122 protein-coding genes, 1 tRNA gene, 1 rRNA gene and 3 riboswitches (1 of these 127 cut by a window edge) are annotated in these 113,518 nt (G+C 37.6%); of the genes, 42 read left to right on the top strand and 82 right to left on the bottom strand.

Annotated elements, in window-relative coordinates:
- Positions 1-318, top strand: partial view of an EcsC family protein gene (locus ACNHOZ_RS23590; protein WP_028412549.1) — the final stretch only. The gene continues 402 nt to the left of window position 1, outside the view; only the last 318 of its 720 coding nucleotides appear in the window; its start codon lies beyond the left edge, outside the window; it ends in the stop codon at positions 316-318.
- A 37-nt stretch (positions 319-355) separates the two neighbouring features.
- On the opposite strand, the gene ACNHOZ_RS23585 is transcribed toward ACNHOZ_RS23590, so the two are convergent.
- Positions 356-1,561, bottom strand: a complete 1,206-nt coding sequence (locus ACNHOZ_RS23585; protein ID WP_047751679.1) for an ABC transporter permease — start codon at positions 1,559-1,561, stop codon at positions 356-358.
- On the bottom strand, positions 1,554-2,297 hold the full coding sequence (locus ACNHOZ_RS23580) for an ABC transporter ATP-binding protein (RefSeq protein WP_255899062.1): 744 nt from the start codon (positions 2,295-2,297) through the stop codon (positions 1,554-1,556). Before ACNHOZ_RS23580 ends, ACNHOZ_RS23585 begins: the two co-directional genes overlap by 8 nt.
- Positions 2,298-2,988: 691 nt before the next feature.
- Here ACNHOZ_RS23580 and ACNHOZ_RS23575 point away from each other — a divergent pair.
- Positions 2,989-3,423 carry an HIT family protein gene (locus ACNHOZ_RS23575; RefSeq protein ID WP_014461670.1) on the top strand — a complete coding sequence of 145 codons (435 nt, stop codon included), beginning with the start codon at positions 2,989-2,991 and terminating at the stop codon, positions 3,421-3,423.
- 85 nt (positions 3,424-3,508) lie between these two features.
- Here ACNHOZ_RS23575 and ACNHOZ_RS23570 read toward each other — a convergent pair whose 3' ends face one another.
- From ACNHOZ_RS23570 to ACNHOZ_RS23560, 3 genes are all read right to left on the bottom strand, one after another.
- A complete protein-coding gene (locus tag ACNHOZ_RS23570; protein ID WP_049162858.1) occupies positions 3,509-5,404 on the bottom strand; it encodes an acyltransferase family protein in 1,896 nt (631 codons plus the stop codon).
- Positions 5,405-5,706: 302 nt separating this feature from the next.
- Positions 5,707-6,150: a GNAT family N-acetyltransferase gene (locus ACNHOZ_RS23565; RefSeq protein WP_034267989.1), complete on the bottom strand. Its 444-nt coding sequence runs from the start codon at positions 6,148-6,150 to the stop codon at positions 5,707-5,709.
- 17 nt (positions 6,151-6,167) lie between these two features.
- Positions 6,168-6,722: a PadR family transcriptional regulator gene (locus ACNHOZ_RS23560; protein ID WP_028412553.1), complete on the bottom strand. Its 555-nt coding sequence runs from the start codon at positions 6,720-6,722 to the stop codon at positions 6,168-6,170.
- 253 nt (positions 6,723-6,975) lie between these two features.
- On the opposite strand from ACNHOZ_RS23560, the gene serC reads away from it, so the two are divergent.
- The 4 genes from serC to ACNHOZ_RS23540 all read left to right on the top strand — a co-directional run bounded on the left by serC (position 6,976) and on the right by ACNHOZ_RS23540 (position 10,383).
- On the top strand, positions 6,976-8,073 hold the full coding sequence (gene serC, locus ACNHOZ_RS23555) for a 3-phosphoserine/phosphohydroxythreonine transaminase (RefSeq protein WP_255899054.1): 1,098 nt from the start codon (positions 6,976-6,978) through the stop codon (positions 8,071-8,073).
- A 124-nt stretch (positions 8,074-8,197) separates the two neighbouring features.
- Entirely contained in the window at positions 8,198-8,728 is a 531-nt protein-coding gene (locus tag ACNHOZ_RS23550; RefSeq protein ID WP_447697297.1) for a tryptophan transporter, read from the top strand.
- A 549-nt stretch (positions 8,729-9,277) separates the two neighbouring features.
- Complete coding sequence (locus ACNHOZ_RS23545; RefSeq protein WP_447697296.1) at positions 9,278-9,673, top strand: YtxH domain-containing protein; 396 nt, start codon at positions 9,278-9,280, stop codon at positions 9,671-9,673.
- Positions 9,674-9,786: 113 nt separating this feature from the next.
- The gene (locus tag ACNHOZ_RS23540; RefSeq protein ID WP_014461677.1) at positions 9,787-10,383 is read left to right on the top strand and encodes an HTH-type transcriptional regulator Hpr; all 597 of its coding nucleotides are present in this window, start codon (positions 9,787-9,789) and stop codon (positions 10,381-10,383) included.
- Between the two features lie 3 nt (positions 10,384-10,386).
- Here ACNHOZ_RS23540 and ACNHOZ_RS23535 read toward each other — a convergent pair whose 3' ends face one another.
- Complete coding sequence (locus ACNHOZ_RS23535; protein ID WP_033580648.1) at positions 10,387-10,731, bottom strand: DUF1878 family protein; 345 nt, start codon at positions 10,729-10,731, stop codon at positions 10,387-10,389.
- A 476-nt stretch (positions 10,732-11,207) separates the two neighbouring features.
- Between ACNHOZ_RS23535 and ACNHOZ_RS23530 the strand changes: the two genes are divergently transcribed.
- Positions 11,208-11,387 (top strand): hypothetical protein, encoded by a 180-nt coding sequence (locus ACNHOZ_RS23530; protein ID WP_013055312.1) that lies wholly within the window; start codon positions 11,208-11,210, stop codon positions 11,385-11,387.
- A 35-nt stretch (positions 11,388-11,422) separates the two neighbouring features.
- On the opposite strand, the gene ACNHOZ_RS23525 is transcribed toward ACNHOZ_RS23530, so the two are convergent.
- On the bottom strand, positions 11,423-11,518 hold the full coding sequence (locus ACNHOZ_RS23525) for a YjcZ family sporulation protein (protein ID WP_016762974.1): 96 nt from the start codon (positions 11,516-11,518) through the stop codon (positions 11,423-11,425).
- A 36-nt stretch (positions 11,519-11,554) separates the two neighbouring features.
- Positions 11,555-11,644 (bottom strand): YjcZ family sporulation protein, encoded by a 90-nt coding sequence (locus tag ACNHOZ_RS23520; protein ID WP_074682953.1) that lies wholly within the window; start codon positions 11,642-11,644, stop codon positions 11,555-11,557.
- A 307-nt stretch (positions 11,645-11,951) separates the two neighbouring features.
- Between ACNHOZ_RS23520 and ACNHOZ_RS23515 the strand changes: the two genes are divergently transcribed.
- The gene (locus ACNHOZ_RS23515) at positions 11,952-12,875 is read left to right on the top strand and encodes a peptidylprolyl isomerase (protein WP_255899042.1); all 924 of its coding nucleotides are present in this window, start codon (positions 11,952-11,954) and stop codon (positions 12,873-12,875) included.
- A 42-nt stretch (positions 12,876-12,917) separates the two neighbouring features.
- On the opposite strand, the gene ACNHOZ_RS23510 is transcribed toward ACNHOZ_RS23515, so the two are convergent.
- From ACNHOZ_RS23510 to ACNHOZ_RS23495, 4 genes are all read right to left on the bottom strand, one after another.
- Positions 12,918-13,100, bottom strand: coding sequence for a sporulation YhaL family protein (locus tag ACNHOZ_RS23510; protein WP_013055310.1), 183 nt, complete (start codon positions 13,098-13,100; stop codon positions 12,918-12,920).
- Between the two features lie 65 nt (positions 13,101-13,165).
- On the bottom strand, positions 13,166-14,107 hold the full coding sequence (yhaM, locus tag ACNHOZ_RS23505; RefSeq protein WP_013055309.1) for a 3'-5' exoribonuclease YhaM: 942 nt from the start codon (positions 14,105-14,107) through the stop codon (positions 13,166-13,168).
- A 469-nt stretch (positions 14,108-14,576) separates the two neighbouring features.
- Positions 14,577-15,830 carry an ABC transporter permease gene (locus ACNHOZ_RS23500; RefSeq protein ID WP_255899038.1) on the bottom strand — a complete coding sequence of 418 codons (1,254 nt, stop codon included), beginning with the start codon at positions 15,828-15,830 and terminating at the stop codon, positions 14,577-14,579.
- Positions 15,823-16,722 carry an ABC transporter ATP-binding protein gene (locus ACNHOZ_RS23495; RefSeq protein ID WP_255899035.1) on the bottom strand — a complete coding sequence of 300 codons (900 nt, stop codon included), beginning with the start codon at positions 16,720-16,722 and terminating at the stop codon, positions 15,823-15,825. The genes ACNHOZ_RS23500 and ACNHOZ_RS23495 overlap by 8 nt, the downstream gene beginning before the upstream one ends.
- Before the next feature lie 141 nt (positions 16,723-16,863).
- On the opposite strand from ACNHOZ_RS23495, the gene ACNHOZ_RS23490 reads away from it, so the two are divergent.
- Positions 16,864-17,049, top strand: coding sequence for a YhzD family protein (locus ACNHOZ_RS23490; RefSeq protein WP_028412560.1), 186 nt, complete (start codon positions 16,864-16,866; stop codon positions 17,047-17,049).
- 40 nt (positions 17,050-17,089) lie between these two features.
- Here the strand turns inward: ACNHOZ_RS23490 and ACNHOZ_RS23485 are convergent, their stop codons facing one another.
- The 6 genes from ACNHOZ_RS23485 to ACNHOZ_RS23460 all read right to left on the bottom strand — a co-directional run bounded on the left by ACNHOZ_RS23485 (position 17,090) and on the right by ACNHOZ_RS23460 (position 23,268).
- Positions 17,090-17,362, bottom strand: coding sequence for an HU family DNA-binding protein (locus ACNHOZ_RS23485; protein WP_013055305.1), 273 nt, complete (start codon positions 17,360-17,362; stop codon positions 17,090-17,092).
- A gap of 112 nt (positions 17,363-17,474) precedes the next feature.
- On the bottom strand, positions 17,475-18,278 hold the full coding sequence (locus ACNHOZ_RS23480; RefSeq protein ID WP_028412561.1) for an enoyl-CoA hydratase: 804 nt from the start codon (positions 18,276-18,278) through the stop codon (positions 17,475-17,477).
- A gap of 6 nt (positions 18,279-18,284) precedes the next feature.
- Positions 18,285-19,898: a long-chain fatty acid--CoA ligase gene (locus tag ACNHOZ_RS23475; RefSeq protein ID WP_255899030.1), complete on the bottom strand. Its 1,614-nt coding sequence runs from the start codon at positions 19,896-19,898 to the stop codon at positions 18,285-18,287.
- Between the two features lie 114 nt (positions 19,899-20,012).
- Positions 20,013-21,515, bottom strand: coding sequence for a coproporphyrinogen III oxidase (locus ACNHOZ_RS23470; protein ID WP_176345065.1), 1,503 nt, complete (start codon positions 21,513-21,515; stop codon positions 20,013-20,015).
- A 344-nt stretch (positions 21,516-21,859) separates the two neighbouring features.
- Complete coding sequence (locus ACNHOZ_RS23465) at positions 21,860-22,738, bottom strand: Cof-type HAD-IIB family hydrolase (protein ID WP_028412564.1); 879 nt, start codon at positions 22,736-22,738, stop codon at positions 21,860-21,862.
- 179 nt (positions 22,739-22,917) lie between these two features.
- Positions 22,918-23,268, bottom strand: coding sequence for a YlbF family regulator (locus tag ACNHOZ_RS23460; protein WP_013055299.1), 351 nt, complete (start codon positions 23,266-23,268; stop codon positions 22,918-22,920).
- 187 nt (positions 23,269-23,455) lie between these two features.
- On the opposite strand from ACNHOZ_RS23460, the gene ACNHOZ_RS23455 reads away from it, so the two are divergent.
- The 7 genes from ACNHOZ_RS23455 to ACNHOZ_RS23425 all read left to right on the top strand — a co-directional run bounded on the left by ACNHOZ_RS23455 (position 23,456) and on the right by ACNHOZ_RS23425 (position 30,845).
- The gene (locus ACNHOZ_RS23455) at positions 23,456-24,802 is read left to right on the top strand and encodes a YheC/YheD family endospore coat-associated protein (protein ID WP_255899027.1); all 1,347 of its coding nucleotides are present in this window, start codon (positions 23,456-23,458) and stop codon (positions 24,800-24,802) included.
- Positions 24,799-25,878, top strand: coding sequence for a YheC/YheD family endospore coat-associated protein (locus ACNHOZ_RS23450; protein ID WP_255899024.1), 1,080 nt, complete (start codon positions 24,799-24,801; stop codon positions 25,876-25,878). Before ACNHOZ_RS23455 ends, ACNHOZ_RS23450 begins: the two co-directional genes overlap by 4 nt.
- Positions 25,879-25,882: 4 nt before the next feature.
- Positions 25,883-27,232: a YheC/YheD family endospore coat-associated protein gene (locus ACNHOZ_RS23445; RefSeq protein WP_447697295.1), complete on the top strand. Its 1,350-nt coding sequence runs from the start codon at positions 25,883-25,885 to the stop codon at positions 27,230-27,232.
- A complete protein-coding gene (locus ACNHOZ_RS23440; RefSeq protein ID WP_255899018.1) occupies positions 27,229-28,389 on the top strand; it encodes a YheC/YheD family endospore coat-associated protein in 1,161 nt (386 codons plus the stop codon). Before ACNHOZ_RS23445 ends, ACNHOZ_RS23440 begins: the two co-directional genes overlap by 4 nt.
- Before the next feature lie 66 nt (positions 28,390-28,455).
- The gene (locus ACNHOZ_RS23435; RefSeq protein WP_028412569.1) at positions 28,456-28,665 is read left to right on the top strand and encodes a YheE family protein; all 210 of its coding nucleotides are present in this window, start codon (positions 28,456-28,458) and stop codon (positions 28,663-28,665) included.
- A gap of 29 nt (positions 28,666-28,694) precedes the next feature.
- Positions 28,695-29,597, top strand: coding sequence for a PucR family transcriptional regulator (locus ACNHOZ_RS23430; RefSeq protein ID WP_048020602.1), 903 nt, complete (start codon positions 28,695-28,697; stop codon positions 29,595-29,597).
- Between the two features lie 138 nt (positions 29,598-29,735).
- On the top strand, positions 29,736-30,845 hold the full coding sequence (locus ACNHOZ_RS23425) for an ABC transporter ATP-binding protein (RefSeq protein WP_025752961.1): 1,110 nt from the start codon (positions 29,736-29,738) through the stop codon (positions 30,843-30,845).
- A 23-nt stretch (positions 30,846-30,868) separates the two neighbouring features.
- Here ACNHOZ_RS23425 and ACNHOZ_RS23420 read toward each other — a convergent pair whose 3' ends face one another.
- Entirely contained in the window at positions 30,869-31,111 is a 243-nt protein-coding gene (locus ACNHOZ_RS23420) for a hypothetical protein (RefSeq protein WP_048020606.1), read from the bottom strand.
- 292 nt (positions 31,112-31,403) lie between these two features.
- Between ACNHOZ_RS23420 and ACNHOZ_RS23415 the strand changes: the two genes are divergently transcribed.
- Positions 31,404-31,622, top strand: a complete 219-nt coding sequence (locus ACNHOZ_RS23415) for an alpha/beta-type small acid-soluble spore protein (protein WP_013055290.1) — start codon at positions 31,404-31,406, stop codon at positions 31,620-31,622.
- Between the two features lie 65 nt (positions 31,623-31,687).
- Here ACNHOZ_RS23415 and ACNHOZ_RS23410 read toward each other — a convergent pair whose 3' ends face one another.
- Positions 31,688-32,953 carry a hemolysin family protein gene (locus ACNHOZ_RS23410; RefSeq protein WP_028412572.1) on the bottom strand — a complete coding sequence of 422 codons (1,266 nt, stop codon included), beginning with the start codon at positions 32,951-32,953 and terminating at the stop codon, positions 31,688-31,690.
- A gap of 185 nt (positions 32,954-33,138) precedes the next feature.
- On the opposite strand from ACNHOZ_RS23410, the gene ACNHOZ_RS23405 reads away from it, so the two are divergent.
- Positions 33,139-33,759, top strand: coding sequence for an NAD(P)-dependent oxidoreductase (locus tag ACNHOZ_RS23405; protein WP_028412573.1), 621 nt, complete (start codon positions 33,139-33,141; stop codon positions 33,757-33,759).
- A 38-nt stretch (positions 33,760-33,797) separates the two neighbouring features.
- Here the strand turns inward: ACNHOZ_RS23405 and ACNHOZ_RS23400 are convergent, their stop codons facing one another.
- Entirely contained in the window at positions 33,798-33,995 is a 198-nt protein-coding gene (locus tag ACNHOZ_RS23400; protein WP_016762958.1) for a hypothetical protein, read from the bottom strand.
- A gap of 181 nt (positions 33,996-34,176) precedes the next feature.
- Here ACNHOZ_RS23400 and gpmA point away from each other — a divergent pair, with 181 nt between their 5' ends.
- A complete protein-coding gene (gpmA, locus tag ACNHOZ_RS23395) occupies positions 34,177-34,902 on the top strand; it encodes a 2,3-diphosphoglycerate-dependent phosphoglycerate mutase (protein ID WP_028412574.1) in 726 nt (241 codons plus the stop codon).
- Positions 34,903-34,932: 30 nt separating this feature from the next.
- Here gpmA and thiD read toward each other — a convergent pair whose 3' ends face one another.
- The 9 genes from thiD to ACNHOZ_RS23350 all read right to left on the bottom strand — a co-directional run bounded on the left by thiD (position 34,933) and on the right by ACNHOZ_RS23350 (position 40,922).
- Positions 34,933-35,742 carry a bifunctional hydroxymethylpyrimidine kinase/phosphomethylpyrimidine kinase gene (gene thiD / locus ACNHOZ_RS23390; RefSeq protein WP_028412575.1) on the bottom strand — a complete coding sequence of 270 codons (810 nt, stop codon included), beginning with the start codon at positions 35,740-35,742 and terminating at the stop codon, positions 34,933-34,935.
- A 22-nt stretch (positions 35,743-35,764) separates the two neighbouring features.
- Entirely contained in the window at positions 35,765-36,784 is a 1,020-nt protein-coding gene (locus ACNHOZ_RS23385; protein ID WP_028412576.1) for a thiazole biosynthesis adenylyltransferase ThiF, read from the bottom strand.
- Entirely contained in the window at positions 36,781-37,548 is a 768-nt protein-coding gene (locus ACNHOZ_RS23380) for a thiazole synthase (RefSeq protein WP_255899007.1), read from the bottom strand. Before ACNHOZ_RS23380 ends, ACNHOZ_RS23385 begins: the two co-directional genes overlap by 4 nt.
- A 5-nt stretch (positions 37,549-37,553) precedes the next feature.
- On the bottom strand, positions 37,554-37,757 hold the full coding sequence (gene thiS, locus ACNHOZ_RS23375; protein ID WP_255899004.1) for a sulfur carrier protein ThiS: 204 nt from the start codon (positions 37,755-37,757) through the stop codon (positions 37,554-37,556).
- Positions 37,754-38,881, bottom strand: coding sequence for a glycine oxidase ThiO (gene thiO, locus ACNHOZ_RS23370; protein WP_028412578.1), 1,128 nt, complete (start codon positions 38,879-38,881; stop codon positions 37,754-37,756). The genes thiS and thiO overlap by 4 nt, the downstream gene beginning before the upstream one ends.
- The gene (locus ACNHOZ_RS23365) at positions 38,865-39,488 is read right to left on the bottom strand and encodes a thiamine phosphate synthase (protein ID WP_028412579.1); all 624 of its coding nucleotides are present in this window, start codon (positions 39,486-39,488) and stop codon (positions 38,865-38,867) included. Before ACNHOZ_RS23365 ends, thiO begins: the two co-directional genes overlap by 17 nt.
- A 121-nt stretch (positions 39,489-39,609) precedes the next feature.
- A riboswitch (TPP riboswitch) is annotated at positions 39,610-39,711 on the bottom strand.
- A gap of 158 nt (positions 39,712-39,869) precedes the next feature.
- On the bottom strand, positions 39,870-40,085 hold the full coding sequence (locus ACNHOZ_RS23360) for a hypothetical protein (RefSeq protein WP_013055279.1): 216 nt from the start codon (positions 40,083-40,085) through the stop codon (positions 39,870-39,872).
- A gap of 51 nt (positions 40,086-40,136) precedes the next feature.
- Entirely contained in the window at positions 40,137-40,523 is a 387-nt protein-coding gene (crcB, locus tag ACNHOZ_RS23355; RefSeq protein ID WP_255899000.1) for a fluoride efflux transporter CrcB, read from the bottom strand.
- Entirely contained in the window at positions 40,524-40,922 is a 399-nt protein-coding gene (locus ACNHOZ_RS23350; RefSeq protein ID WP_028412581.1) for a fluoride efflux transporter FluC, read from the bottom strand. It lies immediately after the preceding gene.
- A gap of 341 nt (positions 40,923-41,263) precedes the next feature.
- Here ACNHOZ_RS23350 and ACNHOZ_RS23345 point away from each other — a divergent pair, with 341 nt between their 5' ends.
- Genes ACNHOZ_RS23345 through ACNHOZ_RS23335 form a run of 3 tightly spaced genes read left to right on the top strand, consistent with a single transcriptional unit; the run spans position 41,264 to position 43,538 of the window.
- Positions 41,264-42,085: an amino acid ABC transporter substrate-binding protein gene (locus ACNHOZ_RS23345; RefSeq protein ID WP_034268043.1), complete on the top strand. Its 822-nt coding sequence runs from the start codon at positions 41,264-41,266 to the stop codon at positions 42,083-42,085.
- On the top strand, positions 42,069-42,773 hold the full coding sequence (locus ACNHOZ_RS23340; protein ID WP_034268046.1) for an amino acid ABC transporter permease: 705 nt from the start codon (positions 42,069-42,071) through the stop codon (positions 42,771-42,773). Before ACNHOZ_RS23345 ends, ACNHOZ_RS23340 begins: the two co-directional genes overlap by 17 nt.
- A gap of 30 nt (positions 42,774-42,803) precedes the next feature.
- Positions 42,804-43,538: an amino acid ABC transporter ATP-binding protein gene (locus ACNHOZ_RS23335; protein WP_034268049.1), complete on the top strand. Its 735-nt coding sequence runs from the start codon at positions 42,804-42,806 to the stop codon at positions 43,536-43,538.
- Positions 43,539-43,572: 34 nt separating this feature from the next.
- On the opposite strand, the gene ACNHOZ_RS23330 is transcribed toward ACNHOZ_RS23335, so the two are convergent.
- Complete coding sequence (locus ACNHOZ_RS23330) at positions 43,573-44,517, bottom strand: nucleoside hydrolase (protein ID WP_033580660.1); 945 nt, start codon at positions 44,515-44,517, stop codon at positions 43,573-43,575.
- A 179-nt stretch (positions 44,518-44,696) separates the two neighbouring features.
- On the opposite strand from ACNHOZ_RS23330, the gene ACNHOZ_RS23325 reads away from it, so the two are divergent.
- Complete coding sequence (locus tag ACNHOZ_RS23325; RefSeq protein ID WP_447697294.1) at positions 44,697-45,692, top strand: NADPH:quinone oxidoreductase family protein; 996 nt, start codon at positions 44,697-44,699, stop codon at positions 45,690-45,692.
- Between the two features lie 52 nt (positions 45,693-45,744).
- Here ACNHOZ_RS23325 and ACNHOZ_RS23320 read toward each other — a convergent pair whose 3' ends face one another.
- The 3 genes from ACNHOZ_RS23320 to ACNHOZ_RS23310 all read right to left on the bottom strand — a co-directional run bounded on the left by ACNHOZ_RS23320 (position 45,745) and on the right by ACNHOZ_RS23310 (position 48,108).
- Complete coding sequence (locus tag ACNHOZ_RS23320) at positions 45,745-46,176, bottom strand: Rrf2 family transcriptional regulator (protein ID WP_048020620.1); 432 nt, start codon at positions 46,174-46,176, stop codon at positions 45,745-45,747.
- A gap of 66 nt (positions 46,177-46,242) precedes the next feature.
- The gene (locus ACNHOZ_RS23315; RefSeq protein WP_048020623.1) at positions 46,243-46,572 is read right to left on the bottom strand and encodes an antibiotic biosynthesis monooxygenase family protein; all 330 of its coding nucleotides are present in this window, start codon (positions 46,570-46,572) and stop codon (positions 46,243-46,245) included.
- Between the two features lie 126 nt (positions 46,573-46,698).
- Entirely contained in the window at positions 46,699-48,108 is a 1,410-nt protein-coding gene (locus tag ACNHOZ_RS23310) for a SpoVR family protein (protein ID WP_033580662.1), read from the bottom strand.
- Between the two features lie 321 nt (positions 48,109-48,429).
- Here ACNHOZ_RS23310 and ACNHOZ_RS23305 point away from each other — a divergent pair, with 321 nt between their 5' ends.
- Together ACNHOZ_RS23305 and ACNHOZ_RS23300 are read left to right on the top strand one after the other, a co-directional pair.
- Positions 48,430-48,681 carry a YhdB family protein gene (locus tag ACNHOZ_RS23305; RefSeq protein ID WP_013055267.1) on the top strand — a complete coding sequence of 84 codons (252 nt, stop codon included), beginning with the start codon at positions 48,430-48,432 and terminating at the stop codon, positions 48,679-48,681.
- A gap of 210 nt (positions 48,682-48,891) precedes the next feature.
- Complete coding sequence (locus ACNHOZ_RS23300) at positions 48,892-49,500, top strand: biotin transporter BioY (RefSeq protein ID WP_014461709.1); 609 nt, start codon at positions 48,892-48,894, stop codon at positions 49,498-49,500.
- Between the two features lie 33 nt (positions 49,501-49,533).
- Here ACNHOZ_RS23300 and ACNHOZ_RS23295 read toward each other — a convergent pair whose 3' ends face one another.
- From ACNHOZ_RS23295 to ACNHOZ_RS23245, 11 genes are all read right to left on the bottom strand, one after another.
- Positions 49,534-51,288: a phospho-sugar mutase gene (locus ACNHOZ_RS23295; RefSeq protein ID WP_168761446.1), complete on the bottom strand. Its 1,755-nt coding sequence runs from the start codon at positions 51,286-51,288 to the stop codon at positions 49,534-49,536.
- A 165-nt stretch (positions 51,289-51,453) separates the two neighbouring features.
- Positions 51,454-53,133 carry a glycerol-3-phosphate dehydrogenase/oxidase gene (locus tag ACNHOZ_RS23290; RefSeq protein ID WP_255898986.1) on the bottom strand — a complete coding sequence of 560 codons (1,680 nt, stop codon included), beginning with the start codon at positions 53,131-53,133 and terminating at the stop codon, positions 51,454-51,456.
- A 186-nt stretch (positions 53,134-53,319) separates the two neighbouring features.
- Complete coding sequence (gene glpK / locus ACNHOZ_RS23285; RefSeq protein WP_033580665.1) at positions 53,320-54,810, bottom strand: glycerol kinase GlpK; 1,491 nt, start codon at positions 54,808-54,810, stop codon at positions 53,320-53,322.
- Between the two features lie 67 nt (positions 54,811-54,877).
- Positions 54,878-55,705, bottom strand: a complete 828-nt coding sequence (locus ACNHOZ_RS23280; RefSeq protein ID WP_048020631.1) for an MIP/aquaporin family protein — start codon at positions 55,703-55,705, stop codon at positions 54,878-54,880.
- Between the two features lie 178 nt (positions 55,706-55,883).
- On the bottom strand, positions 55,884-56,438 hold the full coding sequence (locus tag ACNHOZ_RS23275) for a glycerol-3-phosphate responsive antiterminator (protein WP_033580667.1): 555 nt from the start codon (positions 56,436-56,438) through the stop codon (positions 55,884-55,886).
- 113 nt (positions 56,439-56,551) lie between these two features.
- Positions 56,552-58,090 carry a carbon-nitrogen hydrolase family protein gene (locus ACNHOZ_RS23270; protein ID WP_013055260.1) on the bottom strand — a complete coding sequence of 513 codons (1,539 nt, stop codon included), beginning with the start codon at positions 58,088-58,090 and terminating at the stop codon, positions 56,552-56,554.
- Positions 58,091-58,161: 71 nt separating this feature from the next.
- Positions 58,162-58,302, bottom strand: a complete 141-nt coding sequence (locus ACNHOZ_RS23265; protein ID WP_165573913.1) for a hypothetical protein — start codon at positions 58,300-58,302, stop codon at positions 58,162-58,164.
- A 138-nt stretch (positions 58,303-58,440) separates the two neighbouring features.
- Complete coding sequence (locus tag ACNHOZ_RS23260; RefSeq protein WP_033580668.1) at positions 58,441-59,211, bottom strand: L,D-transpeptidase; 771 nt, start codon at positions 59,209-59,211, stop codon at positions 58,441-58,443.
- A gap of 189 nt (positions 59,212-59,400) precedes the next feature.
- Positions 59,401-60,195, bottom strand: a complete 795-nt coding sequence (locus ACNHOZ_RS23255) for a SurA N-terminal domain-containing protein (RefSeq protein WP_255898981.1) — start codon at positions 60,193-60,195, stop codon at positions 59,401-59,403.
- Between the two features lie 259 nt (positions 60,196-60,454).
- Positions 60,455-61,447, bottom strand: coding sequence for a Gfo/Idh/MocA family protein (locus ACNHOZ_RS23250; protein ID WP_048020633.1), 993 nt, complete (start codon positions 61,445-61,447; stop codon positions 60,455-60,457).
- Positions 61,448-61,662: 215 nt separating this feature from the next.
- Positions 61,663-62,055, bottom strand: a complete 393-nt coding sequence (locus ACNHOZ_RS23245; RefSeq protein WP_013081630.1) for a YhcU family protein — start codon at positions 62,053-62,055, stop codon at positions 61,663-61,665.
- Positions 62,056-62,210: 155 nt separating this feature from the next.
- Here ACNHOZ_RS23245 and ACNHOZ_RS23240 point away from each other — a divergent pair, with 155 nt between their 5' ends.
- Entirely contained in the window at positions 62,211-63,122 is a 912-nt protein-coding gene (locus ACNHOZ_RS23240) for an RluA family pseudouridine synthase (protein WP_048020635.1), read from the top strand.
- A 37-nt stretch (positions 63,123-63,159) separates the two neighbouring features.
- On the opposite strand, the gene ACNHOZ_RS23235 is transcribed toward ACNHOZ_RS23240, so the two are convergent.
- Both ACNHOZ_RS23235 and ACNHOZ_RS23230 read right to left on the bottom strand, forming a co-directional pair.
- On the bottom strand, positions 63,160-65,178 hold the full coding sequence (locus ACNHOZ_RS23235; protein ID WP_255898976.1) for a methyl-accepting chemotaxis protein: 2,019 nt from the start codon (positions 65,176-65,178) through the stop codon (positions 63,160-63,162).
- A gap of 141 nt (positions 65,179-65,319) precedes the next feature.
- On the bottom strand, positions 65,320-66,195 hold the full coding sequence (locus tag ACNHOZ_RS23230) for a cation diffusion facilitator family transporter (protein WP_028414323.1): 876 nt from the start codon (positions 66,193-66,195) through the stop codon (positions 65,320-65,322).
- 332 nt (positions 66,196-66,527) lie between these two features.
- Between ACNHOZ_RS23230 and ACNHOZ_RS23225 the strand changes: the two genes are divergently transcribed.
- Positions 66,528-67,484, top strand: a complete 957-nt coding sequence (locus ACNHOZ_RS23225; protein WP_048020639.1) for an L-lactate dehydrogenase — start codon at positions 66,528-66,530, stop codon at positions 67,482-67,484.
- A 62-nt stretch (positions 67,485-67,546) separates the two neighbouring features.
- The gene (locus ACNHOZ_RS23220; protein ID WP_033580673.1) at positions 67,547-69,127 is read left to right on the top strand and encodes a lactate permease LctP family transporter; all 1,581 of its coding nucleotides are present in this window, start codon (positions 67,547-67,549) and stop codon (positions 69,125-69,127) included.
- Positions 69,128-69,224: 97 nt separating this feature from the next.
- Here ACNHOZ_RS23220 and ACNHOZ_RS23215 read toward each other — a convergent pair whose 3' ends face one another.
- Positions 69,225-70,217 (bottom strand): zinc-binding dehydrogenase, encoded by a 993-nt coding sequence (locus ACNHOZ_RS23215; RefSeq protein WP_048020641.1) that lies wholly within the window; start codon positions 70,215-70,217, stop codon positions 69,225-69,227.
- A gap of 414 nt (positions 70,218-70,631) precedes the next feature.
- Here ACNHOZ_RS23215 and ACNHOZ_RS23210 point away from each other — a divergent pair, with 414 nt between their 5' ends.
- Positions 70,632-71,162 (top strand): IseA DL-endopeptidase inhibitor family protein, encoded by a 531-nt coding sequence (locus ACNHOZ_RS23210; protein WP_033580675.1) that lies wholly within the window; start codon positions 70,632-70,634, stop codon positions 71,160-71,162.
- A 248-nt stretch (positions 71,163-71,410) separates the two neighbouring features.
- Here the strand turns inward: ACNHOZ_RS23210 and ACNHOZ_RS23205 are convergent, their stop codons facing one another.
- A complete protein-coding gene (locus tag ACNHOZ_RS23205) occupies positions 71,411-71,680 on the bottom strand; it encodes a hypothetical protein (protein WP_048020643.1) in 270 nt (89 codons plus the stop codon).
- A gap of 127 nt (positions 71,681-71,807) precedes the next feature.
- Here ACNHOZ_RS23205 and ACNHOZ_RS23200 point away from each other — a divergent pair, with 127 nt between their 5' ends.
- Positions 71,808-72,950: an AI-2E family transporter gene (locus ACNHOZ_RS23200; RefSeq protein ID WP_013081622.1), complete on the top strand. Its 1,143-nt coding sequence runs from the start codon at positions 71,808-71,810 to the stop codon at positions 72,948-72,950.
- Positions 72,951-72,985: 35 nt separating this feature from the next.
- Here ACNHOZ_RS23200 and ACNHOZ_RS23195 read toward each other — a convergent pair whose 3' ends face one another.
- Positions 72,986-73,381 carry an SET domain-containing protein gene (locus ACNHOZ_RS23195; protein WP_028414329.1) on the bottom strand — a complete coding sequence of 132 codons (396 nt, stop codon included), beginning with the start codon at positions 73,379-73,381 and terminating at the stop codon, positions 72,986-72,988.
- A gap of 335 nt (positions 73,382-73,716) precedes the next feature.
- Here ACNHOZ_RS23195 and rarD point away from each other — a divergent pair, with 335 nt between their 5' ends.
- Together rarD and ACNHOZ_RS23185 are read left to right on the top strand one after the other, a co-directional pair.
- Complete coding sequence (rarD, locus tag ACNHOZ_RS23190; RefSeq protein WP_048020645.1) at positions 73,717-74,637, top strand: EamA family transporter RarD; 921 nt, start codon at positions 73,717-73,719, stop codon at positions 74,635-74,637.
- Between the two features lie 62 nt (positions 74,638-74,699).
- Positions 74,700-75,470, top strand: coding sequence for a TatD family hydrolase (locus ACNHOZ_RS23185; protein ID WP_048020647.1), 771 nt, complete (start codon positions 74,700-74,702; stop codon positions 75,468-75,470).
- Positions 75,471-75,502: 32 nt separating this feature from the next.
- On the opposite strand, the gene ACNHOZ_RS23180 is transcribed toward ACNHOZ_RS23185, so the two are convergent.
- Entirely contained in the window at positions 75,503-75,640 is a 138-nt protein-coding gene (locus ACNHOZ_RS23180) for a lmo0937 family membrane protein (protein ID WP_013055244.1), read from the bottom strand.
- A gap of 187 nt (positions 75,641-75,827) precedes the next feature.
- Here ACNHOZ_RS23180 and ACNHOZ_RS23175 point away from each other — a divergent pair, with 187 nt between their 5' ends.
- Positions 75,828-76,271 carry a YfmQ family protein gene (locus ACNHOZ_RS23175; RefSeq protein WP_028414332.1) on the top strand — a complete coding sequence of 148 codons (444 nt, stop codon included), beginning with the start codon at positions 75,828-75,830 and terminating at the stop codon, positions 76,269-76,271.
- A gap of 574 nt (positions 76,272-76,845) precedes the next feature.
- Here the strand turns inward: ACNHOZ_RS23175 and ACNHOZ_RS23170 are convergent.
- The 5 genes from ACNHOZ_RS23170 to ACNHOZ_RS23150 form a co-directional block, all read right to left on the bottom strand.
- On the bottom strand, positions 76,846-77,373 hold the full coding sequence (locus ACNHOZ_RS23170) for a GNAT family N-acetyltransferase (protein WP_053074075.1): 528 nt from the start codon (positions 77,371-77,373) through the stop codon (positions 76,846-76,848).
- A 69-nt stretch (positions 77,374-77,442) separates the two neighbouring features.
- Positions 77,443-78,984, bottom strand: a complete 1,542-nt coding sequence (gene nikA, locus ACNHOZ_RS23165; protein WP_048020648.1) for a nickel ABC transporter substrate-binding protein — start codon at positions 78,982-78,984, stop codon at positions 77,443-77,445.
- Positions 78,985-79,128: 144 nt separating this feature from the next.
- A riboswitch (cobalamin riboswitch) is annotated at positions 79,129-79,319 on the bottom strand.
- A gap of 2 nt (positions 79,320-79,321) precedes the next feature.
- On the bottom strand, positions 79,322-80,326 hold the full coding sequence (ftsZ, locus tag ACNHOZ_RS23160) for a cell division protein FtsZ (RefSeq protein WP_014461739.1): 1,005 nt from the start codon (positions 80,324-80,326) through the stop codon (positions 79,322-79,324).
- Between the two features lie 359 nt (positions 80,327-80,685).
- Positions 80,686-81,075, bottom strand: a complete 390-nt coding sequence (locus ACNHOZ_RS23155) for a tautomerase family protein (RefSeq protein WP_033580680.1) — start codon at positions 81,073-81,075, stop codon at positions 80,686-80,688.
- A 167-nt stretch (positions 81,076-81,242) separates the two neighbouring features.
- The gene (locus ACNHOZ_RS23150; protein WP_013081614.1) at positions 81,243-81,401 is read right to left on the bottom strand and encodes a hypothetical protein; all 159 of its coding nucleotides are present in this window, start codon (positions 81,399-81,401) and stop codon (positions 81,243-81,245) included.
- A 260-nt stretch (positions 81,402-81,661) separates the two neighbouring features.
- On the opposite strand from ACNHOZ_RS23150, the gene ACNHOZ_RS23145 reads away from it, so the two are divergent.
- Entirely contained in the window at positions 81,662-82,615 is a 954-nt protein-coding gene (locus ACNHOZ_RS23145) for a TRM11 family SAM-dependent methyltransferase (RefSeq protein ID WP_048020651.1), read from the top strand.
- A gap of 37 nt (positions 82,616-82,652) precedes the next feature.
- Here the strand turns inward: ACNHOZ_RS23145 and rluF are convergent, their stop codons facing one another.
- Positions 82,653-83,369 (bottom strand): 23S rRNA pseudouridine(2604) synthase RluF, encoded by a 717-nt coding sequence (gene rluF, locus ACNHOZ_RS23140; protein WP_014461744.1) that lies wholly within the window; start codon positions 83,367-83,369, stop codon positions 82,653-82,655.
- Positions 83,370-83,645: 276 nt separating this feature from the next.
- Between rluF and ACNHOZ_RS23135 the strand changes: the two genes are divergently transcribed.
- Positions 83,646-84,179, top strand: coding sequence for an MFS transporter (locus ACNHOZ_RS23135; protein WP_255898955.1), 534 nt, complete (start codon positions 83,646-83,648; stop codon positions 84,177-84,179).
- 56 nt (positions 84,180-84,235) lie between these two features.
- Here the strand turns inward: ACNHOZ_RS23135 and ACNHOZ_RS23130 are convergent, their stop codons facing one another.
- The 4 genes from ACNHOZ_RS23130 to ACNHOZ_RS23115 form a co-directional block, all read right to left on the bottom strand.
- A complete protein-coding gene (locus ACNHOZ_RS23130) occupies positions 84,236-84,583 on the bottom strand; it encodes a hypothetical protein (protein ID WP_028414339.1) in 348 nt (115 codons plus the stop codon).
- A 27-nt stretch (positions 84,584-84,610) separates the two neighbouring features.
- On the bottom strand, positions 84,611-84,856 hold the full coding sequence (locus ACNHOZ_RS23125) for a hypothetical protein (RefSeq protein ID WP_028414340.1): 246 nt from the start codon (positions 84,854-84,856) through the stop codon (positions 84,611-84,613).
- A gap of 69 nt (positions 84,857-84,925) precedes the next feature.
- Positions 84,926-85,375 carry a hypothetical protein gene (locus tag ACNHOZ_RS23120; protein ID WP_028414341.1) on the bottom strand — a complete coding sequence of 150 codons (450 nt, stop codon included), beginning with the start codon at positions 85,373-85,375 and terminating at the stop codon, positions 84,926-84,928.
- Positions 85,376-85,810: 435 nt separating this feature from the next.
- Positions 85,811-86,299, bottom strand: a complete 489-nt coding sequence (locus ACNHOZ_RS23115) for a QueT transporter family protein (RefSeq protein WP_028414342.1) — start codon at positions 86,297-86,299, stop codon at positions 85,811-85,813.
- A 9-nt stretch (positions 86,300-86,308) separates the two neighbouring features.
- Positions 86,309-86,353: riboswitch (PreQ1 riboswitch) on the bottom strand.
- A 195-nt stretch (positions 86,354-86,548) separates the two neighbouring features.
- Here ACNHOZ_RS23115 and ACNHOZ_RS23110 point away from each other — a divergent pair.
- From ACNHOZ_RS23110 to ACNHOZ_RS23100, 3 genes are all read left to right on the top strand, one after another.
- Complete coding sequence (locus ACNHOZ_RS23110; RefSeq protein WP_028414343.1) at positions 86,549-86,959, top strand: Lrp/AsnC family transcriptional regulator; 411 nt, start codon at positions 86,549-86,551, stop codon at positions 86,957-86,959.
- 381 nt (positions 86,960-87,340) lie between these two features.
- Complete coding sequence (locus tag ACNHOZ_RS23105) at positions 87,341-88,207, top strand: YitT family protein (RefSeq protein ID WP_028414344.1); 867 nt, start codon at positions 87,341-87,343, stop codon at positions 88,205-88,207.
- A gap of 349 nt (positions 88,208-88,556) precedes the next feature.
- A complete protein-coding gene (locus tag ACNHOZ_RS23100) occupies positions 88,557-88,775 on the top strand; it encodes a hypothetical protein (RefSeq protein WP_013055227.1) in 219 nt (72 codons plus the stop codon).
- A gap of 243 nt (positions 88,776-89,018) precedes the next feature.
- On the opposite strand, the gene ACNHOZ_RS23095 is transcribed toward ACNHOZ_RS23100, so the two are convergent.
- From ACNHOZ_RS23095 to iolG, 7 genes are all read right to left on the bottom strand, one after another.
- Entirely contained in the window at positions 89,019-89,807 is a 789-nt protein-coding gene (locus tag ACNHOZ_RS23095; RefSeq protein WP_034268093.1) for a 5-deoxy-glucuronate isomerase, read from the bottom strand.
- Positions 89,808-89,941: 134 nt separating this feature from the next.
- Positions 89,942-90,967, bottom strand: a complete 1,026-nt coding sequence (locus ACNHOZ_RS23090) for a LacI family DNA-binding transcriptional regulator (RefSeq protein ID WP_048020653.1) — start codon at positions 90,965-90,967, stop codon at positions 89,942-89,944.
- 60 nt (positions 90,968-91,027) lie between these two features.
- The gene (gene iolE, locus ACNHOZ_RS23085; RefSeq protein WP_028414347.1) at positions 91,028-91,924 is read right to left on the bottom strand and encodes a myo-inosose-2 dehydratase; all 897 of its coding nucleotides are present in this window, start codon (positions 91,922-91,924) and stop codon (positions 91,028-91,030) included.
- Positions 91,925-92,008: 84 nt separating this feature from the next.
- Entirely contained in the window at positions 92,009-93,943 is a 1,935-nt protein-coding gene (gene iolD, locus ACNHOZ_RS23080) for a 3D-(3,5/4)-trihydroxycyclohexane-1,2-dione acylhydrolase (decyclizing) (RefSeq protein ID WP_048020654.1), read from the bottom strand.
- A 112-nt stretch (positions 93,944-94,055) separates the two neighbouring features.
- On the bottom strand, positions 94,056-95,513 hold the full coding sequence (locus ACNHOZ_RS23075) for a CoA-acylating methylmalonate-semialdehyde dehydrogenase (RefSeq protein ID WP_028414349.1): 1,458 nt from the start codon (positions 95,511-95,513) through the stop codon (positions 94,056-94,058).
- A 73-nt stretch (positions 95,514-95,586) separates the two neighbouring features.
- Positions 95,587-96,594, bottom strand: coding sequence for a 5-dehydro-2-deoxygluconokinase (gene iolC / locus ACNHOZ_RS23070; RefSeq protein ID WP_033580687.1), 1,008 nt, complete (start codon positions 96,592-96,594; stop codon positions 95,587-95,589).
- A 79-nt stretch (positions 96,595-96,673) separates the two neighbouring features.
- Complete coding sequence (gene iolG, locus ACNHOZ_RS23065) at positions 96,674-97,696, bottom strand: inositol 2-dehydrogenase (RefSeq protein ID WP_028414351.1); 1,023 nt, start codon at positions 97,694-97,696, stop codon at positions 96,674-96,676.
- A gap of 424 nt (positions 97,697-98,120) precedes the next feature.
- On the opposite strand from iolG, the gene ACNHOZ_RS23060 reads away from it, so the two are divergent.
- On the top strand, positions 98,121-99,401 hold the full coding sequence (locus ACNHOZ_RS23060; RefSeq protein ID WP_048020656.1) for an MFS transporter: 1,281 nt from the start codon (positions 98,121-98,123) through the stop codon (positions 99,399-99,401).
- Positions 99,402-99,462: 61 nt separating this feature from the next.
- Here the strand turns inward: ACNHOZ_RS23060 and ACNHOZ_RS23055 are convergent, their stop codons facing one another.
- Entirely contained in the window at positions 99,463-100,461 is a 999-nt protein-coding gene (locus ACNHOZ_RS23055) for a LacI family DNA-binding transcriptional regulator (RefSeq protein ID WP_028414353.1), read from the bottom strand.
- Positions 100,462-100,599: 138 nt separating this feature from the next.
- Positions 100,600-101,094, bottom strand: a complete 495-nt coding sequence (locus ACNHOZ_RS23050) for a carboxylesterase family protein (protein WP_230683432.1) — start codon at positions 101,092-101,094, stop codon at positions 100,600-100,602.
- Between the two features lie 266 nt (positions 101,095-101,360).
- Here ACNHOZ_RS23050 and ACNHOZ_RS23045 point away from each other — a divergent pair, with 266 nt between their 5' ends.
- Positions 101,361-101,570 (top strand): alpha/beta-type small acid-soluble spore protein, encoded by a 210-nt coding sequence (locus ACNHOZ_RS23045; RefSeq protein ID WP_016762907.1) that lies wholly within the window; start codon positions 101,361-101,363, stop codon positions 101,568-101,570.
- Between the two features lie 232 nt (positions 101,571-101,802).
- On the opposite strand, the gene ACNHOZ_RS23040 is transcribed toward ACNHOZ_RS23045, so the two are convergent.
- From ACNHOZ_RS23040 to ACNHOZ_RS23025, 4 genes are all read right to left on the bottom strand, one after another.
- Positions 101,803-102,030: a hypothetical protein gene (locus ACNHOZ_RS23040; RefSeq protein WP_028414355.1), complete on the bottom strand. Its 228-nt coding sequence runs from the start codon at positions 102,028-102,030 to the stop codon at positions 101,803-101,805.
- A gap of 75 nt (positions 102,031-102,105) precedes the next feature.
- Complete coding sequence (locus ACNHOZ_RS23035) at positions 102,106-102,597, bottom strand: general stress protein (RefSeq protein WP_048020659.1); 492 nt, start codon at positions 102,595-102,597, stop codon at positions 102,106-102,108.
- Between the two features lie 174 nt (positions 102,598-102,771).
- Positions 102,772-104,223: a cardiolipin synthase gene (gene cls, locus ACNHOZ_RS23030; protein ID WP_028414357.1), complete on the bottom strand. Its 1,452-nt coding sequence runs from the start codon at positions 104,221-104,223 to the stop codon at positions 102,772-102,774.
- Positions 104,224-104,700: 477 nt separating this feature from the next.
- Positions 104,701-105,531, bottom strand: a complete 831-nt coding sequence (locus ACNHOZ_RS23025) for a GNAT family N-acetyltransferase (protein WP_048020664.1) — start codon at positions 105,529-105,531, stop codon at positions 104,701-104,703.
- Positions 105,532-105,678: 147 nt separating this feature from the next.
- Between ACNHOZ_RS23025 and ACNHOZ_RS23020 the strand changes: the two genes are divergently transcribed.
- Both ACNHOZ_RS23020 and ACNHOZ_RS23015 read left to right on the top strand, forming a co-directional pair.
- The gene (locus tag ACNHOZ_RS23020) at positions 105,679-105,852 is read left to right on the top strand and encodes a hypothetical protein (RefSeq protein WP_196299074.1); all 174 of its coding nucleotides are present in this window, start codon (positions 105,679-105,681) and stop codon (positions 105,850-105,852) included.
- 161 nt (positions 105,853-106,013) lie between these two features.
- Complete coding sequence (locus ACNHOZ_RS23015) at positions 106,014-106,550, top strand: SH3 domain-containing protein (protein WP_033580693.1); 537 nt, start codon at positions 106,014-106,016, stop codon at positions 106,548-106,550.
- A gap of 53 nt (positions 106,551-106,603) precedes the next feature.
- Here ACNHOZ_RS23015 and ACNHOZ_RS23010 read toward each other — a convergent pair whose 3' ends face one another.
- From ACNHOZ_RS23010 to rrf, 8 genes are all read right to left on the bottom strand, one after another.
- Positions 106,604-106,732 (bottom strand): YjcZ family sporulation protein, encoded by a 129-nt coding sequence (locus ACNHOZ_RS23010; RefSeq protein ID WP_013055210.1) that lies wholly within the window; start codon positions 106,730-106,732, stop codon positions 106,604-106,606.
- A gap of 229 nt (positions 106,733-106,961) precedes the next feature.
- A complete protein-coding gene (locus tag ACNHOZ_RS23005; RefSeq protein ID WP_048020667.1) occupies positions 106,962-107,723 on the bottom strand; it encodes a M15 family metallopeptidase in 762 nt (253 codons plus the stop codon).
- A 208-nt stretch (positions 107,724-107,931) separates the two neighbouring features.
- Positions 107,932-109,176 (bottom strand): LysM peptidoglycan-binding domain-containing protein, encoded by a 1,245-nt coding sequence (locus ACNHOZ_RS23000; RefSeq protein WP_447697293.1) that lies wholly within the window; start codon positions 109,174-109,176, stop codon positions 107,932-107,934.
- A gap of 280 nt (positions 109,177-109,456) precedes the next feature.
- Positions 109,457-111,229: an extracellular catalytic domain type 1 short-chain-length polyhydroxyalkanoate depolymerase gene (locus ACNHOZ_RS22995; RefSeq protein ID WP_048020707.1), complete on the bottom strand. Its 1,773-nt coding sequence runs from the start codon at positions 111,227-111,229 to the stop codon at positions 109,457-109,459.
- A 248-nt stretch (positions 111,230-111,477) separates the two neighbouring features.
- Positions 111,478-111,975: a GNAT family N-acetyltransferase gene (locus ACNHOZ_RS22990; RefSeq protein ID WP_048020709.1), complete on the bottom strand. Its 498-nt coding sequence runs from the start codon at positions 111,973-111,975 to the stop codon at positions 111,478-111,480.
- A 584-nt stretch (positions 111,976-112,559) separates the two neighbouring features.
- Entirely contained in the window at positions 112,560-113,165 is a 606-nt protein-coding gene (locus ACNHOZ_RS22985; protein ID WP_033580913.1) for a hypothetical protein, read from the bottom strand.
- Between the two features lie 138 nt (positions 113,166-113,303).
- Positions 113,304-113,380: transfer RNA gene (locus ACNHOZ_RS22980), tRNA-Met, on the bottom strand.
- A gap of 11 nt (positions 113,381-113,391) precedes the next feature.
- Positions 113,392-113,507 (bottom strand): 5S ribosomal RNA (gene rrf, locus ACNHOZ_RS22975).
- Positions 113,508-113,518 lie beyond the last annotated feature (11 nt).

The following is a 113,518-nucleotide window of genomic DNA, read 5'->3' as shown; positions in this document are numbered from 1 at the left end:
TTTGATGTAAAAGAAAAAGAAGAACGCATTTATATGCTGTATATTTTTCATCTTGCCTTTTGCAGCGACGACCATAGAACGAAGCTGCTCGAAGTAGTAGAAAGCTGGGAGGAAAAGAAAGAGGAACTTCTTGAGCTTGATTGGAAAGCTTTTCAACAAGAATATCGCGATTACATTGATGTTGTGAAAATGTTTCAGCTGATGCCGGGAATTGGAGCTGTTGTAGGTGCGTATGCGAATTATCAGCTTCTTGATCATCTCACAAAAGTAGCGATGAACGTCTATCGCTTTCGGATATTATCTTCGTCTCAAAAGTAGTCTAAAAACGTAAAAAAAGCTCCATTCGGAGCTTTTTTTACGTTAATTTTTTATTTACATATGCATTTACAAATAAGTGAATAAATATAGCACCTGCTGCCAAGGAAAGCAGTGCAGCAACTATATTAGAAAAAGCCACCACTATGGCGAGCACAAGAATTTGTACATACAGCGCTTTTTTCCATACGTCCAAAAATGCCCTTTTTCGTTCTTTAGCTTCGACTGGATAAAGAGAAAGCCATAAAATTTGCTTGTGCTGCTTCCAAAGCGGGAGTAATTGAAAACCCGTCATGTATACAACAAATAAAACAACCACTATATTGCCGTATTGAAACGGCGCAGCTACAATTAAAAATCCGCCAATGACAGTTAAGCGAACGAGCAAGCTTAAATAATCTCCTGATCGCAAAAATGTTCTGGTGTACAAGTAATGGTAAGTGGCATTTTGACGAAATGGAATACGTGTTACTAGCCAATCTAAATATCTACGGCGTTTGATTCGTTCTTTGACTTGTGGAACATCCGTAAATAAATTAGCTAATCGATAAAAATAGCCCATGCGCTTTTCTTCTAAGTCAATTAGCTTTTCCCATTTAATCGGCTTCCTTTTTGTAAGAGAGCGATAATAAACGGCTAGCGCAATCATAATTACCGCTACAATTCCTGTGAAAAATACGTATGCATGCGAAAATAAGAAATAAGTAAAAACTGCGTTTAAGAAAAATCTGACGATATAATCTGTCCACTTCGCCCACTTTTCTTCAAACCATACGGCCCACCAAGACATGCCTAAGTTTACAACTTTCAGAATGAGTAATAGCAGAAAAAACACAAAAATATTTGAGTAAGAATCATGCATTACTTTTACGTGAAGAGGCGCTGCTGCACCCGTTGCAAATAATAAAATATAAAGCTGAATCGTAAAGGTAAACCAAAAAGATTTTTTGAAATAAGGCTGCAGCTTCGTCTCCAAAGGAAGCAAAAAGACTAAATCAGGTCGTTTTAAAAACGTTTGAATTTGGCCCATTGTTAAAATCAATCCCATAAGGATCGCAATCACTACAGCCGAAGGAAACGCAGGTGTTAATGTACTCAACCACTGTTGATAATAGTAGGCCAAGCCGCCAATCGCAAAAATTAACACTAATTTAATGTGGTCATTTAAGATATATTTTGTATATCTTCTTACATCCACTAAATACTGCTGAAATCGTTGCTTCCATAATGCGTCAATCTTACTCATAGCCTTCTTCCTTTGTTAATTCAATATAAATTTCATCAAGAGTAGCATTGCGCATCTGAAATTCTTCTTGAAGATCTTTAAGCGTTCCTTGCGCTCTTACTTCTCCGTTATGTAAAATAACAAATTTATCACAGTAGCGCTCCGCGGTCGCCAAAATGTGTGTGGACATTAAAATGCCTGCACCTTGCTTTTTCATATCCATCATCAAATCAAGTAAGGATTGAATACCAAGCGGGTCTAAACCTAAAAAAGGTTCATCAATAATATAAAGAGACGGCTGAACCAAAAAAGCGCACATAATCATAACCTTCTGCTTCATCCCTTTTGAAAAATGCGCGGGAAACCATTTTAACTTCCGGTCTAAACGAAATTCTTTTAAAAGCGGCTGCAGACGTGCTTCATATGCTTGAGGCTCAAGTCCATAAGCCATAGCTGTCATATCCAAATGTTCTTTTAATGTTAATTCATCGTAGAGCACAGGAGTTTCTGGAATAAACGTAAACTGACTTCGATAGCCTGTTGGGTCTTGTTGAAAGGTTTTATTATTAATGGATACACTTCCTTTTTTTGCTTCCATTAATCCAATGATATGTTTAATCGTTGTACTTTTTCCGGCTCCGTTTAAGCCGATTAACCCAACTAATTCACCTGCATTTACATCAAACGATACATTTTTTAAGACGGGAGTTTTCGTATATCCCCCTGTAATATTGTTAATTTGCAATAAAGAACCCATCACGATCTCCTTTTATTTGTTCTTTTTTGTCTACAAGCGCAAGCGCTATTTGCTCTATTGTACCAAATCTTTTTCGTCCTCACATCGTTTTCAATTCTTTTCGGTTAATTTTTCCAGAATATAATCGAAATATCGGGACATTCTATATAGGGAAGAAGGAAAACAAGTTATTGATTACAACTAATCATTACAAAGCTTCTTACATTTGGGATGAGGTGTCTACAGCAGGCATATTTCAGAAAACCTTATTGTAAATCGATGTATGTTTGATTCATAAGGGGATGGTAGTCATGAACGTAGTAAGAATATATATAATGGGTAGACAATAATGTTCATTTATTACTGTGTAAATGAGGTGTTTGTCAAAGACCAAGAACGATTTCGTTCACATTGTATATTTTTTTAGCTCAATGCTTAAATGAGGTGTTTGTTAAAGAGAATATACTTTTTCAATTGACTGTTTCATTAGGCAATGTAATTACGTAAATGAGGTGTTCCTTAAAGATCATATGCTGCATTAAAAGCTGTTTTTTCCTTCTTCACATGACGGGATGCATAATCGTTTGCATCCCGTTTTTGTGTATAAAATATGAGTGGCTATTTCTTGCCTGCTGATTGCATTTCTACTTTGTGGTAAAATAAACGTACATGTATACCCATACATTTATATTAGTAACGGAAGGTGAACATAATGAGCACACATGATGAAAACTGTATTTTTTGCAAAATTATTCGCGGTGAAATTCCAGGTGCAAAAGTATTTGAAAACGAACATGTATTAGCTTTTTTAGACATTAGTCAAGTAACAAAAGGTCATACGCTGGTGATTCCAAAAGTACATAAAAAAGACATTCACGAACTAACACCGGAAATTGCGCGCAATTTATTTGAAGTGGTTCCTCAAATCGCAAATGCAATTAAAGAAACATACAGCCCAATCGGCTTAAACATCTTAAATAATAATGGTGAAAAAGCTGGTCAATCCGTGTTTCATTATCATATGCACATTATTCCACGCTACGGGGAAGGCGATGGATTCGGTGCTGTATGGAAAGAGCATACAAGCGAATACACGCCTGAAAAACTTCAAGAAATCGCTGGCAATATTTCTTCTCGCCTTTCTTGAAACAAAAAAAGCTTACACATGTAAGCTTTTTTTGTTTTATCTATTAATCAGTTTATGATGTAAAACTCAATACGTCTCTCGCTCATTATGAACCATTTTCTGCCTTAACTTCTAAATTCATACGCTCTTCAATCAATTTTGTTAATGCTCTTGATCCTTCAGGTACCAAGTGGACACCATCTGATGTAAAGTATTCAGGGTGCTTAGAAGCCTCAGAGTACCAATCTACAAGCGTGACGTGATCAAACTTTTCAGAAGCAGCTTTCAAGTTCTTGTTCACGGTGCTTTCCCAGGAACGAGGAACGCGCGTATTCACTAAGTAAACGTCCGCTTGTGAAAAAGCTTTTAACAGTTGTTCAAGTTCTTCATTGGTAAAATAACCGTTCGTTCCTAACTCAATAATCACTGCGCTGTTCGGATTATTAAATGCTTGATAACTAGGAGTTAGCTGCAGTGCTTCATTGAGCTGCCTTCCTACTTTTCCGTCAATCGTAATACTAAGCGGCATCTCTTTAAGATTAGGAGCAATATCCAGCATGACCGAATCTCCAATCGCAAGAACATCTCTGTAAGAATTCGGCTGCTGTTCTTCTTTTGCATCAGATTTTTCTTCTGCGGAGTTCTTTTCTGCGTTCTTTGTTTTTTCATCCTCCGCTTTGTTCTTGTCTTTGACAGAAGTTGAAGCATTTTCTTTATGATTCGTTTGAATTTTAACCTCTGTTTGTTTTGCTTCGGTCTCATCCTTTTGCTGCGTACTAATAGCAAAGCTTGTCATATCCGCTGTAAACAACGCCAAAAAGAAAATGAGACTGCCCAAAACCGCTTGTCTCGAACGAGAGAGATTACGCCATTTAAAAAGCTCTCTCGGATGGTAATGCCGGAAATAATAGCGAAAACCGCGTGTGCGAATAGGCACCTCGATGTAACGGTACGAAAGTTCAGCAATGATAAATGTAATTCCTACTTGTAACAGCGCATGCCAATAGACCGGGCGGCCAATCTCGGCTACAGGTGTTGTAAGAACAATAACCGGATAATGCCACAAATAGATACCGTATGATCTAGTACCAAGCCAGCGAAGCGGTTTAAACGACAAAGCTTTTCCTAAAAAACTACTAGGGTGACTAATCGTTGCAACCAGCACAGCAGCGTTTAAACAAATCAGCAGCATGCCGCCTTGATAAAGAAAAGATGCATGCGTATACTCATCAACGCTCCATACGCAGAGAATAAATACAAAGAAGCTTACCATACTTACTGCGTTTAATACTTGCTTGCCCACAGCTGGAAGATTTTTTGATGATAAACGATACATCGGCCAGACAAATGCAAGTAAACAACCGATTAAAAGGGCAAACAGCCGAGTATCGGTTCCATAATAAATGCGGCTAGGATCTCCTCCTGGCTCATATAAAAAAGACATCAGAATGGCTGAGGCCATTACTCCAGCTAAAATAAATAGAGAAAGAATTCCTCTCTTTTTAATAAATTTCAAACCCAACAATAAAACAAGTGGCCATACAATATAAAACTGCTCTTCAATAGCAAGTGACCATAAGTTTTTTAATGGTGACGGTGATCCAAAACTATCAAAATATGAAACTTTATGAAAAATAAACCACCAGTTACTCATATAAAAAATAGACGATAATGCATCGCCTCGTAGCGTTGTTAACAATGGTCGATTAAATAAAATAACCCACGCTGCAGTTAATACGACCATCACATACACAGCTGGAAGAAGTCTTCTCGTACGGCTAATCCAAAAATGCTTCAAATTCTTTAAAGGATTTTCCCAAGATTGCACCAGTAAAATTGAGGTAATTAAATACCCAGATAATACAAAGAAAACGTCAACTCCTAAAAATCCTCCAGACGCCCATCCAAAGCCTAAGTGATAAGCAATCACAGCCATGACAGCAAAGGCCCGAAGTCCGTCCAAACTATATATATACCTATTTTTCTTTTCTTTTGCACTCATAAAAATGCCTCCAAGCAATATGTACAACAAATTTCTTTCTCAATAAATATTAAGAATATTACGTAATTGTTACATTTTTGTTACAAAAATCATTATATACAATATTATTACTTTCTTCAATATATCACTTACTGAAAATCAAAGAATAAGTAAAAAGAAACAAATTCACTATCTATCTTATTCATAAATTACTAATTTAGTAGTAGTCATATCGATTCTATCTGCATGCCACTAAACCCTACACGTTTCTTTCACCTTACCCGTTTTAAAAATAGAAAAACTTCACACAAATGGTGAAGTTTCTAAGGTGTCTTTAGCATATCGACGTGTGGGAGTCCTTCATCTGAATAAATATCGGAAATAGGTCTAAAACCAAACGATTCATAAAATGTTTGAAGTCTGCTTTGAGCTTGAATTTTAATTGTCTTCTCGTGCAATTCATTCTCTAGAAAAGCAATTCCTCTTGCTACTAGTTCTCTTCCGAGACCTGTACCGCGCTGTGCTTGTTTTACAATAATACGTCCAAGAGAAGCTTCTTTATAGCTAATTCCTTTTGGTAAAACTCTAAGGTATGCGATAATTTTCTCATCTTCTTTTTTGAACAAATGATAAGCAAATTTGTCTTTTCCATCTACTTCTAAGTAAGCACACTTCTGTTCCACAACAAAAATAGAGGTGCGAAGCTGTAGAATTTCATAAAGCTCATCGTTTGTCAGCTCTTGAAATGATTTTATGCACCAACTCATGATCTGCTCACCTTTTCTTATTGTTCTTTTTCAATTAAATTCAGCGTACGTTCAAGCCAATTGATATAGCTTGTCTCCCGGTCTTGAGCGCGAGATAGCACCAAGTAATGACCAAATTGAGGAGAAGAAACGGTAATGTGGTGATTAACTTCTTCTAAAAGATCATCCATTCGTTTCTTTAAAAAAGTCAGCTTCATTTTCCTGCTTGATAATTGGTTATCTATTTGTTGCTTTAACTCTTCTATTGACATGGATGAAGCAAAATAAGCTTTTAACATAAATTCATCTTTAGTTGTTTCAGGAATAGGATCAATCGTAGTGAGCCACTTGCTTAGCTCGACTCTTCCTTCTTCCGTTATCGAATACATCTTTTTTTCTAATTTTTTGCCTTGAATCACGGTTTCATAGCGAATAAATCCCTCTTCTGTTAATCGCTTTAGCTCGGGATAAATCTGGCTGTGTTTAGCGCTCCAAAAATTACCAACCTCTTCTTTAAAAAGTCTGGTAATGTCATACCCGCTGAGCTCCTCCTGATTTAAGAGCCCTAATATTGCATATTTTAATACTCTCATTCTGTTCCTCCACATTATTTCTTCCATCAGTATAGCATATAAACATTTCATTTACATGTTTGCCAAAACATGTTTACGTATACTTTTTATTTATCTTTTTTCTATTATTTTCTCTTTACAGATTAATTTAAATTTTTGAAAAGTTACCTCCACAACTAAGAGTTTTCATGATAGTATAATGATATTCTTTCTGACATCAGTCATTAGCCATTTTGTATGATGAGTGTTCGAACTAATTTGAGGAGGAATTAATGTGATTACGTTAAACAGAGCTTATAATTTTAATGCAGGTCCATCTGCGCTTCCCCTACCTGTCTTACAACTTGCTCAAGAGGAGCTAGTTAACTTCAAAAATACAGGTATGTCTGTGATGGAATTATCACATCGCAGCAAAGAGTTTGAAGATGTATTAACACATGCTAAAGAAACACTAACGGAATTGCTTAATATTCCAGATACACATGAAATTTTATTCCTGCAGGGCGGAGCAAGCCTGCAATTCTCTATGATTCCAATGAACTTTTTAGCTCCTGATCAAGTCGGGGCATATGTGCTAACGGGATCATGGTCGGAAAAAGCGTTAAAAGAAGCAAAGAAACTTGGAAAAACAGCAGTTGTTGCTTCTACTAAAGAAGAGAACTACCGCTCTATTCCAGCTTTAGATGATATAAAGCTTCCAAAAGAAGAGATTGGGTACTTGCATATCACGTCCAATAATACCATTTTTGGTACACAATGGGCTGACTATCCTTCTATTGAAGGAGTAGACTTAATTGCTGACATGTCAAGCGACATTCTTTGCCGTCAAATTGATGTATCTAAGTTCTCACTCATTTATGCTGGTGCTCAGAAAAACCTCGGACCATCTGGTGTAACAGTTGTCATTTTGAAGAAAGAATTGCTTAAACGTATCCCTGAAGGTTTACCAACAATGCTGAACTATGAGACTCACGTAAAGAGCAATTCTCTTTACAACACTCCTCCAACGTTTGGTATTTATATGCTTTCACTTGTTTTAGATTGGATTAAAGAACAAGGGGGCGTTAAAGCCATTGAAGCTCAAAATCATAAAAAAGCTAAGTTACTCTACGCAAGCATGGAACGTTCAAACGATTTCTATACTCCTCACGCTACAGAGGAAAGCCGTTCAATTATGAATGTCACGTTTACTTTACCAAACGATGAGCTAACGGCTGAGTTTTTACAGCAAGCAAAAGAAAAAGGCTTTGTAGGATTAGCTGGACACCGTTCAATCGGCGGATGCCGCGCTTCTATTTACAATGCTGTGCCGCTTGAAGCGTGTGAAGCTCTTGCCGTCTTTATGGATGAATTTGCGCAGGCAAACGCGTAATTGGCAGAATTAGCTGATTCTTTTTTCACATAAATATGTTATAATCAGTATGTAAATATATGCAATGGGCATAGACGCACTATTGGTATATTTCGAGCTTAGCTTAGAAGAGGAGAGATGAGAAATGAATACAAAAGTTTTAGTTTCTTTAGCGTTATTAGTCGGAATTGGAGCGGTTCTCCACACGGTGGTAACTCCTATTTTATTTGGAATGAAGCCAGATATGATGTTAACAATGATGTTTTTAGCAATCCTGTTGTTTCCTAGCGTAAAAAATGTTGCATTGGTTAGCTTAACCACAGCAGTTATTTCTGCTTTAACAACAAGCTTTCCTGGCGGACAAATTGCAAACTTGATTGATAAACCAATTACAGCATTTGTTTTCTTTGCATTATTTATGCTTGTGAAAAAAGCAACAGGCATGAAAACACCAGTTGCCGCTGCTTTAACAGCTGTTGGCACGCTCGTATCAGGAACCGTATTCTTGTCAGCTGCCGCGCTAATCGTCGGCTTACCGGGCGGAAACAGCGTCATGGCGCTTGTTGCTGCAGTTGTATTACCTGCAACAGTAGTGAATACAATCGTTATGGTCGTTATTTATCCAATTGTTCAATCCGTTCTAAAACGCACAAGCATCAAAGCAAAATTATCGTAACGTCAAGAGCCTGATTTAGTTAAGAATCAGGCTCTTTTTTTACACCAAAAGCTAAGGCCCGCCAAAGCGTGGCGGACCTTTAGATAAAACGGTTCATTTATAGTATGTTGCTGATCTTTTAGAGACAGTCTAAAGTCCGGCTCTTAACTTGTTGTTTAAAAAGAAATGATACAGGATGCTTTTCACTTAAATTTCATTTGCAGCTCATACAATAGGTATGAAGACTTACTATGTAATAAAGGTTTAAGTTCCCCATCCTAGGTTACATAATAAAGTATAAGCGCCAATAAAAAACTCGCAAAAGCCACTGTCGCACATGTAAGAGACTTTTGTTTAAGCACATGTTTAGGTGGATATGATGCCGTTCTAGTCGTAAGGCTAAACCATTTAAAGGCAGCCAGAAAAAAACTCAGGCTAATCATCAAAAGAATGAATAAAGCTATCCCATGTTGATAACCTCCTTCTTTTGTATAAATCTATGCTATTTTTTTATGATTATGTCAGAAGGAAGTGTTAGCAATTACTTTACTACATAGGAGGAAATAAATAATGAGTAGAATGAAAAAACTAGCAGCTGGAGCAGCAATCGGAAGCACCGTAGCCGCTATTACAACGCTTCTTATTACTCCATATTCAGGACGAGAACTTAAACAGCGTGTCAGTTCTCGAAAAGACCGAGTTAACGCTTCACAACAAGAGCTCTCAACAAAAATAAAAGCTATTTCTCAACAAGTACAAATGACCGCCAGAGAAGGAAATACTATAGTGAAAAATATCGCAAGTGACCTTTCTACTACCCTTGGTCAGTTTAAAGAAGAAATTGTCCCTCATAAGGAATCCATTCAGCATCATTTGAAAGAAATCCAAAATTCTTTGTCAAACCTAGAGGAACATGTACAGACAACTAAAAATCCCAATGAAAAAATTGACAAAAAAGAAGGTTAAAGCGCCTTCTTTTTTAATTTTTTAAAATTTTGTAAATTTACATCTTTATAATTTTTTATTTTATTGGCATAATAGAAGATAAATAAAAAAAGAGACTAAGTAGGTGGGAGAAGATGAAAAAGACTAGTGATCAGGATTACAGTTTGAAAGAAGCACTTCTATTTAGCCAACGTATTGCCCAATTAAGTAAAGCCCTTTGGAAAACCGTAGAGAAGGATTGGCAGCAATGGATTAAGCCTTATGACCTTAATATTAACGAGCATCATATTTTGTGGATTTCATATCATTTAAACGGGGCTTCCATTTCCGAAATTGCCAAGTTTGGAGTTATGCATGTTTCTACTGCATTTAACTTCTCCAAAAAACTAGAAGAACGAGGTTTACTTGAGTTTTCTAAAAAAGAAAGCGACAAGCGAAATACGTACATTCAGCTGACAGATAAAGGCGAGGCCATTTTACTGGATTTAATGGAACATTACGAGCCTTCTAATAATTCAGTATTCAGCGGCGCACTTCCGTTGCGCGACTTGTACGGCAAATTCCCTGAGTTTATGGAACTAATGACCGTCATCCGCAAAATTTACGGTGAAGATTTTATGGATATCTTCGAGCGATCTTTCCATCATATCGAAGAAGAATTCACTGAAGAAGATGGCAAGCTTGTCAAGAAAGATAAAGAGAACCACCAGGAGACTATTTCAAACTCTTAATGGTTAGTCCCTTATCCATTGAATAATTTCAAAAAATTCATTCATCACATCTTGATAAGAAGGTTGATAACGAAGCGATTCGACCGTCTCTCTGGGAGTTAATTTATAATTCAGCATACCAACAAATTGTGTAAGAAGCGGAACAAAGTCTGTTAGGCCTTCCGCTTTTTGCTCAATATATTCGCTTTTTGTATCTTCACACAGAATTAAAATTTCCTCTACTTCCTTCTTTGTAAGCTGATTTCTTACCACTAAATCAATAAATGGTTTAGCTTCTTGTTCAGATGTCCCAGATAACAGTTTTATGTAATATTCTAAACGTGATACTCGAGATTCTAAAGTTTCCATCCGCTTCCCCTACTCCTTCAACGTTCATATATCTCTACTCCATATTGTACATGATTCATTCATGTTCTTCCAAATAATTCTTTCTTCGTCAATCACATTTCCTGTTTGAGTAGCACCGTATAAAGATTTTCATATACTGATTATGTACTCACTGCATATATTAATATAAATCCCTCTGTCCTTTTTAACAATCCTTTTGCACAATGGCTGATTGTTACTCATTTCTTATCCATTCACTTTGCTATTTCGTTTAAAACCTATTTCTCAACTTCTTAACTACCCTTTATAAAATAAAAACCGCATTTCTGTGTAAATACCTTTTGAAATTCTTTGCTCAACTGTATATATAACTATCTATTTTACCGCTTTTTTGGTAATGTTAATATAGATATTTGTAAATTCATACAAAGCTGTACTATATAAATGACTATAAGACTTTTTGTCTTCGTCACACTGATTTTGTTAGGGGGATTTTTATGTACATATTCTTTATTGTATTTGCACTATTCATTTTATTCTACATCAATGCACTAACAAATACATTGTGTATTCAAAAAGAAATTCCAGCTGAAAAACAGCCTAAAGTTTTTCGTACGATTAATGTATTAATTACCATTTTATTAGTTTCATCTTATATTGAAGTATCATTTACATAAAAAACGGTGAGATGTCTCACCGCTTTTTTATAGGCTTAGCAAAAACAGCTAGCGCCGATGATAACTAATAAGATGAATAATACGACTAATAGAGCAAATCCACTGCCGTATCCGCATCCGTAAGAACCCATATCTATCGCCCCTTTCCTTTTATATTCACCTGTTTCCTAGTGGTAACATGCACAACCAACAATGACTAATAAGATAAACAGTACAACTAATAGTGCAAAACCGCCTCCATATCCGCATCCGCTCATTTGAGCACCCCCTTTGTTTACTAATACTGCATCTTATGCATCAGCTCAAAAAACGTCTAGGCTTTTAGCCCAAACTCCATAATTTATTTCTCTTGCTTCTCGTTTGGAGATTACTCTGTGAGTTTGTCCACCATTTTGAAAACGCTTTATAAAAAAGCCATCATAAGCGTATAATCACTCCATGCTTAGTGGAAAATAAATGTAAATTTACGTGGTTTTAACTTCATTTGCTAACATCAGGAAATGTGATATAGTAAATCTTGAGTCAAGCTACATAAGTAAAAATGATGAGTAGGAGTGTTTACGTATGAAAAAAAGCTTAGTTGCACTAACAACGGCAGCCAGCCTCGTTGCTTTATCAGCATGCAGTGGGGGAAATGATGCTTCAAATGCAAACGATTCTTCAAAAGTAATTGTAGAAACAAAAGCAGGCAATATCACTCAAGGTGATTTGTATAAGCAAATGAAAGATACAATCGGACAAGACCAATTTAATACACTCGTACGAAGCGTTACCGAAGAAAAAGTATTGAGTAAAAAATATAAAGTAACGGATAAAGAGCTTGATCAGCAGCTGAACATTCTAAGAGAACAATACGGTGATCAGGTGGATTCAGTTATTAAGCAAAAAGGCGAAAAAGAAGTCAAAGATATGCTAAAAGTTGATATTCTCCGTGAAAAAGCTGCTACAGCAGGCATTAAGGTATCGGACAAAGAACTGAAAAAAGCTTATGATGAATATAAAGCTCAAAAACCTCAAATTCGCGCAAGTCATATTTTAGTAAAAGACGAAAAGACAGCAAACGAAGTAGAAGCGAAAATCAAAAAAGGCGAAGACTTTGCTAGTCTGGCAAAAGAATATTCAACGGATCAGCAGTCTGCAGCTAACGGCGGCGATTTAGGCTACTTCAGTGAAGGCCAAATGGTTAAAGAATTTGAAGAAGCGGCTTACAAGCTGAAAAAAGGTGAAGTAAGTAAACCAATCAAAACAGAATACGGCTACCATATCATTAAACTAGTCGATAAAAAGAAAGTAGAATCGTTTGAGAAAAAGAAACCTGAACTTGAGCAGCAAATCAAACGTTCAAAAGTAGATCAAGCAGAAGCGAACAAGAAGATTCAAAAAGAGCTTGATAAAGCAAAAGTGGAAGTCAAAGATAAAAATGTAAAACCAATTTTCGAAGAAGGTGCGACAGATAGTCAATCTGGCGTAGAAACTCCTCAGCAGTAATGCTAAGAGCCTGTCACTCATGTGACAGGCTCTTTTATATAATCAGATAGAATCGCTGTTGCGTCTTTCTTTTTCCACTTGCATTCTTTCGATGAAGACTTGTCCCTCTTTTTCAATAAACGAATCATCCACTTGCTTATCATGTTGTGCAGCACGAATTGCCATAAATCCACTAAAGAAAATGCCTGCTACAACTAAATAAATCCAAATTGGTAGTGTCACCATATATTGATCCCCCATCACAGTTATTTACAACCACTATATGCGAAGGAAGAAAGACTTATACCTTTTTAATCAATCGTTGGTTTATAAAATGAACGATTATCAAGTGCAAAAATACGCTCTGTAAATTCACCAGGCTTCACTTTTGTTAATGCTCGGTCCAGCATATTCATTTTAGCGTCTACATTGTCAATCAAATGAAGCATCTCAGCCTCTTTAATTAACGGCTTTTTCGGACTTCCCCACTCTTCCTTACCGTGATGCGATAATACAAGGTGCTGAAGAAGCATGACCTCTTCTCCTTCAATCGCTAATTCTTCCGCCGCTTTTCCAATTTCATTCACCATAATCGAGATATGGCCAAGCAAGTTCCCTTCGACTGTGTATATCGTCGAAACAGGACCTGAAAGTTCAAATACTTTGCCAAGGTCATGAAGAATAACTCCAGCGTACAGCAAGTCGCGGTTTAAGCTTGGATAAAGGGTTGAAAATGACTCAGCCAGCTTCAGCATAGACACCACGTGGTAGGCAAGCCCCGATACAAACTCATGGTGATTTTTAGTTGCTGCCGGATATTCTAAAAATTCCGTTTGATATTTTTTAAACAAATGGCGAGTAATGCGCTGGACATTTGAATTTTTCATTTCAAATATACTCTTTGTAATATGTTCCACCATTTCTTCTTGAGATAAAGGCGCCACTTCTAAAAAGTCAGATGTGCGCACTCCGTCTTGGGGCTGTGCAGGACGAATGTTGCGTATTTTCAGCTGGTTGCGCCCGCGGTAATTCATTACTTCTCCAGCAGCTCGCACAATCTTTTGAGCAGCATAATTTTCCTCGTCATCTGGAGATGCATCCCACAGCTTGGCTTCAATATCACCTGTTTTATCCTGTAGGATTACCGTTAAAAATGGTTTTCCATTGCTTGCAATTCCTCTCGTTGAGGATTTAATTAAAAAATAAAGATCAACTTGCTCTCCTACTTCGTATTGAGCAATTCCTTTTGTCATGCCCTTTTCCTCCTTACCACTTCATTCTATGTATTTGATAGCAAAGCTCTTATCGCTTCGTCCGCTTATTTACAGCTCTTTACATTTCATTTTACCATCGCTTGGCACCGAATGCACGGGTAGACGCTTTTTCATAAGAGATGAGATTATGACACAACAAAATCAATACAATCTAAAGACAAACAGATTGGATAAAGGAGCGAGTATGAATCGCTTGAGGCACCGCTGTTGATTTCCGTGCAAGACTTCTCTTTCCGGCAGCCGCTGAGCCTCCTCGTCGCTTCCGCTTTCTCCGCAGGAGTCTTCGTCTTGCTCTCCAATACACAGCTAGAAACAACTACATACATGCAAACTATGGTCACCATACCAATAAAAAAATCCGGACGAGTTGGATTCTCCATCAAGAATCTAGATTGTTCGTCCGGACCTCCCTTCAACTAATCTACTTTTGTCTCAGCCTCTCACTTCTTTATGTTTCTTTTTTCGTTAACTGCAGCGCCTTTTTAATATCTTTAAAAGAGGTAGATTGACCATACATAAGGACTCCTCCTTTATACACACGGGCACCAAATATAGCTAAAGCAGTAATCGTCACAACCAAAATCCCTATCGATACACTCACTTCCCACATAGGAACATTTAACATACCTACACGCAAAAACATAATCATCGGAGCAAAAAACGGGATAAAAGATGTGACCGTAATGATTGTGGTTTCAGGATCACCAAGTCCAAACATAGCAATTAAAAAAGCGGCCACAATCACAAGGGTCATGGGCGTAATCATTTGCTGTACATCTTCAATACGGCTCACAAGAGAACCTAAAAAAGCCGCGAGCGTAGCAAAAAGAAAGTACCCTAATATGAAAAAGACAAATGCATACACGAATGTAGTCAGCGGAACATCATTAAATCCGAGATAAGAAAAGATGCCGTTATGATTTGTTTCCACACTGGCTTTTAACGATGTGTAGCCCACGCTCAGTATCACTGCAAGCTGTGTTAAGCTGAGCAGTGCAATTCCAATGATTTTAGCAAACATTTGTGTAATAGGTGATACGCTCGATACGAGGATCTCCATAACGCGGGATGATTTTTCAGTAGCTACTTCCATCGCAATCATGCTCCCATACATGATAACGGCAAAATAAATAACAAACAGCAGAACATACACAAGACCTCTTGCTTGATTTAGCTCTTGTTCTGTTTTGGCATTTTCAACTAACGCTTCTTTTTTAAATGAAACAGGGCTGTAAAGCTGATCAATTTGCTTTTCTTCTAAACCAATTTTCACTGTAGCCATAGCCACTTTTGTTTGCTGTACCGCCTGTTCTAAGGTAGACGAAAGATTTGATTCGGCCAAAGAGTTAGCTTTGTACACAGCTTGAGGCAGCTGCTTATTGTTTAAAGATAAAAGTAAATAGCTATCGAGCTGCCCGCTTTTTACCGCTTGCTTTGCCTTAGCCTCAGACGTAAATTCTTTTAAATGAATGTCTGAATCCATAGCATTTACATTTTGTTTGAACAACGTATATACGCTTTCCACTTCATAAATGACACCCACATTTGTGCCATTATCGTCTGAATTAAAAACGTCGATAATTTTCTCCATATTTGTAAGAGCAACTAGAATAAGAGCAGTAATAATCGTCGTAATAATAAAAGATTTTGTTTTTAATTTATTAAGATATGTATGAAAAACGATGACCCAAAATTTATTCATAGGAAGCACCTACCTTTTCAATGAAAATATCATTTAATGAAGGCTCTTCCACTGCAAATTTAGATACAAATGAAAAGTGTTTAAGTTCTTGAAAAATGAGTTGCGATACGGATTCATGTTGGATTTGAACAATTATGCCTTCAACCGTTTTTTTCACCTTTACAACGCCTTCAAGCTCTGTAATTCTCTCAAACGGACCTTTTCCGTGTACAATGACATTTTTCTTGCCAAATGAACGCTTGATCTCCGGCAGTCTTCCATATACAACAGGCATGCCATGATGCATAATACATAAATATTCACAAAGTTCTTCCACATGTTCCATTCGATGACTTGAAAAAACAATCGTCGTTCCGCGTTCTTTCAAATCAAGCACCGCTTCTTTTAATACCTCTACATTTACAGGATCCAAGCCGCTAAAAGGTTCGTCTAAAATAAGAAGCTCGGGCCGATGAATAACGGAGGCAATAAATTGAATTTTTTGCTGATTTCCTTTGGATAGCTCTTCTACTTTTTTGGAAGCATATTGAGGAATATTAAATCGAGATAACCAGTGCTCCATTTCTTGCAGCACGTTAGCTTTTTTCATCCCGCGCAGCCGTCCTAGATAAACAAGCTGATCTTTGACTTTTAATTTCGGATATAATCCCCTTTCTTCTGGAAGGTAACCAACTAGATGGCTTCTACTGTAAGTTAAAGATTTATCATTCCATTGGATGTGACCTGAGGTTGGTTCAATGAGCCCTAAAATCATTCGAAACGTCGTTGTTTTGCCAGCACCGTTTGCACCTAAAAAACCAAACACTTCACCCTTTGGAATTTGCAAGGATAGTTCATTTACAGCTGTAAATTCACCGTACCTTTTTGAAACTTCACGGATAGAAAGAGACATTTAATTCCTCCTTTGTAAATAAACCTATGTTTATTGTATGGAAAAAAATGATATCTGTAAACCTTAGCAGGATTTAGAGGAATAAGACGAGAAATATGTTGAATACGCTTACAATTATACTATAAGAGGAGAGTAGATTTTATGAGTACTTATACATTAACCGCTTTTGAAAAGACTGGAGAAAAATTAATAGATGAAAGTTTCGAAGCAGCTTCTGAAACAGAAGCAAAGACAATCGGCACCAAAAAGTTAGAAGAGCTTGCCTATTTAGAAAAAACACATCGATGCGTTAGCTCTAGCGGAAAACTTGTATTATTTCATCGTTAATACAAAACGCCGGAAAGGTTTAGCTTTCCGGCGTTTTATATTACTTTACAGCTTCTTTTAGTTCTTTACCAGCTTTAAATGCCGGTACTTTTGATGCTGGAATTTGCATTTCTTCACCCGTTTGAGGGTTACGGCCTGTACGAGCAGCACGCTCGCGTACTTCAAATGTACCGAAGCCGATTAACTGAATTTTTTCACCTTCACCTAGCGTTGATGAAATTGTTTCTAGTAATGCGTCAACTGCTTTAGATGCATCTGCTTTTGTTAACTCTGATTTTGTTGCCACTGCGTTTACTAAATCTGTTTTGTTCATTTCCAATCACCTCATTAGTTTCTACATTATCTTGTGTTACCACTGTTTTGCAACTTTTAAACATGCTCTATCAATATGATAGACAAAAATATTGGCTTTTAAACTAGTTCACTTAATTTTCGGAAATATCTTTTTCACTTTGATTAAAAACAGGCGCTCGCTTTTCCAGAAACGCACGTACACCTTCCTTATGATCCGAACTTTGGCTCATAGCAAACTGACTTCTTTTCTCAAGCGCAAGCACTTGCTTTAATTGTGAAATAGATGTCTCCACATAAATTCGCTTTGTTTCCTTCAAAGCACGTGAAGGTTTTTTTAGCCAATATGAGAGATAATCTTCTACACGCTTCGCCAAATCTCCTTCTTTTATTTCATCAATTATGCCAAATTGATGAGCTTCCTCTGCTTTTAATGTCTTTCCTTCCCAAATCAGCTGTTTCGCACGATGAGAACCGATGCGCTTTTCTAGTAAAAAGTGACCGCCTCCGTCTGGAATTAGAGCAATGCCGATAAAGTTCATCGCAATTTTCGTGTGTCTTTCTGCAATAATATAATCAGAAGCAAGCGCAATGCTGAGCCCTAGCCCTGCTGCCGCACCGTGCAGTACACTTATCGTCATTTGAGGCAGGCTGTATAAAGTCAGCACGGCTTCATTAATTAAATCCATCACCTGCTCAAAACGTTCTGATTGTGAAGGTGACATCATCATATTAATATCTCCCCCTGCTGAAAACACTTTTCCGTTTCCTTTTACTACTAAGAAGTCCACTTCACTTTCTTCGACAACTTTTAAACATTGAATAAACTGCTCTAGCACTTCTTCGTTTAATGCATTTAACGCATCCGGCCTGTTAAACGAAATTGTGGCGACACGTTCTTGCAAAACTAGTTCTACTACTTTTAATTCGACGGTCATATTTACTCACCCTTTCTGATAATGATTGAGGACTTGTTCACGAAGCGTACGTTTTAAAAACTTTCCGACCGTTGTCTTTGGGATTTCATCCATAAATAAAATGTCATCTGGAAGCCACCATTTTGTGAACTGCGGCGCTAAAAATTTGAGCAGCTCTTCTGACGAAACGACACCTTTATATGCATCTTTTAACACGACACAAGCAACTGGACGCTCTTGCCACACCTTATGAGGAACTGCTATGACACAGGCTTCAAAAACAGCTTCATGAGCAATAAGCGCGTTTTCTAAATCAACAGACGAAATCCATTCTCCTCCGCTTTTGATTAAATCTTTTGTTCGGTCTACAATTTTGATTGTTCCCTCTTCGTCAACCGTCACAATATCTCCCGTATACAGCCAGCCGTCTTTAAACGTATCTTCTGTTCTTTTATCCTTGTAATATTCAGAAGCTACCCATGGCCCCTTTAGTAATAGCTCACCCATTTCCACTCCATCCCAAGCAACTTCTCCATTTTGACCTATTACTTTCATTTCAACGCCAGGAACTAAGAAACCTTGCTTCGCTTTTACGCTGAGCTGATACTCAGGGTCTTCGCTGTACTGATAGCTTTTTAAGCGGGAGACGGTTACAACAGGGCTTGTTTCCGTCATTCCGTATGCATGCATAAATTCAATTTGATATTTTTCCTGAAATTCTCGAATGACGCTTTTTGGGGCCGCTGATCCGCCGCATAAAATAGCCCGCAAACTATCAACTGCGTAAGGCTTTTTTTCTAACTCTTGTAAAAAATTTAACCAAACGGTAGGTACTGCTGCAGCAAGAGTTACTTTCTCTTGTTCAATGAGAGAGGCAATCGTCTCTGAGGTACAAAAAGCGCCCGGCAGCACGAGCTTTGTCCCAAACCAGACCGCAGCAAAAGGAATTCCCCATGCATTTACATGAAACATTGGAACGATAGGCATAGCGGTATCACCTTCTGATAATCCAGCACTATCAGCAAGCCCTAGCGCCATACAGTGTAAATAAATAGCGCGATGAGAATATACAACGCCCTTTGGCTCTCCTGTAGTAGCAGAGGTATAACAAAGACCTGCTGGTTCTTCTTCGCTTAAATCTTGAACAAAGGAATGCGATGCATCCCCTTGCTGAATCCAATTTTCGTAATGATACACTGGCAACTCTGTTTCTGGCAGCTCACCTTCATCTGACATAAGGATATAGGCTTCAACATGTGGAAGCCTTTGATGAATGCTTTCAAATAAAGGTAAAAAGCATTCATCAAGTAAAATGACTTTATCGCGTGCATGGTTAATGATGTATACAATTTGCTCAGAATCTAACCGGATATTAATTGTGTGAAGCACAGCGCCTATTCCCGGCACAGCAAAATAAGCCTCTAGATGTCTATGATGATTCCATGCAAACGTTCCGACTCTTTCTCCTCGCTTCACTCCAATTCGTTCTAGCATACTAGAGAGCTGCCGAGTCCGTTTTATTAACTGATTATAAGTTAAACGTTGAATCCCTTTTGAAGATTTAGAAACCACTTCTTTTTTACCAAACAGCTTTTCAGCTCTTTCCATCATAGATGGTACGGTTAACTGTACATTCATCATTAAGCGGCACCTCGCATCGCCATAATAAGAAAACGCTTACAACTTTCTTATATATTCAACAGATTCCGACATTTCCCTGCTGAAAATAAAAAAGATCACTAAAAAGTGACCTTTTTATTTCCTAAACAATTCATCTAAAATCTTGAGTTTCTCTTGCGTATAGTGCTCGAATCCATCGTTGTACGATTTTGGGTCTTTTGGATTCGCAAACCTTGTAATAATGCCTGTTTCTGGATGCACGAACTTACTGGATGCCCCGCACCCAAGGCCAATAATCGTCTGCTTTTCTTCCATGATCATAATATTGTACAGGCTCTCTTGACCAGGGAATGAATATCCAACGTTCTCTAAATTACCTAAAATATTTTTTTGGCGATATAAATAATAAGGTTCATATCCTTGTTCTTGAGTCCACTCAGTCGCTAAATCCATCATTTTACCAATTTCATAGCGATCTGCTACTTTGTATTTCCGTTTATTTTGAGTCATTTCAGACGCGCGTTTAAACGATAGCGTATGAACAGTTAAAGATTCAGGAAGCAATTTTTTAGATTCGTCTAGCGTATGCTGAAATTCTTCTACACCTTCATTTGGAAGCCCAATAATTAAGTCCATGTTAATGTTATTCATCCCCATTTTTCGAGAAAGATGAAATTTATCAATCGTTTCTTCAACTGTATGATGACGTCCAATAGCTTTTAAGGTTTCTTGAATATAAGACTGCGGATTTACACTAATCCGGTCAATATTCCATTTGTTCAAAACAGCTAGCTTTTCTTCCGTAATCGTATCGGGTCTTCCTGCTTCTACCGTAATTTCACGGATATTTTGTACATCCGGGAACGATTCATACATCTCTTCATACAGCATGTCCATTTCTTCAGCGGTAATGCTCGTTGGTGTGCCTCCGCCATAATAGACGGTTGTAATCTTGACGTTATTGTCTTTTAACCATTTCCCTACTTCACGCATCTCATAATGCAAGCCGCCTAAAAATGACGTAACGGATCCTTGACGTCCGTTAATCGCATAGGCTGGGAATGTACAGTATGCACACTTCGTCGGACAAAACGGAATGCCTATATAAATGCTTACCTCGTTCTTTAACTCATGTAAATCGGGAATAGCTGCTAGTTGACGATCCACAATATGCTGCATTAAATTAATTTTGTCATCAGTGATTAAATATTCTTCCTTTAGCTCACGATGTGCTTGTTCTTTACTTTTGCCTGACTGCAGTTTCATATGAAGCAACTTCGTTGGACGTATACCGGTTAAAATACCCCATTTTTGAACAATGTTTGTATACTCCTGTAACACAGATAAGTAGACGCGAAGCACCACATTTTTTATTTGCTTAAATTTTTCTTTTTCTGTTTCATACGGCGTAAACGATTTAGAAAGCTCTTCTGTAAACACCTTGTCCGTTGCAGCATCATGCAGCACTGCTTTCGCATAAATTTCTTCATGAACTTTTAGCTCTACTTCAACCTTCAGCTGAGCTTCGTTATCATCCTCAAAGGAGACGTTGCTTTCTTCAAAAAACAAATCTGAAATTCGGTGAAGCGGACGTAAAAAACGCTCATCTTCTATACCTTTTATATAAATGTTCAATATAATCACCTTTCAAATCAATTCTATCTAAGTAATCAGTTTACAAAACCTACGTATGTCCGGTCAAGGTGCTCAGCTCAAGGGAATACGCGGACAGGAAACAAACGGAAAAAGAGATTGAGCCATAATTACATTAATTCAACCTACAGACGAACAAATGGGATAAATAAGCTCATATGAATTGCTTGTTACACTTCTGTTGATTTACGCAGGAGTCTTCGCCTTGCCCTTCAATCAACAGTTAGAAACAGCTACATACGTGAAGCTGACGTTTATCCTACCAATGAAAAAAATCCGAACGAGTTGGATTCTTCGTTCGGATTTCCCTTCAACTAACATACTTTTATTTATTTTAAACGAAAGCTGTCAATTTGATGAAGATAACCAAGACGCTGCTGCTTTCTAAATAATTCTTTCACCATATAGGCTACACCATTTTCATTATTAGAACGAGTAACCCAATCCGCAAGCATTTTTAATTCCGTTGGTGAATTGCCCATGGCCACACCCATTCCCGCGTGTTCAATCGTTTCTACATCATCATAGCAATTTCCAATGGCTACTACGTCTTCCATCGGTATCCCTAGACGATTTGCTACATAACGAACACCGGCAGCTTTTGTGGCTCCTTTTGGCGTAATATAACATCTATTTTCATTTGGATACGAAAACCATTCAATATCCGGAACTGCACTGGCAATTGTTTGCTCAGCGTATTCTTTTTCTCTACGATCTGCAAAATACACTTCTATTTTTGGAGTAGAAACAGGTTCATCACGAAGCGTATCTCCTAATGAATCTACGAACTGCACGGGATAAAAGAGCGGTTCTCCCGTTTTTAACACGCTTTTAGCTACAATATTATTAGGAAGCTTTACACGATTTCCAATTGAAAACCTTTCATGCAAAATGCGGACATGACAATTAAAATTTTCAAAAAGCTGAATGAGATTAAATGTCTTTTCCTCGCTAATTCTCTTATCTAGTATCGGTTTGTCTATCGATGTTCCGATAAAGGCACCGCTATGAGTAATGAGCATTGCTGGATGAACTTTAAGTGATCGAGCAATTTTTTTAGCAGACGGAAAATGCCTGTTTGTTACTAACGTAACGTAAACCCCTTTATTTTTCACAAATTGAATTGCGTCTTTCGTTTCTTTTGTAACGCGCCCTTGGCTATTTAAAATGGTTCCATCAATATTCAACGCTAGCAATCGATAAGCCATATGAGAACCCCTTCTTTCATAGATGTCTAATCCGTTAGGATACGGTTATAAATGACCTTTTCATGATAGTCGGCATGTGTAGCCTTGTTACTAAGCTTATGAGCAGAACTGCACAATTAGAAGGAATTTCCGCATAAAAAAAGAGGAAAAGATTTCTCTTTTCCTCTTTTCTCTATCTCTTATTCAGCCGCACCGTAAAGTTCTTCAAGTGGCTTCATGATAATTTTGTTTAATTCACCAATTACCATGCTCATACGTTGCTCAGCTTCCATTAGCTTCGCGATATTTTGATCTTGTTGAACGATTGCAACTGTTTGTTGAGCTTGCTGAACTTCTTCTTCAGTGATCTCTTGGCCCATCATTTGCTTTTGTTGCAGCTCCATTTGCATTGTACGGAAACGCTCAAATAATTGTTTTGAACCTTGATCAGCGTTTACTGCTGCATATAAGTTTTTTAAGTTTGTGTAATCGTCGCTTTGACGAATTGCTTTTTCTAAATCATTTGCTACATCATGTAAGTTTACAGACACGTTAAGTTCCTCCTAATTCAGTTCTATAATTTCTTGACTTCCCTAACTATAACAAATTATTATATAAAATTCAGCTTAAGACCTTTATTTTCTCAGAAAACGATAAATTCTCTTCACAGATTGGGCTAATTCCTCATAGTATATATCAGCATTCGCCTACTAAAGGAAAGAAAAAGAGGATTCGTTTATGAATACTTTTACCATTTCTCTAAAACCACTAGAGAACCATATGAGCGACGACATTTACATTAGTTCTGCTCTGTTCTCACGTGTGAAATGCAAGCACGAGTTTACGTTAACAGTAGGCTCCATCACGAAAGAAGTCAAAGCCACTGTTTTTCAGCATCGAGAATGCTGCTTCATGATGTCGGAAGCTCTATTTGCAGACTTTTGCTTTCCGTATGAAACGCATCAGCTGAGAGGCATTTACGAAGAGAACACGTTTAGGATGGGACCCGTGATTAGCATCGTAACAGAAGTTCGAGAAGGTGAAGAACCCTTTGGCTCCATTTCTGTATTTTGTAAGGAATTTGTTCAAGCTTGCAAGGAGTTAGGGTGTTTTTGCTATGTGAGCAAATTGAGCGACGTGAAGTCATTGTCCCCTAAAGGATATGTTTATCGCGGTGATCGATGGGTTTATTCAGACGTTCCCTTTCCGGGAATCGTACACAACCGGATTCATGCCAGGAAAACCGAGCAAAGCGCTGATTTTCAAACCTTTAAAACATTTTTGAAAGAGCATGACGTTCCTTTCTTTAACGCACGCTACTTAAATAAATGGACGGTTTTTCAACAGCTTAAAGATGTTGTACACTTACTTCCATATTTGCCAAAAACGTATCAGCTTCGTTCACGTCAAGATCTTCTTGACGCTTTGGAACTTCATGACGATGTTTTTCTGAAGCCTGTTCATGGTAGCCAAGGAAAAAATATTTTTAAAATTTCAAAGAAAGAGAAGTATATTTTAGACTATACAACGTTTACACAGACGTATGAAAAAGAATATGAATCTCTCTATGACTTATTTGAAACGCTTTATAGTCAATTAAAAAGGCAAGGATTTCTCATCCAAGAAGGAATTTCACTGCAGACATACAAACAGTGCCCTTTTGATTTCCGCATTCTCTGTCATAAAAAAGACGACTTGACGTGGAAAATCACGTCCATTGTCACACGTGTATCAAAACCCGGCAATTTCGTCTCAAATCTTGCTCGTGGAGGGGATATTCATCCTCCTCAGCAAGTTTTAACTCAGCTCTATGATTCAAAAACGACGCGCCATATCCTTTCACTTTTAAAAGAGATTGCGATTGAAATTTGCACACAGCTTTCTCACCCGTCTGAACTTTATGCAGAATTTGGTATTGATTTAGCGATTGATCAAGAAGGAAAGCCTTGGATTATTGAAGTAAATGTCAAACCTTCCAAACAATTAGATTCAAGCGCTTTCTCTGTTCGTCCCTCAACAAAAGCACTGCTTGATTATTGTCTGCATGCAACGAATTTTCAATTTGCCAAGGAGGATTTACGATGATTTCATTAGGCTTTTTAACGATTCACCCACAGCAAGAAGTGGAGTACGTGACCGAAATTGCTAAACATGCTTCTGAGTTTTCAATTGAAATATACCGTTTTACTCCTTTTAACATTCATCCTAACACCGAAAATATTGAAGGCTTCCGCTACGATTTACAACAAAAGAAATGGATAGAAGATTCCTTTTTACTTCCTTCGTTTATTTACGATCGCTGCTTTTATCGAAAAGACTCGCTGTCTAAAAAGGCTCGCCCTATTGTGAACTGGCTTAAACAGCGGGAAGATGTTACATTTTTAGGCCATGGATTGCCCAATAAGCTAGATGTCTATGAAGCCATTAAAAAAGATAGCTATTTATCTTCATATATTCCTCCTACCACTCCAATCGAAAGTGTAGAGCAGCTTGTTCAGCTGCTTCGAACAAACGATAGCCTAATGATTAAGCCTGCCAACGGCTCACAAGGTAAAGGAATTGTGAAATTAAGACAGCGTGGACGTGAAATTGAAGCTTCTTATCAACAAAATGACATTGTAAACACCATTCTATTTTCCTCTTTTCAAGAGTTTAAGAACTGGTTTACGAAAACGGCCCGTGATGTATTGTATATTGCTCAGCCCCATATTTCATTTTTCCCTTATGAGCGCACTCCTTTTGATATAAGACTGCTATTACAAAAAGGAAACGATGGTGCTTGGAAAGAAATTGGAAGAGGAATTAGACAAGGTGAACGAGACTCCATCGTAACAAATGTAAGTTCAGGAGCCTCTATTGTACCTTTTGAGAACTTGCTGCCTCGCATCCCTCGCGTTCACCGTCAATATGTAATGGATGAAATCAACACCATTTGTAAAACGATTCCGTCCGTGCTGGAAAATCATTTTCCTTCTCTTTTTGAATTAGGTATTGATTTATGTATCTCGAGAGACTTCAGCATCTGGATTCTAGATTTAAATTCGAAACCAGGAAGAAAAATCGTAATGGAGACAGCTCCTGAACAAAAAGAAGTCATGTATAAAAATGTCCTGTCTTACTGCATCTATTTAGCTAACACACTATCGTATCGTAAGGAGTAATGCTATGAAAAAAACTCTTACTCGCCTTGTTGTAGTAGAGCAGCTAGGATGCGATCTTTCTGTTCCTGCATCTCTTTACAAAGACTCCTTGAAACAAGCAGCTTTTGGAACAATGACAGCTCCATGCCTTATACAATCTTCAGAATGTGAAGAAATTCAGATTTCAGCTGAGCTAATGACAAAACTGCAAATTCCTTTCGCTCATATGATGCACCCTATTATTGTGAATGAGACCATTCACTTAGGATCTTTAATTGGTGTGTTATCAGCTGGCTTTACTGGTTCTCTGCTGCGGCCAATTGGAAAGCGTTCCCTTCACTTAGCTAAACTTCTTTCTACTGCAAGTATAACAGGGGGACTTCCTTTTATTTTTGGAACTCATCATATCAACTGGGAAGCCGGGACCATAAACGGCTATTTTTACGAGGAAAGCGGCTGGACACAGCATGAAGTCCCGCTTCCTAACGTTGTATATAACCGTTTGCCAAATCGAAAAACAGAGGGGTTAGCTCCTTTTAAGTTCATTAAAGAAAAGATGATGACTGATTACGGCATTCCATTTTTTAATCCTGATTTTTTCAACAAGTGGGAAATTCATGAGCTTTTAAAACTGAACGAGCAGACAGCCTATTTGTTACCTTACACGGTTGAAAGTCCTTCGTGTGAGCAAATAAAAAAACTTCTGCTTCTTCATCAAACCGTTTATTTAAAGCCGAAAAACGGAAGCTTAGGCCGCGGCATTTATACCCTATCTTTTAAGGATTCCATGTACACGCTGACTTACAAAGGAGAAAAAGGTCTTCATGTTCAAGAAAAAGAAACCTTGGAGGAACTATTATCAGAATTTGAATATTTACTTACTAATCCTTCATACATTGCTCAGCAAGGTATTTCATTAATCAAAAAAGAAAAGCGCTGTGTAGACTTTCGCGTGCATACGAATAAAGACGGGAATAACCAATGGGTGCTTACTGCTCTAGCTGCTAAAGTAGCCGGTCCCAACAGCATCACTACGCATCTTGATTACGGCGGAGAAATTGAAGCTACAGCCAAAATATTCACTAACCCTTCTTACAAAAAAGAAATTGAAAATAAGCTAAAAGATGCCGCTATCTCAATTAGTCATATACTTGAACAGGAGTTGAACGGATTAATTGGAGAGCTTGGATTCGATTTTGGAGTGGATTATCAAGGAAACGTGTGGCTGTTTGAAGCTAACTCTAAGCCCGGTCGCTCTATTTTTTCACACCCTGCCTTACGAAAAGCGGATCAACAAACTAGAAAACTTTCTCTAGAATATGCGATTTACTTATCTGGATACTATCTAAATACACCTGAAGGCATCAGCATATGATTACAATTTACTATCACAAAGAAAAGCAGCAGTGGTTTCATAATAACCCTTCAGCATCTTACACATGGGGAGTTCAAGAAATTGAACTTCCCTTTACTCAAAATATTTCTTCTACTCAAGCTTTTCTTCGTTTAAAAGGAGAAAAAGCAGGTCCTATTGTGGGAGTTTTAACGAACAAAGCTGTTTTGGAAAAACTGAATGTAAAACAGCGTCCTTTAGTAGAACTCTTACATCATACCCTGCAAGAGAAAGGCGGGCTTCTTGCTTTATTCGCTGAAGAAACAATGTCTCATCACTTCTTTGAAGGGTATTGCTTTGACGGGGCAAAAAAGCAGTGGATCAAAACAACTTTGCCGCTGCCAAACGTTATATATAATCGTTATCCAGGAAGAAAATCAGAAATCAAAAAGCTGAAATCTTTACACAAAAAAATAAAAAGCAGGCACATCCCCCTTTTTAATTCCGCTTTTTTTTCAAAATGGAAAGTGTATCAGTTATTTTCAAAACATCCACTATTATCTTCTCACCTTCCTAAAACCTATCGTTTAACACCAGAAATTGATATTGCTAAGCTTCTGCAAAAACACTCTTCTCTTTATTTTAAGCCTATTAACAGCAGTAAAGGCGCTGGAATTTTCCGATTATCTTCCGATAAGCATACGATTATTTATCAAGATCATACACGCAAAGAAGAATTTTCTTCTTTACAAGCAATTGACCTTCCCAGGTCTGCTTATCTCATTCAAGAAGCAATTGAGACGAAGCCATTCAAAGACCGGCGCTATGACTTACGTATTTTAGCGCATCACAAAGATAGCCGGTATGTTATTAGCGGCGTCGGTATTCGACATAGTCCCTATCACTCCATTACAACACATACGTTAAACGGCGGAAGCATTTCACCTTCTCAAGATCTTGAAGATGAAGTAGATACTTCCTTTCTTTCGTCTTTTGTAAATACGTGCGGGCAAGTCCTTCAAAAGTCCTTCCCTCTCATTGAAGAATTTTCTCTTGATATGGCAAAGTCAGTCCAAGGTCATTATTATCTGTTTGAAGTGAATGCAAAACCGATGATTTTTGATGAAACAGACATTCAAACGCAAGGTGCTAAACACATATGCAACATATTTTACAAATTAACAAAATTTTTAGATTAAATGATTTTTCATCTCCTTTTCTCATGGTAAGCTTATAATAACTACTTGAGAAAGGAGATTTTCTTTATGGTTGCACATTTTCAGGTTAAACCACTGTATCAAAATAATCGAATGCCGGGCTGGCACATCTCGTTTTATATGAATCGGGTTTATTACGAGGCTGATTATTTAAAAGATGGACAAATTGTATGGAAAACTGCGCTTTCTAATCAAATAGATGAAACACAATTAATTGATTATATTCATGAGCTTATGCTTTTTCACGTTTATGAATAGTAAGCTTTCACCGAAGGGAACGAGCACAGATGAAACAGCTGCACACACTATTTGGGGATAAAATGATTAAGGCTAAAATCCCTTCTCAATTTGAACGATACAAATGGTTTTCATGTGATGAAGGCTTCATTGGAATTGAACACACGGCTTTGTCTCAAAAAGAGCAGGCATTACTTTCTGCTTTTTTAACGCCTTATGATGAGGAAGTTTCTTTCCTGACGCCAGAACAATTGTATTGGTCAAACCTGTTATTTAAAGCACCTGAAAAAGTCATTCACTCTCATCATACGCACCATTCTTTTCGCTTTACCCAGTTTTTAATTAAACGTTCGTTTGAACAAAAAATAGAGTTTGAAAATGCGCTTCACGCCTTGTATTCTACCTCGATTACTGTGTTGTGGATTGATAAACAATCAGGTATCGTTATCGAAACCTTTGATGATCCTAATGACTTAACTGAAAATTTATCAGATTCTATCGAGGTGCTATGTCATGATTTTGAAACTTCAATTCAGTTCTTTGAAGGACAAATTCACTTTTTTCCGTCTTCACCGCGATTAATTTTTGAGCGTGAAAAGAAATGGTTTTATCAAATTAAGCATACAGTCGAACAAAACCATGTTATCCATTTTACCGACGTTTTACCCCATTTGGTTCTGCAAGAGTCTTCAGAGGCAATCCAAAATCATATGATACATTTACTTGACTTAGTAAAAGATGATGGAGATCTTTTAGAAACGATTAAAGTTTATTTAGAATGTAATTTAAACGTATCTCTTGCTGCTAAGAATTTGTACATGCATCGCAACAGCTTGCAGTATAGAATTGAGAAATTTATTGATCGCACACACCTTGATATCAAACACTTCACAGGAGCTGTGTCTGCTTACTTAGCTATTCTTGCGTTAAAAAATTCACAGGATAAAAAATAAAATGAAAGGGTTTTCGTAAATAGTGCACGAAAACTCTTTCTTTTTTTGTGCATGTTTGCCATTTACCGTTTCATTAAAAAAAATTACACTAGAGTTGAGAAAACGGTTTCACAGAGTACATACAAGGGGGAAATGGAAATGGCTGAATTACGTTTAGAACATATTTATAAAATGTATGATAAAGATGTGACGGCGGTAAAAGATTTTAACCTTCACATTCAAGATAAAGAATTTATTGTATTTGTTGGGCCTTCAGGCTGCGGGAAATCGACAACGCTTCGTATGGTTGCAGGGCTAGAGGAAATTTCCAAAGGTGATTTTTATATTGACAGCAAGCGTGTAAATGACGTTGCTCCAAAAGATCGCGATATTGCAATGGTATTCCAAAACTACGCATTATATCCGCATATGAGCGTATATGACAACATGGCTTTCGGCTTAAAACTTCGTAAATTACCAAAAGATGAAATCGAACGCCGCGTAAAAGATGCCGCTCGTATTTTAGGACTTGAGCAATACTTAGAGCGCAAGCCAAAAGCATTATCCGGCGGACAGCGTCAGCGTGTAGCTCTAGGTCGTGCAATCGTTCGTGATGCTAAGGTCTTCTTAATGGACGAACCTTTATCAAACTTAGACGCGAAATTACGTGTGCAAATGCGTTCTGAAATTGCGAAGCTTCACCAGCGTTTGGGTACAACGACAATTTACGTAACACATGACCAAACCGAAGCAATGACAATGGCTTCTCGTCTGGTTGTTATGAAAGATGGGATTATCCAGCAGGTTGGTACACCAAAAGAAGTATATGAAAAACCTGAAAATGTATTTGTAGGCGGGTTTATTGGTTCTCCTGCTATGAACTTCTTAACCGGAACGTTAAAAGACGGAAAGGTTCAAGTAGGCGATTCTCTTCTTGCAGTTCCGGAAGGTAAAATGAAAATACTTCGCGAGCAAGGATATTTAAATAAACAAATTATTTTAGGCATCCGTCCTGAAGATTTCCATGATGAACCTGTATTTATTGAATCTTCACCCGGCACAAAAGTTACTATTAAAGTCGATGTATCCGAGTTAATGGGAGCTGAAACCATGCTTTATTCTAAACTCGGCGGACAAGATTTTGTAGCACGCGTAGATTCAAGAACAGATATTAAACCGCTTCAGTCTCTAGACTTAGCATTAGATATGAACAAAGCGCATTTCTTTGATGCAGAATCCGAACAGCGCATCCGTGCTGAACACGAATAAAAAAGACCCTTAGGGGTCTTTTTTTATTCCTGTATTTGCTTCAATTCCTCACTGTGACAAGTAGAGCAGTAAAAGAGATGAATACATTGGTGATTTGCTAAATCACTAGAATACCCATTTTCTACTTTTAACTGATCGATTTCCATGTAAGCACTGTAATCATCAAAATAATCGCTGACTTTTCCCATATCCCCTAGCACTTCTCCACATGCTTTGCACGTCATTTGTACATCACTAAACCCATTACATAAAGAACAAATCGACATCCGCACACCTCGCTTTACCTGATCAATATGTACCTATAATATGCACGGAATAAAACTCTCTTACTCTTTATCAAACTCCACACAAAAATTTCTATAAATTACCAATAAAATTCTATGTATATGTTTTTTTCCCTTTCGCCATAATACTAGTAACAACCGAGCACAACAGCTCGCAAACATTGAGTTACGCCGCGGTAGGCAAGCAGATCTAATCGATGCATCTGCTCGGCTGGTTCAACTCCAGCTAACTCAACCATTAAATCTATTTTATCTAACGAGGAGATGAATACACATGGCAAATTATCAAAACGCATCAAACAGAAATTCATCAAACAAGTTAGTAGCGCCTGGTGCTCAAGCTGCTATCGATCAAATGAAGTTCGAAATCGCTAGTGAGTTTGGTGTAAACTTAGGACCAGATGCAACAGCTCGTGCGAACGGATCTGTTGGTGGCGAAATCACAAAACGTTTAGTACAATTAGCTGAGCAAAACTTAGGCGGCAAGTACTAATATTAACTAATTTCATATTATGGCTTTAGCGCTCCAAGATCTCTTGGAGCGCTTTCTAATTTCTTTTAATCAGCTTCCTCATTCTTATTCGCAAATGATTTTACAGAAACTTTGCGAATGCGTCGATTTTCTACTTCCTTAATGGTAAACAATATCTCTTCATATGAGAAAAAGTCTCCTTTAGCAGGAATATGATCAAACTGCTCATATATCCATCCCCCTAAGGTATGGCACGTACTGTCAGGAGAACTAACTGCTACATAGGTTAAAAATTCATCAATAGGGATGTCTGCGTTAAATTCGTACTCCTTTTCCCCTATCTGATGTACATACTTAACAGCTTCATCATGTTCATCCCAAATCTCTCCCACAATTTCTTCTAATATATCCTCTAAGGTCACAAGACCGGCCGTTCCACCAAACTCATCAACTACAATTGCCATGTGCACCTTACTTTTTTGAAGCTCTGGCAATAGTACAGATATTTTCATGGATTCTACTACAAAAATAGGTTGTCTCAACAAATCACGAATAAAAATCTCTTTTCTTTGGACTAAACAGGTTAAAAATTCTCTTTCTGATAAAATGCCAATAATGTTATCAATATGATCTTCGTATACAGGGACTCTCGAATATCTCTCTTCAAGAAACATTTGACAAACCGAATCAATATCAGCATTTACGTCAACTGCTGTGACATCTATTCTAGGTTTTAAAATTTGCCCCACCACAATGTCATTAAAATTGAGTGAGCGATGAACTAGCTCTTTTTCAATATTATTAATCGTTCCTTCTTCTTCGCTTAAATCTACCATCACTTTAATTTCATCTTCTGTGATCGTTGGTGTGGGAGCAGACGCTAACAAGTGAGAAGCTCCTTTTCTCACCTGTAAAAATAAGAAGGAAATCGGGGTTAATAATTTAATAATAAGAAATAACAAGGAAGAAATCATCAGCGCAAAAGATTCGGCATGCTCTTTCGCTAACGATTTCGGTAAGACTTCACCAAAAATCAAAATGATGATGGTCATAACGATGATACTAATCACAAGTGCTAGGTTTCCTTTAAACACATCGAGGGCAATTTTAGCTGCCAAAGAGGACGCAGCAATGTTTACGACAACATTTCCTACTAAAATTGTCGATAGCGTCTGCTCAAAGTGTTCAGCAATATGCAGCGCTTTTTTACTTCCTCGATATTTTTTCTCAGCGTAATGTTTTAAACGAATTTTATTTACGCTTGAAAAGGCTGTCTCAGCAGATGAAAAGAAAGCTGATAACATAAGCAAAACGACTAATATCATCATTTGATTCAGAGGCAAGTCTCCCAAAAGACATTCACTCTCCTATTTTTTTGATTTTTCTGTCTTTTTATCATATCAAATTTTTTTGATGTTGAATATTTTCTTCATCAACTTTGTATTACTTTATGCTACGCATGCTTTTTATTATGAATAAGTATACAAATTGTATATTCTAAAGAATAGATACTATCTTTTATAGAGGGGTGCAACCAATGAAAATTTTACTATTAGGCTCAACAGGACGAGTTGGACAGTCTTTATTAAAAATGATGCTAAAAGATGAAAACGACGTTACGGTACTTGTTAGAGACCGCAATAAGCTAAAGATTAGTCATCCAAACCTACATATCTTACAAGGCGATGTCCTTGATCAAGAAAATATCAGCTTTGCCCTCAAGCACCAAGATATCGTAGTCAGCGCGTTAAATACAGATGGTGCAGAGACCATTTCAAAAAGTATTCCGCTTATTATAAACAGCATGAAGCATTACGGCGTTCATCGTATTCTTACTATCGGAACTGCAGGTATTTTACAGTCACGAACAGAACCGGAAAAGTATCGTTTTCAATCAAATGAATCGAAGCGTAAAACGACCAGAGCAGCAGAAGATCATTTAAAAGGATACTTACACTTGAAGGAAAGTGACCTAAACTGGACCGTTATATGCCCAACCTACTTGCCTGATGGTGAAGTAACAGGCACATACCGAGTGGAAAAAGATATTTTGCCAGCAGATGCCGTTAAAATTTCAACGGGAGATACCGCTCACTTTACCTACCATGAAATATGGGCTCAAAAATTCCCAAAATGCCGCGTTGGAATTGCTTATTGAAAAATCAGGAGAACTTTTCGTTTTCAAAACGAAAAGTTCTACATCCAAAAAATACCGATTATAGCTAATCCACCTAGAACAAAACCTCCTATTTGACCAACGAGAGCCGGTGTCAAAACAGGCTTTCCTTTTTCTTTCTCTAATGTGCTAATATCAAGCTTCATCTGATACATTTCTTCTTTTAAATCTTCAATCTGACCGTGCAGCGCTTGAATCTGACGTTCTTGGTCACTCATCCACTATCTTCCCTTCCCTTTTTTATTTTTATCATATGCGTAAAAAAGTTAAAGCTTTACTTTTCAGCATCACTTTTTCTAAATGTTAAAAACTCCTTTCCCCGGCTTTAGGATAAAAAACACTTTCCTTCTCATAATAAAAAAGAATAGAGTCCTTAGTCACTGTTGAAAGGAGAACATGATGATAAAACTTGTGTTGATTAGGCATGGACAAAGCGTATGGAACCTTGAAAATAAATTTACAGGCTGGACGGATGTAGACCTTTCTAAAAATGGATTGCAAGAAGCGCGAGAAGCCGGAAAAGTGCTAAAGAAAAACGAATATGCTTTTGATATCGCCTATACTTCTGTTTTAAAACGATCCATTCGTACTCTATGGATTGTCTTACATCAAATGGACTTCATGTGGATTCCTGTATATAAATCTTGGAGACTGAATGAACGACACTACGGGGCTCTTCAAGGTTTGAACAAAGAAGAAACCGCAAAAAAATTTGGAGAAGAGCAGGTGCATTTGTGGAGAAGGTCGATGGACGAACGCCCTCCTGCTTTAGAGACAACAGATATTCGCTATGAAGCTTCCAACCCTAAGTATAAGGAATTAGCTAAGGGACAATTTCCTGTAACGGAAAACTTAGCCGATACAGAAAAGCGGGTTCTAGAATATTGGAACAAAACTATTGCTCCTTCTATTAAAGCTGGCAAAAAGGTTATTATTTCCGCTCACGGTAATACGATTAGAGCTCTGATGCAGTATTTGGATAACATTTCACCTGATGGCATTGCGAACTTGAATATTCCCACAAGCGTACCGCTTGTGTATGAGCTTGATGATAATTTAAAGCCCATTAGACATTATTATTTAGGCATCGATGGAGAAATTCCGACACATATTCCTTCTTCATAAAAAACGTGCCTAGATTGTAGGCACGTTTTTTTATATATTTGAACGAAAGTATTTTCTATACGCCCAATGATTAGTAGGACCGTGTCCGGAACCAAGTTCAAGCGTATGCTTAATCGCATAGTGAACAAAATCCGAAGCGGTTTGAACTGCTTCAACTACGCTTTTGCCTTTCGCTAGTTCAGCCGTGACGCAAGCAGCAAACGTGCATCCCGTCCCGTGTGTATGCTTTGTATTCATCTTTTCATGCTTGATTTCAACATACGTATGACCATCATACACTAGATCAATCATATCCTGATGAGATTGGTCATGTCCGCCTTTAATTACCACGTGCTTTACACCTAGCTCATGCATCTGTTTTGCCGCTTCTTTTCTGTCTTCAATCGTGTGAATTTCTTTCCCCGTGATGACTTCCGCCTCCGGTATGTTCGGCGTAATGACTTCACAAAGGGGCAATAATTCTTTTAGCGCCTGTATAGCTTCTCTTTGAAGAAGAGATTGACCGCCTTTTGCAATCATAACGGGATCAACTACAACATTTTGCAGTCCGTGCTGTTTGATTTTACGAGCCACTGCGTAAATAATATCAGCACTGAACAACATACCTGTCTTCACTGCATTAGGAAATAAGTCAGTCGCAATTGAATCTAACTGCGTTTCAACTGCTTCTACTTCTAAAGGATAAACTCCTTGAACGCCAACTGTATTTTGTGCAGTCACAGCTGTAATAACAGACATGCCAAAAACGTCACGCTCTTGAAATGTTTTTAAATCTGCTTGAATGCCCGCTCCTCCACCGCTGTCTGATCCAGCAATGGTTAATGCTTTTGGTACTGTCATGCTTGAAACCTCCATCTCTTTCTTACCCAATATACCGATGATAAAGTGACTTTGCTTCTACTATATCGTTTGTTCCATGGACAAAGACGCGCCCATCTTGAAACATCACTAAACGGTAATCATCTACATAAAAAGAAAGCAGATACGGATTTTGTTCAATTTTATATCCTTTTTCTTTTAATCGTTCACCTAAAGACTGCAGCGGCTGCTTGGCTGATTTGCCCGGACGGATTTGTACCGTGTTTCTTCCGCATAGCACAGCTGTTTTCGTTTGATTTTCATATTGTAAAAAGGGATACGTTTGTTCACTGCCGCATGAGCGGCAAGCAGATTTGCGAAATACGTTCACATTGATGCTCGTATACTCATTTTTCCATACGTCAAACGAAACAAGTTCCCTCCTGAGCGCATTCCAGTCTCCAACTAATATTTTTAACACCTCTGTTACTTGATGAGCGACTACCATTTGTACAGCAGGACTAATAATCCCCACTGTATCACATGTTAACCCTCCAAGCGGTACAGATTCAAGCAAACAGGATAAACACGGTGTTTCACTTGGTATGATAGTATAACTAATTCCGTAACTTCCTACACATGCTCCGTAAATCCACGGAATATCATATTTTTGTGATAAATCATTCATTACAAGGCGTGTGTCAAAATTATCGGTTGCATCAATCATAACATCTACCCCCTCAACAAGCTGTTCTAAAACTTGAGGGGTACCGTCCGCTACGTGGGCTTCTACTTTTACATCATGATTAATATCGTGAAGCCTTTTTTTAGCGGCAACTGCTTTTGGAATTCTTTTATCAGCATCTTTTTCACTATACAATTGCTGACGCTGAAGGTTGCTCCACTCTACATAATCGCGGTCAATGAGCGTTATTTTCTTTACTCCCGCTCGTGCAAGGGCCTCAGCGTTCCCTGTTCCAAGAGCACCTGCTCCTACAATCAGAACATGCTTTTCTTGAATTTGCTGCTGTCCGCCTTTTCCAATAGGTTGAAACAATTCTTGGCGGGAATAACGATTAATCAACCGATACTCATCCCTTCTGTTGGACTGCTTGCCGTTGCATATTGTTTCTTTTCAATACGTCCTGCTTCAAATGCTGCTCGTCCTGCTTCAATCGCTAGCTTCATAGCACGAGCCATTTTCACAGGATCTTTTGCTCCTGAAACAGCTGTATTTAATAACACACCATCTGCTCCTAGCTCCATAGCTTGAGCTGCGTCTGAAGCCGTTCCAATACCTGCATCTACAATTACTGGAACAGTTGATTGTTCAATGATAAAACGCATGTTCAACGGATTAATAATACCTTGACCTGAACCGATAGGCGAAGCTCCTGGCATAATGGCATGTACGCCTAAATCCTCTAAACGACGCGCAAGTAAAACATCATCTGATGTGTAAGGTAAAACGGTAAAGCCCTCTTTTAACAGTTCTTCACTAGCTTTTAATGTTTCAACTGGATCAGGAAGCAGCGTCTTATCACATCCAATTACTTCTACTTTCACCATGTCACAAAGTCCAGAAGCCTTTGCTAATTTAGCAATACGTACGGCCTCTTCTGCATTTTTTGCTCCAGCAGTGTTAGGCAAAAGAGTGAAACGCTTCACATCAAGTGCTTCTAATAAATTAGGCTGATTTTGATCAAAAATATCCATTCGTCTAACAGCAAATGTTAAAATTTCTGTTTCCGACTCTTCTACCGCTTGACGCTGAGTCGTAAAGTCCGGAAATTTCCCTGTTCCTAATAATAAACGTGAATTAAATGTATATTGTCCAATTTTTAACATACTCTTCATCCTCCTCCAACAAATGAAACAACTTCTAATGTATCTCCATCTTTTAAGCATGCATCGCTATGTTCTTCTTTTTGCAAAATATTCTTGTTTAATTCAACAATTACAACTCGCTCATGCAGACTCTGAGCCTGCACCAAGTGCTCTACCGTTTCAATTTCATCTCCGACAGTGACGGTCTTACCGTTAATAATTAGATTCAATGAACTCCCTCCATTGCTCTCGTTAGCTGAAATGATGTAAAAAATGAATGATTTGGCTTTTTCCCTAACAAAGCATCAGCCATAATTTTTCCAGTTGCAGCGCTTAATAAAATACCGTTTCGGTAGTGGCCAAAAGCCATGTGCAGATTCGCTATTTCAGGGTGCTCTCCTAAATAAGGCCAGCCATCATTTGTTTGTGGACGAAGACCAGCCCATGCTTTTTCAAATGTGGCTTCTTTAATGGCCGGCAGAAGCGCAGAAGCTTTATTCAGCAAAAATTGAATACCTTGTGCAGAAACGGTCTTAGTAAAATCATGCTGCAGCTTAGTTGCCCCGATTACGATTCTTCCACCAGTCTTAGGGACTAAGTAAAAACCTTCATCTAAAAAAATCGTTTTAGAAAGCAGGGGCTTATGACTTTGCAGAGCAATACACTCTCCTTTTACAGGAAACACCTCGCCTAAATGTTCAGAAGAAATAAAGCGTTTAGCCCATGAGCCTGCTGCAATCACTACTTTTTCTCCATAAAAAGAGCCTTTGGACGTCTGTACCCCTTTTACTGTTTCATTTTCCATAATAAGAGAGTGAACGTCACAGTATTCGAATACATCTGCTCCGTGATACAAGGCTCCATGAGCAAGAGCTTGTGTTAACTTAGCGGGAGCTAGCTGGCCGTCTCCCGGTATTGTAATGGCTCCGTATATGTCTGGAGAGAGCCCGGGTTCTAACAAACGCGCTTCTTTTACATCGATCCATCTTACATCTTTGTCCCACCGGTGGTGCTGAGCGGCTTTTTTCTTTAATACGTGTGCATCTTCTTCTGTTACAGCGACTTTTAATAAGCCTTTTTGAATGAGCTCTACGTCGATAGCCGTTTTTTCTTTTAGTTCCTTCACCAGTTCAGGAAACATGCTTCTGCTCTTAATAGCAAGGTCTAAAAGAGGACCTTCTTCATCAATTTCAGCTTGAGCACCTAAAATACCAGCGGCTGCACTTGAAGCTTCACAACCAACTTGATTGCGTTCAAGAATAGCTACTGACGCTCCTTGTTTTGACAAATGATAAGCGATAGAAGAGCTGATTATACCTCCTCCGATTAACAGTACATCATAATGCTGCTTCATTTTCTCCACCTCCAGATGTCCATATATGAGAATATTGTTTAATCGCTTTCAGGGGATCTTGCGCAAGCATGACACCAGACATCACGGCTATACCGTGTGCTCCTGTTTGAAGTACCTCTTTGGCATTTACAGGTGTAATTCCTCCAATGGCAATAACCGGTATCTGCACAGCGTCTACTACTTCTTTTAGTGCCGCTATCCCTCGACTTTTTAATTCTTTTTTTGAATGTGTTGAATAAATATGTCCGTATAAAATGTAGTGAGCACCATCTTTTTCAGCTTCTAAAGCCTCTTCCACAGAGTGAACTGACTTTCCAACAATAAGAGAAGGAAATGCGTCTATAACAAACGAAACGTCTAAACTATGATAGGCAAGCTGTACACCTTTTGCTTTTAAAGCATGCGCTACATCAACTCGGTCATTCACAATAATTTTAGAGCGACAAAATGGTAGGCTTTCTAGTAAACATTGAATCTGCTTTGCCGTTTTCTTTTTTTCTCTAATATGAATGGCGCCCGCAAAAGGCGCGATAGCCGTTAAAATTTTTTGAAGCTCTTCGATTGGCTGCTTATCTGTTGTAATGACATGAAATTTAGGAATATCCACATGATCGAAACCTTTCCATTCAGAATAAAGAGAAATTTCAATCACTTCATCTTGTGCAGAGGGCTTTATTACATACAAAAAACCACTCTACAACGTAGAGTGGTTAGCATGCATCGTTATGTAAACATGATCGCCACTTCCCTACGCTGGTCCAAACCAGATCAGGTTCAAAGGGTCCGAAATACATCCGTCTCAGCTTCAAAAAGCTCCCCTAGTGATTGCTATTTATTGATTTTGTTTTTGCACTTAAAATTATAACACAACTAGATGTAAATACAATATCTCTTTATGCTCTTACGGCTCTCTTCCTTTTATAGATGTATCTTTTAAGCTTCTTTACTAAGAGGCCCGGCGCACCGAATCATTCTGCTTTTTATATAGTTAGTAATCGGTATAGTCGTCAAATTCTTCTTTGTCTTTTTCCTTTTTCCGATCCCATATAAACAGCAGGAGTAACATAATAAAAGTTAGAATATAAAAACCGTAAAAAATAAAGGCCGCCACAACATTTATAAATAAAAATAAAAAACCAATGATCTGACCTGCAACAGCTACAATCAACAAAATGTATTTCCAAACTTCTGCTTTTCTATCCATTCTCTACTTCTCCGTCTTTTTGTTTTTCCCTACTAGAAACGTTCTCTTTACTTATAATAAAAACGTTCCTGCCAGTAAACCGACTGTAAATAAACCAACTGTTCCAAATGCTGAAATCCCCACGTACGCCAACATTTTCCGATAAGATTTTTCCCGAATTAACTGTACGGTTTCCACACTAAACGTTGAAAAAGTGGTAAAGGCACCAAAAAACCCAATGCCAATTATTAAAAATATTGAATCATCATAAGCATGACTCGGAACCTTTCCATAATAACTACCGTAAAAAAGACCAAGCCCAAACGCACCGAGCAAGTTTACAAACAGCATTGAGACTGGAAAAGGAGGGTTTGAAACTGTTTTTGTAACTTTTAAACCCAAAAGATAACGGCATATTCCTCCAGCTGCCCCGCCAAGTGCCAAGCTCACTATGCTCATTTACTTCACCTCATGTACTTTCACTAAATTTTTCCCTGCCGCTTCACCGCATAGATAGCCTGCTAAAGCAAGAAGGATTCCACCTACTAAAGAGACAATGACATAAATGGCTCCCCAAAATAAATGGTGCTGAGTGAGAGAAATGACGTCTCCTGCAAAGGTTGAATACGTTGTAAAACCGCCGCACACGCCAACTCCTAGTCCAAGCTTTATCCATTCTTTTGGCTTTTTCCACGCAAAAAATCCTGTTAATAGGCCTAGTATGAAGCTTCCTAATAGGTTTTCAATTACCGTTCCTATTGGATAGCCCGTATATAATAAGGAAAGATTTAGCAAATAACGCGCATATGTACCAGCGATAGCACCAAAGGCAATTGAGATTAAGTTTATGGCTTTCATCATATCGCTCCGTTTCATAAATTCTTCTTTAAGTGTACCATAAGGAATTTATTTCTACCTTAACATTTAACTATATGTTTATTGCACCAAAAGTCATGAAAAAATGAAAGAGAAAATCGTCGCATGAAACTTCCTTTTTACTCCTCAAATATCCCTTAAAAATCCACTTAATCCAAATTTTAAAATCTTTCTGTATCCTTATGACAAACCGTGTATAGAAGGTATATTTCCCTTATTTTAAGTCACATTAATCGTATAAGTTTTTTTTGTTGACTTTTGCTGTGTTCTTGTTTAGTATCACAGAGTATCATTTCCTATCAGAATACTAGGGGGTTTAGAAAATGAAGAAATTTGCTGCACTTTTGTCGCTACTATTAGCTTTCACAGTTGTGCTTGCCGCATGCGGTTCTAGCTCAAAAAATGAAGCAAACAATGGAGACAATAAATCTTCACAAGAGGATTTATATAATAAAGTGAAAAAAGATGGCGTATTAACAATTGGAACTGAAGGTACATACCCTCCGTTCACTTTTCATGATGACAAACAAAAGCTAACTGGGTTTGATGTAGAATTGGCTCAAGAAGTAGCTAAACGTCTTGGCGTAAAAGCTGAGTTCAAAGAAACACAGTGGGATGGCATGTTTGCCGGATTAGATGCTAAACGCTTTGACATGATTGCTAATGAAGTGGGTATTCGTGAAGATCGTCAAAAGAAATACGATTTCTCTGACCCATACATCCAGTCAGGCGCCGTATTAATTGTTCGTAAAGACGAAAAAGATATCAAATCATTTAAAGATTTAAAAGGAAAAAAATCAGCACAGTCATTAACAAGTAACTACAAAGACATGGCTCAATCTTATGGTGCAAACATTACGAGTGCTGAAGGTTTTGCTCAAGCAGTAGAACTAATGAGCGCAAACCGTGTTGATGCTACAATCAACGATAAATTATCGTTCCTTGATTATAAGAAAAAGCACCCTAACGCACCTATCAAAATCGCGGATGAAAAATCCGATGGTGCTGCAAGCGGCTTTATGTTTAGAAAAGACAGCGGTAAGTTAGTGGATAAAGTAAACAAAGCATTGAAAGATATGAAAAAAGACGGAACATACGCAAAAATTTCCAAGAAATGGTTTGGCGAAGATGTTTCTCCTAAATAATATTTTTCCTGATGGAGAGCGATTGAATCAATTGATTTCAATCGCTCAGTCATCTCTCTTACCAATGCTAAAGGGAGCTATTCAATATTCTATTCCACTAACATTAATAAGCTTTGCCATAGGCATTGTGTTAGCTGTTTTAACAGCACTTGCTCGCTTGTCTTCAAGTAAGATATTAAACATAATTGCACGTGTATATGTGTCAATTATTCGTGGAACGCCTTTGCTTGTGCAATTATTTATCATTTTCTACGGATTACCTAACTTAGATATAACAATTGATCCATTCATCTCTGCTGTTATTGGATTTTCATTAAGTGTAGGTGCGTATGCATCTGAAATTATCCGAGCAGCGATTCAATCTATTCCTAAAGGACAGTGGGAAGCTGGCTACTCACTCGGTATGACCTATTCCCAAGCGTTAAGACGGATTATCTTACCGCAAGCAGCACGTGTATCGATTCCGCCATTATCTAACTCTTTTATTAGTCTTATTAAAGACACGTCACTTGCATCGCTTATTCTTGTTTCTGAAATGTTCCGTCAAGCTCAAGAAATTGCTTCAACTAACTATGAGTTTTTACTTCTTTATAGTGAAGCAGCGCTCTTGTACTGGGTTATGTGTACAATCTTATCCATTATCCAAGGACGTATTGAAATAAGACTAGATCGTTACGTGTCTAAATAACCGTTTCGAGTAGCTAAAGGAGTTTTTTATATGATTAATATCAAAAATTTGCATAAATCATTCGGTGATTTGCAAGTATTAAAAGGGATTGATTTGGAAGTTGAACAGGGCAAAGTAATTGTATTAATCGGCCCTTCTGGATCGGGTAAAACTACTTTTTTACGTTGCTTAAATCTGTTAGAAATCCCAACAGACGGTACAATTGAACTTGATAAAAAAAGCATGAATTTTACCAAACCTGTTCGTAAAAAAGACATTACTTCATTTCGAAGCCTAACAGGTATGGTCTTTCAAAACTATAACTTGTTTCCTCATAAAACTGCGCTTGAAAATGTTATGGAAGGTCCTGTAATTGTAAAAGGCATTTCTACTCAAGAAGCAGAAAAAAGAGGGAAAGAATTATTAACACGAGTTGGTTTAGGAGATAAGCTTGACTTTTATCCTTTCCAACTATCAGGCGGACAACAACAGCGTGTTGGCATCGCTCGAGCAATGGCGATGGACCCAAAAGTTATGCTGTTTGATGAGCCTACTTCAGCTCTTGATCCTGAGCTTGTAGGAGACGTTCTTCAAGCCATGAAAGACCTGGCGAAAGAAGGAATGACGATGGTTGTGGTAACTCATGAAATGCGCTTTGCCCGCGAAGTAGCAGATGAAGTTATTTTTATGGATCAAGGTGTCATTATGGAAAGAGGTACACCGGATCAAATATTTTCAAATCCTCAACAAGAGCGAACACGTCAATTCTTGAATATGATTCATTAAAAAGGTTGCACATTTTCACGTGCAACCTTTTTCTTTATTTGGCTACTGCTTTTTTCATTAACTCTGTAATGTACGTAAAGAATGCTTCAGCCGTGACGTCATACACGACGTCTACAGGTCGCCCCTCTTCAGAAATTTCTGTTCTTCCTTGTCTTGGTGTTTCCGTATACACAATACTCGAAACGGTTTTTACCTTCACAAGTGTTGAATTCCCTGTAAATGCTGTTGTGAGTACATCCCACAAATAATAAGTCGAATTGGTTTCAACATGCACAAGCGGCGGGCAAGCCGCGTAGCACTGCCCTACAAAGTCTACTCCTTCATACCTGCGAAGTGAAGCCCACATTTGGCGAATAGCCGGCGTTAATGGAACTTGATTCGTGCTCTCTAAAGCAACCATCTCAATTTTAATGCTGCTTTCCCATACTGTTGCTACTGCTTCTGGATCCCAAAAAGCATTCCATTCCGCCGTTCCATCATGTTCAGGCTCCTGCACATTTCCTACTTCTTGAAATGTACCGCCCATCCACACTAACTTATCAATTTTCTCTTCTATTTCCGGCGCTTTTTCAAGTGCTCTTGCTAAATCAGTTAGCGGTCCTGTAAATAATAAAGTCGTTTTTCCGTCTGTGTGCTGCAATGTTTCAATTAAATGATCATGAGCAGGCAGCTGACTTATTTTTGTTTGCACTTTCCCTTTTTCATTTAAAATCGGCAGTGCATCTACATAAAACGTATGCATGCGCCATTCTTTTGGAAATGGGTTCATACCACGTGAAGTAGATTTGGCTACCTCGATATCATAACTTCCAAAACGATCAATAATTTTTTGGCTTGCGCTGATACCTGGCTCTAAGTATCCGTCAGCAGGAATGACAGATACCCCCGTTACCTTTACATCATCCATTTGCAGCAGTAAAAAAAGGGATACTAAATCATCAATCCCTGCATCATGGTTAAAATATATGTTTGTGCTCATGTCTCTTCTCCTCTTTTCTATGTATCGCTACGTAATAGCTGTACCACTATTTTATAATGAAATGGCCTCTTTGGTAATCAAAGTATTATGAACTTCTTTTACTATTTTCTATAATGGGTATAGAAATAAGGTAATCTATGTATAGGCATATACATCTCAGTATAGAAAGGAGAAATAAAATGAAGCAATCATTTTCAGCATTAGTAGTAGATAAAACAGGTGAAGAACAAGTGGAGGCGTCTGTCCAAGAACTGACGCTAAACGATTTGCCAGAAGGCGATGTACTTATTCGCGTTCATTATTCAGGGGTGAATTATAAAGATAGCTTAGCCAGCATCGCAAACGGCAATATTGTGACAAGCTATCCGTTTGTTCCAGGTATTGACCTAGCAGGAATCGTTGTATCTTCTGACAGCCCTGATTTTAAAGAAGGTGATCGTGTCATCGCAACAAGCTATGACATTGGCGTATCACACTTTGGAGGCTACAGTGAGTATGCGCGCTTACGCAGCGAATGGATTGTCCCTCTTCCTGAAAATTTGACGTTAAAAGAAGCAATGATTATCGGAACAGCTGGCTTTACAGCTGCTTTATCTGTGCATCGCTTAGAGGAAAACCATACTAGTCCATCTAACGGCTCTGTGCTTGTAACAGGGGCTACGGGAGGTGTAGGAAGCTTTGCGGTTGCCATTCTTTCAAAATTAGGCTACACAGTGGAAGCAAGTACAGGAAAAAGCTCGGAAGCAGCTTATTTGAAAGAGCTTGGCGCTTCCTCTATTGTAGCGCGTGAAGACGTTTATAACGGCAAATTAAAAGCATTAGGCAAGCAAAAATGGGCCGCTGCGGTGGATCCTGTGGGTGGAGAGCCCCTAGCTTCTGTTCTCAGTCAAATTCAGTACGGAGGCTCTGTAGCTGTCAGCGGGCTAACAGCTGGAGGTAAAGTGCCAACAACCGTCTTTCCCTTTATTTTAAGAGGGATTAATTTACTCGGCATAGATTCTGTTTACTGTCCAATGCCTACTCGAAAAGAGATTTGGAATAGACTCGCTAATGAATTTAAACCTGAAAGCTTCGAACCTTTCATTCAGCAGGAAGTTTCTTTACAAGATCTCCCTCAGGTTCTTCCTACTTTATTAAAAGGACAAGCTCGAGGACGAACAATTGTGAAGCTATAAAAAAACGGAGAAACCTGGGTTTCTCCGTTTTTTTACGAACAGACGCATGTTATTATGCATCTATTTTTGCTGTTAAATCCGTCACTAATTCTTTCATCGTCACATCGGCTAAGACTTGTTCCATGGCATCTTGAGAACGTTTTAAAATCAATTCAAGGACACTTTGAATATTGGCTCCTACAGGACACTCCACATTCGGATTTTCATGCATTTGAAACAATTCTCCTTCTTCCACAGCCGCTACCGCTCGATAAACGTCTAACAACGTTATCTCTTCTAAATCTTTCAATAGATAAGCTCCGCCAGCTCCGGCTTTTACGCCCACAAGTCCAGCTTTCTTTAACATCCCAATTACTCGTCTTATAACAACAGGATTTGTATTTACACTGCTAGCAATCCACTCTGAAGTACTAGGATGACTGCTATCTACTTTAATTAAAGACAGTATGTGAACGGCCACGGTGAATCGACTGCTAATTTTCATTACTCTCACTCCTATTATGTTGTAATCATTATAGTTACAACATTTATGAAAGTCAAGCGTGCTTTTTTAGGAAAGAATGTCTCCTTCTACCGCCTCATAAAAACGCAGCGTTTTCTTGATTTCCATAGCTTCAGAAAATGCTTTCGTTTTCTTTTTATTCGCTTCTTTATGTTCATTCACATGTTCTTCTCTTGAAATCCAAGCTTGAAAGAACTGTTTTTCTTCCCACTTGGATACAAAGATATATTCGACATTATCCGCGGAATCTTTTTTCCAGCATTCGAACGATAAATTTCCTTTGGCTTCCTCAATTTCTGTTTTGTTTTTCTTAGCTTTTTGCTTGAGCAGTTCTTCAAATTTCTTTTCCGTTTCAAAACTTGCGTTTACAACAAACATCTTATCTCCCTTTCTAAATGAAAATGATTCTCACTAAATTATTGCATAGTAATTTTATTTTTTCAATTTATATGGATAATAAAATTACAGAAGCACAAAAAGACCGCTATTTAAGCGGTCTCCTTTTTATAAATGTTTTCGATGCACTGTCTTCCCATCATACGTGAAGGCAATTGGCTTGCCTTCCATCATCGTTTCTAAATGAACCGGTCGGCCCCAAAGCTGATGAACGTACGGTACCACTTTTTCTAAGTATTTAACATCTAATTCAATTCCTTCATACCAGTGTTTTAAATAGAGCTCTCCATTTTTTAAATAGTCTCCATTGGTTACTGTGATGTAAGGAAATCCTCCGTTTACGCGCATATTAACAAGCTGATCTCTAACTTCTGTCCACTCTTTATCGACGATTTTATAGTCTTTTCCTTGTTTTTGGAATAAGTACATATCCTCCCGCATAACTAAATCTTTTGTTAAGTAATTGCGGATAAAGGAAATATCTGATTCAACCTCACGTACCTCAAACATCTTCTCTCTTCCTGACCCGGGCTCGACGCCCCGGCGAATCATATCTTCGGTTGGATTGTTGTAGCGTTCTTCAATGTCTTCAAAGATTTTTAATCCCAAATAATATGGATTGATTCCCGTCTTGGACGGCTGCACAACCCCTGCATTTAGCTTCGCGAATTCTATCGCTTCATCACTCGTTAAGTCCATTTCTCGAATAATGCGTTGATGCCAGAAAGAAGCCCAGCCTTCATTCATAATTTTTGTTTCAAGCTGCGGCCAGAAATAAAGCATTTCTTCTCGCATCATCGTTAAAATATCCCGCTGCCAATCCTCTAAATAAGGACTGTATTCTTCAATAAATAATAAGATGTCTTTTTCAGGCTGAGGCGGAAATTTTTTAAAAGACTTTGGAGGTTTTGGTTTTTTCTTTTCTTTATAATCTAAATTCCATAAATCATCATAAGGAGAAGTGATTTCTTCTTCCGATGATTCTACATCATCTATGCTCCAAGAAAGCTTGGCACGCATAAGAGACGGATCAATATGTTCCTGAATCGATAAGACAGCATCCAAAAACTTTTCTACTTCACGCTTACCGTGCTTTACTTCGTATTCTTTAATTCGATCAGCGGTCGCTGCCATACTTTCTACCATATCCCGTTTCGTGTTGGCAAAACGGCTGTTATTTTTAAAGAAGTCACAGTGAGCTAACACGTGAGCTACAATTAATTTATTCTGAATAAGCGCATTGGAATCCAATAAAAATGCATAACAAGGATCTGAATTGATAACTAATTCATAAATTTTACTCAAACCAAGATCGTAGTGTAATTTCATTTTGTAAAATTGTTTTCCAAAGCTCCAATGTGAAAAACGAGTTGGCATCCCATATGCACCAAACGTATAAATAATATCTGCCGGGCAAATTTCATAGCGCATCGGATAAAAATCCAAACCGAAACCGCTAGCTATTTCCGTAATTTCATCAATCGCACGGTATAATTGCTTATAATCTGCTTCTTTCACGACAGCTCCCCCTTTCACTCCTTACTTCAATCTATGTACAAACATGTCAATTCATGTGTTTTCATCAAAAAGAAGCTTTATTTTTTCAAGAAAAGGGGATTTTTATTTAGTTGTCTTAAATAATGGATGTAATGTAACTGTTACGCTTCGTTATTTTTTACCTTTCTTATCATTTATCCGGTGCTGTACGTTTATTCTTCTTACATAATGACTACAACCTCTTTTAATTATGCACTGGTCTTTTGCCCAACATTTACAGCGTAAGAATTCCCGCAAATATCATACACTAATTTCAACTCCTCAAAAGGAGGAACGTTATTAATGGATGTAATTGATTATGATCGAGCTTTATATTACACACACCGTTCACAATGGGATAACTTATTAATTTTAATGGTTCGAACAGACGACGATTTTCTTTCAAAAAAGATTGAACATTTTTTGCACGCCTACAATTTTGAACGAAACTACCGCATCATTCAAGAAGAGCTTTATTCTTTACTACGCTACATTGATCATGCAACGGAATATTCGGAGCACAACCCGGAGCTTCTGGAAGAATCATTGTACTAGTATTTTTGATACACACACTTGGACAAAGAAGGGATGAATTCCCTTCTTTATTTTTTTATGTTGCACTAAAAATATGCATATTTCATTTCAAAAAACATCAAATAATATATGTAAACATATTTATTTTTATCGTTGACATAAAAGTGAATTCGACGTACAATCTTCAGTACATACGCTAAGATATTTCAGTACATACTGGGAGGAACATATATGAATACTAAAAGGTTTCGCACATTAGATTTAACATTAGCCGGTATGTTTGCAGCTCTTATGGCTATTGGTGCAAACATTACTTCTTGGGCACCTTTTTTACAAGTAGGCGGCGTGCCTCTTTCGCTTCAGCCTTTTTTTGTTATATTAGCAGGACTTTTACTTGGGAGCCGAATGGGTTCTATTTCGATGATTGTATATGTATTAATTGGCATTGCCGGCGCTCCGGTATTTGCTCAATTTAAAGCAGGAATTGGTATTTTATTTGGAAGCACCGGCGGCTTTTTGCTTTCTTATATTGTCGCTGCATTTATCACAGGAAAAATTATGGAAATGCGCGGCAAGCCGACTTTTTCTATCTTTTTAATTTCATCGCTGGTTGGTATTGCCGTTATTTATTTAATTGGTACTACGTATATGTATATAGCGGTTAACTACTGGCTTGAAGCTCCTGCAATGACATATGCAGCTGCTTGGAAGATTATGTCGTGGTTTGCTGTAAAGGATCTTATTTTCACTGTTCTTGGGGCTATGCTTGCTCCGAGAATTTATAAAGCTCTACGATCTTCTTCATATTTGTCAAATACGCAATCAAATAAAGTATCATAAAAGAGCCTGCTCAAGTTTGAGCAGGCTTTATTTTTATACCGTTTTCACTTTATCTAGTACACGCTCCACTTCACCCATTACAGCTGTTTGTACAGCTTCTAAATGGGCAATGCTCGTTGCTTCATCTTCTGACACAACGCCAAAATAGAACTTCACCTTTGGCTCTGTACCAGACGGACGAAGGCAGAACCAAGAACCGTCCTCTAAGATATATTTTAATACATTTGATTTTGGTAATGTAATCTCTTCTACTTTTCCTGCTTTAATATGCTGGCGCTCACTTAATGTATAATCCTCTACAACCGAAACATTTAACCCTGCAATGTCAGTAGGAGGCTCATTTCTAAATGTAGCCAAAATATGCTGAATTTGCTCAGATCCTTCTTTTCCTTTAAGCGTTAAAGATTTCAGACCTTCACGATAGAAACCATATTTAGTAAACACTTGCTGAAGCGCTTCATATAGAGTCATGCCCTGCTTTTTATAATAAGCACAAGCTTCTACCGCTAGAATGGCTGCTTGTACAGCGTCTTTGTCACGAGCAAAGTCACCAATTAAATAGCCGTAGCTTTCTTCATAACCGAATTGGAATGTATACTCGCCCGTTTGCTCATATTGCTTAATTTTTTCACCGATAAATTTAAAACCTGTTAGAGTGTCAACAACTTGCAATCCAAATGAACGAGCAATTTGTGCGCCGATTTCTGACGTTACAATCGTTTTTAACACAACGCCATTAGCAGGCAGCACGCCTTTTTCTTTCTTTTGAGAAAGCAAATAGTGAAGCAATAAAGCACCGGTTTGATTTCCTGTTAATAACGCATATTCGCCGCTTGGATCTTTGACAGCAATTCCCAAACGGTCTGCATCTGGATCCGTTGCGATTAAGAGATCTGCATCAATTTCTTTTCCTTTACGAACAGCATATTCAAATGCAGCCGGCTCTTCAGGATTCGGAGATTTAACCGTCGAGAAATTTGGATCAGGAAGTTCTTGTTCTTCAATAACCGTGACATTTTCGTAACCGATTGATTGAAGCGCGTTGCGAACTGGCTTATTAGCTGTACCATGTAGAGGTGTAAAAACTACCTTTAAGTCTTTACCTGTTTCAGAAGCTAGCTCTGGATTAATTAAAATCGTTTTTAGTTTCTCATTGTATGCTTCGTCAATCGCTGAACCAATCATTTCAATAAGACCTTTTTCTTTTAGCTCCGCTTCAGATTGAACAGCTAATGTAAGTTCATTTTCCACAGCATTTACAAAGCCAACTAGTTCATCAGCTTCTTTTGGCGGCAGCTGACCACCGTCTGGGCCATATACTTTGTATCCATTATATTCAGGAGGATTGTGGCTCGCTGTAATAACAATACCTCCAAATGCGTTTAACTCACGCACTGCAAATGAAAGTTCAGGTGTTGGTCTTAGCTCTTCAAATACATAAGTTTTAATTCCTTGACTTGCTAATGTTTTTGCTGCTTCCATCGCAAATTCAGGCGATTTGTGGCGAGAATCATATGCAATGACTACGCCTTGCTTGATAGCTTCTTCGCCAGCTTGTTTAATGTACTCAGCAAAGCCTTCAGAAGCTTTTCGGATTGTATACGTATTCATACGGTTTGTACCCGCTCCAATTTCTCCACGCATTCCGCCTGTTCCAAATTCCAATGTTTTGTAAAAACTATCTTCTAATTGTTTTTCATCATCTTTGATTGCATCCAGATTTTGACGTAATTCAGGATCTAAATTTGGGTGATTAATCCAAGATGTATACGTTTCTTTCCAACTCATAAAAAAAAGCCCCCTTATATAAATGTAAATATGTATGAAAAGAGAAAAACGAGTAATCGTCTTTCTCTTTTTTTAACGGTCATATTATATTTCTTCGTCAAAATTTGACTTCCTGCTATTATATTATGGCTGTATTGACAAATTTTGAGGTACTTTTTTATTTTATCATGAAATACCTGTCATACGGTTAACTTTTTCATCTACTGGTACAACTGCGTCATGAAGGTGCTGTTCTAATTCATCGGTATAAGCTTTTGTTTGCTCAGGCGTCCACTTTAACTCTTCGGCCATATGAGCAATCACTTGTTTTTTCCAGCTTCTTACCCAGTTGATATCAAAGAATAAAGCGCCCGTACGTCGAATGAAGAAGTCCACTGGTTTTGAAACCATTTCTTCTTCTATGCCATATTGAATTTGCAAAAATACACTAGCTGGAAGGTCGCTGTTTTTTAGCTGATCCGGACGTTCAATCATGTAGCGGTATACTTTGTCTACGTTTGAGCCATAGCGTTTTACAAGCTTTTCAGCAGCGTCACGTGATAACCCTAGTTTGATGCCTTCTTTGACTTTTTGCTCTACAAACGTTGGGAACCCGCCTGAACCTCCTACATTACCTCCAGAAATCGGTAAATGTTTAGTTTGACAGCTTTCAAATTCGCGTCCTTCTGCTTTAAAATCTTCAGCTACGCGATTTACGACAATTTCAGCCATTTTACGGTACCCAGTTAATTTCCCTCCAGCGATTGTAATTAAACCTGATTCTGATGTCCAGATTTCATCTTTACGCGAAATTTCAGAAGGATCTTTTCCTTGTTCGTGAATAAGTGGACGAACACCCGCCCAGCTTGATTCTACGTCGTCTACTGTAATATCAACCGTTGGGAACATATAGTTAATCGCATCAATAACATATTGACGGTCTTTTACAGTCATACGCGGATGTCTAGCGTCTTCTTTATAGACCGTGTCTGTTGTGCCTACGTATGTTTTTCCATCACGCGGAATTGCAAATACCATACGTCCGTCAGGTGTATCAAAGTAAATGGCTTGTTTTAACGGAAAGCGCTCTTGATCAATAACTAAGTGAATTCCTTTTGTTAATTGAAGCTGCTTGCCTTTTTTTGAATTATCTTTTTCACGCAGCGTGTCCACCCATGGACCTGCAGCATTGACGATTTTTTTTGCATAGACATTATATTCTTTATTCGTAAGCTGATCGCGAACAACAGCCCCTACTACTTTTCCTTTATCGTAGATGAAGTTTTCCACTTTTGTGTAATTGACTAAATCTGCTCCTCTTGCGGCAGCTTCTTTAGCTACTTCAATCGTTAAACGTGCATCATCTGTTTTATATTCAACGTAGTAACCGCCGCCTTTTAACTCTTTAGATTTCACTAGTGGCTCGCGTCTAAGCGTTTCTTCTGCGCTAAACATTTTGCGGCGCTCTGCACGTTTTACTCCTGCTAAGAAATCATATACGCGCAGTCCAATTGAAGTTGAGAATTTCCCAAATGTTCCACCCGTATGGAAAGGTAACAGCATCCACTCCGGAGTCGTTACATGAGGGCCATTTTCATATACAATGGCACGTTCTTTACCAACTTCGGCTACCATTTTAACTTCAAACTGTTTTAAATAGCGTAGACCGCCGTGAACAAGCTTCGTTGAACGACTAGATGTTCCTGCTGCGAAATCCTGCATTTCAACTAATGCCGTTTTCATGCCTCGATGAGTCGCATCAAGTGCAATACCTGACCCAGTAATTCCCCCACCAATTACTAGTAAATCATATTGATTTTGTGTCATGTTTACCAATTTATTCGAACGTGTTTGACTTGAAAACATACGTCATTCCCCTTTCATTTTTCAAAGATATCAAAATTTTCCAATATACAAAAAGAGAGACCACAAATCACATATATAGTATGCCTACATATGGATCTGTGGTCTCTCCGATTCTCCAACCAATTTATTAACTTGAGTACATTATATCATACATGCGCTTTTAATTAAAGGATTTTCATCAAATAATTACTTAAAAGCCATTGTTGCATGTACGGCTTTTTTCCAGCCGCTATATAATTCTTCACGTTGTTCTTCTTCCATATTTGGTTCGAAAGATTTTTCCATATTCCACTGCTGCGCAATTTCATCACAATCTTTCCAGTAGCCGACCGCAAGACCCGCTAAATATGCTGCCCCAAGAGCGGTTGTTTCATTCACTTGAGGACGCTCAACAGGAACATCTAACACGTCACTTTGGAACTGCATTAAGAAATTATTTTTAACTGCTCCTCCGTCTACACGCAATGTTTTTAATGTAATTCCAGAGTCTGCTTCCATCGCGCTTAATACGTCTCTTGTTTGATAAGCTAATGATTCAAGCGTTGCACGGATAAAGTGTTCTTTTTTTGTACCTCGAGTTAATCCAAACATCGCTCCACGTACATCGCTGTCCCAATAAGGTGTTCCAAGTCCTACGAAAGCTGGCACAATATATACGCCGTCTGTAGACTCTACTCGTGTTGCATAGTTTTCAGTTTCAGCCGCATTTTTAAACATTCTCAAACCGTCGCGAAGCCACTGAATAGCAGATCCTGCTACAAAAATACTGCCTTCAAGCGCGTATTCTACTTTGCCGTTGATCCCCCATGCTAATGTAGTTAACAAACCGTGATCCGACTTAACTGCTTTTTCACCCGTATTCATTAACATGAAGCAACCTGTTCCATACGTGTTTTTCGCCATTCCTTTTTCATAGCACGCTTGTCCAAATAAAGCGGCTTGCTGATCCCCTGCTGCTCCAGCAATTGGAATGTTTTGACCAAAGAAATGATAATCTACTGTATGAGCGTATACTTCAGAAGAAGGCTTTACTTCCGGAAGCATAGATTTTGGTACTCCTAAAATATCTAGTAGTTCATCATCCCATTTTAAATCGTAGATATTGAACATAAGCGTGCGAGAGGCATTTGAGTAATCCGTTACATGCGCTTTTCCGCCTGATAACTTCCAAATTAACCATGTATCAATTGTTCCAAATAACAATTCACCGTTTTCTGCTTTTTCTCGTGCACCTTCTACGTTATCTAAAATCCACTTTACTTTCGTTCCAGAGAAGTATGCGTCAATTAATAACCCCGTTTTGTCGCGGAACGTATCGTTTAATCCTTTTGCCTTTAATTCTTCACAAATACCAGACGTTTGACGAGACTGCCATACGATAGCATTATACACGGGTTTTCCTGTTGCTTTTTCCCATACTACGGCTGTTTCACGCTGATTCGTAATCCCAATTGCTTCAATTTGGTCCGCGTGAACGCCTGACTCAGATAAACAAGATGCGATAACAGCAAGGATAGAACCCCAAATTTCACTTGCATTATGCTCTACCCAACCTGGTTTTGGAAAGTACTGCGTAAACTCTTTTTGAGCTACATGCACAACTTCACCTTTTTTATTAAATAACATTGCTCGTGAGCTCGTTGTTCCTTGGTCTAAAGATAAAATAAATTTTTCCATATCAATATCCCCTATTCTCTATATAGTGTCGTTTCTTTATTGTACATAGTTAGATGGTAAAGCGCATTCATTTTTTCGGTACTACTGCTGATTGAATTTGCGCTGCTTTTTGTTTAGAAACCGCGTAGATAACCGCTAAAACAATCACTGCAATACTTAAGACAATCCATAAGCTGTTAGACATTTTATTTAAGAATGCTGCTTGATAAAAGACTGCGCCAATTGATCCCCCTAATAGAGGCCCCACTACTGGCACCCAAGCATATTTCCAGTTCGAGCTGCCTTTACCCGGTATCGGCAAGATAGCATGAGCAATACGAGGTCCTAAATCACGAGCAGGGTTGATAGCATACCCTGTTGTTCCTCCTAATGATAAACCAATACTTACGATTAAAAATCCTACTACTAAAGGATTTAATCCATCTGTAAATTTATTTGCTCCAATTGCTAAAATTCCTACTACTAATACAAATGTTCCAATCGCCTCACTTAAAACGTTTGCAAATGGATTCGCAATTGCTGGCCCCGTTGCAAATACGCCTAGTTTTGTACCAGCATCTTTTGTTTCTTTCCAGTGTGGAAGATAGTGTAAATAAACAACTGTTGCACCAAGAATCGCTCCAATAAACTGAGCTAAAATGTACATCGGTACTTGCGACCATGGAAAATCACCTGTAATAGCAAGGGCTACGGTTAACGCTGGGTTTAAGTGTGCCCCACTCATATTACCAACCGCATATGCTGCCATCGCTACCGCCATTCCCCATCCCATTGTGATAACGATCCATCCTGAATTAGCAGCAAACGATTTTTTTAAATTGACGCCCGCACATACACCAGCGCCAAGGATAATTAGTATCATTGTTCCAATTATTTCTCCTAAGAATGCCTGCATATAAATAACCTCCCCTTTGTATGAAAACAATTATAATGACAAGAAAATAAGAAAATCCACCATACATGCCCCTAATAAAATCATTAAAAGGCTATATCGTGGATCTCCTATTCTCCCTCACATCTATTAACTTATCTAGAAGTTTACTAGATGATGAAAGCGTTGTCAAACAGTTTTTTTAAGTTGAAATACTCCACAGTTCTCTATTTGATGTTGTAACAGCAGAAGCCCCGGCTCCTAAAGCATTACGAACTTCTTCTTCGGTTCGTATTAAACCTCCGGCTAACACTGGAATCCCTGTTTCAGCTTTGACTTCTTGGATTAAAGTTGGCACAATTCCAGGAAGAAGCTCAATATAATCGGGTTTTACTTTCTTCATTAACTCGTAGCTTTTCTTCAAAGCCGTGCTGTCTAATAAAAAGACTCGTTGAATGGCATAGATTCCTCTTTGTTTAGCTTTTAAAATGACGTTTGTTCTTGTCGAAATAATCCCCGCAGGCTTAAACTCCTGACACAAAAAATCAACCGCATACTCATCGTGCTTTAAGCCATGAATTAAGTCTAAATGAATGATTAGCTTTTTTTCATGCTTATGAACCTCTCTCATAATTCCTTTTAGCATGCCCACTTGATTGTCTAAAAGAACTCCGTACTCGTAATTGCTTACTAAAAAATTTTCCAATTGCTTCATATCTCGAACAGCGGGTAATACCGATTGTCCATGAAAACTCATGTTTTCCCCTCTTTTCCATGGTTAGTCCACAAAATTCATTGTAATAGTTTTTATTATGGCAAAAGTTGAAATAAAAAACACCATGCATTTGCATGATGTTTTTAGAAACTGCGTTATTTTTTATATTTAATATTGTAAACGTCATGGCGTCGATCTTTTAATTGACGAACCGTTCCTGATTGACGCTGGCGACGAAGAATTTCTAAATCTACATCTCCAATAACCACCATTTCAATATTAGGGTTACATTCTCCTACAATACCGTCTCGTGCAAATTCAAAGTCAGACGGTGCAAAAATAGCAGACTGAGCGTACTGAATATCCATATTTTCTGTTTCAGGCAGGTTTCCAACCGTACCTGCGATAACCGTATAAATTTGGTTTTCGATCGCACGAGCCTGAGAGCAGTATCTTACGCGCAGATAGCCTTGACGATCTTCCGTACAGAATGGTGTAAAAATAATATTTGCACCTTTATCTGTAGCAATACGAGCAAGCTCCGGAAATTCAATGTCATAGCAAATTTGGATCGCAATTTTCCCGCAATCTGTATCAAACACTTCAACTTTATCTCCTGGGCTAATTCCCCACCATTTTCTTTCATTAGGTGTAATATGCACTTTGTACTGCTTTTCAATTGTTCCATCTCGGCGGAATAGATAGGCAATATTAAAGATATCTCCATTATCTTCTTCGACGAAGTGGGATCCTCCAATAATATTTACGTTATATTTAACCGCTAAGTTAGTAAATAACTCAATGTACTCTTCCGTATATTCTGCTACGCGCTGAACCGCTTTGCTTGGAATTTTTTCATTCAAGAAAGACATGAGCTGAGTTGTGAAAATTTCCGGGAATACGCAGAAGTCGGCTTTTGCATCATAAGCAACATCTGTATAATATTCTACCTGTGTTGCAAACTCTTCAAATGAATTGATCTGTTTCATCATATACTGAACAACACAAATACGCACTGGGAATGATGTTTTAAAATGGCGTTTTGAACGGCGAACATAATCTACGTTGTTCCATTCCATCAGCGTTGCATACTTATTAGAAGCTAGGTCATCAGGAAGATAACCAGGGTTTATACGCATAAGCGTAAATCCGTTCATTAGCTGAAAAGATAGTACTGGATCATAAATTTTATGATGAATAACTTGCTCTACATACTCTCTAGGCGACATTTCAGCTGAATGCTTATGGTAATTAGGAATTCTTCCTCCGATGATGATACTTTTAAGGTTCAATTCACGTGCTAAATCTTTACGCGCTTCATATAAGCGGCGTCCTATTTTCATGCCGCGATACTTTGGATGAACCATTACTTCAATTCCATACAGATTGTAGCCTTCCGGGTTATGATTTGTAATGTATCCTTCGTCTGTAATATCGTCCCACGTATGCTGATCATCGTACTCATCAAAGTTCACAATCAAGCTGGAACAAGATCCGATAATTTCCCCGTCGTACTCTGCACATATTTGTCCTTCTGGAAAAATGGCCAGATGACTTTCAAGCTGTTCTTTTTTCCACGGATCCATTCCGGGGAATGATAGCTTTTGAAGTGCTAAAATTTCATCTATATCGTCCGGTTTGATGTTACGAATAATCATTTTTTTCTCGAATTTTGATAAGTCTATTGTAGACATACGCTCAAACAACCCTTTCTCTCTCTTCATTAGGCAATTAGTTTCCCTGTTTTTTATTATAATAAACATTATTAAAAATTCAAAAAATGAGGGTGAGACATAACGAAATAAATCCAATCTAAAGACGAACAAATGGATACATTAGCTTGTGACACCACTGTTGACTTCCGTGCAAGACTTCGCTTTCCGCGGGCTGCCGCAGGAGTCTTCACCCTCCCATCAACTGCTAGAAGGAACGAAACAGATGAAACCGGCGTTCACCATAATAAAAAAACGAACCAAGAATCAAAATTCTGATCAATGGTTCGTTTTTCACTTAGGCTAAAATACTTTTGTCCCAGCCTCATTTTCTATTTGCAAATATCTAATTTTATGGATGTTTTTTTATTAGGGTAATTTTCAATAAATCCTGGTCCTAAAGAGACTTTAATGCCATCTATTTTATATACATTATAACGTTCACCGCGATTTAACGTACGAATCTTTACCCATTTTCCTTGTTCTTCTTTTAACAAAACCATCGGTGATTGAATCGTTACAAAACCAATTTGGCCTTTTGAGAGCTTTTTCGTTTTACAAAGATTCTGGGCAACTGGAGTACTGCTTATTTTGTATTTGTTTTTCATAGCGATTGAATCAAAACTTTGAGAATGAAATTGACCAATAACCACTTTTGTACCGGTTTGAACGCGGTCAAACAGCCAGCGTACCTCTTCATCATACATACGAATGCACCCTGAACTTGCGTAGGTCCCGATAGAACTTGGATTATTATTTCCATGAATAGCGTACGTGGTGCCATACGTTCCGCGCGCATTTAATCCTAGCCAGCGATCACCTAGTGGATTCCTAGGATCTCCTCCCCGAATGTTGTCTTTATAATAAGGCCGGTTTTTAATTTTATTCACAATGCTAAAAGTACCCTCTGGTGTATAACTCATCTGCCTCCCTGTCGCAACTTTGAACGTCTTTACTAATTTCCCTCCATTATAAAAAGCAAGGGTGTTAGTAGATTTATTAATGATAATAAGTTGATTTGACGCCGCAGAAGCATTGCCTGTCAGACCCATCCCTGCGAGTAAAAAAACAAGCCCAACAAAAAAAACAGCCACCTTTTTCATTTATCGACTCCCCCAATTTCTCTTATATCTATATAAGAAAAGTATAGGATGAAAGGCAAACCATCAGAACACTTTTTACCTTATAAGTCAAAATACATTAAAATCTTTCACGCACCCCTTTTTACTGACAAGAAGCAATAAATGTACATAACAAAAAAACGGCCCTTTAAAGGGCCGTTTCATTTGTATTTAAAGCTTCACTTCAACTTTTGCATTTTTCTTAAGTTCTTCAACTTTTTTCTGTAATGCTTCTTGTTTCTTTTGTTGTTCAAGCTGCTGCTTAATTTGAGGCTTTACGTCTTCAAGCTTTGGCATTTGAGATTGTTCTTTACTGCCGCTTGCTTGACTTTGGCTTTGTTTTGCAAATTGATCGTAATAATCTTGAATTTCCTTATCTGTTACTTCAGGTGTTTGGATATCTTTATCTACGTACTGCTGATATTTAATGCTGTCAGCCAGCTCAGACTTTAATTGTGATTGAGTGATTCCTGCATCTTTTAAAGCCGCTTTGAACTGTTTATCTGTTTTGAACTGCTTTTTCGTTTCTTTTAACTTTTTATTTACTTCTTCATCAGTTGCTTTATAGCCTTTGTTTTCAGCTTCTTGCAATAGCAGCGTTTGACCTACTAAATTGTCAATTGTTTGCTGCTTTACTTGTTTAGCTGCTTCTTTAGAAGTTGGGTCTTGTCCCATTTGTTGGTACTGATTTTGTGATGTAGCCAGGGCTGCATTATATTCTTCACCCGAAACTTTTTTACCGTTTACAACTGCTACGGTTTTATTTTCATCTACTTTTTGTTTATCTAATTTCTTCTGCATTTCTTTTGCTTGCTTTTCCTGCTTTTCCTGAGCCTCTTTTTGCTTCTCAGTTTGTGCAGTTTTTTGATCATCATTCTTTGATTGCTTTGCATCATCGTTTGAACCACAAGCTGTTAAAGCTGCAGCAATTAACCCAATGAGCAATGTATACATCAGTTTTCTCATGATTAATCTCCTTTCATAATCCCAAACGATTATTAGCTATTCGAAAAAATCATCTAGGGGGCATTGTATATGATATAGGCGTAAAAAGAAACCATTTAGGCTAATTTTAAACATATGTAATAAGATTGAAACGTTTTGTAATCTTATGAAAGGTAAATGCTTTCGTTTATACGACCTGTCTAATCATAACATTATTTAGTATGATTTACATAATTTACAGTAAGCTATTCATCATACATTCTTTTCTTTAAAGCTTTCTTTACATTAAAGATGACAGTATTTGATCACATAATCTCATCGTTTTTACATTGTCGCTCCCACTGGAAAGAGGTTCTTGGTCATTTGTACAACACTCAATAAAATGAGCCATCTCTCCAACAAAACCACGAAGGTAAAGATCTCGATAAGCTCCCGACATCGGTGAAGCAGAAGGTGTAAACACACGATCGTTTTCTTTTAATGATTTCCACGGTAATTCATCAAAAGTCTGGGATTCGTGAATAGTTAATGAATTTATTTCGTCAACAAAAGCAAAGCCATCGTCAAATGTCACTAATAAGTTTTCACTTTCTCGAGACCATGCTGTCATGCCAGTAAAATACAGGCTCCCTACAGTGCCATTGTCAAACTTCAGCGAAATACTATTTGAAATATATTCACCATGATTATTTCTGAACCCTGTCACGTGAACGACTTCGCCGAACAAGTGACGGACGAGATCAACAATATGTATGGCAGCAAGCTTCATAAACTGCTCTTCATCTTTACAAAAAGGGGTACTGTCTACAGCAAATCTTGCTTGAAATGAACGGACACTTCCTAGGCTACCTTCTTCAATTAATTCTTTTAACTTCATATAACAAGGCGCATAGCGCTTCATAAAACCTACCATAACTTTTACGCCAGCTTGCTTAGCAGCATCTGAAATCTCTTTTGCTTCTCTTTCATTCATCCCCAAAGGCTTGTCCACATAAACATTTTTTCCTGCTCGAATGCAATCCAGCACCAAAGCAGGATGATCTTCAGGCTGTGCCACAACCACTACTCCATCGCACTTTTCTTGCTTTAGCATTTTCTTATAATCATCGTACGGCGTACCGCTGCTCCCAAATCGTTGAAGAGCAGTTTTTGATCTTTCGATACTGCGTGTGGAAATTGCTTTAATTTCTGCTCCCGCTTCAATAACAGAGGGGTAAATGTTCGTTGATGCGTGAAAGCCTGCACCGATAAAACATAATTTTGCTTTTGTCATGTTTTCGCTCCTATTTATTTTTTGATGGATTTATACAAGTTTGACCATATCACAAGCTCTTTTTGAATGTCCAATAGAAGTCTGAAATATATGATTAAAAAGAGGCCGGTACAGATGAAGTTGTATTCACCATAAAAAAAAACGAACCACTCATCAAACTTGCTGATCAATAGTTCGTTTTTCACTTAGGCTAAAATACTTTTCTCCCAGCCTCTTTAATTTATGTATGAATTATAAAACGATTCATACGAATACGTAATCAAATTGTTTTCTTTTGCAAAACACTCAATGGAAACAGGAAATAAAAACCCGTATTTTTTTAAAATTGCAATATTTTTTTCGAATTGCTCGCAGTCGCTTTCTTCAATCGGCCGATGTTGAATCGCTTCAATTACGGCAATTATTGTCTGAAGGCTACTAATGACTTGCAATGCTTCATCGAGTAAGCCATTATATAAATGGTCTGTACAATAATCTGGATTTAATAATTCATCAGGATTAAGCTTATCTACAGATACATACCGAGGTAACAAGTCATAGCGAAGCTGTTCAGTCAACTCTTCTATGTAATTCTCCATTTCTGGCGGAGCTGCTTGGGCAATTTTCATGGTTACCCCCCCTTTTTTCTCTTAACTTATGTCTCTTTATTTAGCATAACATAAACATAAAACGAGAACTTCAGGTAGTTATTTCCTCCTAATTATTTACAAGTTCTTTTTAAAGATTAAAGGATATTTACTAGTATGTAAGGAAGGGATTAAATATGAGTATACACGGCCAATGGCTAGAAGATAAAATCGCAAAAAATGATGCAGGGCAAACAATTGAAGATTATTTAAAAACGAAATGGCGTATTCCTAAAAAAACGCTGCATCAGTTTCGGATGAATAAAAATGTGCTTATAAACGGTGAACCTTTACCATGGAGGAACACTCTTAAGGAAAATGATAGAGTGTCACTCCCTTTTTTTGAAGCAGAACCTGATGAAATAACACCTTACAATGTTAATATAGAGATTTTGTTTGAAGATGAACACGTGCTAATTGTAAACAAACCAATAAACCTAAATACTCATCCTTCATCAGAGCAGGACCAAAAAACTCTTTTAAATGCTGTAGCTGCTTATTTTCAAAAAATAGGCCTCAAAACAAAGCCTAGACACGTTCACCGTTTGGACAGCGATACATCAGGTGCTATCTTATTCACGAAGCATTTTGTAGCAAGCTCTGTGTTTGACCAGCTGCTGGCTGAACGTAAAATTGACCGGACTTATGTTGCTCTTGTCCAAGGACTCATGAAACAAGAGCAAGGAATCGTTAATGAACCTATTGGACGCGATCGCCATCACGCTACGAGAAGAAGAGTATCTAGAACGGGACAAGCTGCCAAAACATCTTATCGCGTGTTAAAGCGCAATATGGCAAAAAATGAAACGCTTATTGAACTTTCGCTCGAGACCGGACGCACTCACCAAATACGTGTTCATATGAGTCACATCGGCCATCCATTACTTGGTGATACGCTTTATGGCGGAAAGAGATTAAAAGATCAGCAGCAAGCTTTACATGCCATTAAGCTTTCTTTTATACACCCGTTTACACATCAGCGCGTGTCAGCTGTTGCACCTCCAGATCAGCAGGTTTTTTTACCGTACAGCAACTTGTTTTCCTATTAAATAAAGAAGAGCGCCAATATGTTATTGGCGCTCTTTTTTATTTAATTTTAAATTGACGAATCAAGTTCGCCAATTCTTCACTAATCTCTTGCAAATGTTCAGCCGATTGAGAAACAGTAGAAATAGCTCTAATTTGTTCTTCTGTAGAAGCCGTAATTTCTTCCGTTCCTGCTGCTGATTGCTGTGCAATAGCTGCTATACTTTGAATGGCCGCTACCACGTCTTCCTTATGCTCATCAATGCTGTCCATGCTGCTTGTTACATGTTCGACAGCCGCTGCCACCTGCTCAATGGTAGTAGCAATTTCACGAAAAGCTTGTTCTGTGTCTCCTACCACAAAGTCTTGAGATTTTGAAAGTTCTTCTGTCCGGTTGCATTCTTCACGAGCAGCCGCGACTTCCCCTTGAATCGCTGCAATCGTGTGGCGAACTTGTTCAGTAGCCTGAGAGGACTGTTCAGCAAGTTTTCGTACCTCTTCAGCTACTACCGCAAATCCTTTGCCATGTTCTCCTGCACGAGCTGCTTCAATACTAGCATTTAGTGCAAGTAAATTTGTCTGATCTGAAATGCTATTAATTGTAAAAATAATAGATTCAATTTCTTTCATCTTACTTGTTAACTCTTCCATTACCGTTTGAACACCGTGAATCGTCTGAGATGATTCGGTAGTTTGGTTGCGAAGCAGCTGCATTTGTTTTAAGCCTTTTTCATTGATGGTTACAGCTTCAATCGTCATTTTATTAATCTCGGCGTTTTGTTCAATGACTTCTTCAATTTGTGAAGATAAACTCATCGTTTTTTGATTAGTAGAGTCAGCGTCAGAAGCCTGCTGCGTGGCGCCGCTGGCAATCTCATGGATAGCCCGGCCAATTTCTTCACTGGATGCAGTTGCTTCTTCAGATACAGCACTCAAGTCTTCAACAGACGTTTTTACTGTCTCAACAGACGTCTGAACCGTGCCAATCAATGTTTTCATTTTAGCTACCATATCGTTAAATAAATGAGTAAGTTCACCAATTTCATCTTTTGACTTCGTCTGAACCTGAACTGTTAAATCGCCAGCTGTTACTTTGGCTACTTCGTTTTTCAAGCGGCGAATTGGATTCGTAATGATTCTTGAGAAAAAGATGGTTAACACCACTGATAATAAGATGCCAATTAACGCAATCCAGACAATCACATTCAGTAAATGATGAGCGCTTGAGAGCATTTCATTATAAATAAAGGCGTTTCCTATCTTCCAATTCGTTCCTTCGAGAGTATCATATGCCATCACTCTCTCTTCACCTTGAAAGGTATACTTCATGAAATCTTTATTCCGGTCTGCTTCGTACATTTTTTTCATAAATGGCTGATTCGTTAAATTTTTTCCAGCTTCTGTTGGATGAACGAGCGCTGTGCCATTTTGATCAAATAAAAATGCATATCCACCGTGATTTACTTCTGCTTTACCTACAATGTTTTTTAATGCATCTAAGTCTAAATCAGTAGCTATAACGCCCAGCACATTTTTAGTATCTGGATCTAAAATAGCCTTTGCAATCGTCACAACCGTCTTTTTCGTTGCTGCATCTTCATATGGATCCGTGTAAATTACTTGATCAGGTAATGCCATTGCTTGTTTGTACCAAACTCTTGAAGTCGGGTCATAACCTGATCCGTACTCTTGCTTAGGAACAGAATACATTCCTTTATTTTTTGTGCCTATGTATTCAAGTGCCAGGTTCGGATATTTTTCTTTAAACTGCATAAACTCTTTTTGAACCGTATTCCATGTAAAATAAGGATTTTTCTCTTGGTTTGTTTGATTTCCTTCCTGCTTAACAAAATTAACGATTACATCATTTTCACTATACGTCAGCAAAGAACGACTATACATGTCTAAGTACGTATGAATCGTTTCTTTTAACTCTTTCACTTGACTTTGAGACTGAATCTCTACATCTTTTTCTATTTGTGTTTTGGTAAATTGATAAACAGCCCCTGAAACAACTAATAATAAAATAGCTATAAAAATACTAAAAAATACTACGAGCTTTGCACTTAACCTCTTCATTCCCTCACCCTTCTACAAAAATCTTTATATTACTAATAACGGCTTTTCATTTTCATTTTTGAAGAAGTTTTTGTGATTTATTTCAAATTTCTCCAAAAATAAAACCAGCCCATCCTTTCATAACGAAAGAACGTGCTGGTTTTATTTTTGCTTTTCGTATGCATCAGGTTCAATATGAACAAGCGTATCTTTAATCTGATGCTCATCGTTCATCATATGTTCAATTTGATCAGCAATTTCATGGCTTTTAATAACATTTAAATGGGGATCTACTTTAACAGTTACATCAATCACGACTTGATTACCAAGCTTGCGCGCTTTCACATCTTCTACTTCTTTTACACCTTCTACAAGCCCAATGCTTTCTTTGTAGTGCCCTAACTTTTCTTCATCAAATCCGTCCGTTAAGGAGTGAGCCGCTTCTTTAAAAATCTCGATGGCTGTTTTACAAATAATAATTCCCACAGCAAAAGCAGCTACCACGTCCAGCCAGGGCAGGCCGAATTGTGAGCCGAAAATTCCCACAACAGCCCCTATACTCACAAGTGCATCAGACAAATTATCTTTAGCAACCGCATATAAAGACTGGCTATCAAGTTTTTTAGCAAGCTTAATATTATACCGGTAGACACCACCCATAACAGCAGCCGCTCCAAGACCTACCCAAGCAGCCAGTAAATTAGGCGCTTCAGATTTGTCCATAAATAATGACTGACCCGCGTCGACCAATACTTCTAGTCCGATGACCATCATGATAAAAGAAGCAATAAGTGAAGAGATATGTTCCGCTCTGGAATGTCCATAGGGATGATCATTATCGCGAGGTTTTTTAGAGATTTTTAAGCCGACTAAGACGGCAATTGATGCAATAATATCTGTAACATTATTAAGACCGTCGGCTTTTAAAGCAGAGGAAGCGGTGACACCCGCAATAATAAGTTTACATGCTGATAAAAAGATATATGATAAGATACTAACCCAAGCGCCTTTTTGGGCTTGCTCATAGTAGTTCTCCATCCCTTCCACTCCTTTATTCAAAATAAGCAAACTTAGTGTAACAAATGGATTTCGTGTGGGTCTATAGAAACATTATTGGCTGTTAACATACAAATAGAGAATGTTAAACTCTTTAGCTTTCTGCAAAACAAGTTGCCTTTACTCAACACTTTAAACGTTTAAGATCTTTCTAAATGTGGCACTTCATGTAGAAGAACCCTTTTTTAAATCGCCCTGTAAAATTGTTTACTATTTTTTTAAGGGTGTGATTTTTATCACAGCCGAGGGTATTTATTCTTGTTACACTAACATTGTGAAAAACATCACAAAATAAAATTCAAAGGATGATACAAATGAAAACACAATTTACACCAAAGACACGAAAAGTTGCCGTTATCGGAACTGGTTTTGTTGGCTCAAGCTACGCTTTTTCAATGGTCAATCAAGGTATTGCCAATGAATTAGTGTTAATCGATATGAACAAAGAAAAAGCAGAAGGCGAAGCACGCGATATCAATCATGGAATGCCATTTGCCACACCGATGAAAATCTGGGCTGGAGATTATAAAGACTGCGCTGATGCTGATTTAGTAGTTATTACAGCGGGCGCTAATCAAGCTCCAGGGGAAACGCGCTTAGATCTAGTTGAAAAAAACGTTAAAATTTTTGAATGCATTGTAAAAGATATTATGAACAGCGGATTTGACGGCATCATTTTAGTGGCAACAAATCCAGTTGATATTCTCGCACACGTTACACAAAAAGTATCAGGATTACCAAACGAACGAGTAATTGGTTCAGGAACGATTCTTGACACAGCTCGCTTCCGCTACTTGTTAAGCGACTATTTCGAAGTAGATTCTCGCAACGTCCACGCTTATATTATGGGGGAACATGGAGATACGGAATTTCCTGTTTGGAGCCACGCGCAAATTGGCGGTGTGAAGCTCGAACATTTTATCAATACTGCTACTATTGAAAAAGAGCCGGATATGCAGCATCTATTCGAACAAACACGCGATGCGGCTTACCATATTATTAATCGAAAAGGAGCGACTTATTACGGAATTGCGATGGGACTTGTACGCATAACCAAGGCTATTTTAGATGATGAAAATTCTATTTTAACGGTATCTGCTTTATTAGAAGGACAATACGGTATTTCTGATGTGTATATCGGCGTGCCGGCTATCATTAATAAAAACGGCGTGCGCCAAATTATTGAATTGAATTTAACTCCTCACGAACAGCAGCAGCTCGAGCACTCTGCTAGCATTCTTAAGCAAACTCGCGACAGAGCTTTTGTGTAACATCAAAAGATTTTTGCGGGGGACTCCCCCGCTCCCTTGTTTTAAATATGTAGTAGAGGTGTATGAATATGACGTGGACTCAAGTATATAATCCGTTAAATAATATTTGGCTTTCTGCACTAATTGCACTCATCCCCATCATCTTTTTCTTTATTGCTTTAACTCTTTTGAAATTAAAAGGACACATTGCTGCTGGTATTACGGTACTTCTTTCTATGATTATTGCTATTTATTTTTATGATATGCCTGCCTCAATGGTCTTAGGAGCCACAGGCTATGGGTTTTTGTATGCACTTTGGCCCATCAGCTATATTATTATCGGCGCGGTGTTCTTATACAAGCTAACTGTCAAAAGCGGACAGTTTACTACCATTAGGCAATCTATTATTTCAATAACCGATGACCCCCGCTTGCAAATGCTGCTTGTTGCTTTTTCCTTTAATGCTTTTTTAGAAGGAGCAGCAGGATTTGGAGCTCCAATTGCCATTACAGCAGCGCTTCTAGTTGGACTTGGATTCAAACCGTTAAAAGCAGCGGCGCTATGCTTAATTGCTAATACAGCTTCAGGAGCTTTTGGCGCCATGGGGATTCCTGTCATTGTCGCAGGACAAGTATCTGGCATTGATCCAAAAGAAATTGCTCATTTTCTTGGCACGCAGCTTCCGATTATTTCTTTTCTTATCCCTTTTTTACTTGTCTTTATTATGGATGGGATAAAAGGATTAAAAGACGTATGGAAAGCAACGAGCATCACAGCCATTTCCTATGCACTGACGCAGTATTTAACTGTTACATACATCGGCCCTGAACTTCCAAATATCACATCTTCTATTGTGAGTTTGCTTGCTCTTGCTTTTTATATTAAAAGAACAAGCCCGGCAGCAGCTAAAAGCTTCAGCCTGTCACCAAAACAAATTTTAAAGGCTTGGTCTCCTTTTATTCTATTAACGATACTCGTTACGGCTTGGAGCATTTCTTTTGTCAAAACGGCGCTTGAACATCTGAACCTGCTTATTAACGTCCCATTTTTACACAATCACGTAATTAAAGCAGCGCCTTTAGTAAAAGATCCTACGCCTTACGCTGCTGTCTTAAAAATAGACTTATTTGCAGCAACAGGTACGGCAATTCTTATCGCTTGTATCCTTTCAGTTTTCTTGCTTAACGTATCGGCAAAAGTGGCATGGACCACTCTTTTGGAAACCGTAAAAGAACTATCAAGACCTATTATGACGATTATGATGGTCATTGCTTTTGCTTTTATTTCAAATTATTCAGGACAGTCCTCTACACTTGGATTGGCACTCGCTACATCAGCTGCTTATTTTCCATTTTTATCTCCATTTCTTGGCTGGATTGGCGTATTTCTAACGGGGTCTGTCGTATCGAATAATGCGCTGTTCGGCAACTTGCAGCTAACTACTGCTCAGCAAATTAATGTCTTGCCAATTATTCTCGTAGCGGCTAATACTGCCGGCGGCGTGATGGCTAAAATGCTTTCTCCTCAATCAATTGCTGTCGCTGCTGGAGCAGTAGGTTTAGCCGGAAAAGAGGGTGAACTGTTTAAATACACGCTCAAATACAGCATGGGATTTTTGATACTAGGAGGATTTGTTACCTTTTTATTGGCTTGGTGGTTATGATAAAAAACTGCTAAAAATCCTGTTATTACCTTGTTTCTTTCATTTAAACAAACGTTTGATTATATAAAAAAGTCCCCAGTTAGCGCCGGGGATTTTTTTATTCTGAAATAAGTAAACCTATATTGCCAAATTGTTTTCCTTTATCTAATCGTTCGCAAGCTGCAGCTGCCTCTGACAGCGGATAGAATCTATCGACGATTGGTTTAATTTGATGTTTCTCTATAAAATCCATCATGTCCACAAATTCTTCCTGACTTCCCATAGATGTGCCAAGTATATTGAATTGAGGATAAAAAATAGTTCTTAGAGGCAATTCAACTTCATTTCCAGAACTCGCACCAAAATTAACAATTCTTCCATTTGGCTTTAGTATTTCAAAATACGTCGGAAATAAAGCTGCCCCCACACTATCAAGTATGATATCTACTTTTCTATCGTTGATTTCTTCTTTTAGGTTACTTCCACTGTCTAATGCATAATCAGCTCCGTACTCTAGGGCTTGCTTTCTTTTTTCATCACTTCTAGAAGTAACCGTTACGTCAGCTCCGATAGCTTTTGCGAATAACAAGCCATAAGTCGCGACTCCGCTCCCTATACCAGGAATAAGTAGATGTTCTCCTTTTTTTAACTGCCCTTTTGTAAAGAGAGCTCTATACGCAGTTAAAGCTGATAATGAAAGAACTCCCGCTTGTTTCCAAGATAGATAAGGCGGCTTTTGCACAACATTATCCGCTTTTATGATTACATACTCTGCAAACGTTCCATTCGATGGACCACCTAAAATTTTAGGCGTAAACGGAATGTCCTCTATACGATCCCACTCCAGACTTGGATTAATGATCACTTCTATTCCAATTTTTAAACCTTTTACGCCTTCTCCCACTTCTTCTATAATACCTGCACCGTCTGAACCGGGAATAAACGGCTTATCTCCTTTGCCTCTATTATTCATAACAAATAAATCTCTCCGGTTTAAACCTGCTGTTTTTAACCTTACTTTTACTTCTCCTCTTTCAGGGGGCATCTCCTGAAGATCTCTGTAATTCATGCCTTCTATACCGCTTTTCTCACTATGTATAATGACTTTCATGATTTCGCCTCCTCTTAATCTACTCTACTAAAAAGCTCAAAACCGAAAAAGAAATATGCCCAAAAAAAGGAAAATAAACTTTTAAAATCGCTTTTTCACCGTTTTATCTTTATTTTTCTGTATCCTAAAAGTATTCAGCTTCTTTTATTACAGTTTTGTTACAAAAAAGATTATTTGTAACAAAACGAATATAAAATAGAAAAATCGGTTTGAAAATCCTAATAAATCAACATTTATCCGCAATTTATTTACTATATCTATTTCAGAAACTAGTAAAAATCTAAAAAAATTTAAGAAAAAAAGACAAAACACTTTCTTTTATTACAGATTTATTGTAATATAAATGTAACAAAAGAAATATAAAGCACATAATTGTTACATAAATAAGGTTAATTAATTAGGAGTGAGTTAGAAATGAAAAAAATTGGACTAGTTTTATCATCAATCGCTATTTTCTTTACACTAAGCACTGGAGTTACAGCACAAACAACATCTTCAACACTAACGGATGCAAATGCTGTCAAAATTGCAGCTAGTGCCAGCAATCATTTCTGGAGTGCTCTGCACGGTTATAAAAACAAACCATGTACAGAACGTACATTTGAATATAAAGGAACTGAGTACGTGTACCTTTGCCCTGAATTTGATACAAAAGCTGAGCTATCAAGCTACTTATCTGAAACGTTTACAAATAGTGCAGTAGAAAAAGGATTAACAAATTACGGCTATATCACATATAACGGTAAACTTGCACATCCAATCGGCGACGGATTCAGCATGTTAGAGTGGTCAAAAGCAAAAACAAAGCTTGTGTATCAAACAGCAACAGTTCGCTCTTATGAATTCACAGTTCCAACTGTAGATGGCGGCAGTGTAAAACGAACTGTCACATTCTATAAATCTAATTCTCAGTGGAAAGTAAATAAATTTGACGCTGTTCAATAATAAAAAAAGCAGGCCTGCTTGAGCAGACCTGCTTTTTTCTTTTTGATCGATAACATAAATAAAACTTCTACTTACAGCGCTCTAATAGCTGTAAATAGAAGTTGAGATCACAAGTTTAAGTAAATCAAATTTTGTCGAATTCTGTAGAAATAGTGATAAGTTACGTTTTATATTACAGGCTAAATTGCTTATTGTCAACATAATTCAGCAAAAAGATAGGGCAATATATTCAGAGCATAATAAAGACATTAACTTGGATTTTGTTCATGTTCCTCTGGGTTATCATGTACAGGATGAGCGCCTGGAAATAATCTTTGCGCTTTTTCATGAAGATTTTTGTTTTCATAATTAAATGCGCTATACGTTCGCTGCCCTTCTTCCCATGAAGTAGATTTCCCCAGTTTTTGATTAACCGGAGAGCCGAAGGGACCGTCTGGAAATTCTTCAGCGGTTATATACTCGTGGCTTTTTTCTACTGTAGAGAAATCACGATACGAGGGCTGTTTGTCTTCTTTCAATGATTTCACCCCTTCTTTCTAGAAGATTTTCTACTAGTATGCACACTTCTTTGTAAAAAACCCTCTTAAATTAGTCTAAATCAGGGTATGATAACTATACATTTACTTTTTAAAGGAGTTGAACAGCTTGGAACCTAGACCTCAGAAAGGAACTTTTTTCCGAGAAAAAATCTTAAATAATAAATTTGTTGTATATACAATTATTATTTTTATTCTCAGCATGACTATTTTTTCGTTATCAAAAATCGGATTTATTTTAATTCCTATCTCTATTTTTATTAAAACAATCGCACTGCCGATTATCTTAGCAGGAATTTGCTTTTATTTATTTAATCCGCTTGTTGACTTTTTAGAACGAAAAGGTGTAAAACGAATTATTTCCATTCTTGTTTTATACATAGTGATTATCGGCGCATTAGCCATTATTATTTCATCGGTTATTCCGCCTCTAAAAAATCAAGTTGACCGTCTTATTGATAATATCCCAGAGCTGACGCATGACGTTCAGCATGCGGTGACGAACCTTTCGAATAACCGATATGTCGAACAAGGTCTTCAGTCGGCTAACACGGACCTAGATAAGATTTCAAAAGATGCATCAAAACACTTGAGCAAATATGTTTCTGGATTTTCAAGCGGTATTGTGAACTTTGTCGGCACCATTACAGAAATTATATTATCGGTTGCCGTTTTACCCTTTATTCTTTTCTACTTATTAAAAGATGGGAAAAACTTACCTAATTACATTGTAAAACTGCTTCCAAACCGCTCTCGTTCTGAAGCTAAATTCATTTTAGCCGACATGAACCACGCATTAAGCGCATATATTCGCGGGCAAATTTTTGTTGCGATTTGTATAGGTGTACTGCTTTTCATTGGCTATCTGATTATTGGGTTAGATTATGCATTACTTCTAGCGATTATCGCCATGGTAACCAATGTTGTCCCTTACCTTGGTCCGATTATCGCCATTATTCCAGCCATTATTATTGCGTTTATTACGTCTCCTTTCATGCTTGTAAAACTGGCCATTGTCTGGGCAGTTGTTCAATTGCTTGAAGGCAAAGTAATCTCTCCGCAAATTATGGGAAGAAGCCTGGATATTCACCCGATTACGGTCATTTTTGTCATTCTAACCGCCGGAAACTTATTCGGAATCATCGGTATTATTTTAGCCGTTCCTGGATATGCCGTTTTAAAAGTTATTATTACGCATATTTACCAATTCATCCGTTTGAACTCTACTATGTATCCAGATAAAAAAGCATAATAAAAAGCCCATCGATTTTCGATGGGCTTAACTTTTTACTTTTGTTCTTCTTCATCTTCACGATCAAACCAAAGGAGCTCTTGATCATCTTCATCTCCATTATAGTTGATGAGAATTTCTTCTCCTGCTTGGATATCCGTATATGCATAAAAATCAAAGGTATGATTGTCAAAATTAATTTCATACGTAGCATTGGGTGTATACGAGTGATTAAACAGCATACCGTATCCCAAAAGAATAGCCGTATGATTCACTCCATATTCAAAAGCATAATCCGCTAGTGTTGTTTTCTCAATAAAATCATGCTCTTTATTAGGATAAGCGATAACAGGAGCTTCGTGAATAAGCGTTCCTTTTTTAATATCTTGCTTAGCAAATACACCTCTGTTAAATTCTCCATCGCTTATCGTAGACATTTTTATTTCGATCATATTCGTCACCTATATATTCTTTCATCTAAGATTTTCTTCTTCCCTAAGCTTGACAGTTTCTAATGGGGAAATCAACTGTTTTTCATAACCACTTGAATATAAGCTGAAAGAGTGCTTATCATGCACACTTGTGTAAGCACTTACCTTGTTAGAAACACGCAATTTGATTTTATTTTAGACATAGAAAAGCAATGACCTGGCGCATAGCGCTTTTTTGAGCCATTCAACATGTGAAGAATCGTTTTTCTCTGTGATATAATCGTTTATGCTGCTTTTTTATGTTAATCTATGACTTTTATTACTGATTTTATCTTATGTTAGAAAGAAGGTTTCACATGAACTTAAATCCCGACAGAGATGGTGTGATATATGCGGTCCTTTCTTATCTTATGTGGGGGCTCACGCCAATTTATTGGAAGCTGGTTCACCACGTAGCACCAGGTGAGATTTTAGCTCAGCGCGTTTTTTGGTCTTTTATTTTTATGCTTATTCTTTTATTAATGACAAAGAAATGGCGTACATACATTACGTTTATAAAAGAAATAGTGAAAAAACCATCCTTATTCTGGTCCCTTTTTACTGCGTCTGTACTTATTAGTGCAAATTGGGGCATTTTTATGTGGGCTGTCATTAATGGAAAAATAGTAGAAGCGAGCCTTGGACAATATATTAATCCCCTAACAAGTGTTTTATTAGGTGTTATTTTCTTAAAAGAGAGATTAAGCGGGGCTCAAATTTTTGCATTTATACTAGCAGGAATCGGCGTCTTAACGCTTAGTCTTCATTATGGTGTGGTTCCTTGGATTTCGCTTAGCTTAGCTGTTACCTTCGGATTATATGGTTTGGCAAAGAAAAAGATTAAAGCTGATTCAACGATTGGATTAACTCTTGAAACGATGGTCATCTCCCCTATTGCATTAGCATACATAGGCTACCTTACGTTTCAATCACACTTGCAGTTTTTTGATTCTTTTTCAACAAGTCTTTTATTAATGGGCAGTGGAGTAGTTACAGCTTTACCACTCCTATTATTCACAAAAGGTGCTAAAAAAGTATCATTATCAATGCTTGGTATTCTTCAATATATTTCACCAACCTTGTCTTTACTAGCAGGAGTCATTCTATACCATGAATCGCTAACAAAAGCTCATGTTATTGCTTTTAGTTTTATTTGGTTAGCTTTTATTGTTTATACGTTCTCATCTATTACTAAATGGGGGAACAGAAAACAAATAAGAAATAAAGTGGAGGCTTAACAGAATCATACACTCTCTTACGTATTATTTTTAAACAAAATAGGCTGGGAGGAGCATTATTTATGAAACGCATTATTGACTCGCATATTCATCTAGATCAATATGAACAGAAAAGCTGGAAAGACATAGTTGAGCAGGATCCTTCGTTACAAGCGCTTATTTCTGTATCTTCTACATTACACTCTTGCCAACTTAATCAAAAAATCAGCAAGTTATATTCCTGCGTGAAACCTGCCTACGGATTTCACCCTGAACAAATGCTGCCTTCTTCAAATGAATTAGCGGAGCTGTTTGCTTGGATTGATCAAAACAATGAAGAAATGATCGCTGTTGGGGAGGTTGGTCTACCTTATTACTTAAGTCAGACCTATACTCTTTCTCTAGAGCCCTATTTGGAGCTGCTTGAAGCTTTTATTATTCATTCAAAAAAATGGGGGAAACCGTTAATTCTTCACGCTGTATATGAAGATGCTGAGATCGTGTGCGACTTACTAGAAAAACATTCTGTGCCTAAAGCTCACTTCCACTGGTTCAAAGGAGCTAAAAAAACCGTTGAACGAATGAAAAACAACGGCTACTATATTTCCCTTACACCTGATATTGTATATAAACCTAAAATCCAAGCGCTTGCCACAGATTACCCTCTTGACTACTTGATGGTCGAAACAGATGGTCCGTGGCCATTTGAAGGACCTTTTCAAAACCAGACAACGGTTCCATCAATGATGCATCAGTCCGTTCAGGAAATAGCACGTCTCAAAAGGGTTTCTGTAACGGAGACATATGATTTTTTATATCGAAATACAGCTCATTTTTATAATCTCTCCACATAAAAAGCCTTTCCCTAAGGAAAGGCTTTTTATATCTAAATTCGTTTCACAAGTTTTACGATCAGCACAATCACTGCAATGACAAGAAGAATGTGAATGATGCCGCCGCCAATATGAAAAACTAATCCTAATAACCAAAAAATAAATAAAAGTCCAATAATCGTCCACAACATAATTTTTTCTCCTTTTTTATATGTAGTATTTGTTATAATTTTATATTTCCCTAAATGTGCATAAATAAACGCATTTCATATACATCTTTTCACTAAAGAAGGTTCACATAATGTACAAAAAGCAATCACGTTCTCTGTGGTAAAATAAGTATGTAATCTTATTTAATTTAAGCGGAGATGATTAACTATGACATGGATTGTATTACTTTCCATCATTCTTGTAAGTGCACTCAAAATATTAATAACGTGTCTTCCAACTCCAGTGGTCAAATGGCTTATGACTAAATTTCAATTACACCCAACACTTGATGATCAAAACGCTACTGTCACAGTTGATGGGAAACATTTAGAAGGCAAAGACAAAATGCAAGTGATTGATTATTTTAATAAAGCAACATTTTTAAAACAATATTATGTCCATGAAGGAAATAAGGACTATTATAAACACCTAGAAGACAGTGAAACTCCACTTGTTATCGATACGAAAAAAGGGAAAAACGATGTTCGACTATGCGTATATAGCTATCATGATCATGTCGACGTCGTGAAACAATACAAAAAGAAGATTATCGCCTACAGCCTGCTGTCTGATCACCTTCAAAAGCAGTCCATAACAGCTGACCTAGCTTAAACCAGTCGCCTACAAGGCGGCTTTTTTAGTTTTTAGGTTTAGTTTGAAGTTACCTTATTTAAAAATACCAAACTTTAACATTAATTCTAATGCTATAACATAAATTAATAGAATTTTCTAATTTTTTAAGAGGTGATGGATAATGCTTTCTTTGTTAGGGTTTGGAATGATTGCTACTTTTCTTTCTTTTCAAGTGGGCCTTTGGGACAACTATTATCACGACAATTACAGCCATTTTAACGAACGCTGTTTCCCTTTAGACTTCTACTATAAAAAAAGGAAGCCGACTACCATAAGGCAATCGGCTCACACATGTAGGATATTGATTTAACACTAACAAAGTACAACACAACACTAGTAATTATATAATATATTTCATTATTTTGAAAGCGATTTCATATATATTTTTAAAAATATTTTGTTACTTGTTTTTTACAGAAAAGAACCACGTTTCAGCCAATTCGAAACGTGGTTCTTTTCTGTAAGGACTTGCCCTACAGGCTATAAATGTAAGTTACGTTCATTATAGCATGAGCCCATATACAGATTCCATGGTAATTACTGTATGATCTCGTTACGTTACGACTCGTTGTATTTTTCTGTCCATGTGCAGCGTATTCCATGGTTCATCCTGTTCAGCTAGCCTTTTGATAAAGCCTTGTGAAGCCCAAAAAGGAATAGCGCCAGGTAAAAAAGGATGAGTATGCAGATACAGCGTGTCATAAAAATGACTTTGGGCAAATTGTTCAACTGCTTTTAACAGCTGCTGTCCAATGCCTAGACGCCGGTACGCTGGATCGACATAGCATTTTACAACCTCAGCTGCAGTTCTATGTTCATATCGCTCTTTTAATGCATGAAACCGTCCATCGTAAGCGTATAAACCAATGGTTCCAATTACTTGTTGATTTTCCGTAACAGCTGCAAAAAAAGCAGCGTCTTTCGCTTGAACGTAATGTTCATTAAAATGAAGCAAATCCACAGGAAGCTGATTTTTTTCCAGCATAGGAAATAGCTCATTCCGCATATTCATGACAAACTGAAACACTTCAGCATCCTTTTCTTTTACTTCTTTAATTTGATACATTTGTACTTCTTGCACGTTTACTGTCACATCCTTTTAGCGATCATTGTATACTTTTTCTTTTCTCTGCTTATGCTGCAATGTTAACTACGGCGTTACGTCTAAATGCTGAGTCAGCATATAATACTCGCTTGGATTTGTTGTCCAGTTTTTCACTTTTTGATTATAAGCAACAACAATGTTTGGATGTACAATCGATGACGTCAGCATTTTTCTATTAATCAAAGCGGTTGCTTGTTTGGCTAACTGATCTCGTTTTGCGTCATCTACTGTTGAATTTAACTGTTCTATCATTTTTGTTAGCGTATCATCATTAATCCGGCTGGCATTTAAACCACCGCCGGGCAAATAGTTCGTACTTAAATAATAGCTGGCATCTCCTCTAGGTGCTGTGATAAGGCTGTACAATGCTAAATCCCAATCATCTTTTGCCATTACATATTCATCGCTATCTTCAACTAGGTGAATCTTAATAGTAATTCCTAACTCTTTGGCATTAGACTGTAGAAGCTGAGCAATTAAAGGCAGTTCTGGCAAAGAACTGTATGTGACAAGAGAGAGCGATAGTGGCTTTCCATTTTTGATTGCTTTGTCATTTTTGATTTGATAGCCTGCTTTCTCTAAATATTTTTTAGCAGATGTCATACCTCTTTGCTCATTAGCAGTACTATCAGCAAAAGGAAATTGGGGTAAAAATGGACCTCGAGCCGCTGCCGCTTGATTGTTCATGATGCTGCTAACAATTTCTTTTCGGTTCAATAAGGTATCGATAGCTTTTCTTACATTTTCGTCTTTTAATGCGTCATTGGTTTGATTGTAAAGCAATAAATGGGTGCGCACACTAGGTACTCCACTTACTTTAAAAGACGGATCTGTTTGTAAAGTGCCCAAGCTTTCTAAAGGCGGGCGATAAATAATATCGGCTGTTCCAGATTGAAGAGCAGCAACTCGCGCATTAGCATCTTCGTTAAATCCAAAGATCGCACTTTTCAATTTCACTTTTCCACCCCAATAATTTTCATATCTTTCTAATTTTACTTGATTTCCTTGATCAAAAGACAAGACGCGAAATGGACCCGTACCAATGGGCTTCTTAGCTATATTAGAAGCATCAACATCTATAATAGCTGTATTTGGATGCACTAATTCAGAAGGAAATTTAGGCATTGGTTCTTTTAATGTAATTGTCAGCGCATGACTGTTCGCTTTCATTTCTTTAATATTTAAAGCGTTTTTCATCGCATAACTTTGGTCTATCGTTCTTTGAAGAGAAGACTTAACGGCATTTGCATCCAGCGCTTTTCCGTTTTGAAACATGATGTTCTTTCTTATCATAAATGTCCATGTAAGGCCGTTATCTTTCGTTTCCCACTTTTCAGCAAGCCAAGGCTTTATTTTTAAATCGTCGTTGATTTTAACAAGCGTCTCCCCTACTCCCCCACGAACTGCTGTATAATTATCGTCCGTATGAGGATCAAGCGTTGCAGATGTAAAATTAAATAAAAACGTCACACTTTTATCCGTTTTCTTTCTTTCTTTTATACTTACGCTCTCTTCATTAGGAGCGCAAGCAGTGAGGCAAAGTAACACGAGAAATATCATAGATACAAGTTTTTTATTATTTATCATTCATTTTTCCACCTTCTATTTTAATACACAAAAAAAAGCACTTCTAAAAAGAAGTGCTTGCCTTCACAACAAATTCAGATAAACGTATCCCTTGTTTATCGTATTTTTGATTCTGCCAAAACACCTCCCTATCCTCGTAGGTTATTGTGTGCTGCGATTTATGGCAGGTCTCCTGGCTTCAAGTCATTGCCTTATACCGCCTTCCCGTCTCTAAATAGACAGTGGCTTTTTGACATAAGGCTCCTTGTTACAGTGGCGGGACCGCTCCGGATTTTCACCGGATTCCCTTTTAAGGCAATTGAAAAACAATTGCCACCATAAAAGCTGGTTATTTAATTTAGTAGCGTGCTCTTGAAACTCTAGAAGTGGAAGCTGATGGTGAAATATCTTCATCATCAAATCCAGTGGCAATAACGGTTACCATCATTTCGTCCTTTAAATCTTCATTAATCACAGATCCAAAAATCATATTTAAGTCCTGATCAGAAGCGGACGTGACAATATCTGCTGCTTCCTGTACTTCGTAAAGACTCAGGCTGCTGCCGCTCGTAATGTTCAGCAGCACGCCTCTTGCTCCATCAATCGATGCATCTAGCAGCGGACTAGAAATCGCTTTTTTCGCTGCTTCAATTGCTCGATCTGATCCCGAAGCTCGTCCGATACCCATAAGCGCAAATCCTTGATTAGACATAATTGTTTTTACATCAGCAAAGTCAAGGTTAATCAGCCCCGGAACAGCGATTAAATCTGAAATACCTTGAATACCTTGGCGAAGAACATTATCTGCTTCACGGAATGCTTCAAGCATAGGTGTCTTTTTATCAACGATTTCAAGCAAGCGGTCGTTTGGAATGACAATAAGGGTATCTACCGATTCATTCATCGCAGTAATACCGCCTACTGCTTGCTTGGTACGTTTATTTCCTTCAAACTTGAAAGGGCGAGTAACTACTCCAATTGTTAAAGCATTTAGTTCACGGGCAATTTGGGCAATAACCGGAGCTGCTCCAGTACCAGTGCCTCCCCCCATGCCAGCTGTTACGAATACCATATCTGCGCCTTGCAGTACTTCTTGAATTTGCTCTCTGCTTTCTTCTGCAGCTTCTCTTCCTACTTCTGGATTAGCTCCTGCACCTAATCCTCGCGTTAATGCCGCACCAATCTGCATTTTCACATCTGCTTTAGATAAATTAAGCGCCTGAGCATCCGTATTAACGGCGATAAATTCTACCCCTTGTACACCATGTTCAATCATACGGTTAACGGTGTTATTTCCTCCACCGCCGACTCCAATTACTTTAATTCGCACTAATGGCGATACATCTGCATCAAATCCAAACATTCTAAGTTCCTCCTCAATGATCAAAATTACTTTCTCTTATTATCCGAAAAAACACGTGAAGAACCTTTTACTCCTATGTTTAACGCGTAACTGTTCTTTTGTTTTACAGATTTTATACATTTCTCTTTTAACCTTTAAATCTTTACATCTTTATGTAAAATTATTGTTGTTCTGAAGTTAGTACGCCGAACTCTTTTTTGGTTTTCCCACTCAAAACGGCATATAAGCTTATTGTATCATTCATTTGACAGATGTCTGTATTTAATTTTGAGTAAGATGTGACTAAGAGAATAATATTTTTATAGACAAAATGAGAAAAAGCCCTTAGAAATAAGGGCTTCTCTAGATAATAAACCATTTTATAATTTCCCAGTTAAGAATTGAGCTTCTCCCATACCAAAGCTCCAGTCAGCATTACCGTTTTCAACAATTGAAATCATAATGTCGCTTGGCTGAATTCCGCAGCTTTCTCCCAGCTCTTTTACAATTAATTTGTAAAGAGCTTGTTTTTGCTCTTCTGTTCGCTGTTTGCTCGTCACACTTATAATAACCAAATCCTTGCTTCTCTCAAAGCCAAGACCTGTATCTTCAATAATCATTTCATGAGCAGGATGCTGATGTACAATTTGATAACGATCGCGTTCTGGGACGCCAAAGGCTTCTAGCATCGCTCGATGAGTAGCGTCTAGTAATGCTTTTAACTCTTTTTCGTCTCTTCCTTCTATTACATCAAATCTAAGTAATGGCATACTAAGTAACCTCCAGCTTTTTGTCTAATGTATTATTGCTTTATCATATCACAACTATCATTTGTAAAAAAAAGATATGCTATTCACAATGTGCTCTCTAGTGAAAGAGACCTCAAACTCTTCAATAAAAGCTGAACCTAACAAAAAGAAATGAGCAGCATAACGGCTCATTTCATTAGTACAAAAATATTTATAATAAGAGCTAAAATACATACAGATACAATGGCAATGAGTACGTTCATCACAAGGTTTTGCGAGGATGTTTTAGCTTGTTTTTTCATATCAGCCCGACTCATCTGTTGCTTTTCATGATCACTTTTAGACATCACGTAGCCTCTCCTATTCATCAAAATGTCAGCAGTGTATAAATGATTTTTGAGAAACCTTGATCCAGTTCTTTTGTATAAACAGCAGCACATGCAGGTTATCATCAGTTATTTTAGCATGTTTTGTCAAATAAGTGGACTATGTAGCGCTTCAATTTAGTATTCACAGCCAAATATATTTAAATTCGTTGCTTTTCTCTTCTTTTCTCGCTATTGTTTGAGAAGAAGGATAATTAGATACGATAAAGGATGATACGATATTGAATAACCATACGCAGCTGCCTCAGTATATCTACACATACGCATGCAGCGAAGAGGAACTCTCACTATGTCAATTAGAGAGACGCTCTCTTTTTGAAATTGAAACTGAGAAACCTATCATAAGAAGCGCCGTTAAACTTGATCCAAGCAGAAGCCCTTTTATCAAAGAGCGATTAGATATTATGTATGAATCAGATGACCTTGCAGATATTTGCAAACAAGTAGAAGATATTGACCTTGGAAATCAAACATTTAAACTCATTTTTATGAAAATTAATGACTTAGAAAAAGATCAAAAAATAAGCTATAAAGGTCAGCGTGCGATTGAACGTGATGTGGGTTGGCATTTTGTAGCAGAAGCAGACTTGCATAACCCTGACCATTTGTTTGGAATTGTTCCATTTGAAGGACGCTGGTATTTTGGAAAATATCAAAAAAGCGAAGCTGTATGGCTGCATCATTTGAAGAAACCGCGTGAATACTCTACGGCACTCAGTACCCGCCTTGCAAGAGCTGTAGCTAACATTGCCGTTCCAAAGCCTGAAGGAATCAAAGCGATTGATCCATGCTGTGGTATTGGTACAGTCCTCGTAGAAGCTCTTTCAATGGGCATTGATATTGTAGGACGCGATATCAACCCACTTGTGACCGACGGATCTCGTGAAAATATTGCGCATTTCGGCTTAAAGGGTGATGTCAAAACCGGACCGATTTCGGATGTTACCACTCACTATGACGTAGCGATCATCGACATGCCTTACAATCTCTACACCCACGCGACGCCTGAAGATCAGCTTTCTATTTTAAAACACGCTCGCCGCTTTGCGGATAAAGTAGTCGTGATTACAGTAGACACGATTGACCATATGATTCATGAAGCTGGCTTTTCTATTTCAGATCGCTGCGTAGCGCGCAAAAGCGTATTTTCTAGACAAGTAGTTGTATGCGAATAAAAAAAGACACCAGTCTAACAGGCTGGTGTCTTTTGATTTACCACTCTTTAGGTTCATAGTCTAATTCTTTGAATAGCTGCGTACGCTCTTTTTTCGTTAAATCTCTCCATTGCCCAACAGGCAAGTTGTTTAAGTGAATATTCATAATACGCGTACGCTGAAGTCGGTATACTTCATATCCGAGCACTTCACACATACGGCGAATTTGACGATTTAAGCCCTGTGTTAAAATAATTTGAAACTCGTACTTAGACAGCTGTGTCACTTTACAAGGAAGCGTTTTTGTACCTAAAATTTTTACTCCCTCAGACATGTTTTTGATAAACTCGGGTGTAATCGGCTTATCTACTGCAACAATATATTCTTTTTCATGCTTGTTTTCTGCACGTAAAATTTCGTTAATAATATCGCCGTCATTTGTAAGTAAAATTAAGCCGTCTGAATCCTTATCTAGTCGTCCGACATGATGAATACGCAAAGGGTGATTGACTAAGTCAATGATGTTTCCCTTTACTTTTTTCTCACTCGTACTTGTAATGCCGACCGGTTTATTAAGTGCAATATATACATTATTTCGAGCAATCCGAAGCTGTTGGCCACTTACTCGAATATCATCGCCAGGCTTAACTTGATCTCCGATTTTTGCAACCTTTCCATTAACGGTTACTCTTCCTTCACTAATTAACTTATCTGCCCCGCGTCTTGACGCTTTGCCAGATTCGCTAATAAATTTATTCAGTCTCAGGTGAATCACAACCTTACATTTAAAAATTTTAAAATTTGTCTCTTCTATTAGAAACCGATATGTGTCAATTTCTATACCGTCCCTATCGTAACATGCTATACGCTTCTCGTCTTCTTTTAATTTCATTACTTGACTATATTTTTTTAACAGCAATAGAAGTATAGATCCAAAATACTTTGTAATCTTATTCTTAACATTTCAAGCAATGCTTACACCTGTCAAACTAACGTCAATCTCCACTTCTATGCAAGACCTAAACGTCTAGATTGACTGATCAGTATAGAGTTGCTACCATCAGGTTTTCTTATGCTTCCAGGAGGAGTAACGCTGGCTCTAACAGCTATGGTCGGAGGAAGTTTGTTTGATAAAATTGGATTTAAACCGCTGCTTTTAACAAGTTTAATTCTTTTAACGTTTATTTTAAGTTTGTTCACTAACATTTCAAGAGAAACAACTACGATGACTGCAGCTATTTTATACGCTGCCTTTACAATTGGCGTAGGTTTAAGCATAGGACCCGTAATGACGCTTGCTTTAAATCAAGTACCTAAGCCGCTTCACGCTCACGGTTCAGCCATTTCAAATACGATTAACCAAGTTTCAGGCGCAATTGGACCCGCTTTGTATACAAGTATTATGACAATGGCTTCTCAGCACTTTATTCAACAATCAAATGAAACGAATAAAACGCTGTTACAAATAAAAAGTATGACAAGCGGGGTCCATACCGTCTATTATGTAGCCATCGCTTTCGCTATCGTTTCGTTCCTGCTCGCTCTTACGTTAAAGAAAAAAGACCAGCAGCTGGAGACGCAATAAATAAGAAACTAACAAGAGCTGCTCAAGTCATGAGCAGCTCTTGTTACATGCCGAATTTATATTACAAATGTAAAAGCAATCATAGATACTATGAAAGCAAGAATAATAATACCTCTCTTTTTTTCTGTTTTCCATGCTTCAATAGCGCCCGCGATACCACCAATGACTAAAATAAAAGTACCTATAATGTGCAGAGGCAGCAGCGATAATACTCTACCTAAACTCGCCATCACTCCTCCAATCAATATAAAGCCTGTTGTTATAATCGATTTTAATGATGTTAAGTCTCGTATAGCTTCTTGTTTTTCAGTCTTACTCAGTTTAAAGTACTCTATTATACTAAAAGCAGCGGGTGTTCCCCATAAAATAAAGAAGCTAACTAATCTATCCGTGTCTACATTCACTGTTTATTCACCACCGCTATTAGTTTCTTATACACTTTTCCTAACCCATTTTTTAGAGATAAAAAAAGCGGCTGTAGCTGCTACAGCGGGAATCATAAAAGCAAAGCTACCAGAATAACTGCCAAACGTTACTTTACTTGATAATCCTTCGATTGAGCTCCACATAGTCGAACTTTCTGGAACATATAAGAGCGTAAGAATCATTCCTGATAGCAGTTGAAAGCTACCCAAGAAAACGATGAAACTAATGATAAATAGTCCATATCTCTTCAATAAAATCTCCCCCTTGATTTATATACGATTTCACGCTTCATAAGTTCCATTATTTAACAGATCCATGTGTTATTCTCGCTTCAAAGATCCTCCAAAAGAAAATTGATGGTAGTCATCGATCTTATTCCAATATCCTATGCACTTTACGTCAGGCTCATCAATAGCTAACGCTTCTTTATTAATTCCTTTATAAGGAAGAAATGCAGTCAACTTTACCTTTTGTTTTGGCTTAATATTTAACTTATTGCCTTCTGCTAACACCTTAAATTTATTTTCAGAATAACCGTTTTTTATTTTTAGTGGATACGATAAAAATACGTCGTTTTGTTTGATGGTCAAATCGCTCTTGTTTACGAATTCCAATTCATACGAAATCCCTTGCTTCATCTTTTGTTCTTTGATGACGTTAATATGGATCTTTTCTAGTTCTCTTAAAGGAACGTTGTCTTCTTCTTTTGAACACCCGGCAAATAAGATAGCTAACACTAATAAAACAAGAATTCCTAACTTTCTATTCAAAAAATAATCCCCTCTCTCGTAACAAAGATTATTTTACAATTATAACTCAAAAAAGTTATTTAATGGTAAAAATACACAATTAAAAAAGCAAACCTTGTCGGTCTGCTTTTTTAATTGCTACGCATAGGTAATGTGTTGTTGTGCGAAAAACTTTTCGATAAGGAGTTTGCCAACTATATGTATATCGTAACAAAAGAAAAAAGAACGCGCTGTGAGATTTGTCACTTCTTCTTTCAAAATAATCTAATTGAATACTCGCTATTGCGTTACGCAAAAAGAGCAGAACGCAATAGCGACCTGCTCTTTTTACATGCTAGATATGGGTAATTTTTCCATGCGTGAAAAGCTCTTCAATAATAAGGGGTTTATCACTACACTTATAGAATAACAAAGAAAAAAAGATGCGGCTGTGAGATTTATCACAGCCACATCTTTTTATCCAACTAGCTTATTAAATTGTACACGTTTATTAATTGCCGCCATAATTGGTGCTCCAACAAGCATAACCACAAACTCACCAACAGCTGTTGTTAACCATGTAAAGAAAAATGGTAAATCAAATGCTAGGTGCAGTTCAAACGCAATAATAAACATCGTAAACGTAAACACAAGTGTATTAATAAGCATACGGGCCCACATATTTTTAATATAGCGCATAGAAAAAATGGTAATGAGTAATGATAGTACAGATTGTCCTACCCCAAACACCAGATCATAAGCGACCATTGGTGAAAAAAACAAATTCGTCAGAAATACCCCTAGTACAATGCCGTACACGTACTTTTTATTAAATACAATCAAATGATTGAACATTTCTGATATACGAAATTGGATATTGGTGAAGCCAAACGGCTGAATTAACATGCTAACAGCAATATACATAGCTGCTAAAAGACCGTTGACGCAAAGTGTTCTTATATTCATCTTACTATTCTCTCCTTAGTTTTTTAACGTGGGATGGTTACGAACCACGTAAACACTCAAAGAATCATACAGCAAGCTTAAGCTTTCGTCAATCTAGCTGTTTGCAAACTACTGCTGCTTTCATGTCTTCCATATTGACTGCTCTTTTTTCTTACTTTTCTTTATTATAAAATAGAAGACGTATCCGTATACATAGGTGACATAAAGTAGTTAACCCTTTTGATTTGAAATACGAAAGGATTTGTAGCGATGTTAGATAATACAGATAAGCGCATACTAGAAGAGCTATCAAAAAATGGACGTATGAAGATGAAAGAATTAGGAGAAAAAGTGCATTTAACCGGACAAGCCGCTTCTGCTAGAGTATTAAAGTTAGAAGATGAAGGCATTATCAAAGGCTATACAATTAACATTGATGAACGAAAACTTGGCTACACCGTCCATGCATTTTTAAATATCTATACGCAGAGCATTCATCACCACCCCTACCTTACATTTGTAGAAAGTCAGAAGAAGTACGTCATCAACAACTTTAAAATCAGCGGCGATGGCTGCTACTTACTAGAATGTAAATTTCATTCGAATGAAGAATTAAATGATTTTTTGACAGAGCTAAATCAGCATGTGAATTACAAACTTTCAATCGTCATTAACAAATAAATTTTTTAAAAAAATAAAGGTATATTAATTTATGAAAATGGCAATTCTAATAACGTATTCCCCCTATTCCAATAAATTTGAAAATCCTTTGCGCCGTCGCAAAGGATTCTTTTTTATACAGGAAACCGCCTTCTATTTTTTGAAAAGTTGAACATCTCTCATAGCGTTGACATAGCGGTCAGAGGTTTATATAATCGGTGACATCGAAGCATAGAAAAGCCGGATCAAGACCTATACAAGTATCGTAATTCTTCGTCTTAGAAGTTGATCAGTTTTATAACTAGACAATTTCTAAGACGTTTTTTATTTTATCATTTGTGAAACACTAGTAAAAACAAGATTCCACGTGAAAATATCCTAATGATCAGGGAGGTTTGCATATTGAAAACAATCTATAAAGACATCATTTTAATTATTGCCGGAGCGCTTTTAGTTGCTGCATCCATTGATTTTTTCGTCATTCCAAATAAATTAGGTGACGGAAGTACGGTTGGTATTGCTCTTGTTTTATATTATTTATTTCATATCCCTACAAGTATCAGCACATTTCTTGTGAACCTTGTATTCATTGCCTTAGCTTATAAATTTCTAACTAAAAAAACCATTCTCTATACGATTCTAGGAGCTGTCATGACGTCCGTTTTCTTAGGTCTGGTCAGCTATATTCCTTTTCACGTTCACGACATGATTTTAGGAATTGTATTCGGGGCTTTACTAATGGGAACAGGACTGGCACTCATTTTTATCGCGGATGGATCTACCGGCGGCACAACTCTTTTAGCTTATTTATTAAACTACACAAAAGGCTACAATATCTCGAAAAGCATGTTCTACATGGACAGCGTCATTATTTTAGCATCTGTTTTTGCTATTGGCGTCAACAATACCCTCTATACTTTTATATTCGTCTATCTTTGTGCTAAAATCGTCGATGTTGTTATCGAAGGTTTCCACAACAAAAAAGCAATGACGATTATGTCTGATCAGTACAAAGACATTGCGCAAGTGATCACCAGTGAATTTGGAAATGCAGCTACCATCTTTTATGGATATGGCTACTACGCCAACAAAGATAAACGCATTATCTACGTTGTTATTAAAAAGAACGAGTTATTAAAAATTAAAAAGAAAATCCAGCAAATTGACCCGAATTCTTTTATTGTCATCCACGAAGTAAAAGAAGTTGTCGGCGGAAAATTTGGATTTATCGGCAATTCGCCTCATGAAACAAAAGCCGCTGCTAAATAAAAAAATCCACCTCTTGGTGGATTTTTTTATGAAAAAACCGTTAAGAAAAACGAAAAGATCCCTGCTAAAAAGTAAACTGACCCTAACGCAATTGCTCCTGTAACGACCGTAAATACACTTAATCCGATAGCCACCTTCATTTTCATCCACATCCCTTTTTAGATTAGTAGTATAAGTATGTCCAAGAATAGAAGATTTATAACTATGCCACCCTATTTATTTCATATATCGATGCAACAATTGTCTATTCAACGTGTTCTAAAACCACCCCTGGCGGCATAATGTATAGGAAGGATTTCATATACACATCTTTGTATCACACATATCATATGAAATTAGGTGAGATAAAATGGTGGCTGTCCACTTTTTTGAAAACAGAAAGCTTCTATTAAGCCAGCTGAGGGAAAACATTCCTTCTACGGGTGATGATTTAAAGATTAAGGGACGAAAAGGAACCGTCGTGCTTGTGAATGACATCGATGAAAAAAATGTTCACGTGGAAGTTGCTTTAGAAAAAGTAGTGAAAAAGAACTTAGCGTTAGATAATGCTAAAAAGAAAAGGAGATAAGCGGCTACGCTTATCTCCTTTTTTTGATTGACATACGATCTCTTGCTTCTGTTTAGAAAAAAAAGAGACTCCTAAAAAAGGAATCTGCCAAAAAGAGCGATATCATCGCCTGAATATTAATACAAGCTATACTTTAACATATAAAAACATATTTTACAAAAATAAACTATTATTTTACGCATAATTATTTTTTTATTCGAGGCTTTTCAACATTTGAAACCCATTTCGTATAAAGAGTTTTATTTATTTTTCAGGCCAAATTTTTGCATCCGGCTCTAATAACCACTTATGCTCTTCTTCCATAATACGGTCTGTCCATGGATTATTGTCAAGATGGCGAATCATCCAGCAGAAGTACATCGCATAGCCGGGAGCCGTTGCTTGAGGATGATCTAATTCACCTGGAATTGTAATAAAACTATTATCAACTACACGGTATGCATCTTCTCCAACCATTGCACAGCCAAATCCTTGCGGCTTGTCAAAACGATAGTAATATACTTCAGGCTGATCATGATGATGAGGCGGATAGCTCGACCATCTTCCTGGATAAGAAATAACTTCTCCAATAACAAGGTTAGAATAAGGAGCGTTATTATAATCAAAGATTGTCCGAATGACACGCTGAGCGGTACCTTCCCATACTCCTTCACCAGCTACTGTATTTTGACAGTCTTCAGGCGTATATAATTTTGATGAAAATTCTTTTTCATTATCCGTTTTTTGAACTAGTACTTCACTATTGGCAAGCGCGGTAATTTTAACCTCCACATTTTTCGAAACGTGCAAACACCAAGGCTCTTCTTCAAAAAGAGACTCACGCTGAATTTCTTTCGAATGTCCTTCCCACTCTAGCTTTACCTTTCCTTCTAGTAAAAGAATAGCCGTTTCATTGCTGCTGTCTAGTAAAGTTTCCTCTTTTCCTTGAGACATATTATAAATCCCAATATCCATCAGCATATCTTTGTGCTGACCGGCCATTTCTGTAAGTACGTTGTATCCTTTATTTAATTCACCTAATTTACCTAGCATGTTTAACTTCCTCCTTTATGTAGTAGCACAATCAGAATTTACTAATCACTCATTTTTTCTTCATAGACTTTATACATTCTTTTGAATATGTGACTGTGAAGAGTTTTTATTAACAGCAATACTCTTGATTGTATTCAATTATTTGCAGATGCTGTGGCGTTTCTTCGTAACGGAGCCGTCGATTTCCGGACAATCAATTTCGGCTCAAGAAGTAAATGTTCTTTATGCATCGTTGAGTATTCCATTTCTCTAACCAGCAAATCCACTACGTTTATAGCCATTTCTTTTGTCGGTTGTGCTACCGTCGTCAACATGGGCGTGATGGTAGTAGAAAGGACGGTATTATCAAAGCCAATCACTGATAAGTCATTCGGCACATCAATGTTGAATTCTTTTGCCGCTTGTATGACGCCAATAGCCAGTAAATCGTTACAAGCAAAAATAGCCGTCACTTTCTCCTTCATTAAAAAAATTTGCTTAGCACTTTCATATCCTTTTTGAATACTTGCTTCGGTCGTAATAACGTGCTGAGGTAACACAGTGATTCCATTTTCTTGCATGGCATCTCGAAAAGCATCTAAACGGGCGTGATTACTTTTTGCATTTTCTGTAATAATCGCAATTTTTTTATGATGCAAAGATAGCAAATAATCAGTCGCCAAATAGCTTCCCTTATAGTCATCCACTGTCACTGTATTAACAGATATGTGAGGGATTTCTGAAGCAATAACGCTAATGGGTATATCTTGCTTCAGCATATTTTTTAAAAGATTAGCATTGCGAAAAGCAGATGCTACAATTAAACCGTCGATTCTCTGACGAATTAACAGCGATAGATATTTTTTCTCTTTTTCCGCATCGTTATCGGTATTACACATTACAACATGGAAACCTCGCTCATGACTTCGGTCTTCTATGCTTCTTGCCAAATCGGCAAAAAAAGGGTTGGAGATGTCGGGTACGAGAAGCCCAATCGTTTTAGTAGGCTTTCCTGTTAAAGCAGATGCTACGACGCTTGGATGGTAATTCAACTGCCCCATAACCTCAATTACTTTTTGTCTGGTTCTTTCACTAATGTGACCGGTTTGATTGATAACTTTTGATACGGTGGAAATTGATACACCTGCTTCTTCAGCCACACTATAGATGGTTGGCTTCATTTCATCTCCTCCTTTCCTTTCATAAACATATAAAAGGCGTAAAACCTTTTACAATAGAAATTAAAGACCGCTTTTTTCTTTAATAAAGTTTCTTGCTTTTAACGCATATTCAAAAGGATTAGCAAGCGCTGGATCCTGTTCTGCTTCTACGACAAACCAGCCGTTATAATCAGAAGCGGCAAGCGTAGTAAATACTTCATCAAATTCAATAACTCCGTCGCCTGGAACAGTAAAGGCTCCTTCTTTTACCGCTTGCAAGAAGCTCAGGTCTTGTTGTTTGACTCGATCAACTACTTCTTGGCGAATATCTTTTAAATGAACATGTTTAATACGATGAAGATATTTTTTTAAGATATAAAGAGGTTCTTCGCCTGAAAAAACAAGATGACCGGTATCAAATAGGAGCGAAACAAGCTCTGGATTGGTAAGCTCCATTAGCTGCTCAATTTCTTCTGTTGTTTGGACGCCTGTTCCCATGTGATGATGATAGACAATATGCATATCTTTCTCTCTTGCTAGTTTCCCAAGATAGTGCAGGCCTTCTATAAGGCTGCTCCACTCTGTTGGCGTGAACACGGGCTTTTCTTTGAATAAAGGTACATCCATCATCCCTTGAATGCTGTGTCCTTGTTCAGATACAACAATTACTTTTGCTCCCATTTCGTATAAAAAATCGCGATGTTCAATAAATGGCGTCACCGTTTCTTCCAGCGGCTTTGTCGTTAAAAATGTACTAAACCATGCGCTTGCAATTTCTAAATTCCGAAGTGATAATGCCTTCCTTAAGATCGAAACATTTCGCGGATATTTGTTTCCTACCTCACTTCCTTTAAAACCGGTTAAAGCCATCTCACTGATACACTGTTCAAAGGTATTTTCAGCTCCTAGTTCAGGCATGTCATCATTTGTCCAAGCGATTGGAGCAATCCCCAGTTTGACCGTGTTTTCCTTGAACATGTCTTCCTCTCCCCTATATCAAATTGAAAACGCTATTATATTCACCGAATGTTTCCCCTCAACATCGGCCATTTCTCTTGCTTGTTAATAACCTCTGGCCATTTCAAGATTTTTCACTTTATCCTTATAGGCTTCTTGTACATGGTGATTTTCAGATACCTCTGCTACTCCTACATGCCACCACGATTCATAACCGTTTGTCATAGTTTTGGGTAGCACTTTAATATCAATTAATGTAGAAGTCTCTTGTTTTTGTGAATCTTCCATTGCCGTTTTTAGTTCTTCAAGAGAGCTTACACGATATGTTTTTACACCGTAGCCTGCGGCGCTGGCTGCAAAATCAATTTTCATCACGTTTCCGTTTAATTTTCCTGTTTCATCGTTTCGATAGCGAAACTCTGTTCCAAAACTCCCCATTCCATTTGACATTTGAAGATTATTAATACATCCAAATCCGGAGTTATCAAACAGTAAAATATTTATCTTTTTTCTTTCTTGAAGGCTTGTAATGAGCTCTGAATGCAGCATTTGATAGCTTCCATCTCCAACCATCGCATACACTTCTTTAGCTGGTTCAGCCAGCTTAACTCCAAGTGCACCTGATACTTCATATCCCATACATGAATATCCATATTCCATATGATAGGTATTGGCTTTATTAGACTTCCACATTCTCTGTAAGTCACCTGGAAGACTTCCAGCTGCACCAACAATGACGGAGTTGTCATCAAGGAGCTTATTCACCTCTCCAATTACTTCTGTTTGCGTTAATTGAGTACCAAGTGATTCTGCATATTCAGCTAAGCTTTCATCTAAATGACCTTTTATTTCTGGAATAAAATCTGCCCCTGTAAAACGTATGCTATGTAGACGCTCTAATTCTGCTTCCCATGCGTCTTTTGCACTTGCAATTTCTGTCGTATAACCAGACTGATAGCCAATTGACATGAGCTCTTTCCTAAGAGCAAACAACCCTTCTTTTGCATCAGCTACAAGCTTCACGGCATCCAGTTTATTTGCATGAAATTCAGACGTGTTAATAGTAAGAAATTGCACGTCGGGATGTTGAAAAAGCTGTTTAGATGCTGTTGTAAAATCAGTAAATCGAGTGCCTACTCCAATTACTAAATCCGCATCTTTAGCGATTGTATTAGCAGCTGAGTTTCCTGTTACACCTATTCCGCCAAGATTATAGCGATAGTCGCTTTCAACGGCACTTTTCCCAGCTTGAGTTTCTCCAAATGGAATATGGAACTCACTAGCAAATTGTTTTAACTCTTTTGCAGCTTCTGAATACCGAACGCCTCCTCCGCAAATGATGATTGGCTTTTTCTTTGTTTTTATTGCTTGAATTGCATCTGCTAGACTGTCCCTAGTCGGAAGGCGACGCTCAATGCGGTGAACGCGCTTTTGGAAGAAATAAGCTGGAAAGTCCCATGCTTCTCCCTGCACATCTTGAGGCAAACAAATAGTTACAGCTCCCGTATCTGCAGGATTCGTTAACACACGTATCGCATTAATCATAGCTGTCATCAATTGTTCAGGGCGGCTTACGCGATCCCAGTACTTACTCACTGGACGGAAAGCATCGTTTGTAGAAATAGATAAATCATATGACTGTTCAATTTGCTGCAAAACAGGATCAGGCTGTCTAGTTGCAAATACATCGCCGGGAAGCAACAAAACTGGAATGTTATTAGCTGAAGCTGTTGCTGCCGTTGTAACCATATTTGCCGAACCTGGTCCTACTGAAGATGTGCAAGCCATAATCTGCTTTCGATGTTTTTGTTTTGCAAAAGCCATCGCTGCATTGGCCATTCCTTGTTCATTACGTCCTTGATATACATCTAGATTTCCTGGTTCTTCTTCCAAAGCTTGCCCAAGACCTACTACATTTCCGTGCCCGAAAATTGTAAAAATCCCTTTAATAAACTGATGCTGCTTTCCATCAAATTCAACATACTGCTGATTTAAAAACTTCACTAATGCTTGTGCCGTCGTCATTCTAACTGTTTCCATGCTTCTTTCTCCCTTCTAATACTAGATTGCGATTTTAAAAAAGGAAGCATAAGGAATATCTTTAATTCCTGATACCTCCTTTTAAAATGGAATGCGATTTTTAATGAATCACTTACCAGCGCGTTGTTACCATTTTCTTTCTTGTATAAAACTCCACGCCGTCCGTACCATTTGCATGAAGATCACCGTAAAAAGAATCTTTCCAGCCAGAGAATGGGAAGAATGCCATAGGTGCCGGTACCCCTACATTTACTCCTAACATACCAGATTCAATATTTTCACGGAACTCACGTACGCTTGCGCCGCTATCTGTATAAATACAAGCACCGTTTGCAAATCGAGAGTTATTAGCTACTTCAATAGCTTCTTCTAATGTTTTCACACGTACAATAGACAGCACAGGTGCAAAAATTTCATCTTGCCAAATTTTCATTTCTTGCGTAACATGATCAAAAATCGTTGGTCCGACAAAGTAGCCCTTGCCATTTACTGCTGCATCTGTGCGACCGTCACGAATAAGCTCCGCTCCTTCTTGCACGCCTGATTCAATATAGCTGAGCGTACGCTCTTTATGATTTTCACGAATGACTGGTCCTAAGAAGACGTTTTCTTCTAAGCCGTCGCCAATTACAATATCATTTGCTTCCTCTACTAATCTTTCAATTAGCTGATCCGCAATTTCTTCTTGTACAGTAACAACAGATGCTGCCATACAGCGTTCACCTGCTGAACCAAAAGCGGCTCCAATAATTTGTTTTGTTGCTACGTTCAAATCTGCATCATTTAATACAATTGAATGGTTTTTAGCACCGGCTAAAGCTTGAACACGCTTTAAGTTTTCCGTACCTTTTTTGTACACGTACTCAGCTACAGGCTGGGAACCTACAAACGAAATAGCTTTCACTAATTTATGTTCAAGAAGACCGTTTACCACATCATGCGCGCCGTTTACAATATTTAATACACCTTTTGGCAAACCAGCTTCTTCAAACAGCTCAGCTAATCTTGCAGCTAACAGCGGCGTACGCTCAGAAGGCTTTAACACAAATGTATTGCCGCAAGCGATCGCAAGCGGGAACATCCAGCAAGGAACCATCATTGGAAAATTGAACGGTGTAATTCCTCCAATGACGCCAATTGGATAGCGGTACATGCCAGACTCAATATCTGTTGCAATATCAGGAAGCTGTTTCCCCATCATTAACGTAGGAGCTCCTGCCGCGAATTCTACGCATTCAATTCCACGCTGCACTTCACCTCGCGCTTCGTTAAAGCTTTTTCCGTTTTCAACTGTCACTAACTTTGCTAATTCATCCCAGTTATCTACTAATAGCTGCTGATACTTGAATAAAATTCGTGCACGTTTAGGCACAGCTGTTTTTGCCCACCCTTTGAACGCTTCATTTGCTGCTTGCACCGCTTGATCTACGTCTTCTTTTGTAGAAAGAGGTACCTGTGCGATTAATTCACCTGTTGCTGGGTTATACACAGGTTCCGTTTTTGATGCAGCTGATTCAATCCATTGTCCACCAATATAGTTTTTTACTGTTTTTACTGCTGTTTGCGTCATAGAATATCTCTCCCTTTATCTGATTTTAATAAGCTTCTATTCCTTTAATCTCTCAAGATTTTCCCTTTGTTTATTAGGCTTCCTGCAAAACTTCAGTTGCTGTCTCCATAAAGTTGAAGAGCTCAACGCTTGTCGGCATAGCATCTGAACAACTGTGTCTTGAAATGACAATCGAAGCGGAGGCACCCCCCAATCGCATTGCCTGTGGAATTTCCAGTCCTTGCATCAATCCATAAATAAAGGCTGAAGCATAGGAATCACCAGCACCAAACGTTTTCAGAACTTTTGTTTTAAATATTCCTCCACGGTGAGACTTACCATCTCTTGTATAGGCAATAGATCCTTCTCCACCATGCTTAATCACGACGATTTGAGCATGGTGAGAAAACCAGCGCTCTGCTGTTACTTGATCATTAGATTCTTCATAATTTAAAAGTTTTTCCATCATGTCAAACTCTTCTCGCGTACCAATAATCACATCTGATTTTTCAGCAGCTAAATTAAAATAGACTGCCGTTTCAGCTTCCGATTCCCATGTATATGGACGATAGTCAATATCAAAAAACACTACAACTTCATGCTTGCGTGCGTATTCTAATGCTAGAAATACAGCTTCACGAGAAGGACTTTGTGCAAGAGCGGTTCCAGATATTAAAAGAGCCTTTGACTTCTTAATATATTCTTCTGATACTTCTGTAGGATCTAGTTTTAAATCCGCTACGTTATCTCGATACATTAAGATGCTGCAATCTGTAGGGCTCTTGATTTCCGTAAAAGCAAGCCCCGTTACAGCCCCTGTTTTATCGACAGCAATACTATCTGTATTAATCTTATTTTTTTGAAGATACCCAGTAATGAAGCGGCCCATTTGATCATCTGATACTTTTCCGATAAAACCGGTTTTTAAACCTAGCCTTGCTGCTCCAATCGCAATATTAGCTGGAGAGCCTCCTACATATTTAGTGAATGTTTTAGTCTCTTCCATTGGACGCTGTGTTTCATTTGCATTTAAATCAATACATAAGCGACCGATAGCGATAAAATCTAACTCACGATTTTCTTTAAAAACAAGCGGATTCATCTTTACTCCTCCTTAGTTAAGCGCTTTCCTAAAAAGGCGAAAAGAGCAAGATATTCTCTTTCAGCCCACATTTCTATCATTAATTCACTGCGTATTTTTTATGTTCAATCTTCACTGGCTGCCCTGATAGTAAAGATTTTTTTGCTGCTTTAGCAATTCGTTCTGCCTGTAATCCATCGTTACCTGTACAAATTACGCTTTGATTTTCCATAATTGCTCTTGCAAACTGTGTTACTTCATCTATATATGCTTGTGTATAGCGTTCAAGGAAGAAATATAGCGGCTTCTCTTTCACTACACTTTCGCCTGTTGATATTTCTACTGTAGTTGGACGGCAATTATCAGCAGTAGCGGAACCTTTTTCACCAAAAACTTCAAGGCGCTGGTCGTAACCGTAGACAGCTTGACGACTGTTATCAATCACGCCTAAAGCTCCGTTTGCAAATTTTAATGACACAATTGCCGTATCTATATCCCCTGCTTCTTCAATAGCAGGATCGATGAGCGTCGTCCCGTAAGCCGATACTTCAATTACTTCACTGTCCATTACATAACGAGCCATATCAAAATCATGAATCATCATATCCATGAACAATCCTCCTGAAGCGCGGACGTATTCTGGACTCGGAGGCTGAGGATCTCTGGAGGTGATTTTTAAAATGTGCGGCTGCCCTACTTCTCCCTGCTGTACAAGATCATGCACTTTTTTAAAGTTGGGATCAAATCGTCGGTTAAAGCCAACTTGAAGCTGTACGCCGTGTTCTTTTACTACTTCTAACGCTTGGATTGTTTCTTCTACTGAAAAACTAACGGGCTTTTCACAGAAAATATGCTTTTTCGCTCGAGCAGCTTCTTCAATAATCGATGCGTGCGTATTCGTTGGCGAACAAATGAAAACGGCATCAATTTCTGAATCTGCTAATAAATCTTGATAATTTGTTGTTAACGTTGAAATTCCTTTACTTGCAGCCCACTCGTGCAAATGATCTACCACTACGTCTGAAACCGCTTTAATTTTTATTTGCGGCATTAATTTTAAATTATCAACATGTAATTTACCTATTCGTCCAGCACCAATTATTCCAATTGTAAGAATCCCCATCTTATTTTCCCCTTTAATTAAAAGTTAAGAAAACATTCGCTTAAACCTATTTTTAGGTTAAGCGCTTTCCTATTTCCAATTATACATACTGTTTTTTGAAATGCAACATTTTTTATAGATTATTTAGAATATTTGTTTTTTATTCATCTGATTGTACAGTATGAAAAACCTTATTTTTATCTATTTATGCTTAAAATTAAGGGAATTCTCTATATTTAAGTATTCTTATAATAAGGGCAAGTTATTATAATCTTATCTACTACTATTTCCACTGTTGAAATCATTTAATTGAAAATTAGATATATTTAAAATTTTAATTGACGTTTAAAAAATGTAAGCGTATACTTTTTATCAAATAGATTAAGCGCTTAACCAAATTAGTTTGATGTTTTCAACAAAATAATCGATCTGGTGGTGTGGAAAAATGAATGAATTTATTTCCAGAAAAACAGCTCTTGACAGGATTGGGATCCCTTCTCATTTAACGTGGGGATACATAGGTATTATTGTTTTTATGATTGGCGATGGCTTAGAACAAGGATGGTTATCTCCTTATCTTGTAGAAAGAGGTTTAACCATTGAACATGCTGCTTTACTTTTTACCGTTTACGGTATTACGGTCTCTATTTCTTCCTGGTTCTCCGGCGTACTGGTTCAGCTGTGGGGTCCTAGAAAAGCAATGGCATTCGGCTTGATATCCTTTATTATTGGTTCAATTGGATTTATAGGTATAGGACTTCATATTATGAATTACACAATTATATTAATTTGTTATGCTCTTAGAGGATTTGGCTACCCTTTATTTGCTTACTCATTCTTGGTCTGGGTGTCTTACCGCACGCCCCAGGAAATGCTTTCAAAAGCAGTAGGCTGGTTTTGGTTTGTCTTCCAGCTTGGTTTAAGCGTAAGCGGAGCTTTTTATTCCAGTTACATGGTTCCTAAAATCGGCGAAATTGCTACCTTGTGGAGTGGTTTACTTTTTGTTTTGATCGGCGGAATCTTTTCAATTATCATGAATAAAGACAGATTTACCGTTCAAAAAGTAAGCGATAACAAAACAAAAGAATTAATGAAAGGGATTACAATTGCATTTGAGAACCCTAAAGTAGGAATCGGTGGAGTTGTAAAGATTATTAACTCCGCTGCTCAATTTGGATTTGTTGTCTTCTTGCCAACCTATATGATGAAACACGATTTCACAATGAGCGAATGGCTTCAAATCTGGGGCACTCTGTTTTTTGTGAATATGGCTTTTAATATTATTTTTGGTATTGTTGGAGATAAATTTGGCTGGGTAAATACAATCAAATGGTTTGGTGGAGTAGGATGCGGAATTGTAACACTCGCTCTTTACTATGTACCTCAATTCGTAGGACATAATTATTGGGTAATGATGATTGTCGCATGCTGTTACGGTGCAACACTGGCAGGATATGTCCCTCTTACAGCGTTAGTGCCTTCCTTAGCTCCGGAGAATAAAGGAGCTGCGATGTCCGTATTGAATTTAGGATCTGGACTTTCTGCTTTTGTAGGCCCTTTAATTGTAACTATTTTCATAGGTCTTTTAGGCACGGGCGGCGTAATCTGGATCTTTGCTTGCCTATATTTCTTTGGAGCTTTTTTAACGGGTTTCCTTACAATTCCAACAGAAACAACAGTCAAAGGCGAAACAATAAACGAAGTCAAAAATCCGGTCTCTCTATAAATATTATTAAGTAAAAAAGCTGCATGTGCCTGGGCACATGCAGCTTTTTCTTTTCTCTGTTTTATAGCTTTTTTACCGACGCACGTTCTACTAGTTCTGGAATAATTGTTATTCGCTGCTTTGCATGCTCTTCTTTTTTCATAGACTTTAACAGCTGTTCGAACGTACTAGTTGCCATCTGCGAAATAGGTTGTTCAATCGTTGTCAAACCAGGCTCAGCAATATCCGCATAAATTGTATTATCAAATCCAATTACCGACAGATCTCCTGGAATTGAAAGCCCCTGCTTTCTTGCCTCATTTATGAGGGATATTCCAATTAAGTCCGTACATGCAAAGACTGCTGTCGGCCTATTAGGCAAAGAAAGCAGCTGTTTACTTGCTCTTCTGCTATCTTCTACTGTTGAATAACAGCTGATAATGGACTGATTTTCTAGTGATAAATTTGCCTCTGTGAGCGCTTGTTTAAATCCTGCTAATCGCCCCTCACTGCTTTTTCTATCTTTTTCAGTGATAATCGTTACCGATTGATGACCTTTTTCTATTAAATACGTACCTGCGATATATCCTCCGCGAACGTTATCAATTGTCACTACATGCGTTGAGATAGAAGGATGATCAACTGAAAACAATACAAGTGGTACATCATGCTTCACAATTTTCTTTACGAGCTTCGTATCATTTAGTTCGGTTGCGATAATAATTCCATCTACTTGCTTTTTGAATAAAAGATCTATGTATTCATGCTCACGTTCTGTTTGATGATCCGTACTGCATAAAAAAAGCGTGTATCCCGCTGCTCTGGCACTATTCTCAAAAGCTCTTGCTACCTCTGCGAAAAAAGGATTAGAGATGTCAGGAACTAGCACGCCAATTGTGTATGTCTTTTTCCCAGTTAACGCAGCTGCAACACTGCTAGGCTGATAATCTAATTCCATCATTACTTCATTTACTTTTTTTATCGTTTTTTCACTAATACGGCCTGTCTGATTGATTACTTTGGATACAGTGGCTATCGATACCCCTGCTTTTTTCGCAACATCGTAAATGGTTGGTTTCACTTTCACTGTTCCTTTCTTCGTGATCTCTTTCCTTATTTTATCACGAAAGTATTCAATCGTTTATTTTAGATATATGCTTTAGCTTTAAAAGAGACATAAAAAAAGCTGCTCTACTTGAAACAGCTTTTTTATAAATGATTAATTGTTGTTCAACGATTGCTTGCTCATCCATTCCATTATGGTTGTTGTAGCTCCATTTATTTTAGCGTTGGGTTCATTATTATACAGATATATCCAAGATGAATGCCCGTTATACTGATAGGGCGAACCATCATTATTTTTGTATAAACCCGTGGTGTCATGCACATCTTCAAATAGTGATAAATAAGCATTATTTGCATGGCTTTTCACCAAACGTTCATAAGTTGGAAGAGTGTTAATCGTTGGTGGAAGAACCGTATCATTTTTAGCGGCTACGAACCAAATAGGCGTTTCTTTCATCTTTTCAAGATCTTGATCCGTAATTAATCTATCATTTAGTCCTTCACATACTGGAAATGCTGCTGCAAAATAGTTTGGATAATCACGAATCATAAGCAAAGTCATATATCCGCCGTTAGATGCTCCTCCGATATAGATTCTATTGGGATCAATATCAGGATTTTTAGCAACATATTCTTGAATTAGTGCCATCAGTGATTCTTTATAAATAGAATAGGAATATTAAAATTCTCATTCTATTTCGAATAATATGTAACCGTTTACTTAATTGTGTTCTATTTTACGTGACCTCTCTCTCTTTCTACACATAATTATTTTCCGTTACCTAGTGGAAAACTTCGTAACTATATTCCAATAAGCATATTCTATAAGTCCTTGAAAAAATTTTTTTATTTTATGTATAAAAACTATCTATTAATCAAATCATAATCTTAACCTTATAAAAGGAGTTGATTATGATGGCAAACAGCAGAAATAAGAGCAGCAACGAATTAGCAGTACACGGTGCTCAACAAGCAATCGATCAAATGAAGTATGAGATCGCTAGCGAATTTGGCGTAACTCTTGGTCCTGACACAACTGCACGCGCAAACGGCTCAGTAGGCGGAGAAATCACAAAACGCCTTGTGCAAATGGCTGAACAGCAACTTGGCGGCGGACGTTTCTAAATCACTATCATAAGCAATACGGCTGGAGGAAGAGCGAATGACCGTTCTTCCTTTTTCCCATTTTTATATAATGTCTTATCGCGTTCCTTCTCATCTATATGTATCTAAAACAAAATCACTACCCCCATAACGTTCACATCCGGTTATATAAGATTCTCTTTCTCTCACAATAGACTGTGTATAATAAAACATAAAAAGAAGTTCCTTTTATAGGAACTTCTTTTATCTCACTTTATAAATGTGCAAGCTCTTCAGATATCTTTTCGGTCTTTGCTTTGAGCTGTTCTTGCTGACCTTCTAAATCAGCGATTACAGCTAACACTTCTGTATTGGTCGGTTCTTCTTCATACTGTTTTAACGTAGCGACAAGAGACTGTGAAACTTTGATGAGCTCTTGATTAACTTCTTGCTGCTGTTTTAAATAGTCAAGTTCATATTCCGTTTTTTCTAGATTTCTCATCGGTCCCCTTCCTTTCGTTAACTAGCTTTTATTTAAGAACGCAGTCTTTTATTATCTTATTTAGTTCCTTCAACATTACCTTATTTTATTTTCGTGATTGCCGTATAACATTTTTTCATTCATTGGTTCAGCTGATTTTTCAGCAGGTGTCACGGTTTGTCCTAGAGCTGAATTGTGTTTATCATGCTCAACTGCGTCTATCATCAGCAAAACTTTTCCGTTTTTAAGATCAGATACATACGAGGAAGCTTCCGCAGCAGGTACACCATATTCGGTTAATTGATTTTCGATTCGATTAACATCTTGATCCATTTTTTCTTCAGACGAAGTAAAAGCATTTTTTATTTTCTCCATAAAGGATTGATGGTGCTTTGAGTGTTGATCTGTATCAACTGTTTGCACATCGATTCCTGCAGAACGCTCAATCACTTCTGTATTTTCATGATGCGGACCACTGTTTGTCAAAACAGAAAGTGCACTGTCCGGATATCCCTGTGTTTTTAAATTTCGAATCGCTGTAATAACGGCCTCTTCTGAATCATACGTACCTACTACATTTTTTGTCATTTTCTATTCCTCCTAGGTATTATCATTTTTTAGCTTGTTATAGTATTAATACCCTTGGATTTTTTGGTAAAACTTTTTAACTTTATCTCTAGCTCTCCTTACAAGGAGAAACCAATAAAACAACAGACCTGAATCTAAAAATTCAAGTCTGTTTCATGATATCAATGATTTTTATTATAAAATTGGTGACAGTAAGCGAGATACCGCTTCTTTAAATTTTATAAGAAGAGAGCGCTCTTTATATCGTTCAAACGTTAATTTTGAACTGCATTGCACATCTTCAAGAAACAGGTTCTGCAACTTTTTGGAAATAGGTTGGTCATATACAACTGCATTCACTTCAAAATTAAGGCTGAAACTTCGCGGATCGATATTCGTCGTTCCTACAGAAGACACTTCATTATCTACTACAATCGTTTTAGCATGCAAAAAGCCTTTTTCATAGAGATAAATATTCGCACCGTATGCCAGCAGTTCCCCTACATGAGACCACGTAGCCCAATAAACAAAAGGATGATCAGGTTTGTTTGGAATCATAATATGAATCTCTACTCCAGATAATAAAGCAATTTTACAAGCATCCATAAAGCTTGCGTCAGGAATAAAGTAAGGCGTTTGAAGGTATACACTTTCTTTGGCCGACATAATCAATGAGATATACATGTTTTTCAGGTGCTGGGTAGTCGAATTGGGACCGCTTGCTACAATTTGTACAGGAACTGTTCCAGAATGAGTTTCTGTACGATGCAAAAATTGTTCCAGTTCAATTGGCTGCTTTGTTGCTTGATGCCAATCTAAAATGAATCGCCCTTGAATATCGTTCACTGACTCTCCTTTAATGCGAAAATGAGTGTCTCTCCAATAACCCATTTTTGGATCTAACCCTAAATATTCATCTCCTACGTTAAATCCTCCTATGTATGCTACTTCACCATCGATAATACAAAGCTTTCGATGATTTCGATTGTTAATCCGAAAATTAATTAAGCGAAGAATTGAAGGGAAAAATGCCTGTGCTTCGCCACCATATGAAATAAGCTCCTTAAAGAATGATGGCGTCATTTTTCTAGATCCTACTTCATCATAAAGAACGCGAACCTTTATGCCTTCTTTTGCTTTTTTTGTTAGCTCATCTCTTAATTTTTTCCCAAGATTATCTCGTTGAATAATATAATATTGAATATTAATTTCTTTTTTAGCATTTCGAATATCCTCAAACAATGCCTCAAATTTTTGATTACCGTCACTGAAGATATCAATTTCGTTGTCGATGCGCACAAGTGACTTAGAAGAATTTAAATTAGTGAACAGCAGTTTATTATGTTGGATTAATAAATCATTTCGATATTCATGGGTCGCTTTAAGCTCTTTTAATTGCTCTTCCACTGAAGATCTTAAATATTCCCGCTCATCAGATGACAATTTATAAAAGTTTTTCTGTTTTAGCTGTCTTCCAAAGAATAGATATACAATAAAACCGACAATTGGTATAAAAAATAAAATAAGAAGCCACGCCCATGTAGATCCTATATCTCTTCGTTCAATGAAAATAAGAATACCGGCTAATAAAATATTAATAGCTGTTACAACAGATACACTTAGTGTAAAGATATGGGCAAATTCCATCCTTTTACTCCTTTCTTTCTACTACATCACTTTATTAACTCATTCCCTTTTTTAACGTTCTCATTCACTTTACTATACATAACACAGATGGCTTTCTTTTTCATCTTTAGGATCCAAATTTTATTGTTTTTTCTTTTTTGCTACACTAAAAATGTGAAATATTTCTTTTTATTGTGTATTAAAAACAAGGAGGGAGATAATTTGTTTTTTTCGTTTATTTTTCTTAGCCTCATCAATGTATTTGTCAGTATTAGCCTGGGGTATACGGCTTATCAATTATTTAGAAAAGCATTTATTGGAGGTATTCTTACGTGTATCCTTGCTTGCAGTGCTCCGATCTTATTTGTATGGCCTTCCCTGTTTTTATCAACGGGCATATCACTTTTTCTCTACTTTCTCATTATTTACTCAAAAATGCACATATCATCTAATATGTAAATAAAAAACACGAAAATCTAAGATTTCCGTGTTTTTTATCTACAAGCTGTATACGTAATAATCCTGCACGTGATATGAATCGAAGCCGCATGTTTCGTAAAGTTGCAAAGCGCGTTTGTTTTTTGCTTCAACCTCAAGAAATACATCATATCCTAGCTGATGCTGCTGTAAAACGACTTGTTTTAAAGCAGCCTTTCCTATTCCTAATTTTTGATAGGAAGGTAAAATACCAAATCCATAAATCCATGCTTCGCTTTTATCATAAGATACCCTTAACTTTCCAACCGCCTGACTATTGTACTCTACGATAAAATGATTTTGCTGTTCTTCCGTTTTCATTTGCTCATAATAAGCAGCTGGTTCTGTTAAAGACATACCAAAGCATTCCATATCAACTTGCATTTCCATTTTCATATCGGTATCTAATAGGGAAGAGCGAAATGTAACAAAGGGATTATCATCTTCTAATTCTTTTTTCACCCACTTCATTTGATATTCTGAAAAAGTAAATGAACATGGAATCTTCTTTAAGAACTCCCTGCCTGAAATCGAATCGCCAGGAGCATTTAATAAAATCTCTGTATACTCACGCTTCTTACACATATGTAAAGCTTGAGAAAACAGCTTTGAAAAAATCTTTTTTCGGCGATAGCTAGGATCGACCATTCCGCATATTTCTACTGTATTCCCAAACCCATAAAGACCAATAAATCCAACAAGCTGATTATTTTCATAATAAAAAAAATCGTTAACTTCATTTTGTTTTCGACTTCGTAACATGTCAAAATTCAGCTTCAGCTCTATTTTTTCTTCTTGTTGGCAAATAGACTGTAGCTTTTGTATATCTTCTAGTACATGTTGTTTTAACATACGTATCCTCCTGCATCTCTCTTTTTATTATAAGTTCGGCTTTGTTTAACTTTTTCCTTTCATCTTTAGCGCAATGACCGAATAATTATAGGGTAAAGCACGATCAAAAAGCGTATAGAGTAATTAAACTAAATAGGCGGGGTGCTTATGAAAAAGACCATTTTAATAAGTTTTATTGCACTAGTTGCTTTAACCATTATTTATTGCCTGCAGAAAGAATTTATTTTTGCTTTAGCTTTGTGGAGTATTTATGGGACAGTATTATCAATTTTTGTATATTTTTCTTTTCATAAATCAACGGAAGATCGCGAGGATGAGTAACAATAGCGCTATTAAAAGGTCTGTGAAATAAACCTTTTTACAGACCTTTCGTAAATTTACAACTAGGATGCATGTTGGTAACAATTTAGAAACAAGTATTCTTTATTCTTAGTGTTATAGAAAAAGATATAACCTATTTCACTAAGGAGTTGGATATTCGCATGAAGACAATTACAAAATCTATATCGGTTTTTGCATTAGCAGCTGGCTTTACTTTTTCATCTCTATCTGGAACACTGCCATTCACTCACGAGCAAACAGCAAGTGCAGCAGAAAAAATAAACGCACCGTTCAGCGTATATGAAGTGACAGCAAACGTACTCAATATACGTTCAAAACCTAGCACTCAGGGAAAAATTCTTGATACATTAAGAAAAAAAGATCAAATTGAAGTAGTCAAGTTTGTAAATGCAGACTGGGCTGCCATTAAAATAATTGGCGGCACCGGATATATCAGTACTTCCTATTTAATGAAAGTCCCTACTACTGTTCATACAGCTGCTAACCTTAATTTACGCACAGGGCCTAGCACAAGCAACAAAGTTGTAACAACTGTTCCTAAAGGAAAAAGCGTCAGCTTCTTAGCTTGGGGCTACTCAAAAGATAACAAGCTTTCATTTGATTGGGCTTTTGTAGAATACAACGGCTTTAAAGGATATGTAAGCACTTCGTACTTACAGTTACCTAGTTATAGATAAAAATAGATAACTCCCTTGAATTATTTCAAGGGAGTTTATTTATGGACACCTTATTAATAGTGCCCTGCCCATGAAGCACCGATGATGATTAGTAAAATAAATAGCACAACGATTAACGCAAAGCTACTTCCGTGACCTGCTCCGTATCCATAACCATAACCATAACCTCCGTAAAAACTCATTTTCTTTCACCTCCCTTTTTTGTAGAATATGTGAAGGGAAATGAAAACGAACATGAGTATTCTTTATCACAAAATTCATTATAATTTATAAGCGTTAACTCTTTTACTAGTAAGGCATAGGATATAGCATCCCGTGGTTCATCTCTACATCTTTCCCTCGTTCCAACTTTTAAAGTAAGGGTATATTCCAGCAATACAAAAAAAGAAGAGTTTATATAACTCTTCTTTTTTACTGAACTGGATTATCAACTTGCATGTAGTCATTATAATATTCTTCTAACGTAATTCCTTTTTTATACACTTTAGAGGCAAGTTCTTTTCCGACAAATCGTATATGCCACGGCTCATATTTATAACCTGTAATCTGCTGCTTTCCCTCTGGATAGCGAACAATGTATCCATATTTATATGAATTTCTTTCAATCCATTTGGCTTCAGGAGTATCTTTAAAACAATCTTGGGCCGCACACTTACCTGTGCTGCTTGATACATCTATACTTAAACCAGTCTGATGCTCACTGCTGCCTGGATGGGCGCTATAATGACTAGCTGCCGCTTCTCCATCTTGCTTTATGTACGCTTGATAAAGAGATTCCTGGCGAATTTGAGAACGATAAGCGGAAACACCGGCTAGGTAAATCCCTTCTCGTTCAGCAGCTGAAAACATTCTTTCTAACGCTTTTGCTGCTTCTGTACGCATTTGTCGCTTTTCAATTTTTTCTTTAAATATAAACCGAACGTCCGGGTATACAAGGTCAGCGGGTTCATAGTGATCAGGAAGAAGATTTTGTTTATTTACTAGCACGGAAATGGATTCGGGGTTCCCAACAACTTCTATGCTATTTTGCTTCTGTTTAGAAGAAGATAAAGGATTATGATCAGACGTGTTCAAATGATCGTCGTGCCGAAATAATCCCTGATAGCCTAGATACGAGAATCCTGCGATCACACCCAGCACTATTAGTAATGCTATTTTTTTATAAAATTTCATATTTCTATACTCCTGACATAATTTAAGCTTTTTAAGACACTCAAACATTGTATATAAATTAAGAAATAATTACTAATATAACAAACTAATTCCTACTATAAATTTCAGTATGCCCCGACCTATTTTTTTCAAACGTTTATTTTAAGCATAAAAAAAGAGATGTCTTCTAAAAGACATCTCTTCTTACTTCTATTCTATAATACTAGTATTAGTCTATAACTGTAATTTTAACTGATCTTCTGCCCCAGTCTTGTGCAGCACTATCTGAAGAAACGAATACGTCAATTCGATTTCCTTTAATTGCGCCACCCGTATCTGCCGCTACAGCTTGACCATAACCTTCAACGTATACTTTTGAACCTAATGGAATAACGCTAGGATCAACCGCAATTACTCGTTGATTTGGATTTGATTTTAAATTTACTCCAGTAGCTGTCGTACCACTGCATCCAGCACAGTTAGCTGTATAAGCTGTTGCTTCAACAGTCATAGACTTGCCGCTAGCTTGCTGTTGAGACTGCTGTTGCTGTTGAGACTGCTGTTGAGCTTGTTGTTGTTGCTGTTGAGCTGCTTGTTCTTTTTGTGCCTGCTCTTGGGCTGCTGCTTGAGCTTGCTCTTGTTCTTTTTGTGCCTGCTCTTGGGCTGCCTGTGCTTGTGCTGCTGCTTGAGCTTGCTCTTGTTCTTTTTGTGCTTGCTCTTGGGCTGCCTGTGCTTGTGCTGCTGCTTGAGCTTGCTCTTGTTCTTTTTGTGCTTGTTCTTGTGCTGCTACTTGAGCTTGCTCTTGTTCTTTTTGTGCTTGTTCTTGTGCTGCTACTTGAGCTTGCTCTTGTTCTTTTTGTGCTTGCTCTTGGGCTGCTACTTGAGCTTGCTCTTGTTCTTTTTGTGCTTGTTCTTGTGCTGCTACTTGAGCTTGCTCTTGTTCTTTTTGTGCTTGCTCTTGTGCTGCTACTTGAGCTTGCTCTTGTTCTTTTTGTGTTTGTTCTTGGGCTGCTTGTTCTTGCTGAGCTTGTGCCGTTTGAGACTGCTGCACTTGTGGAGCTGCCTTTGCTACTGGCGCACTAGCTGTTTGAGATTGAGCTGCTTGTGCCGCTTTAATTTTAAATTGTTCTCCAGGGAAAACTAAGTCTGATGTTAAACCGTTCCATTCTTTAATTTCTTCTACTGTTACGCCATAATGTTGACCGATTGACCACAAAGTGTCACCACGTTTTACAGTATGTACGATTTCTTTTATGCTAGATAAGTTTAGTGTCTGATTTGGATAAATTAGTGTTGATGTTAAGTTATTAGCATCTTTTAGCTCGTCTACGCTCACATTATGATTTTGAGCGATTTTCCATAAAGTGTCACCTTTTTGCACTTCATACGTTCCGCTTGTAGAGGCAGATGCTGCACCTACAAATCCTGCTGAAAGAATTGCCGTTGTCCCTAGAGTAAATACAAATTTCTTCATTTTCCGAATACCTCCTTATTTACTCAATGACTGAATGATACCACCTGTTCATTTCACTTCCATTACAGGAATATTTTACTTTTATTACGGATTTAATTAATTTTAAACATTTTCTTGTAATATTTCTGACAATTCATTTTTGAATAATGATTAAATTTCATCAAAATCATGTCAAAATTTGAAGAAAACTCTATAAAAAGTTGGAGTTGTATTCGGTGATAAAAGTAACTTATCAGCAAAAAAAAACCTTCTAAAAGCTAACTGCTTTTAGAAGGTTTTTTTACTTATATGAAACAGTTAAAGTTGGAGCATATGCATGATTGTCGCCCCCATAAATTTCAACTACGTCACTTAAAAAGTCCGCTGAACCTGAGCTTGACAAGCGAAACTGAGTTTTGCCGTTCCTATTCATATATCCCAAAAGTGAGGAAGGAAGTTGAATAGTTGTATATCCATTATCGAGTGAAGGCACTGACATTTGGAAGTCCGCTGAAATAGATGGTGAGGCCTGGTAATCTATTTGTTCTAAAGCACTGCTAGTTCCAAATACACCGCTTTTAATATCGCCTTTCAAAGATGAAATATTACCAGTTGAAGATTTGCGATAAATTTTCAAAGATACATCCGTAATACTTGCATCATCAGGTAAAGAGCTTGTATCAAAAGATAAAATGGTTCGGTATGTGTCGGTATTGTACATTCCCTTATCCCCAATTTTATGAATGGAACTACTCATACCGTCAGCTGATAAATTTCCGATAAATCCATCTTCAGCAGCAAGCGAAGAAAATACTGAGGATTTCTCTGAAGTTCCAGAAATTTGATAAACTTCCGTCTTTACTCCCTCTTGATTACCCGCAGCGTCTACACTAAAAAATTTTATTGTTTTGCTAGAGTTGATGCTAATAGGCTCAGAATACTTTAGAGAATTAACAGTTGGTGTACTTCCATCTAATGTATAGTAAGTGGTGGCAGGTTCATTGGGTGATAATGTGACAGAAACAGAACTTCCATACGTTCCTCCCGCTGGTGAAGCAGCTGTAACCGGCGGGGATATATCTCCTGGATTAGGAGCGTCACCATTCTTCGGATGATTTTTAAAAAAGTTCCAACTTAATTTAGTTGCATTTGGCCCTTTAGGATCTGTATAAGAACCGGATGTACTTCCCCCTGACCAAGCATGTCCCATTCCTTCTATCATGTACTTTTCCATTACTGTTTTTCCTGCTGTATCTTTGTAAATATAGTGCGTATAGCTTCTTCCACCAGATACTGTACCTGGTAAAGTTTGATCTGCCGTATCATCAATATTGTTATTATCCAGTCCATCAGACGCTCTATCATTTGTTTGAGCCCATTGCGATAGTATTTGATGCGCATTTATAGGGGCAACAGTGTAGTCAGCTGTCCCATGAAACAAAATAACCGGAACCACTCGCTTATGCTCTCCCATGGCTGAATAGGCTAAATCTCCTTGTTGGATAGGATTAGGACCTCCACTGCTCATTGCTGTATAAGCACCTGTTACACTAGTGGCTGCTTTATATTCTAAGCCCGCCCCAACGCTGATAGCCGCAAATATGTCTGGATAAGTAGCTCCCATAATAACACTCATAGCTGCACCAGCAGATAGCCCTCCAACAAAGACTTGGTCGGCATCTATTGAATAACTGCTTTTTATTTGATTAACCATTCCAGCAATTAACGCTGGTTCACCGCTTCCCCTTGATTGATGAGCAGTATCAAACCAGTTCCAACACTTATTTGAATTAGCAGAAGAGGGCTGTTCTGGATAGAGGACAAAGAACTTCTCTGTTTCTGCCAGTGCATTCATTTGTGTTCCTGCTGCAAATTGATCAGGGTCTTGAGTACAGCCATGTAGCATAACTACTAGAGGTAAGGCAGCACCTCCCTGATAACTGCTAGGTACGTACAGTTTGTATGTTCTTCCGTTATATGTTTTAGAGGTAAAACTTCCTGCGGCTGAAGAAGATACAGCACCTAAAGATAAAAAAAGCATAAAAATCATCCCTGCTATAAATAATCGTTTCATCTTCCTGCTTCCTCCTTATATTGATATGGTTATACTTAGCAGCAAACGTACATATCGGTATGGTATGGAAATGAATAAGAGTTACTAGTAAGATGATAGCAAGGTTTTATGTAATAAAATTTATATTGACTGCGCGATTTGCCTACAGGTATGAGGACAAATAAAAACATTCATCTCCAAATAAAGAAAACGCTTACATAAAATTGTAAACGATTGTGTCGATAAATACTATAAAAAAGACATACCTTTTAAAAATAGACCGGTATGTCTTCTATGGATTGCTTACTTAAGTATTCATATTGTGACTCGCTGCAATTTACCATAGCAATGGATTGAGGATAACGCTGTAAATGAGAAGGGAGCTCCTTAAACCCAAACTGATGATAATATTCAGGAAGAATATCGCTATAAAGCATAAAAATAGCGCTGCGCTTCTCTATCTTCATCTTTTTAAAAAAGTCTTCAAGCATATCTCGGCCATAGCCCATTCGTTGATAAAGCTGATGAACAACAACGGACCCAATACCATGCAAAGCAAACTTTAATCGAGGAGTTTGTAAAAGAAGCAAAATAAATGAACCAATAATTTGATTCTCTTCATTTACATATACATACCGAATTCCATATGTTTCTTCTTTTTGATTATCTCTAACATACTCTTTGTACGTCCTGCCTTTAGGCCATGCCGCATATCCCATTTGATAGACTTCTGCCAATTCTTCAGACTTTATTTTTCTTAATAACATGAACATCCCCTCTTTATTTATAATCCCATACGTCAGCAGACATTTTTTATAGAGTTAAAAATAGTTCCTGTATGTATATATTATACTTCATCCTACGGAAGCTTTCTTGCTCGGAGTACTATTAACAGCTAATATGTAGGCTGCTTTCTCAAAAAACTAGAAAGATTCCTGATAGTTGTTCTTCACCCATATCAGTCATATATGTAAAGATACTCTTTATCATTCCATAAAAACATAGAGATGTAAATATATTTCCAGCTTCACTTAGCATTCATTATGTATCACCTATCAAAAAAGAGATTGGGCCATAACGAAATGAATGCAATCTAAAGACGAACAACCCGGATAAATAACCTGGGATGCTTGTTCCGCCGCTGTTGCTTTACGTGCAAGGCTTCGCTTTCCGCGAGCGGGCGATGGAGCCTTGCCCTCCAACCAACAGCTAGAAGCACCTCCTACTGAAACCTACGTTCACCATGACCATTAAAAAACACGAACTATCTATTTTTGATAGATAGTTCGTGTTCAACGCTAACTAAACTGCTTTTGTCCCAGCATCTTTATAGTAAAAGTAATCATCATTTTTAAGCTTTTTCGTTCTCTACATACTCCACTAGATGAAAGAAAAAGCGATATGTAAGAACAAGAGCTTCACCTATTGACATTTTTTCATCAAACTCTTTTATAGCATCTAACTCAATATTCACATCCCATAATCCATCTTTATCATTAAATAAAAGCTGGACGCTTGTTGGGCCGTCATTAAGCTCTTTAGCAAAAAATTGTTTTAGTACAGAACCGAATTTTTTTTGCATATGTAACCCCGTTAATACTTTATATGTGCCAAACACATCATCCACTTCAAAAGAACATCCATCAAGCTTAATAAATTCAAACCATTTTGATTCTACATATAGAAATTCACTTCTGTGTTCTTTCAAGTAAGAAAGAGGAGTATCTAAAAACGAAAGAGGAGATTCTTCTGCGATCAGCTCGTCCGTTTCTTTGTCTACTCTTTCGATATAAGAATCTTTAAAACGTGAAGATGCCTCTTTTTCTTCTATCATCAGGTTTTGCGGCACCAACTCTTTTTGCAACGCATATTCCTTTTCTTCTTGATATAGAGATAAAGATTGACCTTGAACGTTCATTTCTTTTTCAATATAAGTTTGAATATTACTTTGTAACATAAAAAACCTCCTGATTAATCTGCATCACTATCTTATATCATAACCTAAACAAGTGTTTATAAATATAGCCAAACAAAAAATCCTTAGGCTATGCCTAAGGATAGTAATAATATATTCAAGTATGTATAAAAGATAATTTGGTTGCGGGGACAGGATTTGAACCTGCGACCTTCGGGTTATGAGCCCGACGAGCTACCGAACTGCTCCACCCCGCGATAATAAAAATGCCTGGCAACGTCCTACTCTCACAGGGACAAAGTCCCAACTACCATTGGCGCTAAAGAGCTTAACTTCCGTGTTCGGTATGGGAACGGGTGTGACCTCTTCGCTATCGCCACCAGACAAGAGATTGC

It is taken from the genome of Priestia sp. D51 (genome assembly GCF_053345675.1).
This window is presented reverse-complemented; position numbering and strand designations above follow the sequence as displayed.

What these genes read in the sequence shown, in the direction of transcription:
- thiO (WP_028412578.1), bottom strand. Translation starts at nt 38,881, where the DNA reads ATGAAGCAGCATTATGATGTACTGTTAATCGGAGGAGGTATAATCAGC.
- ACNHOZ_RS23305 (WP_013055267.1), top strand. Translation starts at nt 48,430, where the DNA reads ATGGATGTAATTGATTATGATCGAGCTTTATATTACACACACCGTTCA.
- ACNHOZ_RS23380 (WP_255899007.1), bottom strand. Translation starts at nt 37,548, where the DNA reads ATGTTAAAAATTGGACAATATACATTTAATTCACGTTTATTATTAGGA.
- ACNHOZ_RS23360 (WP_013055279.1), bottom strand. Translation starts at nt 40,085, where the DNA reads ATGGATAGAAAAGCAGAAGTTTGGAAATACATTTTGTTGATTGTAGCT.
- ACNHOZ_RS23565 (WP_034267989.1), bottom strand. Translation starts at nt 6,150, where the DNA reads ATGAGTTGGTGCATAAAATCATTTCAAGAGCTGACAAACGATGAGCTT.
- ACNHOZ_RS23450 (WP_255899024.1), top strand. Translation starts at nt 24,799, where the DNA reads ATGATTTCATTAGGCTTTTTAACGATTCACCCACAGCAAGAAGTGGAG.
- ACNHOZ_RS23520 (WP_074682953.1), bottom strand. Translation starts at nt 11,644, where the DNA reads ATGAGCGGATGCGGATATGGAGGCGGTTTTGCACTATTAGTTGTACTG.
- ACNHOZ_RS23445 (WP_447697295.1), top strand. Translation starts at nt 25,883, where the DNA reads ATGAAAAAAACTCTTACTCGCCTTGTTGTAGTAGAGCAGCTAGGATGC.
- iolD (WP_048020654.1), bottom strand. Translation starts at nt 93,943, where the DNA reads ATGGAAACAGTTAGAATGACGACGGCACAAGCATTAGTGAAGTTTTTA.
- gpmA (WP_028412574.1), top strand. Translation starts at nt 34,177, where the DNA reads ATGATAAAACTTGTGTTGATTAGGCATGGACAAAGCGTATGGAACCTT.
- ACNHOZ_RS23330 (WP_033580660.1), bottom strand. Translation starts at nt 44,517, where the DNA reads ATGAGCACAAACATATATTTTAACCATGATGCAGGGATTGATGATTTA.
- ACNHOZ_RS23270 (WP_013055260.1), bottom strand. Translation starts at nt 58,090, where the DNA reads ATGTCTACAATAGACTTATCAAAATTCGAGAAAAAAATGATTATTCGT.
- ACNHOZ_RS23415 (WP_013055290.1), top strand. Translation starts at nt 31,404, where the DNA reads ATGGCAAATTATCAAAACGCATCAAACAGAAATTCATCAAACAAGTTA.
- ACNHOZ_RS23485 (WP_013055305.1), bottom strand. Translation starts at nt 17,362, where the DNA reads ATGAACAAAACAGATTTAGTAAACGCAGTGGCAACAAAATCAGAGTTA.
- ACNHOZ_RS23400 (WP_016762958.1), bottom strand. Translation starts at nt 33,995, where the DNA reads ATGAGTGACCAAGAACGTCAGATTCAAGCGCTGCACGGTCAGATTGAA.
- ACNHOZ_RS23495 (WP_255899035.1), bottom strand. Translation starts at nt 16,722, where the DNA reads ATGTCTCTTTCTATCCGTGAAGTTTCAAAAAGGTACGGTGAATTTACA.
- ACNHOZ_RS23425 (WP_025752961.1), top strand. Translation starts at nt 29,736, where the DNA reads ATGGCTGAATTACGTTTAGAACATATTTATAAAATGTATGATAAAGAT.
- cls (WP_028414357.1), bottom strand. Translation starts at nt 104,223, where the DNA reads ATGGAATTTGCCCATATCTTTACACTAAGTGTATCTGTTGTAACAGCT.
- ACNHOZ_RS23230 (WP_028414323.1), bottom strand. Translation starts at nt 66,195, where the DNA reads ATGGAGAACTACTATGAGCAAGCCCAAAAAGGCGCTTGGGTTAGTATC.
- ACNHOZ_RS23255 (WP_255898981.1), bottom strand. Translation starts at nt 60,195, where the DNA reads ATGAGAAAACTGATGTATACATTGCTCATTGGGTTAATTGCTGCAGCT.
- ACNHOZ_RS23430 (WP_048020602.1), top strand. Translation starts at nt 28,695, where the DNA reads ATGAAACAGCTGCACACACTATTTGGGGATAAAATGATTAAGGCTAAA.
- ACNHOZ_RS23435 (WP_028412569.1), top strand. Translation starts at nt 28,456, where the DNA reads ATGGTTGCACATTTTCAGGTTAAACCACTGTATCAAAATAATCGAATG.
- iolG (WP_028414351.1), bottom strand. Translation starts at nt 97,696, where the DNA reads ATGGGGATTCTTACAATTGGAATAATTGGTGCTGGACGAATAGGTAAA.
- ACNHOZ_RS23560 (WP_028412553.1), bottom strand. Translation starts at nt 6,722, where the DNA reads ATGAGAGTATTAAAATATGCAATATTAGGGCTCTTAAATCAGGAGGAG.
- ACNHOZ_RS23240 (WP_048020635.1), top strand. Translation starts at nt 62,211, where the DNA reads ATGAGTATACACGGCCAATGGCTAGAAGATAAAATCGCAAAAAATGAT.
- ACNHOZ_RS23325 (WP_447697294.1), top strand. Translation starts at nt 44,697, where the DNA reads ATGAAGCAATCATTTTCAGCATTAGTAGTAGATAAAACAGGTGAAGAA.
- rarD (WP_048020645.1), top strand. Translation starts at nt 73,717, where the DNA reads ATGAACTTAAATCCCGACAGAGATGGTGTGATATATGCGGTCCTTTCT.
- ACNHOZ_RS23315 (WP_048020623.1), bottom strand. Translation starts at nt 46,572, where the DNA reads ATGTTTGTTGTAAACGCAAGTTTTGAAACGGAAAAGAAATTTGAAGAA.
- ACNHOZ_RS23175 (WP_028414332.1), top strand. Translation starts at nt 75,828, where the DNA reads ATGACATGGATTGTATTACTTTCCATCATTCTTGTAAGTGCACTCAAA.
- ACNHOZ_RS23290 (WP_255898986.1), bottom strand. Translation starts at nt 53,133, where the DNA reads ATGTTTTCAAGTCAAACACGTTCGAATAAATTGGTAAACATGACACAA.
- ACNHOZ_RS23320 (WP_048020620.1), bottom strand. Translation starts at nt 46,176, where the DNA reads ATGAAAATTAGCAGTCGATTCACCGTGGCCGTTCACATACTGTCTTTA.
- ACNHOZ_RS23150 (WP_013081614.1), bottom strand. Translation starts at nt 81,401, where the DNA reads ATGTCTAAAAGTGATCATGAAAAGCAACAGATGAGTCGGGCTGATATG.
- ACNHOZ_RS23060 (WP_048020656.1), top strand. Translation starts at nt 98,121, where the DNA reads ATGAATGAATTTATTTCCAGAAAAACAGCTCTTGACAGGATTGGGATC.
- ACNHOZ_RS23035 (WP_048020659.1), bottom strand. Translation starts at nt 102,597, where the DNA reads ATGACAAAAAATGTAGTAGGTACGTATGATTCAGAAGAGGCCGTTATT.
- yhaM (WP_013055309.1), bottom strand. Translation starts at nt 14,107, where the DNA reads ATGACAAAAGGAATTGCTCAATACGAAGTAGGAGAGCAAGTTGATCTT.
- ACNHOZ_RS23010 (WP_013055210.1), bottom strand. Translation starts at nt 106,732, where the DNA reads ATGAGTTTTTACGGAGGTTATGGTTATGGTTATGGATACGGAGCAGGT.
- ACNHOZ_RS23585 (WP_047751679.1), bottom strand. Translation starts at nt 1,561, where the DNA reads ATGAGTAAGATTGACGCATTATGGAAGCAACGATTTCAGCAGTATTTA.
- ACNHOZ_RS23020 (WP_196299074.1), top strand. Translation starts at nt 105,679, where the DNA reads ATGAAAAAGACCATTTTAATAAGTTTTATTGCACTAGTTGCTTTAACC.
- ACNHOZ_RS23095 (WP_034268093.1), bottom strand. Translation starts at nt 89,807, where the DNA reads ATGCTAGGTAAATTAGGTGAATTAAATAAAGGATACAACGTACTTACA.
- ACNHOZ_RS23490 (WP_028412560.1), top strand. Translation starts at nt 16,864, where the DNA reads ATGAGTACTTATACATTAACCGCTTTTGAAAAGACTGGAGAAAAATTA.
- ACNHOZ_RS23300 (WP_014461709.1), top strand. Translation starts at nt 48,892, where the DNA reads ATGAATACTAAAAGGTTTCGCACATTAGATTTAACATTAGCCGGTATG.
- ACNHOZ_RS23525 (WP_016762974.1), bottom strand. Translation starts at nt 11,518, where the DNA reads ATGGGTTCTTACGGATGCGGATACGGCAGTGGATTTGCTCTATTAGTC.
- nikA (WP_048020648.1), bottom strand. Translation starts at nt 78,984, where the DNA reads ATGATAAATAATAAAAAACTTGTATCTATGATATTTCTCGTGTTACTT.
- ACNHOZ_RS23245 (WP_013081630.1), bottom strand. Translation starts at nt 62,055, where the DNA reads ATGAAAATTGCCCAAGCAGCTCCGCCAGAAATGGAGAATTACATAGAA.
- ACNHOZ_RS23335 (WP_034268049.1), top strand. Translation starts at nt 42,804, where the DNA reads ATGATTAATATCAAAAATTTGCATAAATCATTCGGTGATTTGCAAGTA.
- ACNHOZ_RS23545 (WP_447697296.1), top strand. Translation starts at nt 9,278, where the DNA reads ATGAGTAGAATGAAAAAACTAGCAGCTGGAGCAGCAATCGGAAGCACC.
- ACNHOZ_RS23100 (WP_013055227.1), top strand. Translation starts at nt 88,557, where the DNA reads ATGGTGGCTGTCCACTTTTTTGAAAACAGAAAGCTTCTATTAAGCCAG.
- ACNHOZ_RS23110 (WP_028414343.1), top strand. Translation starts at nt 86,549, where the DNA reads ATGTTAGATAATACAGATAAGCGCATACTAGAAGAGCTATCAAAAAAT.
- ACNHOZ_RS23465 (WP_028412564.1), bottom strand. Translation starts at nt 22,738, where the DNA reads ATGGCTTATCGATTGCTAGCGTTGAATATTGATGGAACCATTTTAAAT.
- ACNHOZ_RS23575 (WP_014461670.1), top strand. Translation starts at nt 2,989, where the DNA reads ATGAGCACACATGATGAAAACTGTATTTTTTGCAAAATTATTCGCGGT.
- ACNHOZ_RS23510 (WP_013055310.1), bottom strand. Translation starts at nt 13,100, where the DNA reads ATGGTGACACTACCAATTTGGATTTATTTAGTTGTAGCAGGCATTTTC.
- ACNHOZ_RS23455 (WP_255899027.1), top strand. Translation starts at nt 23,456, where the DNA reads ATGAATACTTTTACCATTTCTCTAAAACCACTAGAGAACCATATGAGC.
- ACNHOZ_RS23580 (WP_255899062.1), bottom strand. Translation starts at nt 2,297, where the DNA reads ATGGGTTCTTTATTGCAAATTAACAATATTACAGGGGGATATACGAAA.
- ACNHOZ_RS23090 (WP_048020653.1), bottom strand. Translation starts at nt 90,967, where the DNA reads ATGAAGCCAACCATCTATAGTGTGGCTGAAGAAGCAGGTGTATCAATT.
- ACNHOZ_RS23075 (WP_028414349.1), bottom strand. Translation starts at nt 95,513, where the DNA reads ATGACGCAAACAGCAGTAAAAACAGTAAAAAACTATATTGGTGGACAA.
- ACNHOZ_RS22985 (WP_033580913.1), bottom strand. Translation starts at nt 113,165, where the DNA reads ATGTTACAAAGTAATATTCAAACTTATATTGAAAAAGAAATGAACGTT.
- ACNHOZ_RS23220 (WP_033580673.1), top strand. Translation starts at nt 67,547, where the DNA reads ATGAATATGACGTGGACTCAAGTATATAATCCGTTAAATAATATTTGG.
- glpK (WP_033580665.1), bottom strand. Translation starts at nt 54,810, where the DNA reads ATGGAAAAATTTATTTTATCTTTAGACCAAGGAACAACGAGCTCACGA.
- ACNHOZ_RS23295 (WP_168761446.1), bottom strand. Translation starts at nt 51,288, where the DNA reads ATGAGTTGGAAAGAAACGTATACATCTTGGATTAATCACCCAAATTTA.
- ftsZ (WP_014461739.1), bottom strand. Translation starts at nt 80,326, where the DNA reads ATGTTTGGATTTGATGCAGATGTATCGCCATTAGTGCGAATTAAAGTA.
- ACNHOZ_RS23015 (WP_033580693.1), top strand. Translation starts at nt 106,014, where the DNA reads ATGAAGACAATTACAAAATCTATATCGGTTTTTGCATTAGCAGCTGGC.
- ACNHOZ_RS23115 (WP_028414342.1), bottom strand. Translation starts at nt 86,299, where the DNA reads ATGAATATAAGAACACTTTGCGTCAACGGTCTTTTAGCAGCTATGTAT.
- ACNHOZ_RS23155 (WP_033580680.1), bottom strand. Translation starts at nt 81,075, where the DNA reads ATGCCATTACTTAGATTTGATGTAATAGAAGGAAGAGACGAAAAAGAG.
- ACNHOZ_RS23050 (WP_230683432.1), bottom strand. Translation starts at nt 101,094, where the DNA reads ATGGCACTAATTCAAGAATATGTTGCTAAAAATCCTGATATTGATCCC.
- ACNHOZ_RS23275 (WP_033580667.1), bottom strand. Translation starts at nt 56,438, where the DNA reads ATGAGTTTTCATGGACAATCGGTATTACCCGCTGTTCGAGATATGAAG.
- ACNHOZ_RS23540 (WP_014461677.1), top strand. Translation starts at nt 9,787, where the DNA reads ATGAAAAAGACTAGTGATCAGGATTACAGTTTGAAAGAAGCACTTCTA.
- thiD (WP_028412575.1), bottom strand. Translation starts at nt 35,742, where the DNA reads ATGACAGTACCAAAAGCATTAACCATTGCTGGATCAGACAGCGGTGGA.
- ACNHOZ_RS23215 (WP_048020641.1), bottom strand. Translation starts at nt 70,217, where the DNA reads ATGAAAGTCATTATACATAGTGAGAAAAGCGGTATAGAAGGCATGAAT.
- ACNHOZ_RS23515 (WP_255899042.1), top strand. Translation starts at nt 11,952, where the DNA reads ATGAAAAAAAGCTTAGTTGCACTAACAACGGCAGCCAGCCTCGTTGCT.
- ACNHOZ_RS23210 (WP_033580675.1), top strand. Translation starts at nt 70,632, where the DNA reads ATGAAAAAAATTGGACTAGTTTTATCATCAATCGCTATTTTCTTTACA.
- ACNHOZ_RS23025 (WP_048020664.1), bottom strand. Translation starts at nt 105,531, where the DNA reads ATGTTAAAACAACATGTACTAGAAGATATACAAAAGCTACAGTCTATT.
- ACNHOZ_RS23195 (WP_028414329.1), bottom strand. Translation starts at nt 73,381, where the DNA reads ATGATCGAAATAAAAATGTCTACGATAAGCGATGGAGAATTTAACAGA.
- ACNHOZ_RS23480 (WP_028412561.1), bottom strand. Translation starts at nt 18,278, where the DNA reads ATGACCGTCGAATTAAAAGTAGTAGAACTAGTTTTGCAAGAACGTGTC.
- ACNHOZ_RS23000 (WP_447697293.1), bottom strand. Translation starts at nt 109,176, where the DNA reads ATGAAGAAATTTGTATTTACTCTAGGGACAACGGCAATTCTTTCAGCA.
- ACNHOZ_RS23350 (WP_028412581.1), bottom strand. Translation starts at nt 40,922, where the DNA reads ATGAAAGCCATAAACTTAATCTCAATTGCCTTTGGTGCTATCGCTGGT.
- ACNHOZ_RS23500 (WP_255899038.1), bottom strand. Translation starts at nt 15,830, where the DNA reads ATGAATAAATTTTGGGTCATCGTTTTTCATACATATCTTAATAAATTA.
- ACNHOZ_RS23040 (WP_028414355.1), bottom strand. Translation starts at nt 102,030, where the DNA reads ATGAGAAATCTAGAAAAAACGGAATATGAACTTGACTATTTAAAACAG.
- ACNHOZ_RS23475 (WP_255899030.1), bottom strand. Translation starts at nt 19,898, where the DNA reads ATGATGAATGTACAGTTAACCGTACCATCTATGATGGAAAGAGCTGAA.
- ACNHOZ_RS23530 (WP_013055312.1), top strand. Translation starts at nt 11,208, where the DNA reads ATGTACATATTCTTTATTGTATTTGCACTATTCATTTTATTCTACATC.
- ACNHOZ_RS23225 (WP_048020639.1), top strand. Translation starts at nt 66,528, where the DNA reads ATGAAAACACAATTTACACCAAAGACACGAAAAGTTGCCGTTATCGGA.
- ACNHOZ_RS22995 (WP_048020707.1), bottom strand. Translation starts at nt 111,229, where the DNA reads ATGAAACGATTATTTATAGCAGGGATGATTTTTATGCTTTTTTTATCT.
- ACNHOZ_RS23235 (WP_255898976.1), bottom strand. Translation starts at nt 65,178, where the DNA reads ATGAAGAGGTTAAGTGCAAAGCTCGTAGTATTTTTTAGTATTTTTATA.
- ACNHOZ_RS23250 (WP_048020633.1), bottom strand. Translation starts at nt 61,447, where the DNA reads ATGACAAAAGCAAAATTATGTTTTATCGGTGCAGGCTTTCACGCATCA.
- ACNHOZ_RS23185 (WP_048020647.1), top strand. Translation starts at nt 74,700, where the DNA reads ATGAAACGCATTATTGACTCGCATATTCATCTAGATCAATATGAACAG.
- ACNHOZ_RS23260 (WP_033580668.1), bottom strand. Translation starts at nt 59,211, where the DNA reads ATGAAAAAGGTGGCTGTTTTTTTTGTTGGGCTTGTTTTTTTACTCGCA.
- ACNHOZ_RS23345 (WP_034268043.1), top strand. Translation starts at nt 41,264, where the DNA reads ATGAAGAAATTTGCTGCACTTTTGTCGCTACTATTAGCTTTCACAGTT.
- ACNHOZ_RS23420 (WP_048020606.1), bottom strand. Translation starts at nt 31,111, where the DNA reads ATGTCGATTTGTTCTTTATGTAATGGGTTTAGTGATGTACAAATGACG.
- ACNHOZ_RS23440 (WP_255899018.1), top strand. Translation starts at nt 27,229, where the DNA reads ATGATTACAATTTACTATCACAAAGAAAAGCAGCAGTGGTTTCATAAT.
- iolE (WP_028414347.1), bottom strand. Translation starts at nt 91,924, where the DNA reads ATGTTCAAGGAAAACACGGTCAAACTGGGGATTGCTCCAATCGCTTGG.
- ACNHOZ_RS23535 (WP_033580648.1), bottom strand. Translation starts at nt 10,731, where the DNA reads ATGGAAACTTTAGAATCTCGAGTATCACGTTTAGAATATTACATAAAA.
- ACNHOZ_RS22990 (WP_048020709.1), bottom strand. Translation starts at nt 111,975, where the DNA reads ATGTTATTAAGAAAAATAAAGTCTGAAGAATTGGCAGAAGTCTATCAA.
- ACNHOZ_RS23570 (WP_049162858.1), bottom strand. Translation starts at nt 5,404, where the DNA reads ATGAGTGCAAAAGAAAAGAAAAATAGGTATATATATAGTTTGGACGGA.
- iolC (WP_033580687.1), bottom strand. Translation starts at nt 96,594, where the DNA reads ATGAATCCGCTTGTTTTTAAAGAAAATCGTGAGTTAGATTTTATCGCT.
- ACNHOZ_RS23005 (WP_048020667.1), bottom strand. Translation starts at nt 107,723, where the DNA reads ATGAAATTTTATAAAAAAATAGCATTACTAATAGTGCTGGGTGTGATC.
- ACNHOZ_RS23280 (WP_048020631.1), bottom strand. Translation starts at nt 55,705, where the DNA reads ATGCAGGCATTCTTAGGAGAAATAATTGGAACAATGATACTAATTATC.
- ACNHOZ_RS23045 (WP_016762907.1), top strand. Translation starts at nt 101,361, where the DNA reads ATGGCAAACAGCAGAAATAAGAGCAGCAACGAATTAGCAGTACACGGT.
- ACNHOZ_RS23180 (WP_013055244.1), bottom strand. Translation starts at nt 75,640, where the DNA reads ATGTTGTGGACGATTATTGGACTTTTATTTATTTTTTGGTTATTAGGA.
- ACNHOZ_RS23550 (WP_447697297.1), top strand. Translation starts at nt 8,198, where the DNA reads ATGAATACAAAAGTTTTAGTTTCTTTAGCGTTATTAGTCGGAATTGGA.
- ACNHOZ_RS23340 (WP_034268046.1), top strand. Translation starts at nt 42,069, where the DNA reads ATGTTTCTCCTAAATAATATTTTTCCTGATGGAGAGCGATTGAATCAA.
- crcB (WP_255899000.1), bottom strand. Translation starts at nt 40,523, where the DNA reads ATGAGCATAGTGAGCTTGGCACTTGGCGGGGCAGCTGGAGGAATATGC.
- ACNHOZ_RS23405 (WP_028412573.1), top strand. Translation starts at nt 33,139, where the DNA reads ATGAAAATTTTACTATTAGGCTCAACAGGACGAGTTGGACAGTCTTTA.